The 115,343-nt window shown below is 55.8% G+C and carries 102 protein-coding genes, 2 tRNA genes and 1 pseudogene (1 of these 105 running past the window's edge); 49 read left to right on the top strand and 56 right to left on the bottom strand.

Annotated features, from left to right (window positions below):
• The 10 genes from LA5095_RS26620 to LA5095_RS26575 form a co-directional block, all read right to left on the bottom strand.
• A protein-coding gene (locus LA5095_RS26620) for an alpha/beta hydrolase (RefSeq protein ID WP_082442935.1) crosses the window boundary here: on the bottom strand, positions 1 to 836 show its 5' portion. 814 nt of this gene lie to the left of the window's left edge; only the first 836 of its 1,650 coding nucleotides appear in the window; it begins with the start codon at positions 834 to 836; its stop codon lies off the left edge, out of view.
• Positions 837 to 1,116: 280 nt separating this feature from the next.
• Positions 1,117 to 1,329, bottom strand: coding sequence for a hypothetical protein (locus LA5095_RS26615; protein WP_055120625.1), 213 nt, complete (start codon positions 1,327 to 1,329; stop codon positions 1,117 to 1,119).
• Entirely contained in the window at positions 1,326 to 1,796 is a 471-nt protein-coding gene (locus LA5095_RS26610) for a hypothetical protein (protein WP_055120623.1), read from the bottom strand. Before LA5095_RS26610 ends, LA5095_RS26615 begins: the two co-directional genes overlap by 4 nt.
• Positions 1,797 to 1,801: 5 nt before the next feature.
• On the bottom strand, positions 1,802 to 3,040 hold the full coding sequence (locus LA5095_RS26605; RefSeq protein WP_055120621.1) for an agmatinase family protein: 1,239 nt from the start codon (positions 3,038 to 3,040) through the stop codon (positions 1,802 to 1,804).
• 9 nt (positions 3,041 to 3,049) lie between these two features.
• Positions 3,050 to 3,883 (bottom strand): ABC transporter ATP-binding protein, encoded by an 834-nt coding sequence (locus LA5095_RS26600; RefSeq protein WP_055120620.1) that lies wholly within the window; start codon positions 3,881 to 3,883, stop codon positions 3,050 to 3,052.
• A complete protein-coding gene (locus tag LA5095_RS26595) occupies positions 3,880 to 4,701 on the bottom strand; it encodes an ABC transporter permease (protein WP_029065452.1) in 822 nt (273 codons plus the stop codon). The genes LA5095_RS26600 and LA5095_RS26595 overlap by 4 nt, the downstream gene beginning before the upstream one ends.
• A gap of 72 nt (positions 4,702 to 4,773) precedes the next feature.
• The gene (locus LA5095_RS26590) at positions 4,774 to 5,844 is read right to left on the bottom strand and encodes a putative urea ABC transporter substrate-binding protein (protein WP_055120619.1); all 1,071 of its coding nucleotides are present in this window, start codon (positions 5,842 to 5,844) and stop codon (positions 4,774 to 4,776) included.
• Positions 5,845 to 6,328: 484 nt separating this feature from the next.
• On the bottom strand, positions 6,329 to 6,715 hold the full coding sequence (locus tag LA5095_RS26585; RefSeq protein WP_055404454.1) for a DUF6165 family protein: 387 nt from the start codon (positions 6,713 to 6,715) through the stop codon (positions 6,329 to 6,331).
• A gap of 227 nt (positions 6,716 to 6,942) precedes the next feature.
• The gene (locus tag LA5095_RS26580) at positions 6,943 to 7,644 is read right to left on the bottom strand and encodes a GntR family transcriptional regulator (RefSeq protein WP_055120617.1); all 702 of its coding nucleotides are present in this window, start codon (positions 7,642 to 7,644) and stop codon (positions 6,943 to 6,945) included.
• A gap of 56 nt (positions 7,645 to 7,700) precedes the next feature.
• Positions 7,701 to 8,447, bottom strand: coding sequence for a maleate cis-trans isomerase family protein (locus LA5095_RS26575; RefSeq protein ID WP_235808886.1), 747 nt, complete (start codon positions 8,445 to 8,447; stop codon positions 7,701 to 7,703).
• Between the two features lie 225 nt (positions 8,448 to 8,672).
• On the opposite strand from LA5095_RS26575, the gene LA5095_RS26570 reads away from it, so the two are divergent.
• The 11 genes from LA5095_RS26570 (at position 8,673) to LA5095_RS26520 (ending at position 26,082) form a co-directional block, all read left to right on the top strand.
• A complete protein-coding gene (locus tag LA5095_RS26570) occupies positions 8,673 to 9,830 on the top strand; it encodes a M24 family metallopeptidase (RefSeq protein ID WP_055120615.1) in 1,158 nt (385 codons plus the stop codon).
• A gap of 52 nt (positions 9,831 to 9,882) precedes the next feature.
• A complete protein-coding gene (locus LA5095_RS26565; protein WP_055120613.1) occupies positions 9,883 to 11,034 on the top strand; it encodes a M24 family metallopeptidase in 1,152 nt (383 codons plus the stop codon).
• A 56-nt stretch (positions 11,035 to 11,090) separates the two neighbouring features.
• Positions 11,091 to 11,294, top strand: coding sequence for a hypothetical protein (locus tag LA5095_RS26560; protein WP_055120817.1), 204 nt, complete (start codon positions 11,091 to 11,093; stop codon positions 11,292 to 11,294).
• A gap of 5 nt (positions 11,295 to 11,299) precedes the next feature.
• Positions 11,300 to 12,706: an Asp-tRNA(Asn)/Glu-tRNA(Gln) amidotransferase GatCAB subunit A gene (locus LA5095_RS26555; RefSeq protein WP_055120611.1), complete on the top strand. Its 1,407-nt coding sequence runs from the start codon at positions 11,300 to 11,302 to the stop codon at positions 12,704 to 12,706.
• Positions 12,707 to 13,019: 313 nt separating this feature from the next.
• Positions 13,020 to 15,404: a glycogen/starch/alpha-glucan phosphorylase gene (locus LA5095_RS26550; protein WP_235808885.1), complete on the top strand. Its 2,385-nt coding sequence runs from the start codon at positions 13,020 to 13,022 to the stop codon at positions 15,402 to 15,404.
• 2 nt (positions 15,405 to 15,406) lie between these two features.
• Entirely contained in the window at positions 15,407 to 17,608 is a 2,202-nt protein-coding gene (gene glgB, locus LA5095_RS26545) for a 1,4-alpha-glucan branching protein GlgB (RefSeq protein WP_055120606.1), read from the top strand.
• Positions 17,609 to 17,637: 29 nt separating this feature from the next.
• Complete coding sequence (gene glgC / locus LA5095_RS26540; protein WP_055120604.1) at positions 17,638 to 18,900, top strand: glucose-1-phosphate adenylyltransferase; 1,263 nt, start codon at positions 17,638 to 17,640, stop codon at positions 18,898 to 18,900.
• A 1-nt stretch (position 18,901) separates the two neighbouring features.
• Positions 18,902 to 20,356: a glycogen synthase GlgA gene (gene glgA, locus LA5095_RS26535; protein ID WP_055120602.1), complete on the top strand. Its 1,455-nt coding sequence runs from the start codon at positions 18,902 to 18,904 to the stop codon at positions 20,354 to 20,356.
• Positions 20,353 to 22,449 (top strand): glycogen debranching protein GlgX, encoded by a 2,097-nt coding sequence (gene glgX, locus LA5095_RS26530; protein ID WP_055120600.1) that lies wholly within the window; start codon positions 20,353 to 20,355, stop codon positions 22,447 to 22,449. The genes glgA and glgX overlap by 4 nt, the downstream gene beginning before the upstream one ends.
• Entirely contained in the window at positions 22,446 to 24,452 is a 2,007-nt protein-coding gene (gene malQ / locus LA5095_RS26525; protein ID WP_055120598.1) for a 4-alpha-glucanotransferase, read from the top strand. Before glgX ends, malQ begins: the two co-directional genes overlap by 4 nt.
• A 1-nt stretch (position 24,453) precedes the next feature.
• The gene (locus LA5095_RS26520; RefSeq protein WP_055120597.1) at positions 24,454 to 26,082 is read left to right on the top strand and encodes an alpha-D-glucose phosphate-specific phosphoglucomutase; all 1,629 of its coding nucleotides are present in this window, start codon (positions 24,454 to 24,456) and stop codon (positions 26,080 to 26,082) included.
• Between the two features lie 93 nt (positions 26,083 to 26,175).
• Here LA5095_RS26520 and LA5095_RS26515 read toward each other — a convergent pair whose 3' ends face one another.
• Complete coding sequence (locus LA5095_RS26515; RefSeq protein WP_055120596.1) at positions 26,176 to 26,907, bottom strand: IclR family transcriptional regulator; 732 nt, start codon at positions 26,905 to 26,907, stop codon at positions 26,176 to 26,178.
• A gap of 108 nt (positions 26,908 to 27,015) precedes the next feature.
• Here LA5095_RS26515 and LA5095_RS26510 point away from each other — a divergent pair, with 108 nt between their 5' ends.
• Positions 27,016 to 29,346, top strand: a complete 2,331-nt coding sequence (locus tag LA5095_RS26510; protein WP_055120595.1) for a cytochrome P450/oxidoreductase — start codon at positions 27,016 to 27,018, stop codon at positions 29,344 to 29,346.
• A gap of 282 nt (positions 29,347 to 29,628) precedes the next feature.
• On the opposite strand, the gene LA5095_RS26505 is transcribed toward LA5095_RS26510, so the two are convergent.
• From LA5095_RS26505 to LA5095_RS26495, 3 genes are all read right to left on the bottom strand, one after another.
• Positions 29,629 to 30,072, bottom strand: coding sequence for a GNAT family N-acetyltransferase (locus LA5095_RS26505; RefSeq protein WP_055120593.1), 444 nt, complete (start codon positions 30,070 to 30,072; stop codon positions 29,629 to 29,631).
• Positions 30,073 to 30,185: 113 nt separating this feature from the next.
• The gene (locus LA5095_RS26500; protein ID WP_144436172.1) at positions 30,186 to 30,488 is read right to left on the bottom strand and encodes a hypothetical protein; all 303 of its coding nucleotides are present in this window, start codon (positions 30,486 to 30,488) and stop codon (positions 30,186 to 30,188) included.
• Positions 30,489 to 30,671: 183 nt separating this feature from the next.
• Positions 30,672 to 30,761 (bottom strand) — tRNA-Ser (locus tag LA5095_RS26495).
• A 796-nt stretch (positions 30,762 to 31,557) separates the two neighbouring features.
• Between LA5095_RS26495 and LA5095_RS26490 the strand changes: the two genes are divergently transcribed.
• From LA5095_RS26490 to LA5095_RS26460, 7 genes are all read left to right on the top strand, one after another.
• Positions 31,558 to 32,625 (top strand): septal ring lytic transglycosylase RlpA family protein, encoded by a 1,068-nt coding sequence (locus LA5095_RS26490; RefSeq protein ID WP_235808884.1) that lies wholly within the window; start codon positions 31,558 to 31,560, stop codon positions 32,623 to 32,625.
• A 60-nt stretch (positions 32,626 to 32,685) separates the two neighbouring features.
• Positions 32,686 to 33,888 carry a D-alanyl-D-alanine carboxypeptidase family protein gene (locus LA5095_RS26485; RefSeq protein ID WP_208992873.1) on the top strand — a complete coding sequence of 401 codons (1,203 nt, stop codon included), beginning with the start codon at positions 32,686 to 32,688 and terminating at the stop codon, positions 33,886 to 33,888.
• A 107-nt stretch (positions 33,889 to 33,995) separates the two neighbouring features.
• Positions 33,996 to 34,682, top strand: coding sequence for a dTMP kinase (gene tmk / locus LA5095_RS26480; protein WP_055120588.1), 687 nt, complete (start codon positions 33,996 to 33,998; stop codon positions 34,680 to 34,682).
• Positions 34,682 to 35,743 (top strand): DNA polymerase III subunit delta', encoded by a 1,062-nt coding sequence (locus LA5095_RS26475; RefSeq protein WP_055120586.1) that lies wholly within the window; start codon positions 34,682 to 34,684, stop codon positions 35,741 to 35,743. The genes tmk and LA5095_RS26475 overlap by 1 nt, the downstream gene beginning before the upstream one ends.
• Positions 35,744 to 35,835: 92 nt before the next feature.
• Positions 35,836 to 36,642, top strand: coding sequence for a TatD family hydrolase (locus LA5095_RS26470; protein ID WP_055120584.1), 807 nt, complete (start codon positions 35,836 to 35,838; stop codon positions 36,640 to 36,642).
• Positions 36,639 to 37,475 carry an MBL fold metallo-hydrolase gene (locus LA5095_RS26465; protein ID WP_055120583.1) on the top strand — a complete coding sequence of 279 codons (837 nt, stop codon included), beginning with the start codon at positions 36,639 to 36,641 and terminating at the stop codon, positions 37,473 to 37,475. Before LA5095_RS26470 ends, LA5095_RS26465 begins: the two co-directional genes overlap by 4 nt.
• Positions 37,476 to 37,515: 40 nt before the next feature.
• On the top strand, positions 37,516 to 37,995 hold the full coding sequence (locus LA5095_RS26460; RefSeq protein WP_235808883.1) for a regulatory protein RecX: 480 nt from the start codon (positions 37,516 to 37,518) through the stop codon (positions 37,993 to 37,995).
• A 336-nt stretch (positions 37,996 to 38,331) separates the two neighbouring features.
• Here LA5095_RS26460 and LA5095_RS26455 read toward each other — a convergent pair whose 3' ends face one another.
• The 3 genes from LA5095_RS26455 to LA5095_RS26445 form a co-directional block, all read right to left on the bottom strand.
• Complete coding sequence (locus LA5095_RS26455; RefSeq protein WP_158510442.1) at positions 38,332 to 39,429, bottom strand: linear amide C-N hydrolase; 1,098 nt, start codon at positions 39,427 to 39,429, stop codon at positions 38,332 to 38,334.
• Positions 39,430 to 39,514: 85 nt separating this feature from the next.
• Complete coding sequence (gene arfB, locus LA5095_RS26450; protein WP_055120578.1) at positions 39,515 to 39,976, bottom strand: alternative ribosome rescue aminoacyl-tRNA hydrolase ArfB; 462 nt, start codon at positions 39,974 to 39,976, stop codon at positions 39,515 to 39,517.
• A 2-nt stretch (positions 39,977 to 39,978) separates the two neighbouring features.
• Positions 39,979 to 40,650 carry a TetR family transcriptional regulator C-terminal domain-containing protein gene (locus LA5095_RS26445; RefSeq protein WP_055120576.1) on the bottom strand — a complete coding sequence of 224 codons (672 nt, stop codon included), beginning with the start codon at positions 40,648 to 40,650 and terminating at the stop codon, positions 39,979 to 39,981.
• Positions 40,651 to 41,135: 485 nt separating this feature from the next.
• Between LA5095_RS26445 and aptA the strand changes: the two genes are divergently transcribed.
• From aptA to LA5095_RS26385, 12 genes are all read left to right on the top strand, one after another.
• Positions 41,136 to 42,464 carry an omega-aminotransferase AptA gene (gene aptA, locus LA5095_RS26440; protein WP_055120574.1) on the top strand — a complete coding sequence of 443 codons (1,329 nt, stop codon included), beginning with the start codon at positions 41,136 to 41,138 and terminating at the stop codon, positions 42,462 to 42,464.
• A gap of 25 nt (positions 42,465 to 42,489) precedes the next feature.
• Positions 42,490 to 42,777 carry a cupin domain-containing protein gene (locus LA5095_RS26435; protein ID WP_029065475.1) on the top strand — a complete coding sequence of 96 codons (288 nt, stop codon included), beginning with the start codon at positions 42,490 to 42,492 and terminating at the stop codon, positions 42,775 to 42,777.
• Between the two features lie 10 nt (positions 42,778 to 42,787).
• The gene (locus tag LA5095_RS26430; protein ID WP_055120572.1) at positions 42,788 to 44,044 is read left to right on the top strand and encodes a Zn-dependent hydrolase; all 1,257 of its coding nucleotides are present in this window, start codon (positions 42,788 to 42,790) and stop codon (positions 44,042 to 44,044) included.
• Positions 44,045 to 44,170: 126 nt separating this feature from the next.
• Positions 44,171 to 44,461 (top strand): GIY-YIG nuclease family protein, encoded by a 291-nt coding sequence (locus LA5095_RS26425; RefSeq protein WP_055120571.1) that lies wholly within the window; start codon positions 44,171 to 44,173, stop codon positions 44,459 to 44,461.
• 103 nt (positions 44,462 to 44,564) lie between these two features.
• Positions 44,565 to 46,025, top strand: a complete 1,461-nt coding sequence (gene hydA / locus LA5095_RS26420) for a dihydropyrimidinase (protein WP_208992872.1) — start codon at positions 44,565 to 44,567, stop codon at positions 46,023 to 46,025.
• 112 nt (positions 46,026 to 46,137) lie between these two features.
• The gene (locus LA5095_RS26415; protein ID WP_051645299.1) at positions 46,138 to 46,944 is read left to right on the top strand and encodes an ABC transporter ATP-binding protein; all 807 of its coding nucleotides are present in this window, start codon (positions 46,138 to 46,140) and stop codon (positions 46,942 to 46,944) included.
• A complete protein-coding gene (locus LA5095_RS26410) occupies positions 46,934 to 47,413 on the top strand; it encodes a GNAT family N-acetyltransferase (RefSeq protein ID WP_055120569.1) in 480 nt (159 codons plus the stop codon). The genes LA5095_RS26415 and LA5095_RS26410 overlap by 11 nt, the downstream gene beginning before the upstream one ends.
• Positions 47,410 to 48,336: an ABC transporter permease gene (locus LA5095_RS26405; RefSeq protein ID WP_055120567.1), complete on the top strand. Its 927-nt coding sequence runs from the start codon at positions 47,410 to 47,412 to the stop codon at positions 48,334 to 48,336. The genes LA5095_RS26410 and LA5095_RS26405 overlap by 4 nt, the downstream gene beginning before the upstream one ends.
• Positions 48,333 to 49,478 (top strand): ABC transporter permease, encoded by a 1,146-nt coding sequence (locus LA5095_RS26400; RefSeq protein ID WP_055120565.1) that lies wholly within the window; start codon positions 48,333 to 48,335, stop codon positions 49,476 to 49,478. The genes LA5095_RS26405 and LA5095_RS26400 overlap by 4 nt, the downstream gene beginning before the upstream one ends.
• A gap of 150 nt (positions 49,479 to 49,628) precedes the next feature.
• Positions 49,629 to 50,447, top strand: coding sequence for a nucleoside triphosphate pyrophosphohydrolase (mazG, locus tag LA5095_RS26395; protein WP_055120563.1), 819 nt, complete (start codon positions 49,629 to 49,631; stop codon positions 50,445 to 50,447).
• 444 nt (positions 50,448 to 50,891) lie between these two features.
• Positions 50,892 to 51,617 carry a transporter substrate-binding domain-containing protein gene (locus LA5095_RS26390; protein ID WP_144436171.1) on the top strand — a complete coding sequence of 242 codons (726 nt, stop codon included), beginning with the start codon at positions 50,892 to 50,894 and terminating at the stop codon, positions 51,615 to 51,617.
• Positions 51,618 to 51,820: 203 nt separating this feature from the next.
• The gene (locus tag LA5095_RS26385; RefSeq protein ID WP_055120559.1) at positions 51,821 to 53,107 is read left to right on the top strand and encodes an MFS transporter; all 1,287 of its coding nucleotides are present in this window, start codon (positions 51,821 to 51,823) and stop codon (positions 53,105 to 53,107) included.
• Between the two features lie 50 nt (positions 53,108 to 53,157).
• On the opposite strand, the gene hflX is transcribed toward LA5095_RS26385, so the two are convergent.
• The 9 genes from hflX to dusB form a co-directional block, all read right to left on the bottom strand.
• Positions 53,158 to 54,516: a GTPase HflX gene (hflX, locus tag LA5095_RS26380; protein ID WP_235808882.1), complete on the bottom strand. Its 1,359-nt coding sequence runs from the start codon at positions 54,514 to 54,516 to the stop codon at positions 53,158 to 53,160.
• Between the two features lie 75 nt (positions 54,517 to 54,591).
• Positions 54,592 to 54,849: an RNA chaperone Hfq gene (hfq, locus tag LA5095_RS32175; RefSeq protein ID WP_172670818.1), complete on the bottom strand. Its 258-nt coding sequence runs from the start codon at positions 54,847 to 54,849 to the stop codon at positions 54,592 to 54,594.
• Positions 54,850 to 55,037: 188 nt separating this feature from the next.
• A complete protein-coding gene (locus LA5095_RS26370; RefSeq protein ID WP_055120557.1) occupies positions 55,038 to 55,901 on the bottom strand; it encodes a D-amino-acid transaminase in 864 nt (287 codons plus the stop codon).
• A gap of 101 nt (positions 55,902 to 56,002) precedes the next feature.
• The gene (trkA, locus tag LA5095_RS26365; RefSeq protein WP_029065408.1) at positions 56,003 to 57,379 is read right to left on the bottom strand and encodes a Trk system potassium transporter TrkA; all 1,377 of its coding nucleotides are present in this window, start codon (positions 57,377 to 57,379) and stop codon (positions 56,003 to 56,005) included.
• A 50-nt stretch (positions 57,380 to 57,429) separates the two neighbouring features.
• On the bottom strand, positions 57,430 to 58,797 hold the full coding sequence (ntrX, locus tag LA5095_RS26360) for a nitrogen assimilation response regulator NtrX (RefSeq protein WP_055120809.1): 1,368 nt from the start codon (positions 58,795 to 58,797) through the stop codon (positions 57,430 to 57,432).
• Positions 58,787 to 61,051: a sensor histidine kinase NtrY-like gene (locus LA5095_RS26355; RefSeq protein WP_055120555.1), complete on the bottom strand. Its 2,265-nt coding sequence runs from the start codon at positions 61,049 to 61,051 to the stop codon at positions 58,787 to 58,789. Before LA5095_RS26355 ends, ntrX begins: the two co-directional genes overlap by 11 nt.
• Before the next feature lie 318 nt (positions 61,052 to 61,369).
• Positions 61,370 to 62,809, bottom strand: coding sequence for a nitrogen regulation protein NR(I) (ntrC, locus tag LA5095_RS26350; RefSeq protein ID WP_055120807.1), 1,440 nt, complete (start codon positions 62,807 to 62,809; stop codon positions 61,370 to 61,372).
• A gap of 2 nt (positions 62,810 to 62,811) precedes the next feature.
• Positions 62,812 to 63,954, bottom strand: a complete 1,143-nt coding sequence (locus LA5095_RS26345) for a two-component system sensor histidine kinase NtrB (protein ID WP_055120805.1) — start codon at positions 63,952 to 63,954, stop codon at positions 62,812 to 62,814.
• A 5-nt stretch (positions 63,955 to 63,959) separates the two neighbouring features.
• Complete coding sequence (gene dusB, locus LA5095_RS26340) at positions 63,960 to 64,964, bottom strand: tRNA dihydrouridine synthase DusB (protein WP_055120803.1); 1,005 nt, start codon at positions 64,962 to 64,964, stop codon at positions 63,960 to 63,962.
• 168 nt (positions 64,965 to 65,132) lie between these two features.
• Between dusB and LA5095_RS26335 the strand changes: the two genes are divergently transcribed.
• The 5 genes from LA5095_RS26335 to LA5095_RS26315 all read left to right on the top strand — a co-directional run bounded on the left by LA5095_RS26335 (position 65,133) and on the right by LA5095_RS26315 (position 68,672).
• A complete protein-coding gene (locus LA5095_RS26335) occupies positions 65,133 to 66,401 on the top strand; it encodes a bifunctional 2-C-methyl-D-erythritol 4-phosphate cytidylyltransferase/2-C-methyl-D-erythritol 2,4-cyclodiphosphate synthase (RefSeq protein ID WP_082442917.1) in 1,269 nt (422 codons plus the stop codon).
• Complete coding sequence (locus LA5095_RS26330; RefSeq protein ID WP_055120553.1) at positions 66,394 to 66,918, top strand: CinA family protein; 525 nt, start codon at positions 66,394 to 66,396, stop codon at positions 66,916 to 66,918. Before LA5095_RS26335 ends, LA5095_RS26330 begins: the two co-directional genes overlap by 8 nt.
• A 91-nt stretch (positions 66,919 to 67,009) precedes the next feature.
• Positions 67,010 to 67,477, top strand: a complete 468-nt coding sequence (locus LA5095_RS26325) for a hypothetical protein (RefSeq protein WP_055120551.1) — start codon at positions 67,010 to 67,012, stop codon at positions 67,475 to 67,477.
• 186 nt (positions 67,478 to 67,663) lie between these two features.
• Positions 67,664 to 68,140: a hypothetical protein gene (locus LA5095_RS26320; RefSeq protein WP_055120548.1), complete on the top strand. Its 477-nt coding sequence runs from the start codon at positions 67,664 to 67,666 to the stop codon at positions 68,138 to 68,140.
• A gap of 97 nt (positions 68,141 to 68,237) precedes the next feature.
• Complete coding sequence (locus LA5095_RS26315) at positions 68,238 to 68,672, top strand: hypothetical protein (RefSeq protein ID WP_055120546.1); 435 nt, start codon at positions 68,238 to 68,240, stop codon at positions 68,670 to 68,672.
• A gap of 20 nt (positions 68,673 to 68,692) precedes the next feature.
• On the opposite strand, the gene LA5095_RS26310 is transcribed toward LA5095_RS26315, so the two are convergent.
• The 11 genes from LA5095_RS26310 to LA5095_RS26260 all read right to left on the bottom strand — a co-directional run bounded on the left by LA5095_RS26310 (position 68,693) and on the right by LA5095_RS26260 (position 77,708).
• The gene (locus LA5095_RS26310; RefSeq protein ID WP_055120544.1) at positions 68,693 to 69,145 is read right to left on the bottom strand and encodes a type II toxin-antitoxin system RatA family toxin; all 453 of its coding nucleotides are present in this window, start codon (positions 69,143 to 69,145) and stop codon (positions 68,693 to 68,695) included.
• A 33-nt stretch (positions 69,146 to 69,178) separates the two neighbouring features.
• Positions 69,179 to 70,153 carry a lipoyl synthase gene (gene lipA, locus LA5095_RS26305; protein ID WP_055120542.1) on the bottom strand — a complete coding sequence of 325 codons (975 nt, stop codon included), beginning with the start codon at positions 70,151 to 70,153 and terminating at the stop codon, positions 69,179 to 69,181.
• A 185-nt stretch (positions 70,154 to 70,338) separates the two neighbouring features.
• Complete coding sequence (locus tag LA5095_RS26300) at positions 70,339 to 70,578, bottom strand: GlsB/YeaQ/YmgE family stress response membrane protein (RefSeq protein ID WP_082442916.1); 240 nt, start codon at positions 70,576 to 70,578, stop codon at positions 70,339 to 70,341.
• Positions 70,579 to 70,590: 12 nt separating this feature from the next.
• Positions 70,591 to 70,944 carry an A1S_2505 family phage non-structural protein gene (locus tag LA5095_RS26295; RefSeq protein ID WP_055120538.1) on the bottom strand — a complete coding sequence of 118 codons (354 nt, stop codon included), beginning with the start codon at positions 70,942 to 70,944 and terminating at the stop codon, positions 70,591 to 70,593.
• Between the two features lie 121 nt (positions 70,945 to 71,065).
• The gene (locus LA5095_RS26290) at positions 71,066 to 71,314 is read right to left on the bottom strand and encodes a GlsB/YeaQ/YmgE family stress response membrane protein (protein WP_055120536.1); all 249 of its coding nucleotides are present in this window, start codon (positions 71,312 to 71,314) and stop codon (positions 71,066 to 71,068) included.
• A 27-nt stretch (positions 71,315 to 71,341) separates the two neighbouring features.
• On the bottom strand, positions 71,342 to 71,797 hold the full coding sequence (locus tag LA5095_RS26285; protein WP_055120534.1) for a hypothetical protein: 456 nt from the start codon (positions 71,795 to 71,797) through the stop codon (positions 71,342 to 71,344).
• A 67-nt stretch (positions 71,798 to 71,864) separates the two neighbouring features.
• A complete protein-coding gene (gene lpdA, locus LA5095_RS26280) occupies positions 71,865 to 73,307 on the bottom strand; it encodes a dihydrolipoyl dehydrogenase (RefSeq protein ID WP_055120799.1) in 1,443 nt (480 codons plus the stop codon).
• A 75-nt stretch (positions 73,308 to 73,382) separates the two neighbouring features.
• Positions 73,383 to 74,705, bottom strand: a complete 1,323-nt coding sequence (locus tag LA5095_RS26275; RefSeq protein WP_055120532.1) for a pyruvate dehydrogenase complex dihydrolipoamide acetyltransferase — start codon at positions 74,703 to 74,705, stop codon at positions 73,383 to 73,385.
• 16 nt (positions 74,706 to 74,721) lie between these two features.
• A complete protein-coding gene (locus LA5095_RS26270) occupies positions 74,722 to 76,101 on the bottom strand; it encodes a pyruvate dehydrogenase complex E1 component subunit beta (protein WP_055120530.1) in 1,380 nt (459 codons plus the stop codon).
• A 14-nt stretch (positions 76,102 to 76,115) separates the two neighbouring features.
• Entirely contained in the window at positions 76,116 to 77,165 is a 1,050-nt protein-coding gene (gene pdhA / locus LA5095_RS26265) for a pyruvate dehydrogenase (acetyl-transferring) E1 component subunit alpha (protein ID WP_055120528.1), read from the bottom strand.
• Between the two features lie 174 nt (positions 77,166 to 77,339).
• Positions 77,340 to 77,708 carry an FtsB family cell division protein gene (locus LA5095_RS26260; RefSeq protein ID WP_082442915.1) on the bottom strand — a complete coding sequence of 123 codons (369 nt, stop codon included), beginning with the start codon at positions 77,706 to 77,708 and terminating at the stop codon, positions 77,340 to 77,342.
• Positions 77,709 to 77,806: 98 nt separating this feature from the next.
• On the opposite strand from LA5095_RS26260, the gene LA5095_RS26255 reads away from it, so the two are divergent.
• Complete coding sequence (locus LA5095_RS26255; protein ID WP_055120526.1) at positions 77,807 to 78,457, top strand: protein-L-isoaspartate(D-aspartate) O-methyltransferase; 651 nt, start codon at positions 77,807 to 77,809, stop codon at positions 78,455 to 78,457.
• Between the two features lie 27 nt (positions 78,458 to 78,484).
• Here the strand turns inward: LA5095_RS26255 and LA5095_RS26250 are convergent, their stop codons facing one another.
• The 3 genes from LA5095_RS26250 to LA5095_RS26240 are packed head-to-tail and all read right to left on the bottom strand — an operon-like array spanning position 78,485 to position 82,645.
• Positions 78,485 to 78,781: a hypothetical protein gene (locus LA5095_RS26250; protein ID WP_055120524.1), complete on the bottom strand. Its 297-nt coding sequence runs from the start codon at positions 78,779 to 78,781 to the stop codon at positions 78,485 to 78,487.
• A gap of 43 nt (positions 78,782 to 78,824) precedes the next feature.
• Positions 78,825 to 82,310, bottom strand: a complete 3,486-nt coding sequence (gene mfd, locus LA5095_RS26245; RefSeq protein WP_055120522.1) for a transcription-repair coupling factor — start codon at positions 82,308 to 82,310, stop codon at positions 78,825 to 78,827.
• Between the two features lie 17 nt (positions 82,311 to 82,327).
• Positions 82,328 to 82,645, bottom strand: a complete 318-nt coding sequence (locus tag LA5095_RS26240; RefSeq protein WP_055120520.1) for a succinate dehydrogenase assembly factor 2 — start codon at positions 82,643 to 82,645, stop codon at positions 82,328 to 82,330.
• A 249-nt stretch (positions 82,646 to 82,894) separates the two neighbouring features.
• Between LA5095_RS26240 and recG the strand changes: the two genes are divergently transcribed.
• Together recG and LA5095_RS26230 are read left to right on the top strand one after the other, a co-directional pair.
• Positions 82,895 to 84,997, top strand: coding sequence for an ATP-dependent DNA helicase RecG (gene recG, locus LA5095_RS26235; RefSeq protein ID WP_055120518.1), 2,103 nt, complete (start codon positions 82,895 to 82,897; stop codon positions 84,995 to 84,997).
• Between the two features lie 16 nt (positions 84,998 to 85,013).
• Positions 85,014 to 85,412, top strand: a complete 399-nt coding sequence (locus LA5095_RS26230; RefSeq protein ID WP_055404450.1) for a hypothetical protein — start codon at positions 85,014 to 85,016, stop codon at positions 85,410 to 85,412.
• Here the strand turns inward: LA5095_RS26230 and LA5095_RS26225 are convergent, their stop codons facing one another.
• A complete protein-coding gene (locus LA5095_RS26225; protein ID WP_055120514.1) occupies positions 85,413 to 86,150 on the bottom strand; it encodes a DUF502 domain-containing protein in 738 nt (245 codons plus the stop codon).
• A 144-nt stretch (positions 86,151 to 86,294) separates the two neighbouring features.
• On the opposite strand from LA5095_RS26225, the gene LA5095_RS26220 reads away from it, so the two are divergent.
• Positions 86,295 to 86,687 carry a YbaN family protein gene (locus LA5095_RS26220; protein ID WP_408010250.1) on the top strand — a complete coding sequence of 131 codons (393 nt, stop codon included), beginning with the start codon at positions 86,295 to 86,297 and terminating at the stop codon, positions 86,685 to 86,687.
• 64 nt (positions 86,688 to 86,751) lie between these two features.
• Here the strand turns inward: LA5095_RS26220 and LA5095_RS26215 are convergent, their stop codons facing one another.
• The 3 genes from LA5095_RS26215 to glmU all read right to left on the bottom strand — a co-directional run bounded on the left by LA5095_RS26215 (position 86,752) and on the right by glmU (position 90,488).
• A complete protein-coding gene (locus LA5095_RS26215) occupies positions 86,752 to 87,189 on the bottom strand; it encodes a GNAT family acetyltransferase (protein ID WP_055120510.1) in 438 nt (145 codons plus the stop codon).
• A 3-nt stretch (positions 87,190 to 87,192) separates the two neighbouring features.
• Complete coding sequence (gene glmS, locus LA5095_RS26210) at positions 87,193 to 89,019, bottom strand: glutamine--fructose-6-phosphate transaminase (isomerizing) (RefSeq protein ID WP_055120508.1); 1,827 nt, start codon at positions 89,017 to 89,019, stop codon at positions 87,193 to 87,195.
• Positions 89,020 to 89,129: 110 nt separating this feature from the next.
• Positions 89,130 to 90,488, bottom strand: coding sequence for a bifunctional UDP-N-acetylglucosamine diphosphorylase/glucosamine-1-phosphate N-acetyltransferase GlmU (gene glmU / locus LA5095_RS26205; protein WP_055120506.1), 1,359 nt, complete (start codon positions 90,486 to 90,488; stop codon positions 89,130 to 89,132).
• A 181-nt stretch (positions 90,489 to 90,669) separates the two neighbouring features.
• Here glmU and LA5095_RS26200 point away from each other — a divergent pair, with 181 nt between their 5' ends.
• Positions 90,670 to 91,887 carry a hypothetical protein gene (locus LA5095_RS26200; protein ID WP_144436170.1) on the top strand — a complete coding sequence of 406 codons (1,218 nt, stop codon included), beginning with the start codon at positions 90,670 to 90,672 and terminating at the stop codon, positions 91,885 to 91,887.
• A gap of 64 nt (positions 91,888 to 91,951) precedes the next feature.
• On the opposite strand, the gene LA5095_RS26195 is transcribed toward LA5095_RS26200, so the two are convergent.
• From LA5095_RS26195 to LA5095_RS26185, 3 genes are all read right to left on the bottom strand, one after another.
• Positions 91,952 to 92,692 carry a cytochrome c biogenesis CcdA family protein gene (locus LA5095_RS26195; protein WP_055120502.1) on the bottom strand — a complete coding sequence of 247 codons (741 nt, stop codon included), beginning with the start codon at positions 92,690 to 92,692 and terminating at the stop codon, positions 91,952 to 91,954.
• 152 nt (positions 92,693 to 92,844) lie between these two features.
• Positions 92,845 to 93,885 carry a TAXI family TRAP transporter solute-binding subunit gene (locus LA5095_RS26190; protein ID WP_082442932.1) on the bottom strand — a complete coding sequence of 347 codons (1,041 nt, stop codon included), beginning with the start codon at positions 93,883 to 93,885 and terminating at the stop codon, positions 92,845 to 92,847.
• A 220-nt stretch (positions 93,886 to 94,105) separates the two neighbouring features.
• The gene (locus tag LA5095_RS26185; protein ID WP_055120498.1) at positions 94,106 to 94,399 is read right to left on the bottom strand and encodes a hypothetical protein; all 294 of its coding nucleotides are present in this window, start codon (positions 94,397 to 94,399) and stop codon (positions 94,106 to 94,108) included.
• A gap of 372 nt (positions 94,400 to 94,771) precedes the next feature.
• Here LA5095_RS26185 and LA5095_RS26180 point away from each other — a divergent pair.
• From LA5095_RS26180 to LA5095_RS26165, 3 genes are all read left to right on the top strand, one after another.
• Positions 94,772 to 94,847, top strand: a tRNA-Lys gene (locus tag LA5095_RS26180).
• 798 nt (positions 94,848 to 95,645) lie between these two features.
• Entirely contained in the window at positions 95,646 to 96,725 is a 1,080-nt protein-coding gene (locus tag LA5095_RS26175; protein WP_055120496.1) for an alpha/beta hydrolase, read from the top strand.
• A gap of 592 nt (positions 96,726 to 97,317) precedes the next feature.
• A complete protein-coding gene (locus tag LA5095_RS26165) occupies positions 97,318 to 97,572 on the top strand; it encodes a hypothetical protein (RefSeq protein ID WP_055120492.1) in 255 nt (84 codons plus the stop codon).
• A 144-nt stretch (positions 97,573 to 97,716) separates the two neighbouring features.
• Here LA5095_RS26165 and LA5095_RS26160 read toward each other — a convergent pair whose 3' ends face one another.
• From LA5095_RS26160 to tpiA, 6 genes are all read right to left on the bottom strand, one after another.
• Positions 97,717 to 100,866 carry an efflux RND transporter permease subunit gene (locus tag LA5095_RS26160; protein WP_055120490.1) on the bottom strand — a complete coding sequence of 1,050 codons (3,150 nt, stop codon included), beginning with the start codon at positions 100,864 to 100,866 and terminating at the stop codon, positions 97,717 to 97,719.
• A complete protein-coding gene (locus LA5095_RS26155) occupies positions 100,867 to 102,030 on the bottom strand; it encodes an efflux RND transporter periplasmic adaptor subunit (protein ID WP_055120488.1) in 1,164 nt (387 codons plus the stop codon).
• Between the two features lie 184 nt (positions 102,031 to 102,214).
• The gene (locus LA5095_RS26150; protein ID WP_055120486.1) at positions 102,215 to 103,045 is read right to left on the bottom strand and encodes a VOC family protein; all 831 of its coding nucleotides are present in this window, start codon (positions 103,043 to 103,045) and stop codon (positions 102,215 to 102,217) included.
• A 25-nt stretch (positions 103,046 to 103,070) separates the two neighbouring features.
• Positions 103,071 to 104,699 (bottom strand): CTP synthase, encoded by a 1,629-nt coding sequence (gene pyrG / locus LA5095_RS26145; protein WP_055120484.1) that lies wholly within the window; start codon positions 104,697 to 104,699, stop codon positions 103,071 to 103,073.
• 131 nt (positions 104,700 to 104,830) lie between these two features.
• Positions 104,831 to 105,208 (bottom strand): preprotein translocase subunit SecG, encoded by a 378-nt coding sequence (gene secG / locus LA5095_RS26140; protein WP_055120483.1) that lies wholly within the window; start codon positions 105,206 to 105,208, stop codon positions 104,831 to 104,833.
• Between the two features lie 110 nt (positions 105,209 to 105,318).
• Positions 105,319 to 106,077 (bottom strand): triose-phosphate isomerase, encoded by a 759-nt coding sequence (gene tpiA / locus LA5095_RS26135; protein ID WP_055120480.1) that lies wholly within the window; start codon positions 106,075 to 106,077, stop codon positions 105,319 to 105,321.
• Positions 106,078 to 106,307: 230 nt separating this feature from the next.
• Here tpiA and LA5095_RS26130 point away from each other — a divergent pair, with 230 nt between their 5' ends.
• The 5 genes from LA5095_RS26130 to LA5095_RS26110 are packed head-to-tail and all read left to right on the top strand — an operon-like array spanning position 106,308 to position 111,778.
• The gene (locus tag LA5095_RS26130) at positions 106,308 to 108,200 is read left to right on the top strand and encodes a SurA N-terminal domain-containing protein (RefSeq protein ID WP_055120478.1); all 1,893 of its coding nucleotides are present in this window, start codon (positions 106,308 to 106,310) and stop codon (positions 108,198 to 108,200) included.
• A 24-nt stretch (positions 108,201 to 108,224) separates the two neighbouring features.
• The gene (gene trpD, locus LA5095_RS26125; RefSeq protein ID WP_055120476.1) at positions 108,225 to 109,238 is read left to right on the top strand and encodes an anthranilate phosphoribosyltransferase; all 1,014 of its coding nucleotides are present in this window, start codon (positions 108,225 to 108,227) and stop codon (positions 109,236 to 109,238) included.
• 4 nt (positions 109,239 to 109,242) lie between these two features.
• Entirely contained in the window at positions 109,243 to 110,055 is an 813-nt protein-coding gene (trpC, locus tag LA5095_RS26120) for an indole-3-glycerol phosphate synthase TrpC (RefSeq protein WP_055120474.1), read from the top strand.
• A gap of 5 nt (positions 110,056 to 110,060) precedes the next feature.
• On the top strand, positions 110,061 to 110,573 hold the full coding sequence (moaC, locus tag LA5095_RS26115) for a cyclic pyranopterin monophosphate synthase MoaC (protein WP_055120472.1): 513 nt from the start codon (positions 110,061 to 110,063) through the stop codon (positions 110,571 to 110,573).
• Positions 110,573 to 111,778: a molybdopterin molybdotransferase MoeA gene (locus LA5095_RS26110; protein WP_055120470.1), complete on the top strand. Its 1,206-nt coding sequence runs from the start codon at positions 110,573 to 110,575 to the stop codon at positions 111,776 to 111,778. The genes moaC and LA5095_RS26110 overlap by 1 nt, the downstream gene beginning before the upstream one ends.
• Before the next feature lie 66 nt (positions 111,779 to 111,844).
• On the opposite strand, the gene LA5095_RS26105 is transcribed toward LA5095_RS26110, so the two are convergent.
• From LA5095_RS26105 to LA5095_RS32515, 3 genes and pseudogenes are all read right to left on the bottom strand, one after another.
• Positions 111,845 to 113,173 (bottom strand): HlyD family type I secretion periplasmic adaptor subunit, encoded by a 1,329-nt coding sequence (locus LA5095_RS26105; protein ID WP_055120468.1) that lies wholly within the window; start codon positions 113,171 to 113,173, stop codon positions 111,845 to 111,847.
• Positions 113,170 to 114,918, bottom strand: a complete 1,749-nt coding sequence (locus tag LA5095_RS26100; protein ID WP_055120466.1) for a type I secretion system permease/ATPase — start codon at positions 114,916 to 114,918, stop codon at positions 113,170 to 113,172. The genes LA5095_RS26105 and LA5095_RS26100 overlap by 4 nt, the downstream gene beginning before the upstream one ends.
• A gap of 321 nt (positions 114,919 to 115,239) precedes the next feature.
• Positions 115,240 to 115,343, bottom strand: a pseudogene (locus tag LA5095_RS32515) (FAD binding domain-containing protein); the annotation flags it as partial.

The following is a 115,343-nucleotide window of genomic DNA, read 5'->3' as shown; positions in this document are numbered from 1 at the left end:
CCGCCAACGCGGATCAGTTCCTCAAGCGCCAGTTCGGCCCGTTTCTTCGCAGTTTCCGACGAGCGTCTGCCGACGTAAACGCGTACAGGCTCCATGACGGTGCCGGATTGGAATTCGGATATTTCCTTGATTGTTGGCGCTGAGGCAACGAAGTGCCGACCCCAGCGGCCCATTTCGTCCCATTTGACCAGCGAGGCGGCGCTGCCGGTTTTCATCGGATCCTGCGGTTGCGCGATATCTGGCTCTATCAGGATATCGGCAGCTTCAAACGAGGCATCTGCTGCCCGGAACAAGGACCGGACCAGTGCACCGTCGATCAGTGCCCAGAAGAACCAGCCGACGAGCGCAACGGAGAGAACGACACCGACTTTTCTAGGCAAGACACGATCCAGTTGCCAGGCGACAAGTCTGCGGAGCCCGCCTGCAATGCGGAACAAGAACCACAGGCCAAGAAAGATGAGACCGCCGACAGCAAATAAATAAATCGGCGCAGCTGTATCCAGAGGAGGCAGTTCCACCGCTGCACGCGTAGCATTTTGCCAGGATGCGGCTTTGGCAAGCGAATAGACCAGAATGCCGGTACTTGCCGCGAGCGACAGGACCCACCAGACCCTGCGCACCTTGCCTTTGAAATCAGGAATTTCCAGATACCGCCACAAGCTACGTACAAGCAAACCTGCCTCATAACCAAGGCTGGCGGCCACCGCGGCGAGCGCCGCCTGAACATTTGGATCGCGCGGCATCAGCGACGGAGTGAGCGCCGCGCCGAAACAGCTGACGGCGACCACGAGGCTGAAAGCCGACATACCATTGCGGACCAACTGTTTCAGAGCCATGACCATACCCGTTTTCGTTCGATTTACAGGATCGACGGCATAACTATCTGATAACGATGACAGTCTATCCACGCACCGGCAAATGGAATGCGCAAAATTCCAGTGGGTTTTGCGAAAACGGAAAACAAAGTCACAAGTTTCAGATGATTTCCAGATTCACAGCCACGACGAGACGGCGAGAATGTGTACCGAATTTGGTCGCTCCGAAATCTCAATCGGAGCAAAGATCAGGGCAGGCCGGGCGGTAGCAAAGGGTAACCGCCCGGAAGTGCACAATTGTTTATCTTGCCTTGTGTCTCTTCAGGTTCCTGACCACCTTGAAAAGACCAAAACCCACGGCAAGCGACCCTGCCAGCAAGGCCGCGTGAAACGGCGATTCTACAAAGTGTTGAAGAGTTCCCGACCAGCCAGAGACATCGTGATGGTCTCCGGGGTGCGCCATGACCGGTGCTGAAACTGTCGTCAGCAGACAAGCAAGGATAATACGGTTCATTTTGCTATTTCTCCGTGTTTGAGGCGTTCAGTCAAAATGTCAATCAGGTCAATATCGCGTCGCTCTGTGAGGGAAACATAGGTGAACGTCATCGTTTCACGCTCCGACACCATGGCGCCAGGGAAGGGCATATAGACGAGTTCCCTGGAGGCAAATGCGGGCGATGCTGTTCCGATCTGCCAGTTCGACACGACCCTGGTGTCGACGAGATGCTGGATCAGAGTGTCGGAGCCGGGCCGGTGGAACGGTACTCCGGCAAGCCTGAGATAGCTGGTCTTGTCTTCAGCTGCCCTGAACCCATCGATGAAGCTCGTTGCAAGCGCCTGCAATTCATCCGCTTTTTCCGCTGTCGATGCTCCATGAACGTGCGAATGCAGATGATCGGGGCTTGAATGGTTGTGATCATGCGGATGGGGGTGGTCATGATCATGGTGGTGATGGTGGTCGTGGTGATGATGATGTTTCATGGTCGTCACGCCACCTCCGGACCAGCCGGGATGGAAACCGGTTTGTCTATGATCGACTTGTGGGATCCCATCTTGCCGTGAGAAACGAGCGTTCCAAGCACGTCGACGATCACACGTGTTGCCAGCAGCGCCGTGATATCGGAACAATCATAAGGCGGCGACACCTCAACGACTTCGAGGCCGCAGATCCCTTCCTTGGCAACCAGGGACACAAGTTCAAGCGCCTCGCGTGGCAGGAAACCGCCCGGCTCCGGCCAACCGGTTCCGGGCACGAAACCGCAATCCACGCTGTCAATGTCGAAGGAGATATAGACGGCGTCAGCATCTTTCCACGCCAGTTCGAGGGCCCGCGCCGCAGTCTCGGCCAGGCCAAGTTCTTCCACATCGCGCATCGTGAAGATGTTGGTATTGCGCTCGCGCGCGACCTCAACGCCCTCGCGTGGCACCTGCCATCCGCCAATGCCGATCTGGACCAGATTGACGGCAGGAACATTGACGAGATCCGTTGCGTGAAACCACGGGGTGGTGTGCATGCGCTCGTCCAGGTCTTTTTCCTGGATGTCTATATGCCTGTCGAAATGCACGATGCCGATGCGCTTTGACGTGCACTCCGCGATACCGCGAACACACGGAAAGCCGATGGAATGGTCGCCGCCGATCATGATCGGCAAGGCGCCTGAGGAGGCAACGTGGGACACCGCCCGGGTGATCTGGTCGAACGTCTTTTCGATATTGGCGGGGATGGTAAAGATGTCGCCGACGTCGCATAGCGTCATCTGTTCCCGCAGATCCACGCCCATTTCGTAGTTGTACGGGGTATAGAGCGCGGAGATCTTGCGCACCCCCTGCGGCCCGAAACGGGTTCCGGGACGATAGGTTGTGCCGCCATCGAACGGGATGCCGATGACAGCTGCGTCATAGGCACCGACCTGTGTCACATCCTCGATATAAGGCGCTTTCAGGAATGTATTGATCCCCGCGTAATGCGGGAGTTCACCACGTGCGAATGTCGGGATCGACTTGTCGGTAAGACTGTCGGATCCCGTAAGCCCCATGCGCAGCGCCCAGGCCTTCTCCTTTTCCCAGGCAGCCGTTGGCAGAGCGCCTTCCTTCTCGGCAGATTTCCAGCCGCGAAGCTGCAGCTTGTCGAAATCGGGGTGATGATTTTTTTTCGCCGGTTGCCGATTGAAAGCACCGGCAGCCCTGGACCGTGTTGCAGGACCGCATTGGTCGAATTTGTGCATGGACGTTCCTCACGATAGGTTTGATTTTGAAGAGTTGAGAGGGAGCTGTTTCTCCCTTGAAATGGTGCCTGCGATAACCTCGGGACTTGTGTTTTCAGCGCCGAATTCAGGGGCGCTTAGCGGCAGGTCGTAGGTTATCGTCGCACCGAAGGCTTCCGGGGCCTGAGGGTCGTGCCTGATCTTGTCGAACACGAGTAGCCGCGTTCCCAGTTTGAAGGCTTCATGTATGTCGTGCGTGACCATGAATATGGTCATGTCCAGATCCTTCCAGAGCCCAAGCAGCAACTCGTGCATGTCCAGCCGAATTCCGGGATCGAGAGCTCCGAACGGTTCATCGAGGAGCAAAATGCTCGGGCGTTTGACGAGGGACTGAGCAATGGCAAGTCGTTGCTGCATTCCTCCGGACAACTGGGCAGGATATTTGTTGGCAGCCCCGCTCAGACCGATTTGCTCAAGCAAGTCGCCGATGTCAGAGAACGCAGATCGTCTTGAGGATCCGAACAGTTTTCCAGTGAGCGGGGCTTCTTCCAGTTCTCGGGCAAGTATCAAGTTTTCCGCAACGCTCAGGTGCGGGAAGACGGAATACTTCTGGAACACGATGCCACGATCCGGCGTCGGTTCCTCCGGCAACGCAATGCCATCCAGGAAGATCTCACCCCTTGTCGGACGCTCCTGGGAAAGCAACATTCTCAGGAAGGTGGATTTCCCGCAGCCGGACGCGCCTACGATCGTGCAAAAGGCACCCTTTTCCACGTCCAGATTGACCCGCTCCAGAACCGGCAAGCCATCGTAATACTTGGCAACACCCTGAACTGAGAGTTTTTGAATGTTCTTTTCGGTCATAGCGCGTCGCCTCCGACATGATGCCAGCGGAAGGCGCGTCGGGAGAGCAGCAAAAGCAATCGATCGAGCAGAAAGGCAAGCAACGTAATCCAGACCACATACGGAAGAATTACATCCATCGCGAGATAACGCCTGACAAGGAAGATCCGGTACCCAAGTCCGGTTGTGGACGCGATCGCCTCAGCTGAGATCAGGAAGATCCAGGCGGGCACCAGCCCTAGGCGCAAGGCCGTGATCAGCTTTGGCAGAACCTGGGGCAAGACAAGCCGTGTTATCATCTGCCAGACGGATGCACCGAGCGTTTCCGCCTTGATGATCATTTCCCTAGGAATGTCGAGGACGGCTTGTGCAGTCGACCGGATCATCACTGGCGCCGTTCCGATTACGATCAATGCGATTTTTGCAACTTCACCAAGACCGAACGTAATGAACAGGATCGGAAGGATCGTGATCGGCGGGATCAGGGAGAAAGTTGCCAGATACGGGGCCAGAGAGCTGCGGATATGCGGAATGAAACCAATGGCAATGCCGAGCATCAGTGCCAGAAACGCGGACACCGCCATACCTGTTCCAAGTCGCCAGAGACTGTCGAACGTGTCGACCCAGAGAAGCAGGTCTCCGGAACGCCGGTCGGGAACCGCGGCCATGCGCCAGAACGCTTGCCCCATGCTTTCCAGCGAAGGGAGCAACTTGTCAGCCGGGTTATCAAGCCGCCGGTAGTGGCTGGCAACCATGTAGGCAACAATGGTTGCCACAAAGGGGAGCAAGCCAAGAGCCAGTGCGGCCACCCTTGAGGGCTTCCGGTTAATAATGCGCATTTCACTGTCCTGACGGCGTCGATGAACGGGACCCGGCCACGTTCGGCCGGGCCGGCAAGTGCGACTGTTGACCTAGAGGGCGCCGTCAGCGGCCATTTGCATGTAAGTCGGGTCAAAGCGCAGCTTTACATTGGCCTTGTCGCCATACACCGAACCATCCGCAAAGGAGACCCCGACAAACTCTGGGCTCGGTGCGCCTTCGCCAAGGATGCCTTTGTCGTAGAGGAATTCGGCGACAAATTTCATGGTTGCCGGCAGTTCCTCAGCACGGGAGAATTCGACTGCATCAGCCGGGGTGTAGAACATTTTTGTCGTCGCCAACTGCGCATCGTAACCAGCAAGGTCGGTTCCAGATGCTTCAGCCATTGCGGTACGAGCGGCAATTCCGGCTTCTGAATCCGTCGCCATGGCCGCCATAAGTTCATACCAGGCACCTACCAGTGCCTTGCCAAAATCCGGGTTGTCTGCAAGCGTTTCGGTATTGACCATCATGACATCAATGATCTCGCCGGGGATCCCGGCACTGTCGAACACCTTGGTCGCATTTGGCTGGGCCTCGATCTCGGAAAGAAGCGGGTTCCAGGTCACGACCGAAGTTACATCCGGTGTCGCGTAGGCAGCAATCATGTCCGCGTCGGATGTGTTTACGACCGTCAGATCCTTTTCGGAAAGTCCGACGGTGTCGAGCGCACGAGCCAGAAGGTAGTGCGATACGGAAAGTTCGACGAGATTGACCGTCTGGCCCTTGATCTCGGCAAGTTCGGTCTTGTCCTTCAGGAGAATGCCGTCATTCCCGTTGGAATAGTCGCCAACGATTAGCGCGGTCGTATCCACACCTCCACCAGCGGGGATGGACAGGGCGTCCATGTTTGTCATCGAACACCCGTCATATTCTCCGGCTGTGTACTGGTTGATCGATTCAACATAGTCATTGATTTGAACAATCTCGACGTCGATGTCGTACTTGTCTGCCCACTTCTTCATGATGCCACTATCCTGAAGATAGCCCCAGGGCATCCATCCGACGTAAATGGACCAGCAGACCTTGAAGTCCTTCTTTTCTGCGGCCTGGACTGAAGGGATCGAAAGGGGCAGTGAAAGAGCGGCTGCTAGCAGCGAAACTTTTGCGAGTGATTTCAACATCTGTGCGCGTCTCCTGTCTTCGGCCCGCCGGGAGGAACCTGTCGGGCTTGAGTCCTGAGTTTCTTGCGCACGTCCGGGAGCAGGCTCGCGCGCGCGAAACCTCGTGCAGTAGTCTCCCGGGTTTTTGTCCCGCCGTGTCACCGGACTATGTCGACTGGAAGGCCGCTGGATGTCCGGTTTGCACCTCTCGGTCCTTTGTCTTCATTGACCGGATCCCTAGGTGCGCTGCACGCATTCATCAAAGCAAACCAGATGCCAGAATTTTCCGTGAACTTTTTATATAATAAAAACAGCCAGTTAAAAGAAGCTGCAGGTCGGCACGTCTCTGAATTGGTCATGCCGATACGAGGGTTGAACAAAAATAGGGCAGCGTTGAGCGAAAATCGTTCAAACTTGTGTTCAGTCGATCAACACGATCACTGAGAAGCAACCTGCAAATTCAAAATGAAACATAGCGTTTGTCTAATAGACGCAAAACAGTGCCTCACGAACACCGATAGCTCTTGACCTCGGTGACTTCGCAGCCAAGAGCCTTGTCAATCTCACACTTGATATCGTTCCGACGACCCTTGACCTGGCACAGGGAGCGGGCAACCTCGACGAAGTCGTCACCGTAGTCGCCTTGCCGGTCAAGACTCCTGATTTTGTTCTCAGCATCCCAAATCATTTTGTTGGTGCATTTGAGTTCGTCCAGAAGATCGGTGATCTCTGTGTGTCTTGGAACGGAGACGAAGATGATCGCTCGATATTCGGCAAGCGCTTCATTGACGATCTCAAGTTGTTCCTGATCCGAAATCCGCTCACTCTTGATTTCGAGGATAGTAACCCGATCGAAAAAGTCACCCAACGAGATTGGTACGCTAATGGTCATATGTCTTTTGAGCCCGAGCGAAAATGCGCGTATCTCCCTAACGTAAGGAAAGATTCAGGTCGATCGTCAAGCAGATTTCGGATTTTTCCTTAATGCGACGGGAAGAATGCGGTGCATAAATTTGAAGGGGATCACTGACCTGGAGAAACGTTACCGAGCGCCATCGAGTGTATTCGGCAATGACTGAGATCAAGGTTCGGTAATGTGCGGCTGGATGTCGATTGGGTTCAAGGATTTGCCTTTGCGCGGTCAAGCAATTTGTCCTTGATCAGCTGATATCCGTAACCGATGTGAATTCTCTGTATGTAGCCAACCGCTCTGATGTCTTCCTTTTCCAGCGCGACGACAAGATCGGAAGTTTCACTCACAAGAGCTCGCGCTGCCTGTTCGCCGGCGGTTTCCGCCATCTGGTGCCAAAGACTGGCGGCCTGCAGAAAGGTCTGGTTCCAAAGGTCCCGAAGAACAATATTGCCGATCAGCGAACTGATCAGGATCTGCAGGCGTTGATTCAGTTTCACGAATTCCTGGGGGTCAAACCGATCTTGCAGCTCAACGGCCTGAAGATGAAGCGCGCGCGCCTCGGATTGTTGTCCTTGATCAATTGCGGTCGGTGAAAGCTGGCCGATCAAAGAGGCAAGTTCCAACCTGGTTTCATAAAGATGCCGGATCCGTTGAGCGGACATTTCCACGACCACGGTTCCCACGCCATTCCGGGTTTCCACCAGCCCCAGATGGCTGATGCGGCTTAGCGCATCACGCACCGGTGTCCGGCTAACCCCGAATTCCTTTGCCAGCACAGCTTCTTTCAATTGATCTCCCGGCGTGTACTCCAGGAAACAGATCCGTTGAAGGATCGTCTCTTGAATGAGATCCACGGAAGGCTTGCGTATTTCAGTTGTACCGGTTCCGCTAAGGTTGGGATCGTCCATTTGGGATTTTTCTTTTTTCGTTCTCAGTTGAGAACATGAGCCTGAAGGTGTTCTTCCTAACACGATCTCATCAAGGTGCCATAGCCAGCCACCCTGTCTCGAATTCCAAGTAGCCTCAGAATATCCCAGGCCATCGCCTGATTTGAACAGATGACGGGTTTTTTCAGTGTTTGCTCCAGTTCGTCAACAATATCGAGGGAACGCAACGCGCCACAGCTGATGAAGACTGCCTCCGCATCTGTTGTATCGACGGTTTTTGCAAAATCAGCGATCCGCTCGGGCCTGACTCTCACCATCTCGCTGTCATACCGCAAATTCAGTCCGCAGATCCGGGTCACCTCAAATCCTCTGTCCTGCAGATAGTTCTTCTCCCGGTCGTTGACTTCATCAAGATACGGCGTTGCAACCGCGATCTTTGAAACCTCCAGCGCCTTTAGCGCCCTGATGACCGAAGTGATAAGCGATGTTGGCCGGGCCTTCGGTGCTCCTGTCCTGAGCGCATCAACAACCTTGTCTTCTCCCAGGACCAGACTGCCCGAGGTGCACGCATAGCTGACGACGTCCAGACCTGCATCAGGCAAAAGAGTGGACGCGGACCGCGTGAGTTCCCGGGTCAGCGACGAAAGGCAGGCAACCGTGATGTCATCGGCGCTTGAAACACGGGCGAAATGCAGACCGACATCAGCGGGAAACAGGCGGAACATATCGCCTTCGATCGTCTGTTCACTCGACAGAAGCACGAAGCCAACCTTGCCGCGGGTGTGGCGTCCTTCGTCAAACAGATCATCTTTCACAAAATTCATAGCTGTATACATCTTGCGTCTCTGAAGGACATTAAGGTATCCTATTTTTAGATTTGACGCTATGCTGTATGCATGTCAAAGATTTTTTGAATTGATCTGCGCATTCACGATCGATTTTTGACGAAAGCGGATGAAACCAGGTCCAGGAGGCCTCGCAGAAGATACCGCGATCGAATGGGGGAATGGAGATCCCCGTTGTCACCTGTTCAACGGGAGGGAGGACAGATGCTCGAACAAGCAAAAACGAGAACCGCTCAGCTACAAAGGCACATGAAGGACAACGGTGTCCAAAAGGCCGTCTTTACGGATGAAAGCTCGATTGCCTATCTGGCGGGATTCTGGGGGTACCTGGGTATTGAATTCGGACGGCCGACGCTGCTTGTCGTTGATGCCGACGACGAACCGGTGGTCATCACGCCGCTGATGGAATCCGAAATGGTCGCGGAAATGACCTGGGTCACGGATGTCAGGGTCTGGGAGGACGTTGGCCAGCGCACCTGGGGCCGCGCTCTTGCCGGCGCCCTGGGTGACAAGCCGACCCGGATCTGGATTGAGCGCAGCACTATTCCGGCAAGTGTACGCAATTACCTGGACGACACCTATCCAGGTGTGGCGCTCAAGGATATTTCTCCGCTGCTCGGCAAATTGCGCATGATCAAGACCCCATTTGAAATCGGCGTCATGAAGGAAGCCGGGCAGATTGCGGGCGCGATGATGACTGCCGCACACGAGTCATTGCGGGAAGGCGCAAGGGAGTATGAATCGGCACTCGCTGTGATCGAGGCCGGTTCCCGCAAGGCAGCCGGTTTTCTGACCGACGAGGGCTGGGATCGCTTCGTGTCGCCGATGATCCACAATCTCCAGATCCTGCAAAGCGGTGCCGAAACATCAATGGTGCATCGCCGGGCCGGCGTCAGGACATACCGGAAATTCGACCCCGTCTATTTCTGCTTCTGCAACATGGCACAGTTCAAGCAATACAAGTTGGGTTTCGACCGGATGTTTCACATCGGCGAGGTGACCGATCAGGCGCGTCACGTGCAGGAAGCGGCGATCGCGGCACAGCAGGCGGCCATCGCCGCGATCCGGCCGGGCGTACTTGCCCGGGAGATTGCGGCAGCCGCCAATGAAGTCTACCGGGAACGGGGATACCAGACAGGATATCGGACAGGCAGATCGATAGGGGTTGCTTATCTGGAAGCACCTGAACTGAAGGAAGGGGACAATACTGTCCTCAAAGCCGGCATGACCTTTGCCGTGGATGGCGGCATTTCGGTGGATGGTGTCACTGCTGGCCGCATTGGAGACTCCGTCGTCGTCACCGAAAACGGATGCGACTACATCACGGACTATCCGCGAGAAATATTGCTGAGCAAACATTGAAACTGCGCCTTCGTGGGAGACGCCAGAGGGCAATTTGGGGGAAAGCGATTCAATGACGGAAACCGATCCCTTTCCGGCGAAAGAACTGGAACATCGAGTTGCTCGCGTTCGCAGTGCGCTGGCTGACAATGATCTCGACGGCATTCTGGTCTCTGTACCGGAAAGCATCTACTGGCTGACAGGTCTCGATCATTGGGGTTTCTTTGCCGCGCATGTTCTGGTTGTCAATCGCAACGGCGAAATGGCCCTTGTTTGTCGCGGCATGGAAAGAATAACTGTCGAAAACCAGGTCCGGAATGCCACCTTTTACGGTCATGGCGATCACGAAGAGCTTTCCGATTACGTGCTTGCCGCCACAGCCGATCTGGGTCTCAAGGGCGGTCGTGTGGGCATCGAAAAACGTAGCTTGTTTCTAACGCCACGCCATGCCGAATTGATCCAGAAAGGATCGGCCCAGTGGGTGGATGCTTCGGGCATCATCGACGAATTGCGCCTTATCAAGTCAGCACGCGAAATGCAGTATACGCGCAAGGCAGCACGTGCTGCAGACCTTGGAACATTGGCGGCAATCGAGGCGGCAGGCAACGGCGCGAGCGACTATGAGGTCTCCGCAGCCTTTCACAACAGGGTGATCCTGGAGGGCAGCGAATACCCCGGCTTCGGTCCATTCATCCGACCGACAACGCGACTTGGAGAAGAACACACGACCTGGCGAGGAGATGTGTTCAAAAACGGCGATGCTGTGTTTCTGGAAACATGCGCTGCCTATCGAAAATATCAGGCACCGATGGGGCGACTGGTCTATGTCGGCAGCGCTCCCGACGGAATAGAGGCCTCGGTACAACTGGCGATCGACGGCATGAAAGCAATCTGTGGCGCGTTGAAACCGGGTCGCAGGGCAGGGGAAGCATATGCGGCGTGGCGTGAAGTTGCCGTGTCGGCGGGCCTGATGGACTATGAACGGCATCATTGCGGTTACATGGTTGGAATAGGATTTCCGCCCAGTTGGACCGGAGGATCGATGGTTACATCGCTGTTCCCTAATTCGGAAAGAATTCTGGAGCCGGGCATGGTGTTTCACGCACACAGTTGGTTCACGAACACCACGGTCCCAGATTATTTCATCTCCAACACCGTTCTTTTGACAGAAAGTGGCGCAGAGGTCCTCACCACGCAGACGCCGGAAACGCTAATTGTCCGGTAACGGGAAAACCGAGGTGGGACGTCTTGGTTCTGAGTGCCGGAAACCGGGAGACAAAAGTGAAACCGCTTGCGAAAACAACTCTTGAAGCGATCTGCGAACAAATGGCGAGCCATACCTGGTCGGACAGGGAACTGGAAGAACTGGTCGATCCGAAATTGGGTATCATTACAGGTTTCCAGGACCTTCTGGAGGAACTGGACATCTTGCGAAATACGGATCTTGGAACCACGCCGCCTGCACTCGGCGTCCAGAAATCATAAGCTCGATGTCCTCAGAAATTGCCTTCAGCGATGTCCGGTCTCTCAATAGTCTGCTCGACACCGGCAGGATCACGCCCACCGAGCTTGTTTCGATCTTTTCGGAACGCATCAAGTGCTTCAATGACATCTCGCGGGCATTCATAACAGTGACGGCCGAGGAGGCGGCCAACACGGCTGGTTCCTTGAACAAGGTGGATCTTTCAAAGTCATCGATTGCCGGCATTCCCTATGCCAGCAAGGATCTCTTTGATGTCAAAGACATACGCACGACGGCAGGCTCCCGGGTTTTTCAAGACAGGATCGCGACAGAAGACGCTTTTGTGATTGACTGCCTTCGCAGGAAGCATGCAATTGGCTTGGGCAAAACCAACCTCCATGAGTTCGCATATGGCGCAACGGGCGAAAACGAGGTCTATGGCACCTGCGTCAATGCGTATGACCCGACGCGCCTTGCCGGCGGGTCATCCAGTGGTTCCGCCGCGGCCGTCGCATTCGGGATGGTACCCGCGGCACTTGGAACAGACACGGGTGGCTCTGTTCGTGCGCCTGCTGCGCTCAATGGTCTGGTCGGTTTGAAACCGACTATCGGCCGCGTGTCGACACGCGGAGTTGTGCCGTATTGCTGGACACTGGACCACGTCGGCATCATGACCAGAACGGTTGCCGACAGCGCGGATATCCTGGAAATCATCAGCGGATACGATCCGAAAGATCCGGCCTCGGTAAGCCTTCCGGAAGAACCCTATTCTGCGAACCTCGGTGCGGATTTTTCCGGCATACGGATAGGCATCCCGACAAGGTTTTTCTTTGAACGCGCGGACCCCGAAATCCTTGCGGCCCTGGAGTTGGTAAAAGAGCATCTGTCATCGCGCGGAGCCATGCTGTTACCAGTTACCTTGCCCGACATGGAACATACCCGAACCGTATCGCTGACAGTCCAGTTGCCGGAAGCACTGAGCGCGCACTCGGCTTACCTGGAAGAGCACGGCCATCTCTACAGCCGCGATTTTCGAGCCGGTCTTGCACTGGGGCAATGCCTGCTGGCCGAGCACTATGTGAAGGCAAAACGGTTCATAGAATGCTATCGGCAACAGACCAACGCCATCTTTCGCGACGTGGATCTGATCCTGACGCCGGCAACTCCGGAGATTGCGCCTAAGGTCGGAACGGTGAAAACAACCAGGGACGGCGTGTCCGAGGCCGTTGGAAACGCAATCACGCGCTTCACCAGTTTCTTCAACATGACCGGTCATCCGGCCCTTACGATGCCATGTGGCATGCACTCCGATGGATTGCCGATCGGCCTGCAGCTCGTTGGCAGGTACTTTGAGGAAAGAACAATTTTCCAGGTTGCCTCTGATCTTGACAGGACAGAGGCATTCTCAATCCCTTTGCCAAAAACAGACTGCTGAACGGCCGGCTTTGGTTTGTCCCCGCCGGTCTGGCAATCAAATCGCTTCCGAAGATCCAAATCGAATTCCGGTTTCAAACCGGCCGGTAGACCGTTCGACCTCCTGCCGATCTGATTTTTGAAGCTCCGGGAACGCTGGACCCCTGTCATCAGAAATGGTCTTCGAAATTCGAATGCGTCGATTTGCGGGTAACAAATCCCGGCTTTGTTCGATTCCGAGGCGACTGTCGCGTCGTTTATGTTATCGAGATCATGTGTGGTTTTTCCATGCAACGAAACATGTATCGGCCAATCGGAACAGAGAGCGAGAAAAAGTGACGAATACGACGATCGCACCAGAGGACCTCCAAAAATCCATATTGCAACATCTGGAAAAATCGCTCGGCAAGGATACACAAAACGCGACGCTCTACGATTGGCGCACATCCTTGTCTCTCGCCTTGCGCGATCTTGTTGTCGACCCCTGGTTTCGTTCCACGCGGAAAACCTACGAAGCGGCCGGAAAACGGGTCTATTACCTGTCAATGGAGTTTTTGATCGGAAGATTGCTCGAAGATGTGGCGATCAACCTTGGTGCCGAGGACGCGTCCCGAAAGGCACTGGCAGATCTTGGACTTGAATACGACAAGGTAGTCCGCGATGAACCCGACGCCGCATTGGGCAATGGTGGCCTGGGCCGGCTTGCCGCCTGCTTTCTGGACAGTCTCTCGACACTCGGCATTCCGGCATACGGATATGGCATTCGATACGAACACGGACTTTTCGAACAGCATTTTGAGGACGGCCGGCAAATCGAAGTTGCCGAAGGGTGGCTTGCCCAGCGCCATACCTGGGAATTCGAACGCCCGGAAGTGACATACCGGATTGGCTTCGGCGGACATGTCAACGGAAACTGGGAACCTGCCGAAACGGTCATTGCCAACGCCTATGACACTCCAATTCTTGGCTGGAAGGGAAGGTGGGCCAACACGCTGCGCCTTTGGTCGGCCAAACCGACTGTCCTGTTTGACCTCGGAAGCTTCAACCGTGGTGACCTTGTGGGAGCCGTTGTCCCCGAGGCGCTCGCGCGCGCGATTTCTCGCGTTCTTTATCCAGACGACACGACCGAGGCCGGCAAGGAACTGCGCTTGAAGCAGGAATATTTTTTCACTTCCGCTTCACTGCAGGACATCGTACGCCGGTTCGGATCGGAAGGCTATGACATCGACACGCTGGCCGATCACGTTGCCATCCAGTTGAATGACACACATCCGGCCATTGCCGGCCCGGAACTGATACGGCTTTTGGCGGATGACCATGGTGTCGAAATGGCCAGAGCGATCGAAATTGCGCGCGACTGTCTTGCCTACACCAATCACACGCTGCTTCCAGAAGCACTCGAACGCTGGGATCTCGGACTGTTTGCCCGGACACTTCCACGGCACCTTCAGATTATTGAGACGATTGAAGCAGATCATCTGTCCAGAACCGGCAGTCATGTGCGCATCATCGAGGATCATTCGGTCAAGATGGGTGAGTTGGCCTTCGTCATGGCCCATTGTGTCAACGGGGTCTCGGCATTGCATTCCGAGCTGGTGAAAAAGACTGTGTTTGCCGACCTCAATCGCGACTATCCCGGCCGCATCATCAATCAGACGAACGGTGTCACCCCGCGGCGGTGGCTCTATAACTGCAACGCACCTCTCAGGGAACTGATCAACCGTACGATCGGCGAGAGCTGGGTCGATGACCTGGACCAGCTCAAGAAACTGGAAACGCATGTTTCGGATGCTGGTTTCCTGGAAGACTTCATGGCGGCCAAACAGGCCAACAAGAAACGCCTTGCGAACTGGCTCGGCGAACAGGTCGGGCAGACGGTCGATCCGGCCGCAATGTTCGATATCCAGATCAAGCGCATACACGAATACAAGCGCCAGTTCATGAACATTCTGGAGACAATCGCGCACTGGAATGAAATTCGGGACAACCCGAATGGTGACTGGACGCCCCGGCTGAAGATCTTCGGCGGCAAAGCCGCACCTGGGTATTTTGTCGCCAAGGAGATCATCCACCTGATCAACGACGTCTCCAGGGTGATTAACACCGATCCGGTGACGCGTGACCGGCTCAAGGTGATCTACCCGCCAAACTACAATGTCTCGATGGCCGAAGTCCTGATCCCGGCGGCCGACCTGTCCGAACAGATTTCAACCGCAGGCAAGGAGGCGTCCGGCACTGGGAACATGAAATTCGCGCTCAACGGCGCATTGACGATCGGGACCCTAGATGGCGCTAATGTTGAAATTCGCGAGCGCGTCGGCGAGGAGAATTTCTTTCTTTTCGGCTTGACGGCCGAGGAAGTCGTGAACCGGCGCACACAGCACGATTTTTCGCGCACGGCCATCGCGAACAGCCCGCATCTGGCACGCGTGCTCAACCAGATTGCCGACGGTTTGTTCTCTGCGGGAGACCCAGGGCGATACCATGGTTTGGTCACGCTGCTCTACGAGCACGACTATTTTCTGGTGACGTGCGACTTCGACGATTACCACGCAACGCAGAACAAGGTTGACACCGCGTTTGTTGATCGGAGACGCTGGTCGGAAATGGCGGCGTTGAATACGGCTCGTTCGGGATGGTTCTCCTCTGACCGCACGATAGAAGGATATGCAAAGGACATCTGGAATACCCCGTCTCTTCTGGACAAATCGGGAAGCTGACTATGAGTGCAAAAGGTCAAGGCGCGTTTCAGGAACTCAGCAGGGGCAGCTTTGACGATCCATTCTCCGTACTTGGGCTGCATGAGATTGACGGTATGCAGTGCATTACTGTTTTTCATCCGGACGCAGATGCCGTGGAGGCAATCGACGTTGAAACCGGACAGTCGATAGCCGCCTTGGTACCGCAACCGGACGCACACGGTGTTTTCCATTCTTCGACAGATAGAACGAAACGGTTTGCATACAGCTTGAGGTTTACACGTGGGACCGAAAGCTGGGATGCCGGAGATGCCTACCGGCATGGGCCCGTTCTCGGCGAGTTGGATGAATACCTGATTGGCGAGGGGTCGCACCTGCGATTGTGGGAAAAGCTCGGCGCCCACATAATCGACCACGAAGGAGTGCGCGGCACCCATTTTGCCGTCTGGGCTCCCAATGCGAAACGCGTGTCACTGATTGGCGATTTCAACGCCTGGGACGGGCGCAGGAACGTGATGCGCAAGACTGGTGGCAGCGGCGTCTGGGAAATCTTCATGCCCGGACTGGCCGACGGCACGGTCTACAAGTTCGAGCTTCAGGACGATCAGGGACAATTGCTCCCGGAGAAAGCCGATCCGTTCGGCTTTGGTGCCGAACATCCTCCCAGGACGGCATCGGTCGTGCGCGATTTGCACAAATACGATTGGCAGGACGAAAACTGGATGAAATCGCGCGGTGCAAGGCAGCGCATCGACCAGCCGGTTTCAGTCTATGAAGTGCATCTCGGTTCCTGGCGCCGAATTCCGGAAGAAGACAACCGTCCACTGTCCTACCTGGAAAATGCCCGCGACCTCGTCTCCTATGTCAAGGACATGGGATTTACTCACATCGAGTTGCTTCCTGTTTCGGAACACCCCTTTGACGGCTCCTGGGGATATCAGCCAATCGGTTTGTTTGCGCCAACAATCCGCTACGGAACGCTGGATGAATTCAGGACATTTGTCGATGCCTGTCATCGTGCCGGACTGGGCTTGATCATCGACTGGGTGCCGGGACACTTCCCGGAAGACAAACATGGACTTGGACGTTTTGACGGCACACCCTTATACGAACATGCCGATCCCCGGGAAGGATGGCATCCCGACTGGCGAACCTTCATCTACAATTATGGCCGAACCGAAGTTCAGAATTTTCTGATCGCCAATGCCCTCTACTGGATGCGCGAACATCATGTCGATGGCCTGAGGGTCGATGCGGTCGCGTCAATGCTCTATCGCGACTATTCACGCGCCGAAGGAGAGTGGGTTCCTAATGATCAGGGAGGTCGGGAAAACCTCGAGGCGATCGATTTCCTGAAGCGTACCAATACGCTCGTCTATGCAGACATGGACGGTGTGATGACAATCGCTGAGGAGAGCACCGCATTTCCCGGAGTAAGCATTCCGGTCGACGCAGGCGGTCTGGGCTTCGGTTTCAAGTGGAATATGGGATGGATGAACGACACTCTGTCCTACATGCAGGAGAATCCGGTCCATCGCAAATATCATCACAACAAGATCGAATTCGGCTTTCACTACGCGTTCTCCGAGAATTTCGTTCTGCCGCTCAGCCACGACGAAGTCGTCCACGGAAAAGGGTCAATCCTGGATCGAATGCCGGGTGAGGGGGCAGAGAAGTTCGCCAATCTGCGAGCCTACTACGGCTTCATGTGGGGACATCCAGGCAAGAAACTGCTGTTTATGGGATCTGAATTCGGGCAGGGCTGGGAATGGAACCACAACGAAAGCATCGGCTGGCACCTGCTGGACGATGATCAGCACAAGGGAGTGCAGACGCTTGTTCGGGATCTAAACCGTGTCTATGCGCAAACGCCTGCGCTTTACCAACTTGACTGCAAGGCTGAAGGATTCGCTTTGGTGGAATCCAACGCGGACGAGTCCGTATTTGCCTGGCTGCGCTTCGACGAGGAACGCAAACGCCCTGTGCTCGTGGTGTGCAACTTCACACCTGTCGGGCGAGAAGGCCGAAGGATAGGTGTGCCTCTCAAGGGGCGCTGGACAGAACGACTGAACACGGATGCAGAATGCTATTGCGGCGGCGGTCTCGGGAATCTGGGAGGAGTAGTTGCGGACGAAATAGCCGTCACAGGTCAACCGTTTTCGCTCTGCCTGACATTGCCGCCTTTGAGCACTGTTATGTTTGAGTTTGAGGCACCGGACACCTGATCGGCGCCGCCAATACGGGAGGAAAATGGATGTCCACGCAAGATCAAGGCAGCCTGGCGCGTCAATCGATGGCATTTGTCCTGGCGGGCGGCAGGGGAAGCCGTTTGAAGGAACTGACGGACAGACGCGCGAAACCGGCCGTGTATTTTGGAGGCAAGACGCGGATCATCGACTTCGCGCTTTCCAATTCAATCAACTCCGGTATTCGCCGTATCAGCGTGGCCACGCAATACAAGGCACACAGCCTCATCAGGCACCTGCATCGGGGCTGGAGTTTTTTCCGCCCGGAACGCAATGAATCCATGGATATCTTGCCTGCTTCTCAGCGGGTAAATGAGGAAAACTGGTATCTGGGCACCGCGGATGCCGTGTATCAGAACATCGATATCGTTGAGAGTTATGCGCCAAAATACATGGTCGTCCTCGCCGGTGACCACATCTACAAACAAGATTATTCCAAGATGCTCGAACAGCACGTAGCAACTGCTGCCGATGTAACGGTGGGCTGTATAGAAGCCTCTTTGGAAGAAGCGAAAGGCTTCGGTGTCATGGCGGTCGACACCGAAGACAGGATCACCGAATTCGTTGAAAAACCTGCAAATCCACCGTCGATGCCGGGAGATCCGGATCAGGCGCTTTGCAGCATGGGCATCTACGTCTTCGAGACACAGTTTCTGTTTGAAATTCTCAAGGAAGACGCCGCTGATCCGAACTCAAGCCACGACTTTGGCAAGGACATCATTCCAAGGCTCGTGAAAGCCGGCACCGCGTTCGCGCACCCTTTCAGTCGTTCCTGCGTCAAGAGTGGACTGGAAAGAGAACCTTACTGGCGCGATGTCGGCACAATCGACGCGTTCTGGCAGGCAAATCTCGATCTGACGGATTTCACACCCGATCTGGATATCTACGACACGGAATGGCCAATCTGGACTTATCAGGAACTGAACCCGCCGGCGAAATTTATCCATAATGAGGAAGGCCGGCGCGGCCAGGCAATTTCGTCAATGGTTTCCGGCGGGTGCATCATATCCGGTTCCAGTCTGTTGCGCTGTCTGATGTTCACCGGTGTCCGCTGCAACTCCTATTCCCGCCTTGAAGGAGTTGTTGCCATGCCGCACGTGGATATCGGCCGGAACGCTCGATTGACGAATGTTGTCATCGACCGGGGCGTCCAGATACCGCAAGACCTGGTCGTCGGTGAAGACCCGGAGATGGATGCCAAGCGTTTTCGCCGCACCGAAAACGGTATCTGTCTGATCACGAAAGCGATGATCGACAAGCTGGAGGCCTGACATGAAGGTGCTGCTTGCGGCTTCCGAGTGCGCACCGTTCGTCAAGACCGGAGGTTTGGCTGATGTCGTCGGAGCCTTGCCGAAGGCCTTGGCAGAGGCTGACATCGAATGCCGCGTCATCCTGCCTCTCTACCCGACTTTGAAAGGGCTTGCCAGGAAGGCAACTTCCGATATGGACCTGGGCACGTTGTTCGGCAGTCCCGCGCGGCTGCTGGCGATCGAGGCAGAAGGACTTTCACTCCTTTTGCTTCAAGCTCCAGATCTATTCGAACGCAAAGGTGGCATCTACCTGGATGAAAGCGGAAACGACTGGACCGACAACGCCCAACGCTTCGCGGCATTGAGCAACGCTGCAGCGCAGGTTTCGCTCACCGGGTACGAAAACTGGCGGCCCGACCTTCTCCATGCTCACGACTGGCAGGCCGGCCTGGCGCCTTGGTATCTGCGGCAGGCCGGTTCCCGCATGCCGTCTGTAATCACGATCCACAACATTGCATTTCAGGGATTGTTCCCGGCCGCACTGACACGGTTGTTGAAACTGGATCCTGCAGGATACTCAAGGGAAGGTTATGAGTATTACGGACAGATAAGCTTTCTGAAGGCTGGAATAATTGCCTCGGAAAGGATCACGACGGTCAGTCCGACCTATGCCAGAGAGCTGATGGCCGCCGAATTCGGTATGGGTTTTGAAGGGTTGCTCCAGTCTCGCAAATCAGACCTGGTCGGTATCCTCAACGGGATTGACCTGAAGGCCTGGGATCCGCAATCCGACACGGCGATTGCAGAAAATTACAGCGCGAGGTCGCTCAAGCGAAAGGCTGCAAATCGGCAAGCGCTTGAAAAACGCTTCGGTCTTTCAGGCAATCCCGACGCACCGCTCTTTTGTGTGATCAGCCGACTGACGGAACAAAAGGGTCTCGATCTTCTGCTGGACGCAATTCCGGCACTCGTGGGACGTGGTGCGCGTCTCGCGCTCCTTGGCAGTGGTGAGAAGAAACTTGAGGAATCCTTTCGAAAAGCAGCGGCGGATCATGCCGGATCGGTCGGAACGATCATCGGCTATGATGAAAACCTGTCTCACCTGATGCAGGCGGGTTCGGACGCTATTCTGGTGCCGTCACGTTTCGAGCCCTGCGGTCTGACGCAACTCTACGGTCTTCGCTACGGGACGTTGCCGGTGGTCTCTCGTACAGGCGGTCTTGCCGACACGATTATCGACGCAAATGATGCAGCCATCAGGGCGGGAAGTGCGACTGGTTTTCAGTTTGCACCTGTCACCGCAGAAAACCTGGTTCACGCGATTGACCGCGCCTGCGATCTCTTTGGCGACCGCAAAATCTGGACTTTACTGATGCGCAACGCGATGCGACATCAAGTTGGGTGGGACGCGTCCGCCACTGCATATCAATCGCTGTTTGAATCTCTTCTGGACGGGGCCGAGAAGGACGCTGAATGAACACCCCGATGCTTCCAGGCACGCCAAGCAGGCTTGGTGCGCATTTTGACGGTGAGGGAACGAATTTCGCATTGTTCTCTGCCAACGCACAAAAAGTGGAACTTTGTTTTTTCTCAAGCGATGGACAATCCGAAACGTCCCGGCTCCTGTTGCCGGAACGCAGCGGTCCGGTCTGGCATGGGTATCTTCCCGGAATACGCCCGGGAACGCTTTACGGCTATCGTGTCCACGGTCCCTATGACCCCGACAGGGGCCATCGCTTCAATCCCAACAAGCTCCTCCTCGACCCCTACACGCGCGAAATGAGAGGAAAGTACCGTTCTTACGGTGACTTACTGGGGTTTATTAATTCTGATCCAAAAGGAGATCTGTCCTTCAACACACGCGACAGTGCACCTTTTGTACCCAAGTCACTTGTGACAGCGCCCGAGACACACGCACCGTCCAGCGAGCGTCCGGTCCCGCGCTCCGATGAAGTTCTGATTTATGAAGCCCATGCAAAGGGGCTGACAATGGAGCATCCTGCGATCCCGGAAAGCCTTCGCGGAACATATGAGGGCCTGGCGTCGGACCCGATGCTCGAGCATCTCCAAAAACTGGGTATCACGACAATCGAACTGCTTCCCGTTCATGCCTTTGTCGACGACGGTTTCCTGGTCGAAAAAGGACTGAAGAATTATTGGGGCTACAATTCAATCGGGTTTTTCGTTCCAGAGCCGCGCTACTTCGGTCCCGCAGGTCGCGCAGGCTTCCGTGCCATGGTGCAGCGCTTCCACACTGCCGGCATCGAGGTCATTCTCGATGTTGTCTACAATCACACCGCGGAAGGGGACCATCTGGGCCCGACTTTGAGTTTCCGTGGCATCGACAACGCATCCTATTATCGACTGGTTCAGGGCCAGCAGCGTTATTATGTCAATGACACCGGAACCGGAAACACGCTCAACGTTTCTCACCCGTACGTCATGAGATTGATACTCGACAGTCTGCGCTACTGGGTTGAGGTCATGGGCGTGGATGGCTTCAGGTTTGACCTGGCAACGACACTCGGTCGGGAGGATCATGGTTTCGATCCAAACGGCGGTTTCTTCGATGCCCTTCGACAGGACCCGATCCTGGCAACAGTTCGCCTGATCGCCGAACCGTGGGACATCGGGCCGGGCGGTTACCAGCTGGGTCAATTTCCTCCGGAATTTGGCGAATGGAATGACAGGTTCCGTGACACGACACGACGGTACTGGCGCGGCGACGACCACAGTGCACAGGAACTCGCTGCCTGTGTTCTGGGCTCGGCCGGGTATTTTGACAGGGGCGGGAGGCCTGCCGGATCCTCGGTGAACCTAGTGACCGCGCACGACGGATTCACGCTTGCCGACGTCACGCGCTATGCACATCGACACAACCTCGACAATGGCGAAGATGGCAGAGACGGTCACAACGCGAACTACAGTGACAATTTCGGTATTGAAGGCGATAGTGACAATCCCGTTGTTCAAGCCAACCGGTCCCGCCGTCAACGAAATCTGCTCGCCACGCTGTTCCTTTCGCAAGGAACTCCGATGCTATTGGCCGGAGACGAAATCGGAAACAGTCAAAATGGCAACAACAACGCCTATTGCCAGGATAACACGATAGGCTGGGTGAACTGGCAGCACCGCGATGAAAGCCTCGTTGAATTTGTCAGCGGTCTGTCACGGTTGCGAAAGGCACACTCCAGCCTTCGCCAGTCACGCTTCCTGCATGGGGCAGTGCGCGAGAGCGACGGAATGCCCGATGTAGAATGGCTTGATTTCAACGGCCGCTCTCTCGATTGGCGTGACCCCGGTCTGTCCACCTTCGGTCTGATCCTGCGAGGTTCTGGAGAGTGCGCGCCTGAAAGACAGGTTCAGGACACGCTACTTCTTCTGTTCAACCGGGACGCAGACGACCTGCCGGCAATTCTGCCCGTTCCACCAGGTGGTTATGCCTGGAGACTGGAACTTGACACTTCGGCCGAGATGTCCTTCCCAGCAAGGCGCATTGACAGCGGCAACATGAACATTCAAGGCCAGTCGGTTGTCGTCCTGGCCCTTTCAGCGGACGAAGTCTCATGAGCTCCAACCCATTGCATGAGTTGGCTGAAGCATACGGTATCTTGCCCATGTTCCACGACCTCGGCGGTCACGAACACTGGACCAATGACGAAACCCGGCGCGCATTGCTAAAGGCGATGGGTGTTTCAGCGGAAACCGACACCGACACACGGATATCACTCGAAGCAATCAGGTCAGAGCAGCTTGGCCACATAGTACCGCCTGAATTTGTGGTGACTGCTGGATATGGTTCAACAATTCCGGTTTTCCGGCCATGCGCATGGATATTGAAGGACGAGAAAAATCAGTATCTTGCAGATGGATATGCAGAAGTTCAGGTAGATCTGCCTGCACTCGAAGTCGGCGTTTATCATCTGAACGTGGAAGCGGAGGGTGAAACGCAAATCGCGATGATACCCGCAGCGCCGGTAAAAGCGCCAATGGTGGCCTCACTTGCCGCAAGGGACCGCGTCTGGGGTGTCACTGCCCCGCTTTACGGGTTGCGTTCCAGCCGGAATCTGGGCGTGGGCGACTACACCGACCTGGCAAGTCTTGCCGCAATGCTAGGCGACCGCGGCGCAAGTTTTCTCGGCATCAATCCGATCCATAGCTGGGGCTGGTCGACCTCCGACATTGCCAGCCCATATTCACCGTCCCATCGTGCTTTTTTGAATACGTTGCATATTGCTCTCGACAGCATACCCGGACTTGACGGCAACACGTCCGCGATCGCCTTGATGGAAGAAGCTCGTGGTCAGCTCGATATGTCCGACGGCCTTATCGACTATCAGGTCGTCCGAGCCCGTCACCAGTCGCTTCTGTGGTCCCTGTACGAAACATTCCGGGAAGCGGCTTCAGAATCTGCCAAGGCGCATTTCGAGGAATATGTCCGTACGTGCGACGACGAACTTAGTCGCTTTGCGGTGTTCGAGGCGCTTACCGTCAAGAACGGTGAAAACTGGGAAAGTTGGCCAATTGCGCTCCAGGATCCAGCCTCATTGCCCAATGATGCCTGCAGCCCGAATGAAATTGAGTTTCACGTCTGGTTGCAATGGATCGCATCTGAGCAATTGAGGCGGATAGCAGACAGCGACACCATGCCGATGGGTCTGTATCTGGATCTTGCAGTCGGATCCCGACGGAATGGCGCGGAAGCATGGATGGGACAAGACTGTGTAGCCAAGGGCGTTTCCCTTGGAGCGCCGCCGGATCATCTCAACCCCCAGGGACAGAACTGGCAACTGACAGCATTCGCACCAAAGCTTAGTGCGCTGAGTGGTTATCGCAATTTCCGCTCCGTGCTCAGGCAGACCATGCGCGCGGCCGGTATCATTCGCATAGATCACGTGCTCGGTCTGAATCGCAGCTTCTGGCTTCCAGACGATGGCAGTCCCGGGGCGTACATTCAGCAACCATTCGAAACGCTGCTTGCGCTTACCGCTATCGAGGCGCATCAGGCAAATTGTGTCGTCGTTGGAGAAGACCTCGGGCTGGTGCCGGAAGGATTTCGCGAAATGCTCGCTGCGCGCGGCATCTACGGATACTCGGTATTGCAGTATGAACGAGAATGGGACCGGTCTTTCCGGGATCCGTCCCATTTGCGCGCGCATAGTCTGGCCTGTTTTGCAACGCATGACACGCCGACACTGCACGGATATTGCGCTGGCCGCGACATTGACTGGTGGCAGCGGCTCGGCTGGATCGATGCAGACACAGCAACCCACCAGCGCGACGAACGCAAGGCGGATGTTGCCGCTCTGGTTCCGCAAGGATCAGATCCGGGTACGGCAATTCATGACCGTCTGGCCCGGTCACCGGCCGCAATGACATCCGTGCAATTGGACGACATCCTCGCAGAAGAGGAAGCTCAAAATTTACCGGGGACAATTGATGAGCATCCGAATTGGCGCCGGATTTATTCGGTCCCTGTTGAGAAACTTGAAGCAAATTCCGCGCTTCCCGACACCGCAGACCTGATGCGCGCGTCCGGACGTGCCTATTTTTATCCGGAAGGAGAAAACTGATATGGAAATCAAAACGATTCCCACCACGCCGATCGACGGACAGAAACCGGGAACCTCGGGTCTACGCAAGAAGACACGCGTTTTCATGGAAGCGCATTATCTTGAAAACTTTGTTCAGTCCGTTTTCGACGCGATAGGAGGAGCTGAGGGCAAGACCTTTGTTGTCGGTGGCGACGGACGATATTTCAATGCCGAGGCAATCCAGACAATCCTGCGCATGGCCGCTGCAAACGGGGCAAAGCATGTAATCACCGGGCGAGGGGGCCTGCTGTCGACGCCAGCGGCATCCAATTTGATCCGAAAGAATGCCACCGACGGTGGTCTGATCCTTTCGGCAAGCCACAATCCAGGCGGGGTCGACGAAGACTTCGGCCTCAAGTTCAACATTCCAAATGGCGGTCCGGCTCCCGAATCCGTCACGAACGCAATCTTCGAGGCCACCTGCAACATCAACCGGTATCTGACACTGGACACGCCCGCCATTGATCTTGAAACAATCGGTGAAACACTGCTCGGGAAGATGACCGTGAGCGTCGTTGATCCAGTGGCGGATTACGCAGAGTTGATGGAAGAGCTGTTTGATTTCACAGCGATCCGGGAACACATCGCCAACGGGTTTGAAATCCGCTTCGATGCCATGCACGCCATAACCGGTCCTTACGCAAAAGCGATCCTGGAAGACGCGCTTGGCGCACCTTCAGGAACGGCGATCAACGCGATCCCTTCGGAAGATTTTGGCGGTGGACACCCTGATCCCAATCCGGCCTGGGCCAAGGATCTGATGAACGAACTGATGTCGGATGACGGACCTGACTTTGGCGCTGCGTCAGACGGCGACGGTGACAGGAACATGATTTTGGGACGGAACTGCTATGTCTCGCCCTCCGATAGTCTTGCCGTATTGACTGCCAATGCACATCTGGCGCCCGGTTACGCAAATGGGCTTGCCGGCGTTGCCCGGTCCATGCCGACCAGTTGCGCCGTCGACCGCGTGGCGCTGGAACTTGGAATTGAGTGCTTCGAAACTCCGACAGGATGGAAGTTTTTCGGCAATCTTCTCGATGCAGGCAAGGCAACGCTCTGCGGTGAGGAAAGTTTCGGAACCGGATCCGATCACGTCCGCGAAAAGGATGGTCTCTGGGCGGTCCTTCTCTGGCTCAACATCCTGGCATCGAGGAAATGCTCCGTGTCGGAGCTTCTTTTGACCCATTGGGAAAAGTATGGACGGAACTACTATTCAAGACATGACTTCGAAGCACTTCCGATCGCCGACGCAAACGCTCTGATGGCGCGTGTTTCCGGGCAATTGAATGACCTTCCCGGTAAGTCCTTTGCCGGACTGGAGGTTACAAAGGCCGACAGCTTCGCATACGAAGACCCTGTTGACGGCTCAAAGAGCAGCAACCAGGGCCTGCGCATTCAGTTTTCCGGTGGCGCACGTGCCGTGTTCCGACTGTCTGGCACGGGAACCGAGGGAGCAACGGTCCGCCTTTACGTCGAATACCTTGAAACGGAGCCTTCGAAATTGAACGGGGACGTTCAACTGGCCCTTGCGCCTGTGATCGAGGCTGCACATGAAATAGCCGATATTGCCAAACTTGGTCGTCCCGGACCCGACGTGATCACCTGATGATTCACACCGATACGGGCAGGATATGTGCAAACAGCGCGCAAGCAGTCGTTTGCACACTTTCCTTTATCCACCCGGATCGCCGGATACCCGCTAAACGGTTTTCAAGTTGTTCAGTTTCGATGTACCGCCAAAGCCCTGAGAAATTTGCGCTGCGCAATTCATCAGAAGTGGCGCCGCCATTTCGGTATCCAGATCGTCAAGCGCCACAACACCAATTGAAGCCTCAAGGGCAACCAGCCGTTTCCCGGACAAACGAAGGGGAGCAGCAATACCGACAGCACCGCGTTGCAGCTGGCCCCGTGTAATGCTGTAGCCATCACGTCTTGCGGCACGAACCTCATCACTGTCCTCGGGCCGTTCCGCACGCCCTGCGAGAATTGCGATACCGGCGGCACCGCGTGTCAAAGGGTGTCGGCTGCCGACACGGTAGCCGACGCGGATGAGACCTGAGTTTGATTCAGCGACAAGGATGGCAACGGCATCCATCCCGCGCGCGACCGACAGGAAGGCCGTCGCCCGGGTTTCTTCAGCAAGCTTGTTCAGTTCAGGCTCCACGATCGAGCGCAACTGGGGTTCCAGGCTTGAGACAAGCGCAAGGACGGCGCTTCCGAGAAAAATGTTGCCGTTTGCCGCGCGCCAAACAAAAGCATCCGCTTCCAGGGTCGCGACGATTCGATAAGCAATCGCGCGGTCGACCTGCAGCTTGTCAGCTAACTGCGCGACGGAAAGTCCATCAGGGCTGTCTGCTACGTGAGTGAGTGCTTCCATCCCTCTTTGCAGGGTCTGCAGCAGATTTCCTTTCGGCCTGACATTGTCTTTCATCAAAACCTTCCGTTTCGAAACGGGACTTGACCGCGAAGTCGAAGCTTGCACAATGATTATAACGCGCAATTTTGTGCGATAAAAGTAAATGACTTCAGGAGAGGCCAATTGGCACGGTCCGAGAACCAGACGGACAACAGGTCCGGCGATAAAAGCGAAGCCGAAGATGCGGCCGGTAAATGCCCTTTCTCCCGGGAAGCTGAGGAATTTGACGCGTTTTCCGATCGCTATCAGTCCGACCCTGCCGAGGCGCTCCGCTGGTCGCGGGATCAGAAACCGGTCTTTTTCAGCCCGAAACTCGGTTATTGGGTTGTCAGCCGTTACGATGACATCAAGGCCGTGTTTCGTGACAACAGCATCTTCTCACCCCGAATTGCCCTTGAAAAGATAACGCCTGCGACACCCGAGGCGGTCGAGGTTCTCAAGACCTACGGCTACGCCATGAACCGGACCCTGGTAAACGAGGACGAGCCTGCGCACATGGAGCGTCGGCGAGTTCTGATGGATCACTTCTTTCCCGAAAACCTGGAAGCCAAGCAGGAAATGGTGCGAAGGCTCACACGGGAAAAAGTTGACGCTTTTATCGACTCGGGACGGGTCGATCTGGTGGAGGCCATGCTCTACGAAGTTCCCTTGAATGTAGCGCTGCATTTTCTCGGTGTTCCGGAAGATGACATCAACGTCCTGCGGAATTTTTCGGTCGCCCATTCGGTCAATACCTGGGGCAGGCCATCGGATGAAAAACAGCTCGCCGTTGCGCACGACGTCGGTCAGTTCTGGGTCTATGCCGGCAAAATCATAGAAAGGATGAAGAACGAACCGGAAGGCACCGGCTGGATGCATGAAACGATCCGCAAGAACGCCGAGATGCCCGATATCGTACCCGACAGCTATGTCCACTCGATGATGATGGCGATTATCGTCGCAGCCCACGAAACCACCTCGCTCGCGTCGGCGAACATGTTCAAGACATTGTTGAGCCACCGGCAGGCGTGGGAAGATATCTGCCAGGACGCCAGCCTGATCCCGAATGCCGTTGAAGAATGTCTGCGCTATTCAGGTTCAATCGTCGCCTGGCGGCGCCAGACAACTGCCAAGACCCGCCTGGGAGGCGTTGATCTGCCTGAAGGTGCAAAGCTTCTCATCGTCCAGGCATCCGGAAACCAGGACGAGAGGCATTTCGAGGATGGCGACACGTTCGACATCTATCGCGACAACGCTGTCGATCATCTGACCTTTGGCTATGGCAGCCATCAATGCATGGGCAAGAATATCGGCCGCATGGAAATGCGGGTATTCCTGGAGGAAGTCTCGCGCAGGATCCCGCACCTGCAGCTTGCCGATCAGGAGTTCAGGTATCTGCCGACAACATCTTTCAGAGGTCCGGACCACGTCTGGGTCGAGTGGGATCCTGAAAAGAACCCTGAACGCCAAAAACCGGAAATCGCGGGTTCCGAAGTCCACTATCCGGTCGGCGCGCCTTCGCGTCGCGACATCGCCCGCAAGGTGCGTGTCGCGGATGTTCGGTGGGAAGCCGAAGGTGTCCTCGGACTGACGCTCCAGGACACCAGGGGGCGACCGTTGCCTGACTGGAGTGCGGGTGCCCACGTCGAACTCTGCGTTGCAGACTACGAGCGCAAGTATTCCCTTTGCAGCCGCCCCGGAGCAGAGGGTTACGACCTTGCCATCTTGCGAGACGATGGCGGGCGAGGAGGCTCGAAACATATCCACGAAACCGTGAGAAAGGGCATGGAGGTCAAACTGCGCGGCCCCAGCAACCTCTTCCGGCTTGACGAGACGGCGAACTCCTATCTCCTGATTGCCGGGGGCATCGGGATCACGCCGATCATTGCCATGGCAGACCGGCTCAAGGCACTCGGGAAAGACTATACGATCCATTATTGCGGCCGCTCGCGCGGGAGCATGGCCCACCTCGTTCGCCTGGAACAGGACCACGCTGGCCGTTTGACGGTTCATGCCGCCGATGAAAACAGGCGTGCAGACCTTGCCGGTCTCGTCTCGGCACTGAAACAGCAGGGGCAAATTTATGTCTGCGGTCCGGAACGCATGATTTCGGCCCTGGAAGACCTCACCGTGGACCTGCCCGAGGGCATACTGCATTTCGAGCATTTTTCTGCGCGGGACACCGGTCTCGATCCGGAAAAGGAAGCAGGCTTCGATGTCGAACTGCAGGATTCCGGACTTTCCATCAAGGTCGCCGCATATGAAACGCTGCTCGACGCCCTTCATGCAAAAGGCATCGATGTCGCATCCGATTGTCGTGAGGGATTGTGCGGAAGCTGCGAAGTGATGGTTCTGGAGGGTGACATTGATCACCGGGACAAAGTGATGACGCGCTCCGAAAGGGCCGGGAACCGGCGCATGATCGCCTGCTGCTCCCGCTCCCGAAACGGCGGACGTATCAAGCTTGCACTGTAACCGCTTTGGCGGTTCCATTCACAGTACCGGCAATTAAAAGACGCAGCGTCACTGGAAAGATTATTGCCGGAGAAGGTGTATCCATCCCGGCATTTCAGCGCATAGCGGCGCGTATGGGATCCGACACCGTGATGCGGCCTCGGGCACGGTGGTCTTTAATTCACAATCACACCAAAAAATATGGGTCTACAACGCCATGGCACTTCAGGGCGCAGGCAAGCCACCCTTGTGGACGTGTCTGTCGATCCGAGTGAATGATCGAATTGAACCCATGGCCAATAATCAGATTTGATCAGGATTGGTCCAGCGATGCTCGATATTCATAAGATTTGATTCTACTTCGATTTCTCGATTCACCTCGACGAGTCCCTCGCGGTGATAGAACCTCAATGCATCTTTATTCTTTTCATAAGCCCAAACGGTTATCCAGTCACAGTCTGCTTTCGCCAAGTCGAGCAAACGCTTTCCAATACCCGTGCTTCGCTCCCCGGCAATCACGTAGAGCGCACCAATGTTATCGTCATCGCGGGTGCAAAATCCGACGATGCGGCTCCCCGTTTGCGCAACCCATACCTTATCGGTCTCAAAGATATCTCGCCAGAAAGCCTGCATGGATCCGCGTTCGTCGAGTTCCGCCATCCACGGCGTTTCTTCTGCCCAATCGCGCAGGATATCGACGCATGCGACGACATCTGTTGTTTGTCCGGACCGGAAGTGAGGTGTCATGGAGATGTCGATACAGCACAATTGTGGAAAGGTCCACGATGGCATGAAAGCGAAACAGGAACGTCGGCTTTGGCTTCAACGCCGCCCCAACGCCGATATTCAGTCAATCCGTTTCAGTGTTCGCGACGGTCTTTGCGGAACCAGGACAGCAGCATCGAAACGGGATATGCCAGGCCCGCAATTACAATGCCAGTACCGATTGACCCGAAGAGCAGGATCGAGGTCCAGAACGACCATGGTTCACTTGCCTGCTCAACGAAACCACTTCTCTGACCAAAGTGCATTCCGGTCTGGAGCGCCAGAACAACGTGTTGTTGGAGGATGTAACCTCCAAAAACGACCACGAGAGCACTCAAACTCCAGCAAAACAGTGCCAGGCGAACCTGTTCGGAATTCCGCATCTTTTGAAAATACACGGTCTGACTTTGTCTCGCAATCGATGGCCGTCCTACGCGTTTCCGAATATCGCTGACAGACCGGCAAGGCACTACGAGTTGGAAGAAACATTGGACGGTATTGGCTGTGTTTCATTGAAACAAGAACACCCATGAACAATGGGCGCGTGAGCTACGTTTCCAAGTACAAATCAGAAAAGAAAATGGCGGTGAGGGTGGGATTCGAACCCACGGTACGCTCTCACGCACGGCGGTTTTCAAGACCGCTGCCTTAAACCACTCGGCCACCTCACCTAAGCAGCGGGTATGTCTCGCACATCGCTGCTCGTTCACACCGTTTCCTTTGTCTGGCGCAGAAAGTCAAGAGCCGGTTTTCCGACATTGTGTCAAAACAGAAAATTTGGTGTGGAAGCCGTATCACGGCGGAAGGTAGATGCTTTGGATTGTTCCGGTGCCGGGCGCCTTCAGGGTTGGGTAGGGCAGGACGAGCGCAGCGGCTCCGGAACATTGCCAAAGTGTGGGGGCCGCCGGTCCGGTGTCGTGGGCAGGGTTTTGAACCGACGGCCAATGCTGGAGGTGGGATCCAGCGTTGCTGTGACAGGGCGGTCATCAGCAATGAGGTCACTCTAGGCGGAACTGACAATGGCGGATGTGACGCACATCACAAGCTGATCCTTTGATGTTTTTTTCGCGACTGTGCCCTGTCTGCAACAGCGTAAAATTGCATTTCAATTGAGGAATTTTTCTTTTGAAAACAAGTGCTTATTTAACATCCTCAGGAAACCGAAATCAGGCTCGTAAAGTTTCTTGCCCAAACGATCGAAAAACGATCGACCATGGCCTCGACGGCCTATTTACTTTGAAGTAATAAACTTGCGATCTAAACAGGCGCTATGTGTGGGACGCACCGCGGGGGCAGTGTGTCTGTTAGGGAACCGGTCCTGAGGACCGGACCGTAGCCTGGAAACCGGATCACTTTGCAAGAAGTGCCGGATTATCGCGTGAGCTGCGGGGCCGCCAACGCGTAAGTGAGTAGGACGGCAGAATGCTAGGGACAGGCGTGCTAACTTGCCGGTGGGCAGGATCGTCTTTGGGGAAGCAGACCGGGGAAACAAGGGACCGCAGCAGCTGGCGACAGCTTGGCAATGTGGTGCTTGCGGTTGCCGCGCTTTCTGTTGTTGCCGCCTGCAGTTCGGCACCAAAGCAGAAGGCTAAATTCAGTCCTGAAAAATACGGCGTCAAAGCCAGCCCGCGGATGGTCGCCTCCGGCAAAGCCGTTCCAAAGGGTGGCGGGAGATACGTCATCGGCAAGAAATACAAGATTGCCGGCAAGTGGTATTATCCCGAGCATGATCCGAACTACAAGAAAACCGGCCTTGCGTCCTGGTACGGACCGACGTTCCATGGCCGCAAGACTGCCAATGGTGAAATTTTCGATCGCAACGCGCTGACCGCCGCACACACGACCATGCCTTTGCCTTCCTACGCCAAGGTGACCAATACCGCGAATGGCCGCTCGATGATCGTGCGTGTCAATGACCGCGGGCCGTTCCACGGCAACCGCGTGATCGACCTGTCCGAACGGGTTGCCACGATGCTGGGCACCAAGTCTGCCGGTGTCGGCAAGGTGAAAGTGGAATACGTCGGCAAGGCACCACTTCACGGCGAGGATGAAGAGTACCTGATGGCCTCCTATAACGGCCCGGGATCCGTTGTGCCGGGCGGCACCCAGCCTGGAACATTGCTGGCCCAGGCCGCGCCACCCCAAATCGTGTTTGGCAAGGTACCGGCACCTGCAACACGGCCGTATTTCGCCACATCCACGGTCGCTTCCGCTTCCAGAACTCAGACCGGCAGGACTTTCGCAGCTGCCTTCGATCCGGCGATCGCCTTCGAAGCGGGCGACCGGACGATCAAGGTTGCTTCCAACAATCGCTTCAAGCAGGAACCAAGCACGTATTCGTCCAGCTTCGCACCGTCGAACGGCACACTTGGAACCCCTTTTCCCGGCCAACCGGCCAGTTTTGAAACGGGAAGCGCAATATCTTCTTATTCCGCAAACACGCGAATTTCACAAGCGCATGGTCTCTTGTCCACAGCCGGTTCATCCGGGCTTTCCATGCGCCAACTGGCTGCTAGTATTCCAGAAGGCAAATAACGGAAAAACGGCATTCCATCATTTGCCCTTCGAGACTGACGTGTCAGGGTGATTGAACGCATGCGTAAACCGGTAGATAGAATTTCGGGACGCGGAATGCTGGCCTTCGCAAAACGCATGGCCAGCCTGCTGGTTGTGACTGGATTCACCGGAATTTTTTCATCCGCGTTCGCGGTAGAATCAATCGTGACGAAAGCGCCGAAGGCTTATCTTCTGGAGCCGAGTTCCGGCACTGTCCTTTATTCCAAGGCGCCTGATGAACCTTTTGTGCCCGGATCACTTGTCAAGGTCATGACAGCGGCCACAGTCTTCCAGCTTCTTGAGGAAGGCGAGGCGAAACCTGATCAGTTATGTACCGTCAGCGAACATGCCTGGCGCACCGGTGGCGCTCCCTCGCGCAAATCCACGATGTTTGCGGCGATCAAGTCGGAAATCGCGATAGAAGACCTGCTCAAGGGACTGCTGGTCCACAACGCCAACGATGCTGCCATTGTCTTGGCGGAATGCATCGACGGATCGGAAGAAGAGTTTGCCGGCCGGATGACGGATTTTGCCCGGTCCATCGGCATGACCAACAGCCGTTTTTCCAATCCGACAGGCTTCACCGAGCAGCCAAACAGCACGACGGTTCAAGATCAGGCCAAGCTCGCTGAATATGTTATCGAAAACCATCCGGATCTTTATCCTCTGTTCTCTCTGCCCGAATTCACCTGGAACAGGATTTATCAAAGAAACAAGAACCCGCTTCTCGGAGAAATAAGAAATCTGGATGGATTGGGAGGAGGCAATGTCCCCGAGGACGGTTATTCGGGACTTGCATCCGTGGACCGGAACGGCAGAAGGATCATCGCCGCAGTGGCGGGATTGAATTCCGACAAGCATCGGCTTCAGTCGCTGAACGAGGTTATTGGCGGCGCCTGGGAATTCTACTCGGTTCAGACAATCTATCCGGCCGGTGAAAAAATCGCTGACGGCAAGGTTTACGGAGGTATGGAAAGCACCGTGCCGCTTGTCGCGAAAACCGATATCGACGTTCTGCTGGCGCGTGGAGGCAGCCTGGAGTACCGCCTTCGTGTGGTCTACGATGGTCCATTGATGGCCCCCGTTAAAGAGGGAACGCGGGTGGGCGAATTACGGGTCATTGGCAAGGAAGGCGTCGTCTACCGGGCGCCGCTGGTCACCGGTGGTGCGGTGGCTGAAGGGACGATGATGAACAGGGCTGTCGACGGTCTGCAGGAACTTCTTTTCGGCTGGATCGGATAACTGCTCTCCGCACCATAAACATTTGCGCAAATCCCTGCTAAAAGCCTGCGGGTCAATGGGTATCCGATCGGGAACGATTGAAACTTGCGAGTGGAGCCAGGAACAGTTTGCCGGGACATTTCATAACATTTGAAGGTGGAGAGGGCGCAGGCAAGTCGACTCAGATTGTTCGGCTGAAGGCCTTCCTGGAGAGTTTCGGGAAATCCGTCATCGTCACGCGGGAGCCCGGTGGTTCTCCCGGAGCAGAAAAGATCCGTTCAATGCTTCTGTCCGGCGGGGCAAAGGACCTGGGACCGCGCGGTGAAGCAATGCTGTTTGCCGCAGCCCGTGCGGATCATGTCGACGTGACCATCAAACCGGCACTGGAACGCGGTGACTGGGTCCTTTGCGACAGATACGCTGATTCAACGCGTGTCTATCAGGGCGAGGCCGGTGTCGATCAGGACTATCTGAAACTGCTCGAGACAGCTGCCATTGCCGGCTTGCATCCCGACATGACGATCCTGATCGATGTTCCACCTGAAATAGGTCTCAGCCGTGTTGCCAAAAGATCCGAGAGCGATGAAAGCGGCGGGCCGGACCGTTTCGAAGACGAGGCTGTCGCAGTACACGAACGGCGCCGGAAACTGTTCCTTCAGTTGGCTCTGGAAGAAGCTTACCGGTTCACCATCGTGGATGGTTCCAGGGACGAGGATTTCACGGAACAGGCAGTCCGCAAGGCGGTTCTGGAGGCATTTTCCGGGGATCTCGTCGACATGGGCAAGTTGTCGCAAAGATCAGAGGTTCATCTCTGATGGCTCGCAGAAACGAACCGGTCGAAATTCCGGAAGTCGATGCAATCGCGGGATATCCGCTGCCACATGAACAGAAATTGCTGATCGGGCATCGTGATACAGAGCTTGCACTGCTGAACGCCTATCGCTCGCAACGTTTGCATCATGCCTGGATTTTGGGCGGCCCCAAGGGGATTGGCAAGGCGACGCTGGCATTTCGGTTCGCGAAATTCGTCATTGCGAACCCTGACAGGTTCGGAAGTGTTGCCGCCGCGGCGCAGAATCTGAGCATACCGGAGGACCACCCCGTTACGCGCCAGGTAACAGCCGGTGGACATCCCAACATTCTTCATCTTCGGCGTCCCTGGGATGAAAAAGCGAAGCGTTTCAAGGCGGATCTTCCGGTTGACGAGGTCCGGCGTACAGTCTCGTTCTTCGGCACGACTGCCTCAGCCAAGGCATGGCGTATCTGCATTGTCGATGCTGCGGACGACATGAATGCAAGTTCCGCCAATGCGCTTTTGAAGACCCTGGAAGAACCCCCGGAGCGCTGCCTGTTTCTGGTTCTCAGTCACGCGCCGGGACGATTGCTGCCGACGATCCGTTCCAGGTGCCGCCGCCTGGACATGTCCCTCCTCGTTGTGACGGAGATTTGCGAGGGACTTCAGGCTCTTGCCGGCAATGCTGCGCCTGCATCTGACGATCTGACCGACCTTGCCCGCATTGCCGATGGCAGCCTGCGCTCGGCCATATCATTGCTGTCGGGTGACGGGCTTGAAATTGCAAAGGGATTACGCCGTCTGGCCGACAATTCCGCGCAACTGGATCTTGCCGCCGTACACACGCTTGCCGATCTCGTTTCCGCGCGAGGACAGTCGGACAACTGGGATAATTTCCGGCATGTTCTTGGGGTTTGGCTTCACGAACGCATGCGTCAGGACGTGCAAAGTGGAGTGCGGCAGGCCTATCGATATGTCGAACTGTGGGAAAAGACCAACCGTGCAATAAGCGATGCCGAAGCGCTCAATCTGGACCGGAAACAAGTGGTTCTCGAGTTTTTTTTCGCGCTGCGCGCTGCGTGAGCAACACTGTACTTGGGTAAAAATCCGATTCCGGGTATCAAGGCGCGCCGTAACATATCGCTTTGCAGACATTTTCAGTTCCAGGACACTTCATGCTTGTCGACAGCCATTGCCACCTAGACTTTCCGGATTTTGACGGCGAGCGAGACGCCTTGATCGCGCGCGCGCATGAGGCTGGCGTCGGCCTGATGGTGACGATCTGCACCCATATCCGAAAATTCGACAAGATCAGGGCGATCGCCGAAGAATACCCGGAAGTCTATTGTTCAGTCGGTACCCATCCGCATAATGCCGGCGCTGAACGCGGAATTCCGGTCGAGGAAATTGTCTCCCTGGCCGCGCATCCCAAGGTCGTTGCGATTGGAGAAGCAGGCCTGGATTATTTCTACGACAAGTCCCCGCGCGACGCCCAGGCTGAAGGTCTCCGCACCCACATTGAAGCCGCCCGGCAAACCGGTCTGCCCCTGGTCATTCACTCCCGCGATGCCGATGAAGACATGGCCGAAATTCTGCGCGATGAAATGGGGAAGGGGGCCTTCCCGGCCCTCCTGCACTGCTTCTCATCCGGTCGCGAGCTTGCGATGACCGGCATTGAACTTGGTCTCTATGTTTCCTTTTCCGGCATCCTGACGTTCAAGAAATCCGAAGAATTGCGTGAAATCGCGAGGGTACTGCCGCCGGAACGGCTCCTGGTTGAGACCGATGCACCCTACCTGGCACCGCAACCAAGGCGCGGCAAGCGCAATGAACCGGCCTATACGGCGATGACTGCTGCCGTTCTTGCTGAGGTTCGGGGTGTTTCGGCAGAAGAAATAGCGGCCCAGACAACTGAAAACTTCTTCCGCCTCTTCAAGAAAGTACCCGGAAACGCAGGGCAGACAGGAGTTGTCTCGTCATGAGTGTAGAACTGACCATTCTCGGTTCAGGATCTTCTGCCGGAGTACCCCGAATTGGCAACGACTGGGGCGCGTGCGATCCCGATGAGCCGAAAAACCGGCGCTCACGTTGTTCTCTGCTGATTGAAAAACGCGGTGAATACGGCTGCACGACGGTGCTGGTCGACACGGGGCCTGACCTCAGGCAACAAATGCTTGCAGCAAATGTCCTCCATGTGGACGCTGTCCTTTACACCCACCCACACGCCGATCACCTGCACGGAATAGACGACTTGCGCGCATTCTGGCTTCTCAGTCGTCGTCGCATGCCTGTCTACATGGACACGGAAACCTATCGTCACGCCCGTCAGGCCTTCAAATACTGTTTTGAAAAGCCGGCCGGCTCCAATTACCCGCCAATTCTTGAACATCGGCTAATCGAACCTGGCAAGCATGTCGAGATCATAGGCGACGGCGGAACACTGACCATTGAGCCTATACCGGTAGCGCACGGTGAAATTGATGCGCTTGGTTTCCGGATAGACGATGCCGCTTATGTACCAGACGTCTCGGATATCTCTCCAGATAGCCTCAACATATTGAAAAAACTCGACTTATTGATCCTGGATTGCCTCCGAAGAGCACCACATCCGAGCCATTTCTGCCTGGAAGACTCGCTTGACTGGACGGGGCGTATCGCACCTAAAAGGACCATTTTTACCAATCTGCACTGCGATCTGGACTATCAAACTCTGCGTGACGAGTTGCCGGAGAACATCGAACCGGCGTTCGACAATATGCAGATCGACCTGACCGAGCTGGCCGAAGAAATCCACACACCAACACATGCCGGATAAGTCACGACCAAAACTACCGACCGTGGACAGATTGACCAGAGTGGCGATCCACTATCTGGAACGCTACAATTCATCTGCAAGCAACCTGAAAAAGCTCCTGGAACGCCGGGTTCTGAAAGCTTGTCGACATCATGAACGTGACCCTGGCGAATTCACGGAGATGATCGAAACCGTCGTTGAAAAATGCGTCAAAGCCGGTCTTGTGAACGATCGAACCTACGCGGAAACAAAGACGGCCAGTCTCAGACGTCGCGGCGGTTCCAGGCGCAAGATTGAAGCACAGCTGTCAGCCAAGGGTGTCGATCGCGACACAATCCAATCTGTACTCAACGACGACCAGGCGTCAGATGCCGAAGCAGCTAATGTATATGCACGACGGCGTCGGCTTGGTCCGTTCAGAAAATCCGCCGACAGGATTGAGCGACGCGACAGGGATCTGGCGGCGATGTGCCGTGCGGGATTTGCGTTCGACATTTCCAGGCGGGTCATAGATGCAACGGACGAAGACGAAGGCGCTTAGTGCGCTTTGTCAGGACACGGATGCATAGACACGGCTAAACCTCTGAGAACGCGCGCCGTTTCACTTGTATAAAAATATTCCATAATATTGATTATGCGAAATGGCCATACACTTGTGGTCACACTGTCGATGCCGGTCTCCATCTCCCCTGATGGATGGATCGGATCTCACCCTGATGAAAGCATCTTCAAAACCAACGTCTGGGTGAGACAGCGCGCTCCCAGACAAATGTTCGGGTTCCATGCAGGACATACTAGCGCGTTCAGAACCTTGCGGGTAACAAACAGCCACGGCCTTGTGTCCGGCGATTGGCGGATCCGGATTTTCAAGACCAGTCTAGTAAACGTCCTGGAGCAGACCGATCCCATCACCACCAAGGTCCGGCAAACTTGCCAGCGGCGCAGAGAGTATGCGGCTTGCGCCGTCAAATGCCTTCAGATCAAAGCGCGTAAAATTGAGCGCCTCATAAGCCCTGACATGATAGTGGCAGCGTGCCGTGTCGGAGAGCTGGGTCCACGTGGTGTATTCGGTCGAATTCTCGCTGTTCTCAAGCCCCAGGGTTTCGCCGAACGCGTCGCCTGTTTCGGGATCCGTAACCGACAACCCGCGCACCCGATCGAAATTGTTCATGATATGACTGAGTGTGCGCACGGCTACGTCAGGGTCGCAAACCTTCTCGGCAAACGTTGCAAAATAGGCAGCCTTGACGAACCGGCCGACAGACGTCGTGTCTGACGGAATACCCGCCATTGAAATACCGGCATCCGGCTGGCGTAAATCCAATTGTCCTAGTCTTCCGGCTGACCGGTCCCGATTGTCCAGATGTGCATAGTTGTTGATGTTGATCAGGTGCCAGGAGAACTGCGGTCCGTTTGTCATAACACCGACAGGATTATCGTAAATTGTGAGCTTTCCCTCGTGGAACTCGATGACAATCGCGTCGCCCTCACGGTCGTAGAGCGAATAGTGAAATGGCGGCTGGCTGCCCATTCCGTCAAGTGGTTCCAGCTTCAGTGTAACCGCCTCCAACGCGGCACGAACTTCGTTGACGGTCGAAAACTGTCCGAGCGCCCAGGCGCCCAGATCGATCACATTGAGCCCCGATGCCTTGGAAAGACGCTCCGGTTGCGGTCCGCCTGAATCGGGATACGCGAGGACATTGAATACAAGTCCGGCAGAATTCATGCCATCCACAATGGTATGGTTCTGGAAGGTCCGTGGCGCTGGCCGCACCTCTGGCGGAGCGTAAAAAACCCCGATAATTCCGTAGTTTGTGACGAAACGTAGAGGCGTGTCACTACCTGCTGTTTCAGAAGTCCAGGCCTGGCCCTGTGGAACAAAGGCAACCTCATAGGCCAGTTGCGCACCGAGTTCCATCGTGCGCCCGCAATAAACACGCCCCTTGGCGTCCCTGTAAATCAGTGACGTGCACACAAGCAATCCCCCACCACGTGTTCAAAGAACAGAAACAGCCCCGGCCTGAAACGAATGTACGACCGGAAAAGCCCACCTTTAGTGCTCAGTCGTCCAACTTCCCTGCCCGCCCTCGCATCTTCTTGATCTGACCGCGCTGCTTCTTCGCATCCAAACGTCGTTTTTTTGAACCGAGCGTCGGCTTTGTTGCCTTGCGCGGTTTTGGTTTTTCGGTCGCCCTGCGCAGCAGTTCAAGCAGCCGTTCGAGCGCATCCTCGCGATTGCGTTCACGGGTTCGAAACCGGTCAGCCTGAAGGATGATTTCACCATGCAGTGTCAGCCGGCTGCCGGCCAGTCTTGCGGCCCGGGACTTGACGTCCTGCGGCAAGGTTTCGTTGCCGGCCAGATTGAACCGCAACTGGACCGCCGTTGAAACCTTGTTGACGTTCTGACCGCCCGGTCCGGAGGCGCGAACGAAATCTTCCGTGAGATCATCCTTCAGGATATGAAGACTTCCGGTAACCGGAATACGTTTGGAGGCAAAAGGGTCCGAGGGATCATCGCTCATGTTCAGTCGTCGTTACCTGGTGCTGTCAGGCCGACCCCGTTCAAGATCAGCGTTGTAATAGAGGTTTCCGTTTCCTTGAAAAACACTGGGTCGCTCAGGTCTTTGCCTGTCAAGGCCCTGATCTGGATCGAAAAATCGGCGTAGTGCTGCGTGGTCGCCCAGATCATGAATATCAATTGCACCGGGTCGACCTGACGCATTTTCCCGGCGTCGATCCAGTCCTGGATGACCCTGGATTTTTCCGAGACCAGGCGTCTGAGATCTCCTTCCAGTATCGGAAGGATCTGCGGCGCGCCTTGCATGACCTCGTTTGCAAACAGTCTGGAGGCTTCGGGAAATGTCGCCGACATTTCTATCTTTTGGCGAATATACGCTGCAAGCTCCCGCGCCGGCTCACCTCCGGGATCCAGAGTTTTCAGCGGAGCGAGCCAGACCTCAAGGATATGCGCAAGTGTTGCCTTGTAGATCGCTTCCTTGGACGAAAAATAGTAAAGCAGGTTCGACTTCGACATGCCCGCTTCTGCCGCGATCCGCTCCACTGTTGCCCCGGAAAAGCCTTTTCTGGAAAACTCACTCAACGCGGCATCTAGAATAAGAGAACGGTTCCTTTCCTGGATCCGGCTCAAGCCTCCGTTCTTTGGTGTATCAGACGCCTGCCCGCCAAGACTCATCATGAAAAATTCCGATCACAGCCGAAATGGCTGCCCTTCCGATTGCCATTTTTGCGGGCGAATCCCCCAACCGAATTCGCTCCGCACCGGATCGTACCAGACGCTTCCGACAGCGTTAGACCAGAATTTGGTCACATAGATCGGAATTGCATCTTGACCATTTGGTCAAATTACACCTAGGGTAAATTGACCAAGTGGTCAGAAGGCTAATCGATCATTAGACGACCCGCAACGGGAGAAGTCTTGAAGGTTCGGCTGGATCTGACCATCATAAACAAAACCGGCAAAAGCCGGACAAGGCCAAAGGCCGCACAGAGGATAACAGGCGTTTCGCTCGGGTTGGATTACCTCGCGAGGCGCTTTGAACAGCGTGGGGAGAGGACCAGTGCTGCCGGAACTGCCGATGCTGCAGGACGGCGATCCGCGCCTTTCTCTCCTTCACATGACAATCAACAGACGATCTGCTCAGGCAGACGCAAGGAGGATGCATGTCAGCTCCAAACCATGCTGCAACCAATAACCTCGAAGCCTTCTGGATGCCCTATACGGCCAATCGGCAGTTCAAACAGGCGCCGCGCATGTTCGTATCCGCAAAGGACATGCACTATACCACCGCCGATGGACGCCAGGTTCTTGATGGTACGGCGGGTCTTTGGTGCTGCAATGCCGGACACTCACGACCAAGGGTCGTCGAGGCGGTTCAAAGCCAGATAGCAGAACTCGATTATGCGCCGGCGTTCCAGATGGGACATCCGAAGGCATTCGAGCTTGCCGCCCGACTTGCGGCCATGATGCCCTCTCCGCTCGATCACGTCTTTTTCACCAATTCCGGATCTGAAAGCGTCGACACGGCCCTGAAGATCGCCCTGGCCTATCAACGCGCCATCGGTCAGGGAACCCGGACACGGCTGATCGGCCGGGAACGCGGCTATCACGGGACCGGTTTCGGCGGCATTTCGGTCGGCGGCATCGTCGCCAACCGCAGAACATTCGGTACGATGCTGACCGGTGTCGACCATATGCGCCACACGCACGATCCCGAGCGCAATGCGTTCTCGCGCGGCATGCCGGAAAATGGAGCCGAATACGCGGAAGATCTGATCCGTATCATCCAGCTTCACGACCCCTCAACGATTGCCGCCGTGATCGTCGAGCCCGTCGCCGGATCAACGGGCGTGCTCATCCCGCCCAAGCACTACCTGGAACGACTGCGGGAGATTTGCACGCAGAACGGAATTTTGCTGATCTTCGACGAGGTCATCACCGGATTCGGACGCCTCGGATCGCCTTTTGCGACCGATTTCTTCGGTGTGACGCCAGATCTGGTAACGACAGCGAAGGGCTTGACCTCGGGCGTCATCCCGATGGGGGCCGTCTTCTGTTCCTCCGACATCTACCAGGCCTTCATGACCGGCCCCGACCACATGATCGAGTTGTTCCATGGCTACACCTATTCCGGTCATCCGGTAGCCTGTGCGGCCGCACTTGCAACACTCGACACCTATGACGAGGAAGACCTGCTTACCCGTGCAGCCGAACTTGCACGACACTGGGAAGACGGCCTGCATGCGTTGAAGGACTGTCCGAATGTAATCGACGTTCGAAACCTCGGTCTGATTGGTGCTGTCGAACTGGAACCCATTGCGGGAGAGCCGACCAAACGCGCCTTTTCGGCCTTCCTCAAGGCCTACGATGATGGCATCCTGATCCGCACGACGGGCGATATCATCGCCCTCTCCCCACCCTTGATCATTTCCAGGGATCAGATCGACGAGCTGTTCGACAAACTCAGGACAGTTCTCAACACCATCGACTGAGCCAGAAAGACGAAAGCTTAGCGTGATGCAAAGACCACCGGCGACCGCCACGCAACTGATCGACGACGACAGGGTCCGTGTGACCCGTTTCGACTTTGAACCGGGTGCGGAAACCGGCTGGCACCGGCATGGTATGGACTATGTCATCACGACATTGACGGACTGCCGGATGCTGCTTGAGGAACCGGGTGGTGAAAGCCGCGAAGTTCTCATTCCCTCCGGCACCGTCTATCGCCGCGATGAAGGCGTGGAACACAACGTAATCAATGGCGGGGACGCACCCATGTCCTTTGTTGAAACCGAATTGAAATAGGAGATTTCCAATGGCAGCTCCGGGCGAAAACCTGAGGATCAACGCAGACCGTCTGTGGGACAGTCTGATGGAAATGGCCAAGATCGGTCCGGGTGTCGCAGGTGGCAACAATCGTCAGACGCTGACAGACGAAGACGCCGAGGGGCGCAGGCTTTTCCAGAAATGGTGCGAGGAAGCCGGCATGACGATGGCCGTCGACACCATGGGCAATATGTTCATGACCCGCCCGGGCACGGATCCCGATGCCCTGCCGGTCTATGTCGGCTCCCACCTCGACACGCAGCCCACCGGCGGCAAATACGATGGTGTACTTGGCGTGCTCGGTGGACTGGAACTGGTGCGGACGATGAATGATCTTGGCCTCAAGACCAGGCATCCGATCGTTGTTACCAACTGGACCAACGAAGAAGGCACGCGCTACGCACCCGCGATGCTCGCATCCGGGGTATTCGCAGGGGTCCATACCCAGGACTGGGCCTATGATCGTGAAGATGCGGAAGGCAAGAAATTCGGAGATGAACTGAAGCGCATCGACTGGGTAGGTGACGAGGAAGTCGGAGCCCGAAAGGACAAGATGCACGCCATGTTCGAACTTCATATCGAACAGGGCCCGATCCTGGAATCCGAAGGCAAGGATATCGGTGTCGTCACCCACGGCCAGGGCCTTTCCTGGACCCAGGTCACTGTTATCGGCAAGGACAGCCACACCGGTTCAACTCCAATGCCCATGCGCAAGAACGCCGGTCTTGCCATGGCAAAAATCCTGGAACTCGTCGACGAGATCGCCTGGTCGCATGCCCCGCACGCGGTTGGAGCCGCCGGTCATATCGACGTTTATCCGAATTCGCGTAATGTGATTCCCGGCAAAACCGTCTTCACCGTTGATTTCCGCTCGCCTGATCTCGCTGTCATCAAGGACATGGAGGACAGACTTAAGGCCGGCGGCAAGACGATTTGTGACGACATGGGGCTCGAGGTCGAGTTCGAGAAAGTCGGCGGCTTCGACCCGGTTGAATTCGACCACGGCTGCGTTGACGCGGTCCGCAGCGCCGCCGAACGTCTTGGCTACAGCCACCGCAACATCATTTCCGGCGCTGGTCATGACGCCTGCTGGGTCAACAAGGTTGCCCCGACAGCCATGATCATGTGTCCCTGTGTCGACGGTCTTTCGCACAACGAGGCGGAAGAGATATCGCGCGAATGGGCCAAGGCCGGCGCGGACGTCCTGTTCCATGCCGTGGTCGAGACCGCAGAAATCGTGGAATAGTACCGTTGGAGTTGGCCCAGGATCAGGTCCGGGCAGTCCAGATGAAACCATCGCCGTCTCGGCGCGGAGCCAAGACCCGGTTTTGAACTTTTGCACCGGATCAGAAGCGAATATCAGTAAGGAACCATGGCCTATTTCGTCTACATTCTCGCGGACAAGCCAAACGGAAACGTGCATGTCGGATCGGCGAGCGATTTGCGCGAAGGGATCGCACGGGACAGTGCCGCGGCTATGTCCAACGGCAGTGCCGATGGGACACGCTTTGAAACACTTGTCTATTTTGAGGTCCTCTCGGACGAAAATGAAGCTATTCAACAGGAACAACAGCTCAAGAGCGCGCCAAAACAAACGATCAATGACATGATCGCCAGGTTCAATCCGCAATGGAAGGATCTCAGCGGTCAGATTCCTTTTTGATCGGTGCGCTCCAAAATCTCTTCGCCGTCCCGGCCCTGCGCCGGGACCTGAACACGCAGGAGTTAGACATTCGCCAGATAGAGGCAACACAAAAAGGGGAACGATGATGGCAAGCAAAGTGATCAAGGGCGGCACGGTTGTGACCGCTGACCTGTCCTATGAAGCCGATGTGAAGATCGAGGGCGGCAGGATCGTGGAGATCGGTCCCAACCTTTCTGGCGATGAAACGCTGGATGCAACCGGCTGTTACGTCATGCCCGGCGGCATCGATCCGCATACGCACCTGGAAATGCCCTTCATGGGAACGTTCTCCTCCGACAATTTCGACAGTGGCACCCGCGCCGCTCTCGCCGGCGGGACCACCATGGTTGTCGACTTTGCCCTGCCCTCGCCCGGTCAGTCACTGCTCGAAGCGCTGCAGATGTGGGACAACAAGTCGACAATGGCCCATTGCGACTATTCCTTCCACATGGCGATCACATGGTGGGGTGAACAGGTCTTCAACGACATGCAGGAAGTCGTTCAGAAGAAGGGCATCAACACCTTCAAGCACTTCATGGCCTACAAGGGCGCCCTGATGGTGAACGACGACGAGATGTTCGCCTCCTTCCAGCGCTGCGCCGAACTCGGTGCCCTGCCCCTCGTTCATGCGGAAAACGGTGATGTCGTTGCGACCCTGCAGCAGAAACTGCTCGCGGAAGGCCACAACGGTCCGGAAGGTCACGCTCATTCCCGCCCGCCTGAAGTCGAGGGCGAAGCCACCAACCGCGCCATCATGATTGCCGACATGGCAGGCGTGCCGGTCTATATCGTGCACACGTCGTCCGAACAGGCCCACGAGGCAATTCGCAGGGCGCGTCAGAACGGTATCCGCGCCTACGGCGAACCGCTGATCCAGCACCTCACCCTGGACGACAGCGAGTATTTTCATCACGACTGGGACCACTCCGCGCGCCGCGTGATGTCACCTCCCTTCCGGGACAAGAAACATCAGGACTCGCTCTGGGCTGGTCTTGCCGCAGGATCACTTCAGGTGGTTGCCACCGACCACTGCGCGTTTACAACAGACCAGAAGCGCACAGGTGTCGGCGATTTCACCAAGATCCCCAACGGCACCGGTGGCCTTGAGGACCGCATGCCGATGCTGTGGACCTATGGCGTCAACACGGGTCGCCTGACACCGAATGAATTTGTCGCTGTGACTTCAACCAACATTGCAAAAATCCTCAATATTTATCCGAAAAAAGGAGCAATTTTGGTCGGCGCGGACGCGGACCTTGTGGTCTGGGATCCGGCAAAGGAAAAGACGATCTCCGCAAACAGCCAGCAGTCGGCGATCGACTACAACGTCTTCGAGGGCAAGCATGTCAAGGGACTGCCGCGCTACACCCTCACGCGCGGCCGTGTCGCCGTGGAAGACGGCGCAGTCAACCACCAGCAGGGCCATGGCGAATTCGTGGCACGAGAACCGTTCCAGGCCGTCAACACAGCCCTCAGCACCTGGAAGGAGGTCACCGCGCCACGGAAGGTGGAACGCACCGGCATTCCGGCAAGCGGTGTCTGACATGGATCGCGTCTTCTCGTTGAGGGAAGACGCGATCCCTTCCCGTGGAACGGCCCCGACTCGTGTAGCGAGGTAACAAATGACTGCTCTTGCCAGCGCAAAGGACACCGGAATGGTGGAAACAACAATAAGCGCAAGCCCGAACAGGGTGATCGACATAGACAACCTGTCGCTGACCTTCCAGACCAATGACGGTCCGGTTCACGCGCTGTCCGACATCGATCTCAAGATCGATGAAGGCGATTTCGTTTCCTTTATCGGTCCGTCAGGTTGCGGAAAAACAACGCTGCTGCGCGTTATTGCCGACCTTGAACAGCCGACCGCCGGTTCGATCACCGTCAACGGGGTGTCTCCGCAAGAAGCTCGGCTCAATCGGGCTTACGGCTACGTCTTTCAGGCCGCGGCGCTGTATCCCTGGCGGACCATTGCCAAGAATGTTGCCTTGCCTCTGGAGATCATGGGGCTTTCCAGGGCGGAGCAAAAAGAGCGCATCGCAAGGAACATGGAACTCGTGAACCTTGCCGGGTTTGAGAAAAAGTACCCCTGGCAACTGTCCGGTGGCATGCAGCAACGTGCCTCGATCGCCCGCGCTCTTGCCGTCGAACCGGATCTCCTGCTCATGGACGAGCCTTTCGGAGCGCTTGACGAGATTGTACGCGATCACCTGAACGAACAGCTTCTTCAACTCTGGGCCAAGACCAACAAGACTGTGGTCTTCGTCACCCACTCCATACCCGAAGCCGTATTCCTGTCCTCAAAGATCGTCGTCCTCTGCCCCCGTCCCGGGCGCATTTACGATGTCATCGAAAGCAACCTGCCGCGCGAGCGAAATCTGGATATTCGCGAGTCCCCGGAATTCCTCAAGATCGCGCACCGGGTAAGGGATGGTCTCAGGGCAGGACATTCCTATGAGGATTGAGCCAGAGGAAACATACGAGATCCGCAACGCAAACCGCGTTGACATGGCTCGGTGCGGGGAGATCCTGAACGACTGGATCGATGAAACCCCCTGGATGCCGCGCGTCCATTCGCATGAAGACGTTGTCCGATACCACCGCGAGTTCGTTTATGAAAACCGCGACGTTCTGGTAGCGGAAACGGATGACAACGAGATCCACGGCTTCGCCGCAACAAGCACCGATGCCTTTGTGACCGGGTTTTATCTGGCCACAAAGGCGCGTAACAAGGGCTTGGGTCAATTGATGCTCGAACGCATCAAGGAAGAAAACCCCGCGGGATTGAGCCTCTGGACCTTCGTCGCCAACTCCGGCGCGCAAAATTTCTACAAGCGGGATGGTTTCAAAGAGGTCCGGCGCACTGACGGTGACAACGAAGAAAACCTGCCTGACATCCTGTTTGCCTGGAAGCCGGACGGAGCAACCGCATGACCGACACCACCCTCCCGTCGCCTCGCAACAACCTCAACCCGTTCGCCGGGCTCATGTCCGGGACCGTCGGGCCTGTAACGGTTGTCGTTCTGTCAATCCTGGCAATCTGGTACATCTCCGCAGCGGTCCTTAACACGCCGTTCCAGCAGGAGATGTACGAGCGCGCAGGTCAGGAACATGTCCAGTTCACCCGGTTCATCGCCGATACCTGGGCTCAGGAAAGACCCGTTTTGCCCGCCCCGCATCAAGTCATCGTCGAAATCTGGAACACGACGGTTGAAAAGAAAATCACGTCGAAACGATCACTGATCTACCACAGCAGCATCACGCTTTCTTCCACGTTGCTCGGTTTCCTGATAGGCACTTCGCTGGGAATACTGCTCGCAGTCGGCATCGTGCATTCCAGAGTGCTCGACAAATCCCTGATGCCATGGATCATCTCTTCACAGACGATTCCGATCCTCGCAATCGCACCCATGATCATCGTGGTACTGAACGCGGTAGGCATTTCCGGGCTGCTGCCCAAGGCAATGATCTCCACGTATCTCTCGTTTTTTCCGGTCGCTGTCGGCATGGTCAAGGGCCTTAGATCGCCGGAAATCATCCACATGGACCTGATGCACACTTATTCCGCAAGCCGTTTCCAGGCCTTCTGGAAGCTGCGTCTGCCCTATGCCGTGCCGTTTCTCTTTACCTCCATGAAGATCGGCATGGCAGCATCGCTTGTCGGTGCCATTGTCGGTGAACTGCCAACTGGCGCTGTAGCGGGTCTGGGCGCCCGGTTGCTCGCTGGTTCCTACTACGGTCAGACGATCCAGATATGGTCAGCGTTGATCGTTGCCGCCTTCCTGGCGGGTTCACTCGTCGCACTGATCGGGATACTTGAAAAGATCGCGCTGAAACGCATGGGGATGGCACGATGACAACGACTGCGGTTTCCAAACGGCGCATTGATATGCCGGCCGTGCTCGCCTGGTTCGTCGTCGCCATGGTGGTCGTCGGCCTTTTCAGCCGGATTTTTCAACCTGACCTCGGTGTCATGGATATACCTCGCCTGGCCATATGCCTTGCGATCCTGGCAATTGCCGGCGTCCGCTACGAACTTGGGTTCATGCGCAACTGGGTCGGTGATCTGATACTCGGCTTGGTGACGGCAATCTCCGCCTGGCTCCTGGTGACAACCGTCTCAAATCATCAAGGCGACGCGGCCCTTGGCTTTTGGGCACTGACAGCCGCGACATGGGCAGCCTCCTGGCTGTTCGTCGAACGCCTTGCGATCTGGAAAACCAGGTCACCCCTCTCCACCCGGATCATCAATCTTGCGATACCGGCATTGTTCGGCATTTCCATTCTTGTGCTCTGGGAAATCATTGTCACCGGTGCAGGTGTCCCCAAGGTGTTGCTCCCTGCCCCGTCTGAAATCGGTGTCCGCCTTGCGACATCGGTCCCGATTCTTTGGGCGGATTTTCAACAGACATTCATGAAGGCCGTTCTGGCAGGCTATGCCATCGGATGCGGATCGGCATTCGTGGCAGCCATTCTCGTGGACCGGGTCCCGTTCCTGAGGCGCGGCCTGTTGCCGGTTGGCAACCTTGTGTCGGCTCTGCCGATCATTGGCGTTGCTCCCATCATGGTGATGTGGTTTGGCTTCGACTGGCCGTCCAAGGCAGCCGTCGTCGTCATCATGACATTCTTCCCGATGCTGGTGAACACGGTCGCCGGACTTGCGGCATCTGATGCTATGCAACGCGATCTTATGCGGACCTATGCCTCGAATTATTGGCAGACACTGTTCAAACTGCGCCTGCCGATGGCAATGCCTTTCATCTTCAACGCCTTGAAGATCAATTCCACTCTCGCGTTGATCGGGGCCATCGTCGCCGAGTTCTTCGGAACTCCGATCGTAGGTATGGGGTTTCGCATATCCACGGAAGTCGGCCGCATGAATGTGGACATGGTCTGGGCCGAGATCGCAGTTGCCGCGCTGGCTGGCTCGCTTTTCTACGGCATAATCGCCCTCATTGAACGGGCGGTCACTTTCTGGCATCCGTCCGTCCGCGGATAAATTGCCGCTCCACTTGTCTTCCCGGATATGTCAAAAGGCATAATCCGGGATCCGGTGCTCGCCACGTCAACGCAAGTCGATTAGCCGGCGCCACGGCTCAAGCGGTCCCGCCACCGCTGCAATGACAAGCAATCTGAAACAGGTTCTCTCATGACACCAAGCCGTGACATCGCCCGTCTTATCGAAATCATGGCCGCCTTGCGGACACCCGTTACCGGATGCCCCTGGGATCTGGAACAGTCTTTCGAAACGATCTCGCCCTACACTCTGGAAGAAGCCTACGAAGTTGCCGATGCGATCGCCAAGAACGACATGCCGGACCTTCGCGAGGAACTGGGAGACCTGCTCCTTCAGGTGGTTTACCACGCCCGCATGGCGGAAGAAGACAGGCATTTCGACTTCGGTGACGTGGTTGAAGGTATCACCAAAAAGATGATCCGTCGTCATCCGCACGTCTTCGGCGATGAAAACGGTGACAAGCCCGAACTGGTCAAGGGGATCTGGGAACGGATCAAGACCGAGGAGAAGGCCGAAAAACGGGCAGAAAGACAGGCGCTGGGACTGGAAGACGCGGACAAGGGGTTCCTGGACGACGTCCCAACCGCATTCCCCGCGCTGCAGGAAGCCGACAAACTGCAACGTCGCGCCTCCAAGGTCGGCTTTGACTGGAATGACGCCCGGCTTGTGCTCGACAAGATCCGCGAAGAAACCCACGAACTTGACGAAGAACTTTCCAGAGGCGAGCCCGACAAGGATCGCATTACCGACGAACTCGGCGACACATTGTTTGCACTTGCCAATCTTGCCCGGCATCTCGACATCGACCCTGAAGAAGCCCTGAGGCGAACAAACCGAAAATTCCGGCACCGTTTCGCAGCGATCGAGACCCACGCCCGAGAGGCTGACGTGAGTTTGGAAACCATGTCACTGGAGGAAATGGAAAGTGCCTGGCAAGCCGCGAAACGGTAACGACGAATTCAATGCATTGGGACATAAACGATGGCCTTGGACGTCAGCATCATCGACAGGGTGTTCTTGCTCAGATCTCACATATTGGAAACAAGACAACTGGCCAAAAACTGTAAGGTTTTCATCTGTACAAATCGCACGGAAGAACGGCACGTAATACTCAAGTTCAGATACGTGGGTAACACTCAGTAGCACAGGGTACACGAAATCGATTTCGAAAAATTTGCAGCACTTTTTCTGAGCTGAGCCCATAAGAATTGAGAATTCAGCCGCCTCGAATTCACGCAATAACAATTTGTAATTGACGTTGAGTTATAATATTAAAATATTGAATTAATATAGATTTTTAAGCGAAAGAGCACGATTACGGGTGTTTATTCAAACAGGCAGTTGTAGTTCAAACTGCGGTCAAGTTACATGACTTGGCTAAGGATATGCCTCGTCTTGATATTTCAGTCTGGTTTCAGCGCGAAAATGGCTCACGCGGAAACCTGGAAAATAGCTTCACTCGAGTGGCCACCTTATTCGAGTTCTTCACTAAGTAGCCAGGGAACGGCGATCTCCCGGCTTCGCAGTCTCCTCGCCCGGGCAGGAATATCACTCGAGGTGGAATTCGTGCCCTGGACCAGGGCACGAACAATCTCCGCTTCTGAGGACTTTGTCGGGTACTTTCCAGCCTGGCCTTCGGAGGTTGGTGTTGGTTTTGTTTCGACAAAAACCGTTGCATTTTCAAGGGTTGGTATCGTCAAAAGAGTCGAGTCGACACTTTCCTGGACAACCGTTGAAGACCTTTTTGCGAAATACAGGATCGGGTTTGTCCGCAACCATGTTTATCCGGCGGATTTGCAGAGGCTGATCTATCAGCACTATCAGCCTGAAGACGGTACTGAAAACGAGGAAGACCTCGCTCGTATCCTGGCAGCAGGCCGCATCGATGCCGCCCTGACCGACCCGGAAGTCATCCTGCATCTGGCCGACAAGCTGTCGCTGAACGGAATAGATAAAAGTACCGGAATACTGCAAATACAGCCTTTGTCGCTCGCGATCCACCGGTCCTCGGGCTACGAGGAACGTCTTGACCTGCTGAATGAGCTAATTGAAAAAGACACCGGGCCAAAGGTCGTTTGCTGTTTGTTGGACACTCCCCCTTCCGACGCTGAAGCCAGGTAACTTCATTTCCGTGTCCTGACTTTGCCGGCCTCGAATCCAGCCGCGTGTCTCTGCATATTTGCTCCAACGCGGCAGATCCCATTTGCAGCCCCTCCGGCAATTTCAAGTTCATTTCGAGCAGTTGACGCCACAGATGGCCTGGACACTTTCGTCTAGAGCCAGAAATTGGTACTCAGGTTTTCCAGCATTGAACAGGCTAGACAATGAACAAGAAAACGGCCTCCAAGGAACGAAGAAACCTTCCACTGCTGACCGGTCAGAGCACTTTGGCTCAGGCTGCATGGATGATGGCCAGCCCTTCAATCGTCCTGACATTTCTCGCCGTGTCTTTGGACATGCCCATCTTTCTCGTGGGCGCTCTGGTTTCCATTCGCCAGGCGGCAAGTTCGCTGACAGACATCTTTTTCTTTGACGCAATCGCCAGGATCAGAAATCGGAAACGCGCCCTGTCATTGTCCGACATGACGCTGGCTGTGTGTTTCGGTGCGACGATTATCGCCGTCCTGTTCGGTGACAAATTGCAGACAATGCTTGTCTTCATTGCCTGTGTATTCGTGATGGGGATGGTCGATGAATTTCAACAACTGCTGCAGACTGATTTCATCAGCGACAACCTGAATTCACGCTCAAGGATGACACTGAAATATGCACAAATGGCGCTGGGCGGCGGCATCGCGGTCGCACTCACCTGGCTTGCGCATGAATTGACACTCGACTTGCCGCCACTTCACCGGCACTCGATCGTTGTCGCAATCGGGGTCACATGTTTCACGCTCTCGGCATGCGCTGTGCTGGCTGTCAGGGATTTTTCTGCCAGTGCTTCAATGAGAGAGCCAGCAACCCGGTCCCCGATTGAGGCGCTTTCAAACTACATTTCCAACACAGTCACAATGATGCGGCACGGCTGGTTCAGAAAATTCATTGCCTTGAGATTGATCTTTGCCATGGTCGTTCTCTCTGTACCCTTCTTCTCGCTCATCTCCGCGGAATCGCATCACGCATCGAACAAGGGACTGACGGCTTTGATAATTTCCTATGCGATGGGTTACATAGTTGCAGGCCCGCTGTGGGGTGCACTCAACAATGTCTCGCACCGGCTTGTCATGGTCGCAAGCGCCCTGTTGGTGGCCGTTGCAGGGGCGACACTCGCGATCCTGCATATCTATGACATCGACCATGATGTCAGGATCCACGCTGCGGCACTCTTCACGGTGACAGTTGCCGTCAGGGGAATAATCACTGTGCTAAACCTCTACTACATGGATATCGCACCCAAGGATCAGCGCGTGAACGGCATTGCGGTGGCAAGATCGTTTGTCCGGATCATGATGATTTGCCTTTCGGCAACTCTGGCTGCCGTGGCACATCTTCAGGAAACTGTCTGGGCAATCATTTTTATCACACTCGCCAGTCTCGTTGCCGCGGTCGTGAGTCTGGTCGTGACACGTAACCGGCAAGACGAACTCTCAACGATTTCCGGAAAGATCTAGGTCTATGCTGTTGCCGTAGCCTCGGCGAACTCAACCGAAACCCGACTTTGTCATGAATTCGGTTGATCGTCGCTGTCATCAGAAAAAACATAGTCGGAAAACAATTCCCGAAACGGTCCGCGCTGCTTGTCTGAAACACGAACCTCGGCGGTCACGAAGTCTTCCCCGTCAACACGCTCCATCACGTCGGCCATCTGATAGAGTTTGGCGAGCAATGCGCCTTCCACGACCGGCAGTTTGACACTCAGGATATCGTCATGCCTGGCGATAAAGGCATCTATCCTCCCTGCGAGTTGCTCGATACCGGCGCCGGTAAGGGCCGACAAGGCCACCGGCCCTTCCTGCCCTGCTTCCGACAGCAGTTTTTCCCGATAAGCTTCGTCAAGACAATCGATCTTGTTCCAGACCTCGATAACGGGAGCGCCCGTCAGGGCATCAACACCCAGGTCACTGAGCGTCTTCTTTACATCCTCGGCCTGCGCTTCGGTGTCGGAGTGGGAAATATCCCGCACATGCAGGATGAGATCCGCTTCGAGAACTTCTTCGAGCGTTGCCCGGAACGCAGCCACAAGATGCGTCGGAAGATCGGAGATGAAGCCGACGGTATCGGAAAGGATGACCTCTTTGCCATGCGGCAGGGTTATCTTGCGCAAGGTAGGATCGAGCGTTGCGAACAGAAGATCCTTTGCAAACACATCCGATTCCGTCAGTCGGTTGAACAGCGTCGACTTGCCGGCATTCGTATATCCCACAAGTGCGACGACAGGCTGGGGAATTTTCTTGCGTTTTCTCCTGTGAAGGTTCCGCGTGCGACGAACGCCATCCAGCTGCTTTTGAAGCGCAATGATCCTGTCCTGGATCTGACGACGGTCGGCCTCGATCTGGGTCTCCCCCGGTCCACCCATGAAACCGGCGCCGCCTCGCTGACGTTCCAGGTGTGTCCACGAGCGGACGAGCCGGCTTTTTTGCCAGGACAGGTGCGCAAGATCCACCTGAAGGCGACCTTCCTTGGTCCGAGCCCTGTCTCCAAAGATTTCCAGGATGAGCCCTGTCCGGTCAATGACCTTTGTCTTCAACCGGCGCTCCAGGTTCCGTTGCTGAACAGGAGAAAGCGGATGATCGATCACGACCAGATCCAGGTCTTCACTGGCAACGATGCCCGCAAGTTCCGAGACTTTCCCGTCGCCGAAAAGAGTTCCCGGTTTGGGATTGTTTATCTTGACAACACCTGCGTGAAATATCTGAAGGTTGATCGCTGCGCTCAGACCGATTGCCTCATCCAGGCGCGCTTCCGGGCTTCTGTTGCCGCGCAGGTCCTGCTGGCCGGCATCACCACGCAGCTGTAGAACCGGCTCGATGATCATCGCACGGAAGGGTTGGGGCAGACGGTCCACCCCTGTATCTTTCATTCCAAGCGATTTTTGCCCCGGCTCTTCAGCACCGTTTGATTTAGAAAAATCGTCTGCGCGAGACTTCGGTTTCAATCAGCCAGCCTTTTCAGCGTTTTCCTCAGCCTGATCGAACAGTTGAACAGGACCATTTGGCATAATTGTGGAAATTGCGTGCTTATAGACAAGTTGAGAATGTCCGTCACGCCGAAGAAGGACGCAAAAATTATCGAACCAGGTCACGACTCCCTGCAATTTCACACCATTGATCAGGAAAATCGTGAGGGGAGTTTTTTGTTTACGAACGTGATTAAGAAAAGTGTCTTGGAGGTTTTGTGCGCGCTCAGCCATCAGTCTTTTTATCCTGTTTTACCCCCGGATGCGGCCGAGCATCCGGCGTATCGGCAGCTTACCTTCAAAAGCTATTCAATTTCAAACGCTAAGGTTTGACGAACTGCCCGCTTTTAGTTTGCCCACCAGAAAGAGCCGTCTGCCCCAACTCTTTCGTGTCTCATTTATACAGCCAGACAAGGCTAATCGAATCATGCCGTCTGCAAATCAGTAGCAGTATGGAACAATTCACGCAATCGGGTTGCAACCGAACCCGGATGCCCATTTCCGATTATTTTGCCATCGATACGTGTCACAGGCATCACAAGCGTGGATGCTGCGGTCACGAACGCTTCCTTGGCCTCGAAGGCCTCGGCCAGACTAAACGGCCTTTCGTCAAACGTCAGCCCCTCTTTTTGGACAAGATCAAGAACGACTGCGCGGGTGATCCCGCGCAGGATGCCATTTTCGGCCGGACGCGTGACCAGTGCACCTTCTTTCGTGACGATCCAGGCATTTGTCGAACCGCCTTCCGTCACATTTCCATCGGCATCTATGTACCAGGCTTCCTTGCCGCCGTTTTCTTTTGCGTGCTGCTTCGCCAGAACATTCGGCAGGAGCGCGATAGTCTTGATATCAACCCGCGGCCAGCGATTTTCCGGATAGCTGACGACGGCGATTCCCTTTTCGGCTTGCACCTGTGATGCCGCAGGACTGGTCGGCTTTGCTGTTACCACGATTGATGGAGCAACGTCTTCGGCAGGGAAAAAATGATCTCTTTTCGCAACGCCTCGCGTCACCTGTATGTAGACCAACCCGTTGACAACCCGATTGCGACGAATGACCTGCCTAATAACAAACTCGACGGCACTTCTGGCCATCGGCCAGTCGATCCGGAGCTCGTTCAGGGATCTGTGCAGGCGGTCCAGATGCCTGGGCATATCGACGATCTTGCCCTGCCAGACTTCACACACCTCATAAACGCCATCGGCAAACTGATAACCGCGATCCTCTACGTGCACCGCAGCATCGGCATGCCGAACATACTGGCCATTTACATAGGCGATCCGGCTCATGGCCCCTCCAAGCGAAACAAAACAACACGGCCTTTAGGCTCCGATCGCAGTTTTGACTGTTCGGTCGGGTAATTGCAAGAACAGAAAACGGGCAATTCGGCCTAAAAGAAATCGAGACTGACGCGGAACATTTGTTCTACCTGCCGGACCCGGTTCGCCACCGCAAAGATAACGATGCGGTCCTGCGCCTGAATTTGCAGGTCTCCATTGGGCGTAAGCACTTCTCCACCCCGGAAAACGGCACCAACCCTGATCCCGGAAGGCAAGTCGATGACGCGCAACGGTTTTCCGACCAGAGGAGAAGTATCGAGCGCTTCAGCCTCTACAATCTCGGCTGCACCATTTTGCAGAGAATGAACCCCTCTGATCCGCCCTCTGCGGACGTGCTGCAGGATCCTGGAAATCGTCACGGCGCGCGGATTGATGAAGGCATCGATGCCAAGCGCATTGGCAAATGCCGGATAGCTGGGACTGTTCAGCAGCGACAGCGACCGGCGGCAACCAAGTTTCTTGGCCATGACTGACGAAAGAATATTGACTTCGTCCTCGTTTGTGAGCGCGACCATCGTATCGGCGTCACCGGCATCGGCTTCGTTCAGGATGATCTGATCCAAGGCGCTACCGTGGAGAATGACGGACCGTTTCAATTCATCGGCAACAGACATTGCCCGTTCTCGTGACGACTCGATCAGCTTGATTTTTGTTCCGCTCTGGCGCTGTTCGAGAGCCTTGGCCACGTAAAGGCCGATATTGCCTCCGCCCGCGATAACAACCTTTGCGGCTTCTGGCTCCTCATGACCGAAAATGCTCAGCGTTCTCCGCACCTGATCACGCCGGGCGACAACATAGGCAAGATCACCGGTCAGAATGGAATCGCTGCTTTTTGGTACAAAAAGACGATGGTTGCGGTAAAGCCCGACGACGACTGCACCAAGGTCCGGAAACAGTTCGGTCAGCTGGCGCAGCGGTGTATCAACAACCGGGCAATCCTCTTCACACATGATCCCGACCACAACGACCTGATCGTCCGCAAATCGCACGGTTTCGACTGCACCCGGTAATGCCAGGCGCCTCAAGACCATTTCCCCAACCTCGATTTCTGGCGAAATGATAACGTCGATCGGCATGTGATCGCGCGAAAAGAGATTGCGCCAGCGCCCCTGAAGATAGGACTGTGCGCGAATGCGCGCGACCTTTGTCGGCACATTGAACAGGGAATGGGCCACTTGACAGGCAACCATGTTCACTTCGTCATAGAGCGTGACCGCCACGATCATGTCCGCTTCTTCCGCGCCAGCTTGCGCCAGAATATCGGGATGAGCGCCGTGCCCGACAAAGCCGCGCACATCGAGTTGATCACCTATGGCATTGATCAGCTGCGGCGAGGAATCGATCACGGAGACATCGTTCTGCTCTGCAGCGAGACGTTCTGCGATGCCGTAACCGACCTGACCGGCGCCGCAAATGACGATTTTCATGGGGAGACCCCTTTTCCGCTATGGACTTCCACGACCAGGCTTCACCGCTCTCAGGTCATTCCGAGTGTTTTCAGTTTGCGGTGCAGCGCAGAGCGTTCCATACCGACAAATTCCGCGGTGCGCGAGATGTTCCCGTCAAATCTCTTGATCTGCGCCTGAAGGTATTCGCGCTCGAAAATCTCTCGTGCTTCTCTCAACGGGACGGACATCAGGTGTTCGCCGGTTCCTGACGTCGGCAGGTTGGGCAGGGTTTCACCGATTTCCGACGGAAGCAGATCAGCGGTGATCGTGCTGTCAGGTTCTCCTCGGCTCAAAATCATGAGTCGCTCGACGTTGTTGCGCAACTGACGCACGTTCCCCGGCCAGTCATGGGTCTGCAAGACAGCCATGGCATCGTCTCCGATCGGACGCAGAGGTATGCCGGAAGCTCCGGAAATCTGTTCCATGAAATGGTGGACGAGAACCGGAATATCTTCCCTGCGTTCAGCAAGTCCCGGCACGCGCAGCGGAACGACGCTAAGGCGGTGATAAAGATCCTGCCGGAACAATCCAGACGTGATGTGTTCTTCAAGATTTTTTGAGGTGGACGACAGGATCCGGATGTCGACCTGAACCTTTTGCGTCCCACCGACACGCGCAAAACTTTGCTCGACCAGAACGCGCAGGATCTTGCCCTGTGTCTCGGCAGGCATGTCGGCAACTTCATCAAGATAGAGCGTTCCGCCATGCGCTTCTTCCAGCGCGCCGATTTTCCTCAGATTGCCGTTTTCGTCCTCGATTCCGAACAGCTCTTCTTCCATCCGCGCCGGCGTAATTGTTGCCGCGTTCAACACCACGAACGGGCTCTTCGTGCGAAGCGACTGATCGTGGATCATCCGCGCGGCGCGTTCTTTTCCCGCGCCGGAAGGACCGACAATCAGGATGCGGCTGTTCGTTCCGGCTATTTTCTGGATCGTCTGGCGCAGATTGTGCGCTGCTGACGAACTGCCGATGATATCGCTGGTCTCGCCACTGCGTTGCTTGAGATCCCGGATCTCCCGCTTCAGGCTGGACGCTTCAAGTGCGCGTTCGACAATGTGGACGAGACGGTCCGCCTTGAACGGTTTTTCAATGTAGTCGTAGGCACCACGCTTGATCGCCGAGACAGCGGTTTCGATATTGCCGTGACCCGAAATGATCACGACCGGAAGATCCGGGTCTGTTTCCTTGAAAACATCCAGGAGGGCAAGTCCGTCAAGACGGCTTCCCTGTAACCAGATGTCCAGGATGACAAGCGACGGCTTGCGTTCCTTGACCGCGGCAAGCGCACTGTCGGAATCACGTGCGGTCCTTGTGCCGTACCCGTCATCATCGAGAATACCCGCGATCATTTCACGAATATCGGTTTCGTCGTCTACGACCAGAATATCATGCGCCATGTGCTGCCACTGCTTGATCTTGTTCTTCGCTTTCCGATGCGGACGCAGCATCAGCTGCCAGCGTCAAACGCACCAGAGTGCCTGTTTCATCGGGGGTTGATTTGGGGGCATCGAGCAATTCGACGCCACCACCGTGGTCTTCCAGAATTTTGCGGACAATCGCAAGACCGAGGCCCGTGCCCTTCTCGCGGGTCGTCATGTATGGTTCTAGCAGTCGGCTTCGGTTTTCTTCAGGTAAACCGACGCCATTGTCGATCACATCAATGACAATACGACCAGAATTGTTATCCGTTTCACCGCGCAGATGAACGGAAACCACACCTTTCGGTGTATCCTCGCCAGAGCGCGCAGCGACGGCCTCCGTCGCATTCTTGACGACATTCGTCAGTGCCTGACCGATGAGACGCGGGTCGAAAACCGCCTTGACCGGATCGCCTGGAACATCTGCCGTAACCGATATCTCCGGATTGGCGACTGATTGCATGAACGCAGCATCGCGTACGGCTTCTCGAAGATCGCCGGAAACCTTGTTAGGTTTCCGCATTCGCGCAAAGGACGAAAACTCGTCCACCATCTGACCGATGTCGCCGACTTGCCGGACAATCGTATCGATACACTGATCGAAGACTTCGCGATCTTCTTCGATCCGCTTGCCGTAACGCCTGCGAATGCGTTCCGCCGACAATTGGATCGGGGTCAACGGATTTTTGATTTCGTGGGCAATACGTCTCGCAACATCCGCCCATGCCGAATTGCGCTGTGCCGATACCAGATTGGTGATGTCGTCCAGCGTCACGACGAACCCATGCTCCCTTCGGGTGGATTGTTCGCTTGTGATGCGAACGCTGACCGTTCTGAGTCGCCCGCCCCTTGTTATTTCGATCTGGGTTTCCGGCAGTTTTTCGCTGTTGTTTTCAAGAACACTGCCGATGCATTCAGCAAGTTCGGGAACCACCTCTGTCAGAGGTTTGTTGAGGATCTGAACCTCGTCAAGTTGCAAGAGTTCCAGGGCTGACCTGTTGATCAGCATGATCGAGGCTTCGTCATCAACACCGATGACGCCCGTCGAAACACCTGACAGGACAGCTTCATTGAACCTGCGCCTTCGATCAATCTGCTCGTTTGCCGCAAGCAGGGCATCACGTTGTCCAAGCAATTGGCCTGTCATCTTGTTGAATGTCTGGCCGAGGTTGGTCAGGTCACCACCGGATTTGTCGGTCTGTACCTTTACCGCAAGGTTGCCTTTGGAAACTTCATCGGCAGCAGAAATCAGAACCCTGATCGGAGAGACCAGACGATTTGCGAAACCGAAACCGATCCAGATCGCCGACAGGAGCAATATCAGGGCCACGCCCAGATAAACCAGGGCAAAGGCAACCTGCACGCCGAATCGGCTGCTCTCCATCTGCTGGTACTGCGATGCCCCCGTTTCGGCAAGACGCAGGTATTCCACCACCCGAGGATCAATCACGCGCACCGCATAAAGATAAAAGTCGTCATACGCGGACAGCTTCATGACCCCGCCGACAAGATTGGACTTGCCGGGCGCAATGAGGATGGGATCCCCCGACTTTGCCTTGAAGAAACTGTCGGCCGGTGGCAACGGGATCTTGGCGTTTGGATCAAGTATGACCCGTGTCACGACATCACCCTTTCCGTCCAGTATCATCGCGCCAAGGATCCCGCGAAGCGATACTTGTGTCGCAAAGAACTGGTCAAAGCGTGTCGGCTCGAATTCGTAAATCGCCTTGGCGCGATCGATATCCTTCGTCATTGCGATCAGATCGCCACGAAGCACTCTGGCGTGCTCCTGTAGATAGGCCTGCGCAACTGTCAGGGCATTGTCGATGATTTGCCGCGTACGATCCTCAAACCAGCGATCAAGCCCCCTGTCGAGCGTAACCGCTGCCAGGATTGCCATCATCACAGCGGGCACCGCTGCAACCAGGCTGAAGAGGGCAACCACACGAACATGAAGCCGCGCTGCCGCGCGCCCTCGCCTTCGCGCCTGCCAGAGCTTCACAATTTCGACGGAGACCACGCCCAGAAGCACAACGGCAAGAGCACCGTTGATCGCCATCGCCGTCATAATGACATTTCGTGTCGGATCGACCGAGGTCAGCCCCATCAGGATGACAAATGTCACCGCAATGGAGATCAGCGCGACCACCATCACCGCAAGACCGGCTCGTCGCCAAAGCTTGCCCGAAGCACTTGATTGCACGACGGATTGCTGAACTGTTTCCAGTATCATGCAGCCTCTAGAACATCTCTGGCCGCTGAATGAATGCGGCTCGAACGAATATTTGCTGCAAACTTATCACACAATGTTGCGAAATTACGACAGACTTGTCCCACGCCTGGAATTTTGCGGTGGACGAGCGGTGTATTATAATCAAACGCCTGAAAAATCGGACAGATTCAGCTTTCTTTCGTAACCGAATTTGCCTTGTGCGACTACAACATGTCGTGAGATTGCCTCGGGATTAGATATGGAACACCCCTCCCTGCCGCTCCCACGAGCTGAAGACGGAATGGAGCCGCGTGCATGAAACCTGGTGGAAAGTTCCGCTTATCGAGCCGAACGCAGAACCTGAATGTCCAGATCCCTGATCTTTTTCCGCAAGGTATTTCGATTGACACCCAGGAGCTCTGCCGCCTTGATCTGATTGCCCCGGGTCGCGGCCAGTGCTGCACTGATCAATGGATATTCGACTTCCCGTAAAATGCGGTGGTAAAGCCCCGGAGGTGGAAGTGCCTCCCCAAAGGTATCAAAGTATCCGGAAAGATATCTCTCGACGGCTCCTCCCAAATTGATTGTCTCGGTGACTTCCTCTGTTGCCGTCGCAGTTTCCTGCTGGCTGAGTTCCTGCTCCAGAAGGCTTTCACTGATAACATCCTGCGGGTAGAGCGCTGCGAGACGGCGGACGAGGTTTTCCAGTTCTCGCACGTTTCCCGGCCAACGGTAGCGCCGAAGCATGTTCAGCGCGCCCTGATCTATCTGTTTGGCCTGCAGGCCTTCCTTTTCCACGAGGGAGAAAAAATGGCGCGCCAGATCCGGGATGTCCTCAACCCGTTCGCGCAGCGGAGGCAGTCGGATTGGAACCACATTCAACCTGAAATACAGGTCTTCCCGAAACAGGCCCTGATTGATCAGGTGCCTGAGGTCCTTGTTCGTCGCCGCAACAATGCGAACATCGGTTTTGATCGGTGTACGCCCGCCAACGGTCGTGTACTCGCCCTGTTGCAAGACGCGCAGAAGCCTTGTCTGTGCCTCCATCGGCATGTCGCCGATTTCATCGAGGAACAAAGTACCACCGTCTGCCTGCTCAAAGCGGCCCGAACTACGGTTCTGAGCGCCGGTAAACGCTCCCTTCTCGTGCCCGAACAATTCAGCCTCGATCAGGTCACGAGGTATTGCGGCCATGTTGATTGCCACGAACGGACCGTTTCGCCGCTTGCCATAGTCATGGAGCGCGCGTGCCACGAGTTCCTTGCCGGTTCCCGACTCCCCATTGATCATTACTGTCAGGTCGGTTTGCATAAGGCGCGCCAGGACGCGATAGATCTCCTGCATCGCGGGTGATCTGCCCACGAGCGGCATGCCCTCGCCTGCATCGTCCATGTCAAGCGCCGGCCGTTTCTTGGGCTCCTCCATGGCCCTCTGGACGATGTTCGTGAGCTCTTTCAGATCAAAGGGCTTTGGCAGGTACTCATAAGCACCTTTTTCGGACGCCTTGATTGCAGTCATGAAGGTGTTCTGGGCACTCATCACCAGCACAGGCAACTCGGGCCGCATTTTTTTCATGCGTGGCAGGACATCAAAGATGTTTTCATCCGGCATCACGACGTCGGTAATCACCAGATCCCCGTCACCGGACGAGATCCAACGCCAGAGCGTCGAGGCGTTCGAGGTCAGGCGAACCGTATATCCCGCCCTAGACAGCGCTTGATTGAGAACGGTGCGAATGGCAGCGTCGTCATCTGCAACAAGGATTGTACCCGTCGGCATTGTCATTCAATTCCTCGGCTATTCAGATCGGAAACCGGATTTCCACCTTCGGTGAAAGCCGGCATCAGGATGCGGAAAACGGTTCTTTCGCGCTGGCTGTCGCACTCGATGACGCCGCCGTGATCCCCAATGATCTTGGCAACCAGTGCAAGGCCCAGCCCGGACCCGTTTGTCTTGGTCGTGATGAAGGGTTCGAAAAGGTGCGGCAGTAGATCGTCCGGTACGCCGGGACCATTGTCCTGCACGCAAAACTCCAGCGGCAGGCTCACGCGGGCCTCGGTGCCGGGCACAGACAGCCTGACGCCTGGACGAAAGGCCGTTGAAATCCGGATTTCTCCATCCGGGTCATCGCCGATTGCCTCACTGGCATTCTTGACCAGATTCAGAAAAACCTGCATGAGCTGGTCCTTGTTCGCATAGACCGGCGGCAGAGACGGGTCATAGATTTCAACAATTCGCTTGTTGCGTGCAAACCCTTTGTCGGAGAGGCTTTTTACGCGATCCAGGACTACATGAATGTTGACCGGGTCCCGTTCGATAGGCCGCTCATCGGAAAAGACCTCCATGCGGTCGACCAGTCTTACGATACGGTCTGTTTCGTCCATGATGAGCCGTGTCAGGGATCTGTCGTCATCTACAACAGATTGCTCGAGCAATTGGGCCGCACCTCTTATTCCCGACAAGGGATTCTTGATCTCGTGCGCCAGCATCGCGGCAAGGCTCGTTACGGTTCTCGCTGCGCCTCTCGAAGTCAGTTGCCGATCAATTTTTTCAGCCATTGTGCGTTCTTGAAACATCAACACGACCGCGCCGGGACGATCGGCGACCGGGGCGGCGTTGATGTCGACAATCTTGGGTGCGCCGATGCGAGGCGAACCGATATCCACCTTGTACTCGTTGACCGGAGCAGCCCTTTCACGAACCTGATCGATCAACGTCAGCAAGGGACTGCCGAAGGGGACAAATTCACTGATGGGATGGCGCCTGAGAAAGGACGCGCTCGACCGCATGAATATCTCGGCTGCCATATTGGCGGATTCGATCACACCGTCAGGGGCGACAAGCAGGACCGGGTGCGGCAGCGCATCCAAAATGGTAGGCCCGTCACTTGCGAGCAAGGCCGCTCTGGCGCTCTCGGATGTCATTTCACTCACGCAGCTACCCGATCTTTTGAAGCAGAGAACCAATCTGATGCAAGGCGCAAAATTTCTGACGGCTGGTTCGAGGTCATGAGAGCCTTCCGTTCCGCTCCAGGCATCTGATCTCCTCCAAGCAAACACGCCTCGTCGAGATACCAGCCCAGGTGTTTGCGGGCGATGCGCACACCTGCGAACTGTCCGTAGTGACCAAGAATTGACTCGTAGTGTTCCGAGACGAGATCCGCGAGCTCGTGTCCCGAAGGCGGAGAAAGCTTTTCTCCTGTCGCGAGATAATGCCCGACATGCCCCGGAAGCCAAGGACGGCCATAAGCGCCCCGTCCGATCATCACACCATCAGCGTTGGAGGCTTCGAGCATGGCTTCCGCGTCCTCGATGCTCTTGCAGTCGCCGTTAGCAATCAATGGCAGCGAAATCGCCCTCTTAACGTCCCCGATTGCGCACCAGTCCGCCGTCCCCTTGTAGAATTGGCAACGTGTCCGGCCGTGGACGGTAATCAACTGAACACCTGCGCTCTCTGCGCGTCGTGCCAGCTCAGCTGCGTTGAGAGACCTGTCGTCCCAACCCAGCCGCATCTTTACGGTCACCGGAACATCGACAGCTTCAACTGTCGCTTCAATGAGCGTCAGCGCATGATCCAGGTTTCGCATCAACGCCGACCCGGAATAACCTGAGGTCACCTTTTTGGCGGGGCATCCCATGTTGATGTCGATCACATCGGTACCCATGTCTGCGATGACCTTGGCTGCCTCACCCATCCAGCGGGCTTCCCGGCCGGCAAGCTGAACCACGTGCAGTCCGCCATTCTGGGCTTCGGCGCGCATCTGGGTTTCGGCATCCCCCTTCACAAAGGATTCGCTGGCCACCATTTCACTGACGACCATGCCGGCGCCATACCGCGCGGCAAGCTTGCGAAATGGCAGATCCGTCACGCCCGACATTGGCGCAAGAACCGCACGGTTCGGCAAAACGTGTTGACCGATCGTAAGAGTTTTCATTGGTTCCGGCACAAGGCTCTCATTTCTGCTTATTACCTGTGCAAATTTTAATATGCCTATATTGTAGACATTTTCTGCAGCGCAACAAGTCAAAATTTGCGAATTGACAACGTTCGTCGTTAAAGACGGTCAGTGATTTTATCCGGACCGGGTTCAAGGAGATCGCATATGGAAAAAACAGCTGCTGCTCTTGTCGTTGCGGCAGGGCGTGGCGCACGCCTGGCAGATCCTGAAAACACCCAGCCGAAACAATACCGGCATATTGCCGGTAGGCCGGTCCTGTCACATACATTGGACGCCCTGGCACGTCATCCCCGAATTTCCGTTGTCCTGACCGTCATTCATCCGGACGACGTAGCGCTCTATGAAGCGGCTGTCGAAGTGTCGGCGCCTGAAACGTCCGCAAAGCTGCAGCCCTTTGCCTATGGCGGGAAGACCCGCCAGCAATCTGTATTGGAAGGCCTGAAGACCCTTGGCGAGACCGGATGCGATTTCGTTCTCATTCATGATGCCGCACGCCCGTTTGTTTCACCTGTTGTTGTCGACGCGATCCTGTCATCGCTTGATGACGGTGCAGACGGGGTGCTTGCCGCTGTACCGATTGCCGATACTCTCAAAAAGACAGTTGCACCCGACACTCCGCTTGAAACAATTGACAGAAACGGCATATGGGCGGCCCAGACACCTCAGGCTTTTCCGCTGGAGAAAATTCTGACTGCGCACCTGAAAGCCGCCGAGGAAGAAAAGACGGAGTTCACGGACGATACCAGTCTCGCGGAATGGGCCGGGGAAACCGTTCTACTCAGCGAGGGCGACCCGCAAAACTTCAAGATAACAACAGCACGTGATCTCAAACGCGCAGACCGGCAGGCAAGACAATATTCAATGGCAATCAGGACCAGTTCAATCAGGCCACTGTCTGAACTCCAGGATGTACGCACAGGCATCGGCTATGACGTGCATGCATTCGACAAAGGGGATGCAGTCATACTCGCTGGCGCGAGCATTCCTCACACACGGAAACTGAAGGGACATTCCGACGCCGACGTTGTGCTGCACGCGGTTACAGATGCAACACTTGGCGCCATTGGTGAGGGCGACATCGGCAGCCACTTTCCTCCAAGTGATCCGCAATGGAAAGGCGCCTCGTCAGACATTTTTCAACGCGATGCGCTATGCAGAGTGAACAAGCTCGGCGGAAGACTTGCGCATGTGGATGTGACAATCGTCTGCGAGGAACCGAAGATTGGACCATATAGAAGCGAGATCCGTGAATCGTTGGCCCGGATCTGCGACATTCCCGTGTCCCGCGTTTCAGTAAAGGCCACGACCTCTGAAAAACTGGGGTTCACGGGCCGCAGAGAGGGGATTGCCGCTCTTGCAAGTGTTACGGTGCGTCTGCCTTTCGACGAAAACGAGCAACACCAAGATGACTGAAAAAACACTGACTGGATTGGATGACCTTGCACCTCTTGCTGTCAGGGTTCTGGACGAGCTGAAGTTCAGGGGCAAAATGATTGCAACAGCAGAATCATGCACGGGAGGCCTTATTTCCGGGACCCTGACCGAAATAGCCGGGTCATCGGCTGTGGTCGACAGGGGCTTTGTCACCTATTCAAACGAAGCAAAAACGGAACTGTTGGGCATCCCGGCAAATCTCATATCAACCATGGGTGCCGTCAGCAAGGAAGTTGCCGTTGCAATGGCAGAAGGAGCCCTGTCCCGCTCCCGTGCGGACATTGCTGTTTCAGTCACGGGCATTGCGGGTCCAGGAGGCGGTTCACACGAAAAGCCGGTCGGTACGGTTCACATTGCAATCGCAACACGTGATGGGTCCACCCGGCACCTTCACTGCTGGTTTGCAGATCGCGGTCGACAGACAATTCGTCTTGAGACAGTGCAGACTGCACTTACGTCAGTTCTAAATTCGCTTGATTCTGAAAGCACTTATTAACGCTCCCTCGCATTCTTGCTGGGTTCTGATCCTGTGACAGAGTATAGTCCACGAAGATTGGGCGACAACTTTTCCCGGACAGATCCTGCAAATGAAAACCCGTATAGCGATCCTTTTTGCCGTCTTGAGCCTGGCCACATCGGCACTTGCCGAGACGATACCGCAACCGGGCGACTATTACCTGATCTCCAGAGATCCGGATGGCAAGTTTCTCGGCAGCCACAAACTGTTCAAGGAACGCGCCGCCGAGACCCATCAGTTGGCTTACTGTTCCCGTCGATACTTCGTGCGCGGCAATTCGATTGCCTGGACACAGATCGAGGTCGAACGTGGCAATACGGTTCACGTCGAGTTCAATTTCGGTCGCGGTTGGCGTCCTATCTGCGCAAACCCCGAGCGCCAGGTCACACTCACTGACATCGGAGTTAAACTGAGCGCCCGCGAATATCTTGCGAGCCTTGAAGAAGGCGAACCACCGATCAACCGCCTTGCAGCAATCGGCGCAATTTTTCGCGCAGAAACCACAGATAAATCTGACGGAAGCTTCCACAGCCACTGAGTCTGGTCGATGCCAGATCCGAACCTGGGAAGACGTAACTCCTGGTATTTTAAACTTTTAATAAAACGCCCTGTCCACTCTCAATCTGATCTACAAGAACCCATTTTATTTTCAAGCAAACAAGACAGAAATTCTCGTTGGACAAAGCAATGACGCGAACGGATTTCGCGATAGGGATAGCTAATCATGTGGTTTCAAAAACTATTGTTCACGACAGCAATTCTCGTTGCTTCTGCCTCCGGTGCCATCGCACAGAGCGCAATCCCGAAAATTGGCGATATCTATATTATCTCGCGGGACGACAACCGGATTTTTCGAGGGTCACACAGGATTTACACAAGGCAAGCCGACGGATTGGTTGAAGTCGAATATTGCAACCGATCCTATTGGGTGCGTGCCGCGACTGTCGCGTGGACACAGCTGGAAGTAGAGCAAAGTTTTGTTGTGCGCGTGGAGTTTAACCGGGGCAAAGGCTGGCGTCCCATTTGCAGCCATCCGGAAGAACAGGTCACGCTGAGAGATCTTGGCATTACTGAAGATCCACGGGTCGTTATCCAAAACGATGGGCCGACCGTCGACAAGGTCAAGCGTTTTGCGGCGATCCGAAAGGCATTCAACCCGAAGGGAACGGAAAACGCTGCACAGTCGTTCCATGACGAGTAAATCGAATTGTCGATGAGCCGGTAACGATCGAGTAAGTTAATAAATGCATAATCAAGCTTGTTGGGGGTGAAACCGGGCTCGTAGAGGGAATTCGAGCATGAAACACTCTGTGGCATGTCTGATAGTTGCGTTGGTAACCGGCTCCGCTTTTACGAGCACTGCATTCGGTCAAAGTGATTTTTACATCCGTTCCCAGTTTTCCAATGGGAAATTCACCGGGTTTCATGAAATTCTGACCGAGCCGGAACCCGGTTACCACCAGGTAAGCTACTGCGACCGGGTTTTCTGGGTATCCTCCACCACGGTGATCTGGACCGAAGAGCAGAACGCTGCGGGCCAAACCCTCGTTCTGGAAGAAAACGACGGCTCCAGCAGAACCATCGTCTGCTCGGACAACGCAGCCTTTGCGACGCTTGACGACCTAGGCCTTTCCAGGCGGGAAGTCGCGAAAATTCGGCGTGCAAATGAGCCGCTCGATATGAAATCCAGTCGGCTGCGTACGATCCGCGACGCATTCAAGCAGTTCAAGTAAGCATTTGTCAGGAGTTCGCGTCAGGTGCCATAAACATCGTCGGCACGCGCCTCGAACGCACTGGAAAATTTCCGGAACGCCTTGTCGAACATGACACCCATCAGGGATCCGAGCGTTCTGCTTTTGAATTCGTAGGTAATGAAAAAGCCGACATCGCAGCTCCCTTCACCCTGGTCTTCAAAAGTCCATTTGTTTTCCAGGTGCTTGAAGGGGCCATCCAGGTACTCAACGAGAATCGAACGGTCCTCGGGACGCAGTTCTACGCGGCTCGTGAAGGTTTCCTTGAACAGCTTGTAAGCAACCGTCATGTCGGCGACAAGCACCGTGCGGCCATCTTCCATCTCTTTACGGCCCCGCACATGCAGCCCCTGGCAGAGCGGCACGAACTGGGGGTATTGCTCGACATCCGCGACAAGACGGAACATGTCCTCGGCGTTGTGATTGACCCTGTGAGTGGAAGAAAAACTCGGCATGCAGTTTTAACCGGTTCCGTACAGTAAGTGTCTTCAATGACCGAGTTTGGCTTTCCGGGCAGCCCGCAGGTCCGCAAAATCCTCACCCGCATGATGTGAGGACCGCGTCAACGGGCTGGCCGACACTTTCAGAAAACCCTTTGCGTACGCAATCCGCTCATAAGCCTTGAACTCGTCCGGCGTTACGAACGACAAGACCGGATGATGTTTCCTTGAAGGTTGCAGGTATTGACCAATCGTAAGAAAGTCCACGTCTGCAGCACGCAAGTCATCCATCAATTGCAGAACCTCGTTTCGAACCTCGCCAAGCCCGACCATGATACCGGACTTTGTAAACATCTCCGGATCAAGCTCCTTCACCTTCTGGAGAAGACGAATGGAATGAAAATACCGTGCGCCTGGCCGGACGGTCAGATATTTCGAAGGGACTGTCTCGAGATTGTGGTTGAAGACATCCGGTTTCGCGGCCGCCACAATTTCCAGGGCACCTTCCTTGCGCAGGAAATCCGGTGTCAGAACTTCGACTGTCGTCTGCGGCGCGGTTTTACGGATCGCGGCGATCACATTGGCGAAGTGTCGGGCGCCGCCGTCTTCCAGATCGTCACGATCGACGGAGGTGATAACGACATGTTCCAGACCCATGGTCGCCACGGCATCAGCAACACCTTGCGCCTCGTTGTGATCAACCGGTCCGGGCATCCCTGTCTTAACATTGCAGAAGGCGCAGGCCCGCGTGCAGGTATCCCCAAGGATCATGAAGCTCGCATGCTTCTTTGACCAGCACTCGCCGATATTGGGGCAACCGGCTTCTTCACAAACAGTCACGAGGTTGTTGTCGCGCACAACGTCTTTCGTTTCGCGATAAACCTGTGACGTCGGCGCCTTGACGCGGATCCATTTTGGCTTGCGCTGGATTGGATTGTCAGGCCGATGAGCCTTTTCCGGATGGCGCGGACGGGCAGCCGTTTCCTGCTGCGGGCGATTGAGCGTGTCGACGATCGTAACCATGCGCCTTAAGTGTCGTTATTCCGTTGAAAGGTCAAGCCATAAAGGCGTTGAGACTGCTATGTGCTGAGTGCAGATCTGCGAAGGTCTGAGGAGGTCCGCCAACAGTCGACGGGCAGTTTCCGACAATAGGGGGACAACTCAATCGTCTTGCCCCCGATACCTTTTTGTTTGTTTCGTCGATATTGTCACTTGAATACCTTTTTCCAGACAAACAGAAACAAGACTGAACCGACGATAGCGACGATCAACCTGTCAATCATGCCTCCGGCCAGATTGAGGTTGAGGATTGAAGCCAGCTCACCACCAATGAGGGCGCCGATCAATCCGACCACGAGGCTCCCCAGAAAACCGCCGCGGCTGTTCAGGACACGATGCGCAACCGCTCCGGCGATCAGGCCTATTATTGCTGAAATTATCAGCCCCATACCTATTTCCTCTCAGGAATCATTGACCCAGGACGCAGTCAGAAGAATGTTGTTCGGTATCCCCAAGCGCTTCAACGTCACCCGGAGTTTTTCGGTCGAGTGCCCTGCCAACCCAGTTCCGACTGGCGTCAGGTGAAACGTGACATGGGGATGCGTGCGCGCATATTCAACGAAGCGCTCGATTGAAGGCTCTATCTGATGCCATTCCAGAAGTTCAAGGCGTTCCCCCTTAGTCGGGATCGCGTATGCGTCTCCCGTCCGCCCCTCGCCAATTCCTTGTTGCGCACCGAAGTGCTTTTTTGCGTAGAGTGCGGCGCCCTTTCCGTGCCGCCCGGCCCTGTTTGACCCAACAACAAAGACTGCCAAATCAAAGTCTCCTCGATGAAGGCAGGTTTATCCGCAATCAATTCGGCAAGGCGTTCCGCGTTTTGCGCGAACGCGTTGCCAGATTTTTGATTCAAACGGGAAAGAAACGCAAGTGCGCAACTTAACCCAGAAACCTGGCGATCAGTACAACGACAACCGCTCCGATCGCGGCAACCACGATTTCATTCACATAGGCATTGCCGAGGTTGATGTTGATGCCGGCGAACTTGAAAATGAACCCGCCAACAAATGCACCGATAACGCCTGTGAGCAGGTAGCGAATAATGCCACCACCGCCAACGAGGAAACTCGCCAGCCACCCGGCGATTACTCCGATAGCGACCCAGATCAGAATTGCCTTTGCATCCATGACATTTCCCCCTCTCGTTCCGTCTTCCTAATCAGGACCGTGCTCGGCCCTATTGAGAACATCAGTGTAGCTAAAGGAAGACTCTTCACAACTCACGGAGGCTACTTCGACCGTCATATTCTTGAAAAAACTGCTCGGCTTTGGAAATTCGAGCCCAAAAACGGTGCCTTCATGCAAGACGCATTTGGCCGTCACCTTGCGTTTGCCTGTCCTCAGCTTCACATCGATGAAGTGGTCACCATCCCTGAAGCGCCCGTTGAATCGCAGACCGGGTTCCATCCGATAATATCGAAAGCAAGGTATGCGGCCATGCGATTGACGTTCGACGAAATAGCGTTGGGAAAGTTGTTTGCGTGCGAGATCAGCCATATCGGCCGGCATCCAGTTCAATGCCGCCTCAAGCGTCATCGCTTCGTGCGGTTTGAGCGACCAGCTCCCCTCAAAAGTTACGAACTTGAGTCCATCGAGGAGATAGGTAAACACGTGAACGCCTCCGTGAAAGAGCAAGGTTGCCCCGACTTGCCAAGTCGGGACAACCCGCACATCCTTGTCACATGTTCAGTGCACGGCCATAGGCGTCCAGCACGGACTCCTTCATCATCTCTGACAGTGTCGGATGCGGGAAGACCGTGTGCATCAGGTCTTCTTCCGTGGTTTCAAGGTTCATTGCAACGACATAACCCTGGATGAGTTCGGTGACTTCGGTGCCGACCATGTGTGCGCCAAGCAGTTGTCCTGTCTTGGCGTCAAAAATCGTTTTCACGAGCCCTTCCGGTTCACCAAGCGCAATCGCCTTGCCATTGCCGATGAACGGGAAACGGCCCACCTTGATGTCGTATCCGGCTTCTTTCGCCTTTGGCTCCGTCAAACCGACAGAAGCCACCTGCGGATGGCAGTAGGTGCATCCCGGGATCATGGACTTGTCCATGGCATGAACGTCCTTGCCGGCGATCTTTTCGACGCAGATGACACCTTCGTGCTCAGCCTTGTGCGCAAGCATCGGCGGTCCGGCGACATCACCTATGGCGTAAATTCCTGGAACGCTGGTGCGTCCATATCCATCGATCACAACGCAGCCCCGGTCGGTTTTCACGCCGAGTTCCTCGAGCCCGAGGTTTTCGATATTGCCGACCACACCGACAGCTGAAATCAGTTTGTCGGCCGTCAGGTCCTGTTTCTTGCCGTCCTTGGTCTCCACGGTCGCAGTTACGCCATTCGCGACCTTCTTGACTTGAGACACCTTGGCCTCGAGCAGGAACTTGAGGCCCTGTTTTTCCATCTGCTTCTTGGCAAGAGCAGAGATTTCCGGGTCTTCAACCGGCATGATCGTCGGCATCATCTCGATGACCGTCACATCGGCGCCCATGGTCTTGTAGAAAGACGCAAATTCGATACCGATGGCACCCGACCCCATGACAATCAGGGACTTAGGCATTGCTGGTGGCACCATTGCCTCAAAATACGTCCAGATGTCCTTGCCATCGGGTTCGATACCCGGAATGACCCTCGGGCGGGCGCCGGTCGCCACAATGATGTGCTTCGCTTTGTAAACACCCTCACCCTTCGTGCCTTTCGGCACAGGATGTTGAGGTTCCATTGCCTTCTTGGACGTTTTGGAAACGGTGACCTCACCGGCTTTCGACACCTTGCCTTCGCCCCAGATGACGTCGACCTTGTTCTTCTTCATCAGGAAGCCGATACCGGCATTCAGCTGGCCGGAGACGCCGCGTGAGCGCTTGACGACTGCGGCGGGATCAAAGGAGATCTTTTCGGCAGACAGGCCATAGTCCTTGGCGTGCTGCATGTAGTGGTAGATTTCAGCGGACCGCAGCAGAGCCTTGGTTGGAATACAGCCCCAATTGAGGCAGATGCCCCCCATATGCTCGCGTTCGACGATCGCTGTCTTGAGACCGAGTTGTGCGGCCCGGATTGCAGTCACGTAACCACCCGGCCCGGAGCCGATGATGATCACATCGTAGTTTGTATCAGCCATGGTGTTTTCCCCGGCGAAAGAAGAAGTCATCACTCAAAAACGGCGCGGCGTTGCCGCCGCGCCGGAGAGCATGGATCAAACCAGCATGCTCATCGGGTTTTCAATGTAGCCCTTGAACGCTGCGAGCAATTCCGCCCCCAGGGCACCGTCAACACAGCGATGATCGGTTGACAGCGTCACCGTCATGACGGTCGCAACCGCCAGGGCGTCGTTCTTGACAACGGGTCGTTTCTCACCCGCGCCGACCGCCAGGATCGTCGCATGCGGCGGGTTGACGACGGCCGAGAAGTCTTTCACGCCCATCATGCCCATGTTTGAAACCGCAGTCGTACCGCCCTGGTACTCTTCCGGCTTCAGCTTGCGTTCCTTTGCCCGTTTGCCGAGATCTTTCATCTGGTTGGAAATGACGGACAAAGGTTTTTCTTCCGCCGCGCGAATGATCGGAGTGATCAAGCCACCCGGGATCGAGACTGCGACACCGACATCGGCATGCTTGTGCATGACCATGTTTTCGTCGGTCCAGGAGACATTTGCATTGGGAACATCACGCAACGCCAGGGCAAGGGCCTTGATGGTCATGTCGTTGACCGAAAGCTTGTAGGCGGGCTTGCCTTCCTTGTCCGTTGCCGCGGCACCATTGAGCTGAGCGCGCAATGACAGGAGCGCATCCAGTTCCACATCCACGGAAACATAGAAATGCGGAATTGTCTGCTTGGACTCCGTCAGGCGTTTGGCGATCGTCTTGCGCATACCGTCATGCGGCACGAGCTCGTACGAATCCTCGTCGAAGAGCTTGAGAACCTGATCTGCGGACGGCCCGGTTGCCGGTGCAGGCGCAAAGGCAGCCTTCGGAGCTTCGGCTGCAGGGGCAGCTTTCCCGGTGCCTGCGGCAATGGCGGTTTCAATGTCCCGTTTGACGATCCGGCCATGTGGACCGGTGCCTGACAGTGCCTTGAGATCAAGACTGTTCAACTTCGCCAGACGCCGTGCAAGGGGCGATGCAAAGATACGGGCACCATCGGCGGCGACGGGCGCTGGGCCTGCCGGCGCCGGTGTTGCCGGTGCAGCAGTAGATGCCGCTGCTGCCGGCACCTCGGCGGCCGCTGGTGCTTGAGCCGCACTACCAGCGGACGTATCAATGGAACCGGCATCCTCGCCGTCTTCAAGAAGCACGGCAATCAGCTCATTGACCTTGACGCCTTCGGTGCCCTCCGGCACGACGATCTTTCCGACCGTGCCTTCGTCAACCGCTTCGACTTCCATCGTTGCCTTGTCGGTTTCGATTTCGGCGATGACATCGCCGGACGAAACCTGATCGCCTTCCTTGACCAGCCATTTGGCCAGGTTGCCCTCTTCCATGGTCGGAGAAAGGGCCGGCATGGTGATATTAATTGGCATATCCGTCTCCCTCGCCTCAGGCTGTGTAGGTCACGGCCTTGACCGTTTCGATGACTTGCGAAACGCTCGGCAACGCGAGCTTCTCGAGATTGGCCGCATAGGGCATCGGAACGTCCTTGCCTGTGACGCGCATGATGGGCGCATCGAGATAGTCGAATGCCTGTTCCTGGACCTGATAGGCGATTTCCGAAGAAACAGAGCACATCGGGAAGGCTTCCTCGATCGTCACGACCCGGCCCGTCTTGCGAACAGAGGCGAGAACCGTTTCGATGTCGAGCGGACGAATAGTGCGCAGGTTGATGACCTCGGCAGAGATCCCCATGCCGGCCAGTTCGTCCGCGGCCTGCAACGTGTAGGTCATGCCGATACCCCAGGACACCAGTGTGACATCGGTGCCACCGCGCTCGATCTTCGCCTTGCCGATCGGCAGGACGAAGTCGTCCACATCCGGAATTTCGAACGAGTGTCCGTAAAGAATCTCGTTTTCCAGGAAGATGACCGGGTTCGGGTCACGGATGGCTGCCTTGAGCAAACCCTTGGCGTCGGCTGCGGAATAGGGCTGTATCACCTTCAGTCCGGGCACGTTTGCATACCAGGACGCATAGTCCTGCGAATGCTGCGCACCCACGCGGGCGGCCGCGCCATTGGCTCCCCGGAATACGATCGGAGCACCCATCTGGCCACCGGACATGTAAAGCGTCTTGGCGGCCGAATTGATGATCTGGTCGATTGCCTGCATGGCGAAGTTGAACGTCATGAACTCGACGATCGGTTTCAGTCCCGCCATAGCGGCCCCGACACCGAGGCCGGTAAATCCATGCTCGGTGATGGGCGTGTCAATCACTCGCTTGGCGCTGAACTCGTCGAGCAGGCCCTGGGTGATCTTGTAGGCACCCTGGTATTCGGCGACTTCCTCACCCATGACGAAAACGTCCGGATCGCGGCGCATTTCTTCAGCCATCGCATCACGCAATGCTTCACGCACGGTAGAGCTTTTCATCTGTGTTCCGGCCGGGATTTCCGGATCTTCCGCAGGTTCGGAGACGACAGGCGCGGCTGGAACAGCAGACGCCGCCGGCGCACTCGGCTCTGCCGCCGGGGCTGGAGCCGCGACCGGTGCAGAGGCTGACGCATCGATTGCGCTCGCGTCTTCGTCTTCACCGATGAGAACGGCAATCTTCTCATTTACCTTGACGTTGTCCGTTCCTTCCGGAACCAGGATCTTTCCAAGAGTTCCCTCGTCAACCGCTTCGACTTCCATCGTCGCCTTGTCGGTTTCGATTTCGGCAATCACATCGCCAGCAGTAACAGCATCGCCCTCGGCCTTGAGCCATTTGGCAAGCTTGCCCTCTTCCATTGTCGGCGAGAGCGCCGGCATCAAAATATCAATCGGCATATTGTCCCCCGGCGTTACAGCAAGATATCGGTGTAGAGTTCAGACGCATCCGGTTCCGGATCGTTCTGAGCAAATTCCGCTGCTTCGGCGACCCGGGCACGCACATCCTTGTCGATGGCCTTCAGGTCGTCCTCGCTTGCCCAGCCTTTTTCAATCAGACGGCTGCGGACCTGCTCGATCGGGTCGTGCTCGGTTCGCATCTTCTGGACCTCGTCCTTGGAGCGGTACTTCGCCGGGTCGGACATGGAGTGGCCCCGGTAGCGGTAGGTGATCATCTCCAGGATGTAGGGACCCTTGCCGTTCCGGCACCAGGCCAGCGCCTTTTCGGAGGCCGCCTTGACGGCGCGCACATCCATGCCGTCAACCTGCTCGCCCGGAATACCGAAGGACGCGCCGCGTTGGGAGAGATCGGTTGTTGCAGAAGCACGGCTGATGCTTGTGCCCATGCCGTATTTGTTGTTCTCGATCACGTAGACAACCGGCAGCTTCCACAGTTCAGCCATGTTGAAGCTCTCATAGACCTGCCCCTGGTTGGAAGCACCATCGCCGAAGAAAGCCATCGAGACATTACCGTTTTCACGATACTTGTTGGCAAAACCGAGTCCGGTTCCAAGCGAAACCTGCGCACCGACGATACCGTGACCACCGTAGAAATGCTTCTCCTTGGAGAACATGTGCATCGAGCCGCCCTTGCCTTTGGAAAGGCCGCCTCGCCGTCCGGTGAGTTCCGCCATGACGGCACTCGGTTCCAGATCCATCGCCAGCATGTGGCCATGGTCACGGTAGCCGGTGATCATCTGATCCCCGTCTTTCTTTGCCATCTGCATACCGACGACGACAGCTTCCTGCCCGATATAAAGGTGACAGAACCCGCCGATGAGGCCCATGCCGTACAATTGGCCGGCTTTTTCCTCAAATCTGCGGATCAGAAGCATTTCGCGGTAAGCGTGGAGTTCTTCGTCCTTGTCGAACTCGGCGATTGCAGGCTTCGCTTTCTTGGCGGAGCTGCGGGTCCGGCTGGCGCTCTTGGAGCGAGCGGGAGTGGTCTTTGATGCTGTGGCCATAACCCTCTTCTCGGCGTGACGTTTCCCCTAAGACAGGTAGCTGCAACTTATCCTGTTGCGCCTGTCAATCCAATCTATTCAATATGGGGAGTTGAAGCGATTTAAATAACTGTAAAAAATAACAAAAATAGTGTTTAACTATATTATTGTTAATCTCAAGAAATAAACTGTTTTTCAGTTTACATTGTAGCGATGCCCGGGACGAAGCACGACGAGTTCGTTGGTATGCACGAGGTTGAGATTGAGCCGGGCACGTTCATCAAGCATATCCGGATCGAGGCTTTCGGGCCGCAGCAGTCCAACACGAGCGACGAGCTCCTGTCGCTCAGCCGTCAGAAGCTCAAGCTCTGATTCCAGTTCGGACACCTGACGCTCGATCATAGCTCGCCCGACCATACCGAGTTCACCGCTCATGGCATGGAAGCCGAAATACCCCAACGCGGCAATCGCGATTGCAGGCGTGACAAGGCGGCGAATGAAGGATTGTTTTCGCTGACGGGTAGCTGCTCTGGGCACTCTATGGGACCTTAACGCTGAACTCATGGCCTCTTCGTTTCACCACTATGCGGAGTTAGGCTTAATAGAGTCTTGAAGCAGCCCTTCAATTGCACGCAATATCCACGATGGCTTGAGGCACGGGCATGGACCGATTTGCAGAAAACAGGGAAAACATGGTTCTGCGTCAGCTTGAAGGTCGTGGTATTCGAGATGGGAGAATTCTGGCTGCAATGCGCAAGGTTCCCCGGCACCGGTTTGTTTCTCAACGGCTGCAGGATCATGCCTACCGTGACATGCCGCTGGCCATCGGCCATTACCAGACAATCTCCCAGCCGTACGTCGTTGCCCTGATGTGCGAACTGTTACAGCTCTCTGAAACCGACACAGCGTTGGAGATCGGGACCGGGTCCGGCTATGCAGCCGCTGTTCTTTCCCAATTGTGCGAGAAGGTAATCACCATCGAGCGCATTCCGGAACTCACGAACAAGGCAAGGTCTACACTTGTCGAGGCCGAAGTTCCGAACGTAGAAGTCCATTGCTGCGATGGCAGCCTGGGTTTTCCTGATCAAGCACCTTATGATGCGATCCTTGTCTCGGCTGGCGCCCCAACGACACCGGATTCGCTAATGCAGCAACTCAAACCAGGCGGCCGCCTGGTTATTCCAGTCGGCACCACACAATCCCGTCAGGACCTTCTCCGGATCAGGAGAACTTCGGAAACCTCGTTCGAAACGGAAAACCTTGGCGGTGTCGCTTTTGTGCCGCTGATTGGTGAGATGGGTTGGGCAAACTAGGAACATTCGCTCAAACCAGCTCGATTTTCATGGAGCGATGTCTTCAAAGTATCCGATTGGAAACCACACGCCACGAAACACCATCGGTTTCATATTCGGAACAACATGATTTTGGTCCAGATCGTCAATCTTCACAGCTCTTTTGAATACTGAAGGAGTTGGTGGCTTGTTGCCTTTGAACGGACCATGCTGCAACAAGAAAAATGCGTCTTTATCGCTTTCCGCAGTTATTCCAACACCATATCGGCAGGTCGCTGGGATTGCATTTTGATCGGAATCCGCAAATTCAAACCAAAATGTTGTCAAATTTGGGTTCTTTATCAAAGCAAACCTCTCGCATCTCGCTTCTAGGTGGTCAATTCTTCCCCTACGCAGCTGCCAGTTTCGACAGCTTCGTCAAGATTGTGGCCGTGCCCTTAAGCCGCGAATCTGTCTTTTCCCAGTCCCGGGTCAGCACAACACGCTGATCCGGACGGATCTTGGCAAGAACCCCCTGCTCGGCGATATAGGAGACGAGACCGGCCGGATTGGCAAACTCGCTGTTACGGAAAGCAACGACGATGCCTTTCGGCCCCGCATCCACCTTCTCCACATTCGCCTTGCGGCACAGCCCCTTGATATAGACGATCTTCAACAGGTGCTGGACCTCTTCGGGCAACGGGCCGAACCGGTCGATCAGTTCCGCACCGAAAGCATCGATCTCCTCGGCCTCCGTGACATCGCCCAGCCGTCGGTAGAGTTGCAGGCGCAATTGCAGGTCGGCGACGTAGTCGTCCGGTATGAGCACAGGCGTACCGATGTTGATCTGCGGCGACCATTGCTCCTCGCCGAAATCGGCACCGCCATCCTTGAGCTGAGCCACCGCCTCTTCCAGCATCTGCTGATAAAGTTCGAATCCGACTTCCTTGATATGCCCTGACTGCTCTTCACCGAGCAGGTTCCCTGCCCCGCGAATATCCAGATCGTGGCTGGCAAGCTGAAAACCGGCGCCAAGCGTTTCGAGCGACTGCAGGACTTTCAGGCGCCGTTCCGCTGTTGCCGTCAGCGTCTTGTTGGCCGGGACCGTAAAGAGCGCATAGGCCCTGGTCTTTGACCGGCCGACACGGCCGCGCAACTGGTAGAGCTGTGCCAGACCGAACATGTCCGCGCGGTGAACGATCAGCGTGTTCGCGGTCGGAATGTCCAGTCCCGATTCGACAATCGTGGTGGACAGGAGAACGTTGTATTTGCCCTCGTAAAAGGCGTTCATAACGTCTTCAAGCTCACCCGGTGGCATCTGGCCATGAGCTACAGCAACCTTCAGCTCCGGTACCTGCTCTTCCAGGAATGCAAGCCGGTCGGCAATATCCGAGAGCCTCGGACAAACGTAAAAGCTCTGCCCACCGCGATAGTGCTCCCGAAGCAGAGCTTCGCGCACTACCAGCGGATCGAAGGGCGACACGAAGGTCCGTACCGCAAGTCTGTCGACCGGCGGTGTTGCGATAAGCGACAGCTCACGGACACCGGTCAGCGCCAGCTGCAGCGTACGCGGGATCGGTGTGGCTGAAAGCGTCATCACATGGACGTCGGACTTCAGTTCCTTCAGCCGTTCCTTGTGCTTGACCCCGAAATGCTGCTCTTCGTCGATAATCAGGAGCCCGAGATCGCGGAACTGGATCGATTTCCCCAAAAGCGCGTGCGTTCCGACCACGATATCGATTGACCCGTCGGCGATACCCTTCTTGGTCTGGGTCAGCTGCCTCGTCGGCACAAGTCTTGACGCGTGACCGATATTGATCGGAAGGCCGTGAAAACGTTCACAGAAGGTCTTGTAATGCTGACGCGCAAGCAACGTCGTTGGAACAACAACAGCGACCTGGCGTCCCGACATTGCGGCGAGGAACGCCGCACGCAGTGCCACCTCCGTCTTGCCGAAACCGACGTCGCCGCAGATCAGCCGGTCCATCGGCCGGCCGGAGGCCAGGTCGTCAAAGACCGAATCGATGGCGGTAAGCTGATCGTCGGTTTCCTCGTAGGGAAATCGCGTCGCGAATTCGTCATAAACCCCGTCCGGCGTTTCGACCACGGGCGCGGTCTTCAAGGCGCGCGCGGCGGCCGTCTTGATGAGGCCGTCGGCGATTTCGAGAATACGTTTCTTGAGCTTCGCCTTCCGCGCCTGCCAGGCGCCACCACCGAGCTTGTCCAGCTGGGCTTCCTGATCTTCCGAGCCGTAGCGCGACAGAAGTTCGATGTTTTCCACCGGAAGGTAGAGCTTGTCACCACCCGCATATTGCAGTTCCAGGCAATCGTGCGGCGCCCCCACGGCCTCGATGGTCTTCAGCCCGACGAACCTGCCTATGCCGTGTTCGACATGGACAACAAGGTCCCCTTCGGAGAGGCCTGTGGCCTCCGTGATGATATTTGCACCCTTGGACTTACGGCGGGACTTGCGCACCAATCGGTCGCCGAGAATGTCCTGTTCGCCGACAAAGGCAACCTCCTTCAGCTCGAAACCGTGTTCGATGCCCAGCACACACAATGCGGAGGTTTTGTCTGGAAGCTGTTCCGCTTCCCTCAGCGTGTCGACCTCCTGCACGGAACCGAGGCCGTGATCGCTCAGGATCTGTCCCAGACGGTCGCGAGACCCGTCTGACCAGCAGGCGATCACCGTTCGTTTGCCTTCAGACTGAAGATCTCGCACATGCGTTGTCAGGGCGTCGAAAATATTGACGTCTCCTGCAGCACGTTCCGCGGCGAAACTGCGGCCCTGCCTGCCTGCCAGCTCAATAACGATTTTGCCGGTTCCCGGCGGTGGCGTGAATGGATCGAGCGCCGCGCTGGCCCGATCCGCAATCGCGGACACCCATTCGCCTTCTGAAAGGTAAAGTCTCTCGGGCTCGATCGGCATGTAGGGCACAGTGCCGGAACTGGTCCCCAATTCCCGTGCGTCCTGACGCGCCTTGTAGTGCTCCGCAATCTGCTCTGTACGCTCGCGAACAGCGTCCGCTGCGTTTGTGTCGAGAACGATGGGCGTATCGCCGATATAGTCGAAAAGCGTTTCAAGTCGTTCGTGGAACAACGGCAACCAGTGTTCCATGCCCGCGTATCGCCGACCGTCACTGATCGACTGATAGAGCACATCATCACGGCTGGTCGCGCCAAAGCTTGCAAGATATGACCGGCGGTATCTTGAGATTGCCTCGTCTGAAAGTACAACTTCACTCATCGGAACAAGATCAAGCCGCTTGAGCTGCTTCGACGTACGTTGTGTTTCGGCATTGAAAGAGCGAATTGATTCCAGCGTATCGCCAAAGAAATCGAGCCGGACCGGTTCTTCGGATCCCGGCGCATACAGGTCGATGATGCCGCCGCGAACCGCATATTCACCCGTTTCCCGGACCGTCGGCGTACGGGAGAACCCGTTCATTTCCATCCAGCCGGAAACAGCTGTCATGTCGACCTGGTTGCCGGGCGCCATCGAAAATGTCTGTTCGGCCATGAACCCGCGTTCCGGCATCCGCTGAACCGCAGCATTCAGCGTTGTCATCAGGACCGTCTTTCGGCCGCCCTGTATTCCACGCGCCAGCATACCGAGCGCCAGCAATCGCCTGGCGCTGATCGACGGGTTTGGCGAGACCCGGTCATATGGCAGACAGTCCCAGGCGGGCAATTGCAGGATCTCGACGTCGGGCTCGAAAAACGCCAGCGCCTCGCTGACCATGGCCATGCGGGTCGCGTCGCGTGCCGCGAACACCAGTGCAAGACCGTCATTCTTGCTTTCCGCAAGCAGTCTGGCGAGCGCATAGCTTTCAGCACCATCGGGAACACCGGCCAACGTGACGTTGGTCTGGTCTTTGAGCAGGCTGTCAAACACAGCAAAACGTCCTGTTGTTATTTGGCGAAACCGGCCGGGCCGGCCACATCGTGATAGGCAATTATACGTCGGTAAAGCGGACCGTCCCATTCCGCCGGCAAAGGCTTGCGCCCGGTCATCCAGGCATAAAGGTCCTGATCGGGCGCGGTCAGAAGATGTTCCAGTTCCAGGAGCTCATCTTCCGAAAGATGGTCGATTTCAGCATTGGCGAAGCCCCCCAGAAGCAAGTCCATTTCCTTCATGCCCCTGTGCCAGCAGCGGAACAGTATCCGCTTGCACCGGGGATCGCGGTCTTGCTGTATGGGCTCTTCTGTGCTGCCTGTCGGATTGGACATGAGTGGCCTATCTGAAAATGAGCCGGCAGGGACTGGAGACGGGGTGTCTCTACAGATTGCCGACCCGGTGTGAAATCGTGACGGTTATATAACGCTGCAAAAGAAGATTGTCAGCGCTTTCTCGACTTTGAATGCAGTTATTTGTTCACATATTGTTCTACCTGTTGCACCGATCGTTCGCTTCATGGCAAAACAGACACTGTGTTCCAACAAGTGAGCACTGCAAAAGGATAGGTCCTTTAGGAAAAGATGCGCCCGCCGATCCTCGACCCGCTGTTTGCCCCCGTCTCAACACTGCCCGGGATCGGACCCAAGATCGCCAAGCTGGTCTCGGGCCTGGTTGGTGGCCAGCCGGACAGGGACGCGACGGTTTCGGATCTTCTGTTCCACATACCGCACAATCTTATTGACCGGCGGCACCAGCCGGGAATTGCCTACTCAGAAAGCGGTGACATCGTCACCCTTGATGTCACGATCGGCCGGCATCAGGCACCACCCAGAAACTCCAAGGCGCCCTACAAGATCCCGGCCCATGACGAGACCGGCGAGATCAGTTTCGTATTCTTTCATCCACGCAGGGACTGGCTGGAAAAGACATTCCCCGAAGGTGAGCGGCGTATAGTGTCGGGCAAGGTCGAATGGTTCAACGACCGCCCGCAAATGGTACACCCGGATTATTCGCTCAAGCCGGAAGAGGCCGCCGAAATGCCCTCGATCGAGCCCGTCTATCCCTTGACGGCCGGCCTTGCATCCAAAACGCTTCAGAAAGCCATGCGCGCCGCTCTGGAACGTGTTCCGAATCTTCCTGAATGGCTCAACGATGCGCATCTGCGTCAGACTGGTTGGCCGGACTTTCGCGATGCCTTGCAGACGCTGCACATGCCGAAAGAGCGCCAGGACATGGAACCGCAATCAATCTACATGCAACGGCTGGCCTATGACGAGCTGCTCGCCAGTCAGCTCGCGCTAGCGATGGTCAGGGCCAATATGCGCCTGCTCGGCGGTACCGCCCGAAAACCGGACGGCGCCTTGCAGCAGAGCGTCATCGATGCCCTTCCCTTTCATCTGACGGACAGCCAGTCAAATGCCATCAGGGAAATCAACGAGGACCTCGCAGAACCTACCCGGATGCTAAGGCTCCTCCAGGGCGATGTCGGTTCCGGAAAGACTGTTGTCGCCCTTGCAGCGTTGGCCCAGGTGATCGAAACAGGTGCTCAGGGCGGCCTGATGGCACCGACAGAAATCCTTGCGCGCCAACACTACGCCTCGATGACGCCGCTGTGCGAGAAGGCCGGCATCCGTCTCGCGCTGATGACGGGCAAGGACAGCCAGAAGCAACGACGCCTGCTCCAGGAAAGACTGGATGCAGGGGAAGTCGATCTCGTGGTCGGAACCCATGCGCTTTTTCAGGGCTCCGTATCGTTCAAGAACCTTGGCATGGTCGTTGTTGACGAACAGCACCGTTTTGGCGTCCACCAGCGGCTGGCCCTCTCGGGCAAGGGCCAGGGGGTCGATGTCCTGGTGATGACCGCAACTCCCATTCCGCGCACGCTCGTCCTGACCTGTTTCGGCGACATGGATGTTTCCCGCCTCACCGAAAAGCCTGCCGGACGCAAACCGATCAGGACCGTCTCCGTGTCGCTCGACCGTCTGGACGAAATCATCTCGCGCGTGGGCGCGGCTATATCCGAGGGTCAAAAAGTCTACTGGGTGTGCCCGCTTGTCGAGGAATCGGAAAAGATCGACCTCGCAGCCGTTGAAGACCGACACCGCGTTCTGGAGCACGCGCTAAGACAACGCATTTCTTTGGTGCATGGCCGCATGGGCGCGGACGAAAAGGACAGTGCAATGTCCGCCTTCAAAAACGGAGAAACAAAGGTACTTGTTGCCACAACGGTGATCGAGGTCGGGGTCGACGTTCCAGACGCGACCATCATTGTCATCGAGCATGCCGAGCGTTTCGGCCTTGCCCAGCTTCACCAGCTCCGCGGACGGGTCGGGCGCGGTGACAAGCCATCATCCTGTGTCCTGCTCTACAAGGGCCCATTGGGCGAAACTGCTGGCGCACGCCTCAACATCATGCGCGAAACCAATGACGGCTTCCTGATTGCCGAAGAGGATCTCAAGCTGCGAGGAGGAGGTGAAATCCTTGGTACCCGCCAGTCAGGCACACCTGGTTTCCGCATCGCGCGGGCGGACGAGCACGCCGATCTTATGGAAGTCGCCCGCGACGACTCGAGGCTCATCCTGGAAATGGATCCGGAGTTGAAGTCCGAGCGCGGCGTGGCGCTTCGATGCCTGCTATACCTGTTCGGCAGGGATGCCGCGATCAGGTTGTTGAGAGCGGGTTGATCGTCGGGAATTTTTTGTGAAACACTGGTCTGAGATCGTATTTCAGGAGCCGGTATTGATTTCCAGAGATGAAGCGCGGGCAATCGCGCAAAAACGCATTGATACCTGGAATGCTAGCAACGCAGATTTCGTAGCACGGCTTGATGTAGATTTACCTGTATGTGTTTTGTTCGAAGCGCCTTTGGCAGAAGGCGCTGACAGGCTGTCGGCAATCAAGGCGATCCGAAACTCCATCGGCTGCGGTCTGGCCGACGCCGCACAGAAGGTTGAGCTATGCTTTCTGGGCGCAAGACCGACAATCGATTGCCGAACCCGCGCGCACGCGATTGATCTCGCATCTGAGCTCAACGGAATGAATATCCTCGCAAAACAGTTACCCGATGAAGAAACCTTCAAAGCCGATTGTCACGATTGATCAGGCACTCTCCCTGTTCCGGATCTCTTCCAGTTTTTCCGGTTCGGCAATGACATCTTCCAGGATATCCGGAAGATCAGGACTGACAAGACCCGCCGAAATGACCAGTTTCGCCGCGTCTTCAACACCCATGCTGAGTTCGATGATGTCTTCCTTGGGCACGAAGAGCAGGAAGCCGGATGTCGGGTTGGGTGTCGTCGGCAGGAAAACGGAGACTGTCTTTGCCGTGTCTTTCAGACGCTTTGCGACTTCTCCTTTGGTTTCCGTCGAAATGAAGACGATAGCCCAGAGCCCCTTGCGCGGATATTGGACAAGTGCCGCCTTGGTGAAGCTGTTTCCGCGTTCATCAAGCACTGTCTCAAATATTTGCTTTAAGCCACTGTAAATATTGCGAACAAGCGGCATTCTTCCGACCACGCCTTCGCCGAAAGATATCATGCTCCGCCCCAGGAAATTCGCCGCGAGGAATCCGACGATCGTCAGAACGAAGATCGCAACGATCAGTCCGAAGCCGGGTACAGGAAACGGCAGGTAGGTTTCTGGATTGTAGACCTTGGGCACGAAGGGCTTCACCCAGCCGTCAACCCACTTGATAAAGGTCCAGGTCAACCAGAGTGTGATACCGATCGGGCCGGTGATCACGAGGCCGGTCAAAAAATAGTTTCGCAGGCGAGTTGCCGCACCCGGCCGATGGCCTATGATCGACGTGTCATCTGATTTATGTTTATTGCGGCTCATGGATGCAACCTGACTAGGGTCCTTTTGAGTACTCGTCTTACCGTGTAACACACACTAGATAATTATCTTTATCTCGGTGCGGTATCCTTGGCTTGACTTATTTTTCAGCGATATACCCTAAAAATGCCGATTGCGGAGGCAGGATTGCGGCGGATCACATTCAAACTTCTGGGAACCGGATGTGTAGGCATCGGAATCGCCGGCGCTTTTCTGCCGCTCCTACCGAGCACAATCTTTTTCATCATGGCCGCCGCCTGCTTTGCCAAGTCCTCTCCTGCCCTTGAAGCGAAGATACTCGATCACCCTGTATTCGGTCCGCCGGTGATCGCATGGCGGGAGCATGGTGCCATTCAGCCAAAGGCAAAGGTGATTGCGATCATGGGCATGATATTCGGATATGCAATGTTCTACTGGTCCGCTTCGCCTGCCCTCTGGCTCGCCGTGATCGTGGCTCTCTTCATGATCGGCAGCGCGGCCTATGTGCTTTCCCGCCCCTCCGGACCCAAGGCACAGACCCCGGGTGCATCGCCAGGTTAATGTTGGGGCATTGAAAGTCGGGCTGCTGGCACACCAACAAACAACAGACGCAGCAGGGACAAGATCAATCGTCCGGAATAAGGCGTTTTCCAAGCGGCATCGCAGCGTCCTGTGAAAACCCCAGATCCTCGTAAAAACGCAGTACGGCCTCATTGTCGCTTCGTACGAACAGATTGATTTTGGGGCAACCGATTTCCAGCAGAAATGTTTCGCAATACTCCATCAGCTGCTTGCCAAATCCCCGCCCCTGAAACTCGGGATCAACCGCCAGGTAATAGACAGATCCCCTGTGACCGTCATAGCTTACCATCACCGATCCCACGACACGCTTTCCGACAAGAAGAACAGGAAACCTGCCGTTCCTGTCGGTAAGTTTCCTGTCGATATCCTTGCCCGGATCGTTCCAGGCGCGCACAAGCCCGCACTTGGTCCAAAGTGCCAATACGTCTTGCCGGAATTGTTCTTCGAAGGGCACGATTGCCGTTTCATCTTCAACAGACATCTGTCATTCCACCGTCACCGACTTTGCCAGGTTGCGCGGTTGGTCGACATCCGTTCCCATGAAGACAGCCGTGTGATACGCAATCAGCTGCACAGGCAAGGCATAGATAATAGGCGCCACGATGTCGGACATGTCCGGCATAATCACCGTGTTTTCAGCCGCTCCGCCGCTTTCCTCCGCGCCCTTGCGATCTGTGATGAGCACGATCCTGCCGCCGCGAGCAGCCACTTCCTGCATGTTGGAGACGGTTTTTTCGTAGATCGAGTCATACGGTGCGATGACAAAGACCGGCATATTCTCGTCGATCAGAGCAATCGGGCCGTGCTTCAGCTCACCGGCGGCGTAACCTTCCGCGTGGATGTAAGAGAGCTCCTTCAGCTTGAGTGCACCTTCGAGCGCAAGCGGGTAGTTTGTCGAGCGGCCGAGATAAAGAGCATTGTCCGCTTTGGACAATGGCTGCGACAGTTTCTCGATTTCGCTTTCTGCGGCAAGTGCTTTCAAGGCCAGGCTCGGAATTTCGGTAAGTTCCGAAACGAGTTCCTGCTCGCGTTCGGCCGACAATACGCCGCGCTCCCTGCCGGCCTGAAGAGCAAGCGCAGCCAGCACCGCAAGCTGACAGGTGAAGGCCTTGGTTGACGCGACACCGATTTCCGGTCCTGCAATGGTCGGATAGACCATATCGGCCTCCCGCGCGATCGTGCTCTCCGGCACATTCACCACGGCACCGATCGCTGCACCGTTCTCCTTGCAGTACCGCAACGAAGCGAGCGTATCTGCGGTTTCTCCCGATTGTGAAATGAAGAGCGCCGCATCATTCCCGCTCACAGGGGTCTCCCGGTAGCGAAACTCGCTGGCAATATCGATTTCGACAGGCAGGCGGGCGTATTTCTCGAACCAGTACTTGGAGACAAGACCGGCAAGGTAGGCCGTTCCACAAGCTGAAATAAGCAAACGGGATAGCTTGTTGAAATTGAGCTTCTCTGCACCGGCGACGTTCGCCGTGTTGGTGGTGTAGTCGAAATAACGGGACAAGGTGTGCCCGAGCACTTCCGGCTGCTCATGGATTTCCTTGGCCATGAAGTGCTTGTAGTTGCCCTTGTCCATAAGGCTGGAGGTGACCGACGATTTTGCCTCGGGACGCTCGACCGGTGAGTTGTCGCGATCGAAAATCTGAACCCCATCACGCGTCAGGACTGCCCAGTCCCCTTCATCCAGATAGGTGATCCGGTCGGTGAAGGGAGAAAGGGCGATCGCATCCGATCCGAAGAACATTTCTCCCTCACCGTGACCGATAGCCAGTGGTGATCCCTTTCGTGCACCGATCATCAGGTCGTCCTCACCTGCAAAGAGCAATGCAAGCGCAAATGCGCCCTTCAGACGCGGAAGGGTCTCCGCGACCGCCTCCCTGGGAGACAATCCCCTCGTCCGCGCAAGGTCGATCAGATGTGCAACTACTTCCGTATCGGTATCGGTGCTGAGCACGGCACCTGCGCCAACGACTTCGTCACGCAGTTCAAGATAGTTTTCAATGATACCGTTGTGGACGAGTGCCACCGATCCTGCCTGATGCGGATGCGCATTGGACAAGGTCGGAGCTCCGTGGGTCGCCCAACGGGTATGGCCGATGCCGGACGTTCCGGAAAGTGGTGACCGTTCCAAAGCGGCCTCAAGATTGCGCAACTTGCCTTCGGCCCTTCGGCGCACGAGGCCGCCATCGATCAGCGTCGCGACGCCGGCAGAATCATAGCCTCGATATTCCAGGCGTTTCAGTGAATCGACAATGCGCGGGGCAGCTTCAATATTTCCCAGAACACCAACAATGCCACACATTGAAAAATCCTTCTCAAATCATCGAAAACTGCCCTCCTTTAGACGAGGGAACACTTCCAATGGAAATAAATACGTGTTTCAGAAAATGACAGAACCGGGTCGCGAACTCCTTACCTGGACTTCGCATCCTTTTCGCTCTGCAACCTGCTTCGCAGCTGCGCGGCCTTGCCTTCCTTGACGATCTGTCTCGATCTTCCGAACGCCATCGCATCTCCTGGAACATCATCCGTGATGACGCTGCCGGCAGAGACAAACGCGCCGGCATTCAATTGCACCGGTGCCACCAGCGTGGAGTTGGACCCGACAAAACACCCCTCGCCGATCTCCGTTCGGTGTTTGAGATATCCATCGTAGTTGCAGGTGATCGTTCCGGCGCCAATGTTGGATCCGGAGCCAATGGTGGCATCGCCTATATAGCTGAGGTGATTGGCCTTGGCCCCTTCCCCGAAGGTTGCGTTTTTGACTTCAACAAAATTGCCGACCTTGGTCTTTGCACCAAGGACGGCTCCGGGACGCAAACGCGCATATGGACCGACAACGCTTCCGCTTCCAACGTCTGCCCCTTCAAGATGGCTGAAGGCACGAATAGTGGCACCCGAAGCAACTTTCACGCCGGGAGCGAACACGACGTTCTGTTCGACTGTCACACCCGTTTCGAGAATCGTGTCATGCGAGAAAAACACGGTATGCGGTGCCAGAAGCGTGCACCCGTTTTCCAGGGCGGCAAGACGCATCCGGTTCTGGAAATCTTCCTCGCACGACGCCAGCTGGGCTCTGGTGTTGATACCTTGTGTTTCCACTTCGGAGCCGGCAACGGCAACAACCTTCAACCCTCGCTGATTTGCAATCTCGACAGCGTCGGTCAGGTAGAATTCGTTTTTGGCATTCTTGTTGCCGACACTTTCCATCAGGGCGAGTGCATGTGCGCCCGAGAATCCCATGATGCCGGAATTGCAGAAGGTTGTTTTCCGTTCTTCTTCCGAAGCATCCCTTTCCTCGCGGATAGCAACGAGCCTGCCATCATCGATGAGAAGACGGCCATACCCGAGTGGTTCGGGAGTTTCGAACCCGAGCACGACGAGATCTGCTCCTTCCGCCAATTGCCCGCGTACTTTTGAAATGGTCCCGGATGTGACGAGCGGTGTATCGCCGAAAATCACCACAACATCATCTGCCGCGTCTTGCAAATCCGATTTGGCGGCAAGCGTTGCATGCGCGGTTCCAAGACGTTCTGCCTGGACATGGCAATGTGCCGTCGGCATCAGTTCATGCACCAAAGATTCGAGATTCGGCATATCGGGACCGGTAATGACGGAGACGCGTTCCGACCCGGCTTCCTCGAGCGCTTTCAAAACATGACCCACCATCGGCAGGCCACCAATCTGGTGAAGGACCTTGGGCATGTCCGACTTCATCCGGGTCCCCAGACCTGCGGCAAGTACAATTGACAGGCAAGTGCGTGCGGTCATGAAAATTCCATCTTTAACAGTGCGCGTGCAAGACCAACGGGCGGACCTCTATATGCCCCGATCCACAGAACATTGAAAGATCTGACCGGTAGGGCATTTCCGTTTTTGTTTCGTTAACCATAATGAACCTCAGATGCAGTATCGTTATTCAGATTCGCCATCAGGATCCGGAAAAGACGCCTTGTTCGAACCACAGGCCCCAAAAACGAAACGCGCAGTTGTCCGGGACACGTTCACGTCTCCGCGGATCGGTATGCTGTCGTGGGCTTTTGCTGCCATCCTGATGGGCACAGTCGGAGTTGCTTCCTATCAGTTCAGCGGTGGATCCTTTTCACCGGGAATGGTTTCGGGTGTGGCTCCCGCCGGAATGCGCCTTCCCGACAACGGCAGTGTCGAGACGACGGCGTCGATCGGAATCAACAATCCTGTCGCAGTAATGAACTTGCCCGGGAGCCAACAGCGTGGCGTCGCGTCAAGCATAGAGCAAAGCCAGATCGAAGTTCTTCAACGGGAAGTTGTCGGGTTGCGCAGACGTCTGGTGGCGCTGTCGGAGCAAAACCTGATCTATTCCAGACGCATTGCAGCTCTCGAGCAGGAAGTTGCCAGAACCAAGCTCGCTTACGCCGGCAAAACCACATCCGCAGAAGAATTGGCTGCCATCCAGGAAGTTGTCCCCCGCCCGGGAATTGTCGTGACAAAAACACCTCGGAAACCTGCGATCGCGAAGCACGAGCCAGCCATGCCTTCGGCAAAACCGACATCGAATTCGGTGGGCCAGGTTCAGAAGAACCTGAACTCAGATCCGATGAAGACTGATCATGCAAAGGCGGAGCCCGTTCCCAAGGCGCAGACTGACGTTTCCCGACATCTTCCTCCGCCAGAAACCATTCCGGCTCCTGAACTCGGCACCGAAGAACCGGTGCGGATCATCACACAATCCAAAAATGAAAGCGCACCCTTGACGACGGCGTCCATACCGACGGTCGTTGACCAAGAAACTGAGACATTCAACGAGATCCCGACGCGCTCAGGACTCGCACCCAAAGTGGTCACACCTTCGGACCCCGCCGGTCAGATCCGCGGTGGTGGCGACAGCCAGATAAAGCGCAGCGATTTTGGCGCCGTCATCGGCCACTACAGGACCAGCGCCGGTGCGGCGAAGGCCTGGGCGGATTTCAAGGAACAGAATGAGGATCGTATGCGGGATCTTCGCCCTCTGATCAGGGAGCGGCAAGCACCTGAAGGCGGCGTCGCACTGATGATAGGCCCGTTCGCAAACGCCGCGGACGCTTCTGTCGCCTGCTTGCGCCTGCTGGATACGACCGAGGTGTGCCGACCTGCCCTTTATGCAGGCGACCCGCTGGTGACCGCCGCCGAATTCAGGGATAGCGCGTTTTGATCACGCGCCTTGGCTCGCTGTAAAAAAGACAATCGAACAACGCTCATCCCTGAAGTATCGCTCCTCAGCCGACCGCCTGAAGCACGGGAAAGGTCTCCAGGAGCCAATAGGACATGCTCGCCATATGCCCGCTCAGGAACAGAATTCCTGTCAGAACCAGCACACCGCCCATTGCCTTTTCAACCGCTCCCATGTGCTTGCGGAACCGTTTCATGAAACCGAGAAACGGTCCGGCGAATAGGGCCGCCAGTAGAAAGGGAATACCAAGCCCGATCGCATAGGCACTCAGCAACAGAGCGCCCTGCCCGACCGTGTCTTCAGTACCGGCGACAAACAGGATCGCTGCCAGGATCGGACCGACACACGGGGTCCAGCCAAATCCGAAAGCAAGGCCGATGACATAGGCCCCGAGAGCTCCTGCCGGTTTCTTTTCGACGTGAACGCGCGCTTCCTTGTAAAGAAGACCGATGCGGAAAACGCCAAGGAAGTGAAGCCCCATGACGATAATCGCCGCTCCGGCGATATATCCGAAATAGTCGAGATAACCTCTGATGAACTGACCAAGGAAACTCGCGGTCGCTCCCAAAATGACGAAGACGGTCGAAAACCCGAGCACAAAGAAAACAGCGCTGAAAAACACCCTGCGCGACGCCGTTTGATCTTCGTCATCTTCTCCGGTCAACTGATCGAGCGACACGCCGGCCAGGAAACCGAGATAGGGCGGAACAAGCGGAAGCACACAAGGAGACACAAAAGACAAAACCCCGGCAAGCAGGGCCCCAATTATCGTCACGTCCTGGATCATTTGTACTTCCGGCCTGGTTCAATGTGATTCCGGTATAGACCGGTCAGCTTCAGATGCATTGATTTAGCTCCAACACGCACGATCACAAAGACAAAATCCGCTCACCTTTTGGAGAGCAGATCGATATGAAGACCGTGAACCGGCAGATGCAATCAATCAGCCGGCAACAAACCCTGACTTTGAAAATACTTCAATGCGCCAGGATGAAGCGGCGCGGCAGCCTCGAACGCGACCATGTCTTCACGGGTCAGGCGGTTCAACGCCGGATGCAGCGTTGAAAAGTTTTCGAAATTGTCATGGACGGCCGCGACGAGTGTCGCAACGATCTCGTCCGGCATTTCGACCGAGGTCACCACGGTGGCAACCACCCCGAATGACCCGACAGGTTCGGCGAGACGGTAAAGACCCGCGGGTATGGTCGCCGCCATGTAGTAGGGTTCCTCTTCGACAAACGCATTGACGTCGTCACTTTCAATACCGATCAGGCGGATATCGCACAGATCCTGCGTCTCCTCGATCAGGGCGGCAGGATGGCCGATCAACGCAAAATAGGCGTCGATCTGGTCGCCGCACAGGGCTTCTGCGAGTTCGGAACTGCTGCGGTTTGTAAAGTTTTCCCGATCCGCATCCGTCCAGGCCAGTTGACCGACCAGGGCATTCCAGGAAGCTGCCGACCCGGACCCCTTGCTGCCGGTACTGATCTTGGCGCCTTTCAGGTCCTCAAAGGAGCGAAAGGCGGATCCGGCCCTGACCACAATGGTTGCGACCTCAGCATGGAGAGAAAAGACCGTTCTGAGATCTTCAAAGGCTCCGGCGTCATCGAACACCGACGTTCCGAGAAAGGCATGATGCTGCCAGTCCGACTGGGCAAAACCGAAATCGAGTTCACCGGACTTGATCTGCTTGATGTTCGAAATGGAACCGAGTGAAGATTCCACGGAGCAGCGCACACCGTGCTCTGCTCTGCTCTCGTTGACGATCTTGCAGGCCGCAATTCCCGATGGATAATAGACACCGGTCACGCCGGCGGTTCCAATCGTTACGAACTGTTGTTCGTCTGCGTAGCCGAACCCGAACTGGAAGAATACGAATACTGCGCTCACACTTGCCAGAAACCGGCGGCGGATCAAACTGGAAAGCTGATCGCAACTCAACGCGGAGAGCAGCTTGTTTGTGAATTTCGACAGACGCATGAGGTACGACACCTGATCACAAGGCCAACACCGGACGGCTTGACTGCTGTTACGCATAACAAAGCTGCCGGACATTGACCAGCAGGCTTCACGGGAACTGGCTGCATTGCAGGGACAGGACTTCAACAGAATCAAAAAAGGCGCCTGAGCGCCCCGGACAGTTTCATCACCCTGGTCAAATGCTCCGGCCCCCAACCCATGGCCGAACACATTTGGAAATTCAGTTTGATCTGCCTCCCCGGATAACCTCGAAAAGCATGCCTTTCAGCTCTTCATCGCAATCCCCGTCCCGAAGGCCCTGGCGCCACTGATCCAGGATCAACCGCAGACCGAGTGTTTCGCGATTGTGGGGAAGTTCACCGATAAAGGCCGCAAAGAACGCATCAAGCTGTTCGCGGTCAATCACACCTTGATCGATAAGTCCGTGAATCAGCGTCATCGTTGCCGCTATGTGGCCCTTGACGAAATCGAACTCGACCGAGTTCGTGTGTGTGTCTATGGGTGTCGAGTGCATGTAACCTCTCTGGTTACTGGTGAAGGTACATCACAAAACTATATTGCGCTACCTGACAGTTTTTGCAGGAGAATGATCTTTATTTTCTTAATAACGAACATACTGAACAAAGATTCATAGAATAGAGTGAACTGACTGTAAATTATACTACCAATCGGTATTCATAAATCATTATTTATACTCATGAGAACATTTATCTAGCCAAATTTACCGTTGTCAAATCAAGTCGAATGCTGAAACCTGCCAGTTATCCGCCATGCTGTTGAAAAAATGAAATTTGCCTCTTGCAATGTCCCCTATGTCGGCATAAACACACGCCACCAACGCGGCGGCGCAACACACAAAGCGCTCGACTGCACCGGAATTTGGTGAGAGCCGATAGCTCAGCTGGTAGAGCAACTGACTTTTAATCAGTAGGTCCAGGGTTCGAGCCCCTGTCGGCTCACCAAAAATTCCACATAAAAATCAAGCTAGTACCATTTTGCCTCAGGAAACTGGATTAGGCCGTGTAAAGCCCAAAAGGCCTCACTATTCACACGTGTGAAATTTTGCTTCGCTCTAGGCTTATCATTGGCATTCACACCGTTTCTGGTCCGGGCTCATGCGGCTTTTCGGGTTCAGATCAGTAAGGCCGCAAAGCCGCTCAGTGCCAGGTCTTCAGGCCAATGCCGAACATCTGGACGGATTCTGAGAGCCGGCGCAACTGCTCTTGCGCGATCGCATGATGATCTTTGAACCGCGTCCATATCGACCAGCGCTTACCACGATATCTTGCCCTCGGCGAAGTGTTCGGACATCCAGCCAGAGCCGATCTTGATGTTCTCGGTAGATCCGCCCTTGATGACCACAGCGTTGTCAACCGCGTGGGATATTCCGGCTCGCTCCGGCATGTCGCTCGAGTTTGGGATTTCAAGGCAGACTTCGGGACTTCAGACACTGCACTAGGGACTGTTCTGGCGGCTCAAAACGCTCAGTCCACCGCTTTGTGTTTGGCTAGATGCTGTCCCTAAACCGGAATCGAAAAAGCCCCTGTCTCCGCAAATCGTGTCTTCTGCCAAGAAACCCCCTTTGAGTGTCTTGCAGCGAATGACCGTAGCGGGCCTGGGAAGGCAGGTTGTATTATTCAAGACGTGAGCCTGGAAATTTATCTCCCACGCAGACTTAAAGACGAAAGAGGAGAGGAATACGCTTGTACTTATGCAACCCGGGCATAGATGTAAAAGGGCTCACCCTTTTGGAGATTTCGATGCGAAAGTCAATTCTTGGCACCTTGATCGCGGTTGCTGTAATGTCCATTTCGGTCGCAACTGCCCAATCAGATGGAACCACAACCGGAAATGTGGTTGAGATCGATGTTCCGGCGCCAGCACTCGATGGCAATCTTCTTGACAGCTCTGTTGTCCAGGAGGCCGCCGTCTACCTTCCGCCGGGCTATGACGAAGACCGGGATCGCCGCTTCCCCACTATCTATCTTCTCCATGGCATATTCGATGATCATGGCGTTTGGGTTGAAAACTTCAATGTGCCGGAAATTCTCGACCGATTGATTGCGGATGGAAAAATACCTGAACTGATTGTGGTCATGCCGAATGGCGGCAACAAGTATGGAGGCGGATTCTACCGCAATTCTCCGGTGAGCGGCAATTGGGCAGATTACATTGCCGATGACCTCGTCTCTTTCATCGATGAGAATTATCGCACGCTGTCGGATCAGGAAAGCCGCGCCGTGGTCGGTCACTCGATGGGAGGCTATGGAGCACTCAATCTGGCCATGAACAGGCCCGGAATTTTTTCAGTGGTCTGGGCGCTCAGCCCGTGTTGCCTTGCCGCCGTTGATGACTTGAGCTTCGGAAACGATGCGTGGCAGCGGGCCGCGAAGATCAAGGGACCAGAAGATCTGCAACAACTGATTGATAGTCGCGACTTTTATCCGATTGCAGCGTTGGGCCTATTGGCAGCATTCAGTCCCGATGTTGATGCTGCGCCCATCTATGGAAAATTTCCATTCGATGTTGTGCGGGGAGAGATCGTCATCGACGATGTTCAATTCGACAAATACCTTGATGCTTTGCCAGTACGGCAGGTGCGCCATGCCCGCAAGAACCTCCGGAGCTTGCGCGGTTTGGCACTGGACGTCGGTCTTGGTGATCAGTTTTTGCATATCCCGGCAGGAACACTGGAATTCTCGCAACGGCTTGGGGATGAACGCATTCCCCATCTTCTGGACATCTACGCGGGTGATCACCGACAATTCATTGGTGAACGACTGGAAACCATTGTCATTCCCTGGGTTGCCGATCGAATGCGATTTGAGACAGACGACTAAGCAATATACTCAATGGTGACAAAGGCTGGGTATCGCTGCCGGCGCGAACTGAATGTCATGACAGCTTTCGCCCTAACCTCCACCGCGTCGATCCGCAAATCTTCCGTCCTTCGTTGGCTGGGGTCACCGCTACATTCGCCGGTTCGCGTCTGACCTTGCGCCATAGCCCTTCCGAAGGATCCGCCTAATCGCACTGAAATCAGAAAACAAATTCACCGCTCGAGGTTTTCACCAGAGGCTTGTCAGCGCTGTCCACCTTCCGAACAAACTCACTCCGCCCTTGTGCTCCCCGCCAACACCCAGTGTCCAGACAAGCTGATTGCCCAGGTACAAGGCTTTGGCTCATTTCTACTTGTCGGGAATGAACTATGAGACAAAAGAGCGAACAGCACAGGGATGCGATCCTGTCAGGCCGCAAACGGAGCAAACTCATGATTGAAGACAATCGGGGAAGTGGTTCAATTCGACCCTTCGGCAAACAGGATTGTGATGTTCTCCAACTCAAGGACTTTCAGATTTTCATGCCTGCTTTTCAGGAAACCACTATATCTGATCGGAAAGGGAACTGTTTTTAACGAGGGAAGCGGCACGGATGAAAATCCAGATACCGGACGAGCCGACGCACATGGTCACCGCAATTGTTGCCTATGCTGGCATCGCCAAGCGGCTCTACGTTGAGCTTGAAAAGCACGCTGACGGCAACATCGTGGATCTTGATGCCATCAAGGCGGATTTGCTCAACGAGGCCAAGAAGGCGGTGCCTCACGGCGATTTCGCGAAAGACGAGGTCGGCCTCTACCATACGATTTTCCAGGCCATCGAAACGGTTTTCGAATCCACCGATTGACCCGTGTGGACCGCACACTGACCTGCGGCGATGCAATTTCCAGCCAGCCGGGATTGCTACAAAAAATTCAGTGCCTTGAGATGAAACACACCGGGCGGAACACTGTTCCGCCCGGTGAATTGACCCGAAATTGTCCGATCCGGACTAAGTCGCCGGAGCGCTTTGGGATACCTTCTCTTCCCCACCGAACATGCTCTTCACCTTTTCGCGCAGATACTGCAGGCAGACATAGAGGATCGGGATCATCAGCACGCCGATCACGGTCGCAAACAACATGCCGCCGAAGACCGCAAAGCCGATCGCCTTCTGACTGGCAGCGCCCGCGCTCGAGGCCGTCATCAAAGGCACGACACCGAGCAGGAACGACAGCGCTGTCATCATGACGGCACGGAAACGAAGATGTGCCGCTTCTGTCGCCGCCTCGGTGATGCATTTACCGCTGTCGCGCTGCTCCATCGCAAATTCAACAATTAGGATGGCGTTCTTCGCCCCCATGCCGACGAGCATGATCATCCCGATCTGCGTATAGAGATTGACGTCCCCGCCGGTCACGAACACGGCCACAAGCGCCCCCATGATCGCAAAGGACACCGACATCAGGATAGCGACCGGCATCGTCCAGCTTTCATACTGGGCGACAAGGAACAGATAGGTGAACAGGATCGACAACATCAGGATAAACATGACGATATTGCCGGACCCGAGCTGCTGCTGTGCTGTTCCGGTCCATTCATAAGAATAGCCGGGCGGCAGGGCTTCCTGCGCCGCGCCTTCAACCTCGTTGATAACAACACCCGTCGACGCCCCGGGCGCAGGATCCGCCATCACGGCGGCTGCGCGGAACATGTTGTAGCGCGTCAGGATCTGCGGACCGAGAACGTTTTCCGTCGTCAGCACACTGCGCAGCGGCACCATCGTTCCATCCGTCGAGCGCACATATAACCGGCCGATGTCATCGATCTTGTCGCGGTACTGGCCCTCGGCCTGGATCATGACCTTGTACACACGGCCGAATATGTTGAAATCGTTGATGTAGTAGGATCCGAGATAGGCCTGGAGTGTTGTGAAAACATCCGCCACGTTGACGCCGAGCGTTTTGGTCTTTTCCCGATCCAGGTCGACAAAGACCTGCGGAACATTCGCCCTGAAAGTGGAATAGGCCCGCGCGATTTCCGCGCTCTGGTTGGCTGAATAGACCATTGACCCGACAGCTGACGCAAGTTCCTGAGGCGTTCCGCCACCTGTCTGCTGAAGCATCATCTGAACACCACCGGTTGTCCCGAGACCCGGGATCGGTGGCGGATTGAATGCGATGATGTTGGCGCCGGGAATGGTCGAGAACTCGGCCCAGAAATTAGCCAGAATCGCGTTGATTTTCAGATTCGGTTCCTGCCTGTCCTCCCAGTTGCTCATGGTGGCGATCACCAGAGCGGCGTTGGAGGACGTCGCGCCGTTGAGGATCGAGAACCCGTTCACGATCACAACATTCTCGACGCCCGGCGTCTTTTGCGTCAATTCGACAACGCGTTTCGTTACCTCCTCGGTGCGTTCGAGCGCGGCCCCGTCCGGCAGTTGGACATCAACCATGAGATAGCCCTGGTCCTCGGACGGAAGAAAACCCTGAGGGAGCGTACCGCCAAGCGTCACGATCACGGCGATCGCCCCGCCGACAATGATGATGGCAACGAACGCAACCCGCACGAGACGCCGGATGATCGCTGTGTAGCCGTCGCGAATACCGGTTATGCCGCGATCGAACAATCCCATGATGCCGCGCGGCGGCCCCGAACGGGCCTTCAGGATAAGTCCGCACAGCGCAGGTGAAAGGGTAAGCGCGTTGATGGAAGAGATCACCACGGATACGGAAATCGTGACCGCGAATTGCGAATAGAGCCTGCCGGTTATACCAGGCATGAAGATCGTCGGCACGAACACAGCCAGCAGAACCAGGGTGGTTGCGATAACCGGGCTGGTGATCTGCTCCATCGCCTTTGCTGTCGCGTCCTTTGGAGAAAGTCCCTCCTCCGCAATGATGCGTTCAACGTTCTCAACTACCACGATCGCGTCATCAACCACGATACCGATTGCCAGAACGAGGGCGAACAGCGAAATCGTGTTCAAGGACATCCCAAGAGCAAGCAGAACCGCAAATGTCCCGATCAGCGATACGGGAATTGCAACCGTTGGAATGATCGTCGCTCGCCAGTTGCCGAGAAAGATGAAGACCACCGAAACGACGAGCAGAAACGTGAGGAACAACGTGGCGATCACGTCATCAAGCGACGCCTGAACAAAGTCGGTCGTGTTGAACGGAACCGCATACTCCATGTCATCCGGAAATGCCTTTGACAGGCTCTCAAGGCGCGCAAGAACGTTTTCCGACACCTGCAGGGCATTCGCACCGGGAGCCTGATAGATTGCCAGGACGGTTGACGGCTGGCCGTTGTATTCACCCGACGCATTGTAGAACTGTGCGCCGAGTTCAACCCGGGCCACATCGCCGATCGTGACAACAGCTCCGTCTGCACCGGTTCGAAGCACGATTTCTTCAAATTCTTCAGGTGTCGACAAGCGGCCCTTGGCCTTGATCGTATACTGGAACTGCTGGCCGTCAGGCACCGGTGGCGCGCCGATCTGACCGGCAGCAACCTGAATGTTCTGGTCTTGAACGGCAGCGATGAAATCGCTGGGTGTCATGCCCAGGCTGGTGAGCCTGTCCGGATCAAGCCAGATGCGCATACCGTAGGCGAAATCCGTCATGACGTCGGCGCGTCCGACGCCTTGAACGCGCGCGAGGGAGTCCTTCAGGTTTATGGACGCGTAGTTGGACAGAAAAACCGGGTCAAAAGTACTGTTTGGCGAATAGAGCGTTATGACCAGCAACATGTTTGTGCTGGCTTTTTGCACGGTCACGCCATTGGCGGTCACTTCGCTCGGCAATTGGCTGGTTGCCTGCGAAACACGGTTCTGCGTATTGACCGTGGCGATATCCGGGTCTGTCCCGACAGCGAATGTCACGTTCAGCGAATAGTTGCCGCTGTCGTTACTGGTCGACTGCATGTAGATCATGTCGTCGACGCCATTCACCTGGCCTTCGATGGGCGCCGCAACCGTTTCTTCAAGAACTTCCGCATTCGCGCCGGTATAGGTTGCCGAAACATTCACGACCGGTGGGGTAATATTCGGAAACTGTTCGACCGGCAGCGACACGTATCCCAGAATGCCGGCAATTGTAATGACAATGGAAATGACCAGCGCGAATTTTGGCCGGTAGATAAAAAAGCGAGAAAACATTTAGCTTTGCTCCGCCGGCTGAGATGCAAGCACCGGTTCAACTTCCACGCCCGGCCGCACTTTCTGAAGCCCCTCGGTAATGACCTCTACGCCCTCTTCAAGTCCCTTGGTGACAACGAAATTCGTCCCGATCTGCTGACCGAGTTCGACGTATTTCTGTTCGACCTTCTTGTCCGCCGTAATGGCAAGCGCAAATGCACCCTGCTGATCTCGCTGGATCGCGGCCTGGGGCACCACAAGCGCAGTTTCGGTATTCGGAGCTTCGAGCAACACGGTGACATAGGTTCCCGCCAGAAGACGGACGTCCTTGTTTTCAAATTCTCCCCGGAACGAGATCGTTCCGGTCGCCGTATCGATTTCATTGTCGATATAGACGATCTTGCCCTTTTCTCCGTAGTTGTCACCGTTCGGCAGCACCAGGCTGATAGACGGCGCTTCCTCAGGAGACAAATCCGCAGGGCTGATGTCGTGTGTCTTAACGGCGTTAAGATACTGCGCTTCGCTCACGGAGAAATTGACATAGACCGGCGCCAGGCGGATCAACTTGGCCAGTGCATTCGTGCTCGGACCGACCAGTTCACCGACACTATAGGTGCTTTTGCCGATCTGGCCGGGAAAAGGTGCTGAAATGTCGGTGTAGCTCAGGTTCAGTTCTGCCTGCTGCAATCCTGACTGGGCTGCTTCCACGGAAGCTTCCGCCTGTTGTTTCTGGGCGAGTGTCGCTTCATAGGCAGCCTCGGAAACATGCCCTTTTTCCAGAAGGTCCTTGTCGCGTTTTTCGTCCGCCGCCTTGAGGGCTGCATCAGCCTTTGCACTGGCAAGATCCGCCTTCGCCTTGGTCAGCTGCGCTTCGTACTCGGCCTTCTCGATCGTGAACAGCAAATCGTCTTTCTTGACAAAGGAGCCGTCAGGAACAGCCTTGTTCTCGAGAAAACCACTGACGCGCGCCACAAGGTCAACCTGGTCAACAGCCGCGATCTGCCCGACAAATGTTTCGCTTTGGCGCACATCCTGAGATGCTACCTTGGCGACTGTGACTGAGGGCGGAGGCGCTGCCGGGGCCTGGGCCTGCTTTGAATCGTCCGAACAGGCTGCGAGAAAGCTCAACGCAGTTGCTGCTAGAACGAAGCGGCGTGGAAATGGGGCAAAACGCAAAAATGGCATTCGAGAACTCCGCTGTCAGACCTGTGGGTCGCGCGTTTAATCGGAGTTCACTATAAAAGGACTGATTGATTCAACAAGCGAATTTTCTCGTTTGAAGCCTGTTCGCAGCCAAGAAAATTACCCTGCGTTTTCAATCCTCATGACCGGTTCGGTTCTTTTGCGGATGTTCTTTGTAACAGCCCGTCTACTGTTTGCTTTCAGGTGAAAGAATCAGTGTCAGGCCCAAAAATTGATTGGCCGGAAGGATCTTTGGCTCCACTACCTTGGCTGAAGTTATCTCGATAGCGGCAATCTGCGGCAATCTCCCTTGAAGCGCGTCAGCGGCATCCTCGCCAACCAGTGCCCGAAAAGCGTCCGGATTGAGGACAGAAATATCGCCTCTTGGTGTTTGAACCTCAAGTCCAAGGCTGGTCGCTCTCATTTCGCGTTGACCGGTAAAGCCGCCGAGGAATTCATGGTGGTCTGAGGGGTCGCCGGCGACCAGGAATACGGTTTTGATGTCCCTTGCTCCGTTTTCATGTTTTTGAAATGCCGGCTTCCAAAAGTTTTCCGGATACTTGTTGTGGCAGGTGAAATAGCCGATCCCCGGACAAAGCGGATCTTGAAGAATGGTAAGATCGAACGCAACTTTCGCGGTTTTTCCATCCGGCAGGTTGGCGACACGTTCAAAGGAGAACGGATCAAAGAGTTTCAACCCCGCCTTCTTGAAATCTTCCCGGTCCTGAACAGCATCATGGCTCTCCAGCACCAGCATGCTTGCCCCTTCCCGGTTTTTCAGGAAATCCCTGTTGAAAGCGCCGAAAGAAAATGCCGTACCATTGGTCTCTGCAATCGCCTCCGGTTCCTTGACCGTCAGTAGTTCGATGAAAAACCCGTCGAGTTGAACAAGCCTGTTCGCAGTGCCCCAGGGATGCTGGTTCTCAGGAGTGACCGTAAATCCTATGGCCTCATAGGCCCGGCCGGCTGCCTCGAGATCGTTTACCGCAACGACGAGATGATCAAGGCCACGCACCATGGGTGTTCCTTTCGGGGTTCGAGCGTCAGACCAGACGGCTCTGCTGCAACGCTGCGCCGATAAAGGACGCGAACAAAGGATGCGGGTCGAATGGACGTGACTTCAGTTCCGGATGATATTGAACTCCGATGAACCAGGGATGATCCTCGATTTCAACTGTTTCAGGCAGAACACCGTCCGGCGAAGTTCCGGCAAAGATCAGGCCACAGTCTTCCAGTTTCTCACGGTAGCCGATATTGACCTCGTAGCGGTGCCGGTGACGCTCCGATATGTTTGTGGCCGCGTAGATATTCGCAATGCGGGACCCTTGCTTCAAAGCGGCGGGATAGGCTCCGAGCCGCATTGTGCCGCCAAGATCACCGTCTTTGTCGCGGACCTCCATTTCATTGCCTTTGGTCCACTCTGTCATCAGGCCGACCACGGGTTCAGTTGCTGGACCGAATTCGGTTGAATTTGCCTCTGAGATACCGGCCATGTTGCGTGCAGCTTCGAGAACGGCCATCTGCATTCCGAAACAGATGCCGAAATAAGGTATCTTGCGGGTGCGGGCAAAATGCGCGGCTGCGATCTTTCCTTCCGCGCCGCGTTCACCAAATCCACCAGGCACAAGAATGCCATGCACGCCTTCCAGATAAGGGCTCGGGTCTTCCTTCTCGAAAGTCTCCGATTCTATCCACTCCAGATTCACCTTGACCCTGTTGGCGATACCACCGTGGACCAAAGCCTCGATCAATGACTTGTAAGCATCTTTCAGGACCGTGTATTTGCCGACAATCGCTATTTTTACCTCTCCTTCCGGATTGGCAATAGCGGCAGAAATCCCTTCCCAACGATCCAGAACCGGCGTCGGGGACCCGGTCAATCCGAATGCGGCGAGAACTTCGTCGTCCAGCCCTTCCTGATGGTAGGCGATCGGCACGTCATAGATGGACTTGACATCATAGGCCGGAATAACGGCGCTTTCGCGCACGTTACAGAAAAGAGACAGCTTCCGTTTTTCCGTTTCCGGGATCGGCCGGTCGCAACGGATCATCAGGATATCAGGTTGAATGCCGATCGACCGTAGTTCCTTGACCGAGTGCTGTGTCGGCTTGGTCTTCATTTCACCGGCACTGGGTATGTAAGGCATCAATGTCAGGTGCACATAGACTGCACTGCCGCGCGGAAGGTCATTTCCGAGCTGACGAATCGCTTCAAAATACGGCAGTCCTTCGATATCGCCGACCGTGCCGCCAATTTCAACGAGCACGAAGTCGTAATCCTCGTTGCCGGTCAGGACAAAATTCTTGATCGCGTCTGTGACATGCGGAATGACCTGAACCGTACCGCCGAGGTAATCTCCGCGCCGTTCCTTGGCGATTATGTCCTGATAAATGCGACCGGTGGTTATATTGTCCTGCTGGTTTGCCGGACGTCCCGTGAAGCGTTCATAGTGACCGAGATCGAGGTCCGTTTCCGCCCCGTCGTCAGTCACATAGCACTCTCCGTGCTGGTAGGGGCTCATCGTCCCCGGGTCCACGTTCAAATAAGGATCGAGCTTGCGCAAACGAACCTTGTAGCCCCGTGCCTGGAGCAATGCGCCCAAAGCAGCAGAAGCAAGACCTTTTCCAAGCGAGGAGACCACGCCGCCGGTAATGAAAATGTATCGCGCCATGGACCAATACCATATCCTTGCCGAGCGCCGTTTGGCCACTCGGGAGTTGCGTTCTTAACACATAAAAATGCCCTGCGAGACAGGCCGCAGGGCAGATATCGATTGAAAGGCCCGGAGGCCGCCGGAGCCGCTTACTGTGCGGCCGGGACCTGTGGACCGGAAGGTTCGCTCTGCTGTTTCAGCGAATCAAGGATACCACCGGAGCCACCGGTCGTGCCCTCACCCGTGACCGGGGTGCCATCGGATGCCGCCGGCGAGGCGTCCAGAATCGAAGAGGGGCTGTCTTCGTTCTGCGCGATGAGGCTCAATGTGAGCGATGTGGCAAAGAAGGCCACAGCAAGAACTGCCGTCGCCCGCGTCAGAACATTTGCCGTTCCACGACTGGACATCAGTCCTCCGCCTCCGCCTCCGCCAATGCCGAGCGCTCCGCCTTCGGAGCGCTGCAGGAGGACAACAAGCACCAGGGCCAGGACGACCATAAGGTGGATTACGATGACTACGGTTTCCATCGAGCGCCATTCTGTATTGAATTCAGGTTTGGCGGCCTTCTACACCAGACGCCGCCAGCTTTCCACCCTTCAATTGAGCCTTCGTCACAGAAGCTTCAAGAGCTTCGTGATCACGAATAAGCGTCAAGGATGCCCAGGAAGTCTTCAGCCTTCAGGCTGGCACCACCGACAAGAGCCCCGTTGACATTGGAAACCGCCATGAGTTCAGCGGCATTCGCCGGCTTTACAGAGCCGCCATACAGAAGGCGCATCGCTGCCCCGGCATCTGAGAATCTGCTCGCCAGATTGTCGCGCATCGCCTTGTGCATTTCCTCAACATCCTGGGCAGTCGGCGTCAGGCCTGTCCCGATTGCCCAGACGGGTTCATAGGCAATGACCGTGTTTTCCGCTGTTGCTCCATCAGGTACGGAATTGTTCAACTGACCTTGAACGATTGACACTGCCTGCCCTGCCTTGCGTTCGGCTTCTGTTTCACCAACGCAAACGATTGCGACCAGTCCGGCCCGCCACGCTGCTTGCGCCTTTGCGTTGACAACACCATCCCCTTCACCGTGATCGGTCCGGCGCTCCGAGTGACCGACAATCACGGCAGTGGCACCTGCATCCTTGAGCATCTCGGCAGAAATATCTCCGGTATGTGCGCCGGATTTTTCTCCGTGGCAGTCCTGGCCGCCAACCAAAATCGCGCTCCCTGCGGCGATGTCGGCCAGCGCCGGAATCAGCGTGGCCGGAGGGCAGATCATAATATTTGCGCTATCGGCCAGAGTATCGGTCAATCCCGCTTTCATTTTATGAAATTCGGCCTGGCTGGTCCTTAGACCGTTCATTTTCCAGTTCCCGGCCAGAAGCGGTTTGATCTTCACGCTCATTTGTCTTCATCTCCCGCTGATCAACATTGATTTTGCGCCTATAGAGCAGAAGCTTGCGTACGTTGCAATCACTCAAGGTCGTGGAAACCTGTTTCTGATCTGAACTTTATGCCGGGCCGCCTTGCGGCGAGGCTTCCACGTCATTATGATCCGCCCGCTCCGGTCGCGGCAGGTCCTTCGGCCTGACGTTGAGAAACGGCTGATGAAAAGAAAAGAACACGGGAGTCGTCATGCTTGACGCGCTGCGCAAAGGCGCCGGTACCTGGCTTGCCAAACTGTTTATCGCACTGTTGATTTTTAGTTTCGCCATTTGGGGCGTAACGGATTTTCTGCAGGGTTTCGGTCAGAACACGGCGGCCAAGGTAGGTGACACGGAAGTTTCGCTCCTTGAATTCGACCGCACCTACAGGCAGGACCTCAATCGGCTGTCGCAGCAGTTGCGCCGCCCGCTCACGCGCGAGGAAGGGGCTGCGCTTGGCGTTCCCCAGCAGGCATTGGGCAGGTTGGTCGCAGAAGCTGCGCTGAACAATACAGCTCAGGATCTGCAACTTGGCATTTCGGACAAGCGGTTGGCCGCTCTCATTCAGGCCGACCCGGCATTTCGCGGGCTCAGCGGCACATATGACCGCAGCAGACTGGATCAGGTCCTCCGGGCAAATGGTTATCAGGAAGACGAATATGTCGTGCAGCGCCGCAAGATAGCGGAACGAAATCAGCTCGCTGAAGCTCTCGCCGGCAACATGAACGCGCCAATCAGCTATCTCGAGGCCTTGTCTGCATATCAATCCGAGACCAGAACCGTAGATTTTCTTCTTGTAACTCCCGAATCTGTTGGCGAGATCGAAGATCCGTCGCCAGATATTCTCAACGCGTATTTTGAGGAGAACAAGGCTGGCTTCAGGGCACCGGAATACCGGGAAATCAAGTTTCTGGCGTTGACCCCGGAAACCCTTGCACGGCCCAATGACGTTGTTGAAGAAGACGCCCGCGCCGAGTATGAACAAAGGGCATCGGACTATTACCAGCCTGAACGCCGCAAAGTTCTCCAAATGTCGTTCCCGTCCAAGGTGGCCGCGGAAGAGGCCGCCTCCGAATTGGCCGGCGGCAAGACATTCAGTGAGCTGATGAGCGAGCGCAACCTGACGAACAACGACGTCGCGCTCGGCGTAATGGCAAGAAACGACTTCCTGGACGAAACCCTCGGGAGTGCCGCATTCACACTTGAAGAAGGCGCCTCGAGCGGTGCGGTTGAAGGTCGGTTTTCGACTGTCATCCTGAACGTTGAGGAAATTCTGCCGGAAAGCACTCGTCCTTTTGACGAGGTAAAGGACGAAATCATCCAGGCGCTCGCCACCGAGCAGGCCGAGCGCGAGATACTCGACCTGCTGGACGAAGTCGAAGACGCGCGCGCCGGCGGGGCTCTGCTGGAGGAAATCGGCGAACGCTTTTCATTGCCGGTCGTGTCGGTTGAAGCATTCGACCAGAACGGGAAGTCCAGTTCCGGTGGCGACGTAGACCTGCCTGCTGCCGACGGACTAGTCGCCGGAACTTTTGAAAGCGACATCGGGATTGAAAATGATGTCCTGCAATTCGGAGAGCAGGGATTTCTCTGGTACGAAGTGGACAAGGTCATTCCTGAACGCGACCAGACGCTCGATGAAGTCAGGAACGAAGTTGTTTCAACCTGGAAATCAGACGAGATGACCAGGCGGCTGAACGAAACGGCGTCCGACTATCTGACCAAGCTGAACAACGGAACATCTTTTGAAAATCTTGCCGGGGAAACCGGACTGGAAGTGAGAACGGAAGAGAACATTGCTCGCAATGCCCCGTCCGGCTATTTCAGCCAGGAAGCAATTTCGCAGGTCTTTGGTGGTCCGGTCGGTACAAGTGCGGTGGCAAATTCGTCGGACGGGAACACTCGTCTGGTATTGAAAGTGTCCGCGGCCAATGTACCTGCCTTCGATGCCGCATCGCCGGCCATTGGGGCGCTCGACGAGCAACTGTCTCAGCAGATGCGTGACTCTCTCATTGGTCAATTTATCACTGACCGCGAAAATGAAGCTGGCGTCGAGATCAACCAGGCAGGCGTTGCCCAGGTGATCGGCTTGACACAAAACTGATTCTGGTACGGATGAATAAACACCATGACTGTGTTCAAGGACCTCATAGCCAAAGTCGCTGATGGTCAGACACTGACACCGGATGAAGCCCGGCAGGCATTTGAAGTCATCCTCTCCGGGTCGGCCACACCGTCACAGCTGGGCGGCTTCCTGATGGCGTTGCGCGTACGTGGTGAAAGCATCGCCGAAGTGACGGGCGCCGTTGCGACGATGCGTTCAAAGATGCTCACCGTCAAAGCACCGGCAGACGCAATCGACATTGTTGGCACCGGTGGAGACAGCTCGGGCAGTTACAACATCTCGACATGCACCGCAATCGTGGTTGCCGGTTGCGGTGTACCTGTGGCCAAGCACGGCAACAGATCCCTGTCTTCAAAGTCCGGGGCCGCAGAAGCTCTTTCCGAACTGGGCGTTAATATCGACATTGACCCGCAAAAGATTTCGCACTGTATCGACAAGGCAGGCATCGGTTTCATGTTTGCGCCACTTCATCACGCGGCGATGAAGCATGTTGGTCCGACCCGCATGGAGCTCGGAACACGGACAATTTTCAATCTGCTCGGGCCGCTCTCGAACCCGGCAGGTGTCAAGCGACAGATGGTCGGTGTCTTCGCAAGAAAATGGGTTGATCCCGTGGCACAGTCTCTCAAGGAGCTCGGTTCTGAAACAGCCTGGATTGTTCACGGGTCAGACGGCATGGACGAGATAACGACGACGGGTCCAACCTTTGTCAGCGAATTGAAAAATGGCCAGGTCCGGTCCTTTGAGATTTCACCTGCAGACGCAGGTCTGCCTCTTGCGAAGGCCGAAGAACTGAAAGGCGGCATGCCCGCGGAAAACGCGAGGGCGTTGCGCGACGTTCTTTCCGGTACGAAGAACGCTTATCGCGACATCGTGCTTTTCAATTCTGCAGCTTCACTCCTGGTCGCCGGCAAGGTCGGTAGTCTGAGCGATGGGGTTGAAATGGCCGCCTCAAGCATCGACAACGGTTCGGCGGCCGACACCCTGGAAAAGCTGGTCGCAGCGTCGAACGGATAGGGCCATGGCTGACATTCTCCAGAAAATCGAAACGTACAAGCGCGAGGAAATTGCGGCAGCGAAGATTGCCGTGCCGCTTGACGATCTCAAGAGCCGGATTGCGGACCAATCTCCTCCCCGCGGTTTTCAGGCTGCCATCGAGGCAAAAACCGGTGCTGGCGAATATGCTCTCATCGCAGAGATCAAGAAGGCCAGTCCTTCAAAGGGCTTGATCCGTGCCGACTTTGATCCGCCCCTTCTGGCGAAAGCCTATGAGCAAGGCGGAGCTGCTTGCTTGTCGGTGCTGACAGACGCCCCTTCCTTCCAGGGAAAGCCTGAATTTCTGACAGCTGCAAGGAATGCCGTATCTCTTCCGGCACTCCGCAAGGACTTCCTCTATGATCCCTATCAGGTCTTTGAGGCACGGGCATGGGGTGGCGACTGCATCCTGATTATCCTGGCAGCTGTCGACGACGACACCGCACGAGCCCTGGAAGAGACTGCCTTCGGCCTCGGAATGGATGTCCTGCTGGAGGTACACGATCAGGAGGAGTTGGAGCGGGCACTCAAACTGACCTCGCGGCTTTTAGGCATCAATAATCGTAACCTGAAGACCTTTGAAACCAGGCTTGAGACCAGCGAGGAACTGGCGTCTCTGGTTCCCTCAGAGCGTATCATTGTCGGCGAATCCGGCCTGTTCACGCCGAAGGACCTTGAACGGATGAACAAGGTCGGAATAACGACCTTCCTGATTGGCGAAAGCCTGATGAGACAGGACGATGTTGCTGGAGCGACCAGAAGCCTGCTCGCCCGATCATCTTTGCCCGAAGCGGTTTGACATCCATGTCAGATAAAGACCCCAAGCTCACGCATCTGGATGAAGCAGGTGCCGCCAATATGGTCGATGTCTCGCAGAAAGAAGCGACACACCGGACTGCGGTTGCACGCGGAACTGTCTCGATGCGGGTCGAAACGCTTGAACTCATTCGCTCCGGCAACGCAAAAAAGGGCGACGTGATCGGCACGGCGAGGATTGCCGGCATTCTGGCGGCAAAAAGAACTCACGAACTGATACCGCTCTGTCATCCTCTGATGCTGTCGAAGGTCAAGGTCGATATCGAGGTTGACGACCACCTGCCTGGCCTTGTTGTTACGGCAACCACGAAGGTAAGCGGACAGACCGGCGTCGAGATGGAGGCTCTCACCGCCTGTTCCCTCGCCTGTCTGACGATTTACGACATGGCAAAGGCGGTCGACCGCGGCATGGTGATTGGCGACATCCGGCTGGTTGAAAAGGCTGGTGGAAAGTCTGGTCACTGGACGCTTGAAAAAGATGGCAGCGAAGGCGGAACCTGATGAGCTTGATGCCGGTCGCCGAGGCACTTGAAAAACTTCTTTCCGATGTCGATGCACTCGATACCGAATTTGCGGGGCTTGATCAGGCAAACGGGCGTGCCCTGGCGGAAAACCTCCTTTCCAGGCGCACACAGCCACCTTTTGCAGCCTCTGCGATGGACGGGTACGCAATTCGTCACCTTGATGTTGCCGGCGGCGGAGCGCAGCTGGAAGTTATTGGTGAAGCACCTGCAGGTCATGGCTACACCGGCTCCGTCGGCATCGGCCAGGCGGTTCGTATCTTTACCGGGGCACCGTTGCCGGACGGAGCTGACACGATCCTCATCCAGGAAAACGCAAACCGGCAGGAGAGCCGGATTTCCGTCCTTGAAATTCCGGACAAGGGGGCATTTGTGCGTCCTGCCGGACTTGATTTTCAAAAGGACCAGGTCCTTCTGACTCCGCCTTTGAAACTGACTTACCGGCACTTGGCGCTGGCCGCGGCAATGAACTATCCGCTGATACCGGTCGTGAGACGGCCAAAAGTGGCAATCCTTGCGACAGGTGATGAACTTGTCCGCCCCGGCGATGAACCGGGACCGGACCAGATCATCGCGTCAAATCATGCCGGCATCGCAGCCATGGTCGAAGACTGTGGCGGGATTTCCCTGGACCTTGGTATCTCTCCGGATGATCCGGTTGAACTTGCCGGTCATGTACGCAGGGCCATAACGGCAAGGGCTGACATCCTGGTGACACTTGGCGGCGCGTCGGTCGGAGACCACGATCTGGTTCAGGAAGTGCTCGGGCGGCAGGGTATGGATCTTGCCTTCTGGCGCATTGCGATGCGCCCGGGCAAGCCGCTCATGGCAGGCAAACTTGGAACAACCAAGGTTCTTGGGCTTCCCGGGAACCCGGTTTCAAGTCTCGTCTGCGGACTGTTGTTCCTGAAACCGCTCCTCCAGAAAATGCTTGGCTACAGTGCCGACACAACGGCCCCCAAACAGGCAATTCTCGGACAAGACATTCCGGAAAACGACAGGCGTCAGGACTACATTCGCGCAACACTGCACGAAGACCCGGACGGCAGGCTTGTTGCGACACCGTTCACCAAGCAGGACAGCTCCATGCTTGCACTGCTTGCGAAGTCGGGAGCCCTGATCATCAGGCCACCACACGCACCTGCGCAAAGTGCCGGCTCGGGAACTGAGGTCCTCGTCCTTTAGAAATCGGAGAGGCAAACGGAAGCGGTTGGCTTCGCCAACGATCGACAGGCGGGAAATTCCCGCAAATCACCGCTCCCGCATTGCGTGCGCTATCTGATCCGTGACCGGCTTGACGAGATAGCTCAGGATCGTTCGATCACCCGTTTGAAGAAATGTCTCGACAGGCATTCCGGGAACCAGTGTCTGCGTTCCCAGTTTTTCCAGTTCCTTGTCGGCGATGATGAGCTTTGCCGTGTAATAGCTCATTCCGGTTCGCTCGTCTTCAGTCAGGTCGGCCGAAACCGTCAACAGTTTTGCACTCAGTTCCGGAGTTGTTCTCTGGTCGAAACTCGGGAACCGGATCCTCGCTTCCTGACCGGGTGCCAGCTGATCGATATCGACCGGTTGAACCTGGGCTTCGATAATCAGCTGGTCTTCGCGTGGAACGATGTGCATCACGGTCTCACCGGGTGCGATTACACCGCCGATCGTGTGTACGGAAAGCTGATGCACAAAACCACCCCGCGGTGCGACGATGTCGACCCGGGTCAATTCGTCTTCTGCGGCGATCTTCTGCTCTTCCAGCTGAGCAATGCGCGAGCGGGCCTCCTGCAGCTGTTCCAGAACTTCCGCCCGATAGGATTCCTCGATCTGGAGCATCTGGATCTGGCGCTCGCTGATAGCCTCCTTTGTTCGCGCAATCTGCGCGATCAGGTCACCATACTCGCCTTGCAGGCGCGCTTTTTCACGTTGAACAGCCGTAACACGGCTTTTTGGAACAAGATTTTTTTTCAGCAGTCCTTCAAGGTCAACAAGTTCTTCTGCGATAAGCTCGATCTCGGTGTCCTTGGCCGAAACCTGCGCATCAAGCCCACGTGTCTGCTGGTTGAACTGCCGGATCTGCTCTTGTAGCTGGTTCTTCCGGCCGTCCTTGGATTTTTGCCGGGCTTCCAGCAGCAATTGCTGGCCACGCTCGATATCTCCCAGCGTTTCAATGCGGTCTCCGGACCATGAAATCGCCTGTTTGTCATCCCGCTCCGCTTCCAGGCGAAGCTCCTGCGCCGTCAGCTCCCTCAACTGTTTGGTAATGACGGCAAGGTTGGCCCTCGTGACGGTATCATCGAGACTGATCAGAAGATCGCCGGATTTGACGACATCGCCGTCCTTGACCTTGATTTCGCTGACGATCCCGCCCTCGCGATGCTGAACCTCCTTGATATTTCCCTCTACGACCACCGTGCCGGAGGAAACCACCGCACCCGAAATCTCCATGAATGTCGCCCAGCCACCGATGCCAACGACCACGAACATCGTGACCAGCACCGCAAAATAAAGATGACTGCGAACCGTCTTGCTCAGGGCCTCATCCGCCGGGTTGCTCGGCGACGCATCGTTCTGGGTGTTCGCATTACTCATTGGGCAGCTCCTACTCCCTGGCGTACAGGTTGTACGGGTTGAACCACCTGCCTGAGAACTTCTTCCTTGGGACCGAAGCCCGCCATCTTCCCGTCTTTCAGACAAAGGATCTTGTCGACAGTCGCAATCGCGCTCGGTCTGTGAGCAATGACCACGACAATCGATCCCTTTTCACGCATGGCCTTGATCGCGTTTGTAAGAGCGCTTTCTCCAATGGCATCAAGGTTGGAATTCGGCTCATCCAGAACCACCAGGAACGGATTGTTATAAAGTGCCCGGGCCAGGGCCAGCCGTTGGCGCTGCCCGGCAGACAGCGACCTGCCACTGCGACCGATCATCGTGTTGTATCCCTCCGGCAGCGCGACAATCATGTCATGCACATCCGCGAGTTTTGCCGCCTCGATAATTTTCTCCGGTTCTGCATCTTCCCTGAATCGCGCAATGTTTTCTGCAACCGTCCCATCAAACAGCTGAAGATCCTGTGGAAGGTATCCGATGAATTCACCGCGCTTTTCGTTGTCCCACTGGGCGAGTTCGGCACCGTCGAAGCGGATCACTCCCTTGAGCGGCAAGGTGACACCGACCAGGGCTCGGGCAAATGTCGATTTGCCTGAACCGGACGGGCCGATCACGCCAAGGCCGTCGCCTGCCTGAAGGTCCAGCGTCACATTTTGTACATACGGCATGGTTTCCCCGAACGGGCCGCAATAGACCTGTTCGACGGTGATGCCTTTTTCCGGTTGCGGCAGGTCCATCTTGGTTTCTTCCGTCTCCGAGACCTGAAGAATTTCCCGAAGGCGCCGCAGAGCCTGACGACTTGCAACAAAACCGCGCCATTGGGCAACTGCCTGCTCGATCGGTGCCAGGGCGCGCGATGTCATGATGGATGCCGCAATCATCACACCGGGTGTGATTTCCTGCTGAATCGCAAGCCAGGCTCCGACGGCAAGGATCGCTGACTGCAGAATGAACCGGATCGTCTTGATGGTGGTGCCGAAGATCCCTGTCGTGTCCGCAGCGCGTCTCTGTGTGGCAAGATACTCGGAATTTTGCGCGTCCCACTTTGCGGTGAGCGTGTTCTGCATGCCCATTGCAGCCACGACTTCCGAATTGCGTTGACCGCTTTCAACCGCGGCAGATCGACGACCGGCATGACCCGCCGCCTCTTCAGTCGGCCTCCGGGACATGAATTCATTGAGGCCGATCAGCACCGAGATGATGACGGCACCGGCAAGTCCGACGAGGCCCAGAAGCGGATGAAACAGAAACACGATACCGAGGTAAAGTGGCAACCAGGGAATATCGAATATTGCCGCGGGACCGGGGCCGGAAAGGAACTGCCGGATCGTATCAAGGTCCTGAACAGGGCGAAGACGCGCTGCCTGGCGTCCCAAACGAACGGGCAGACTGTTTGAAACCTTGTAGACAATGCCTGACAATCTGGCGTCAACGCGCTGACCGAGACGAGAGAGGATACGTCCCCGGACACCTTCAAGAATTCCGTAAAAGATGTAGAGCACTATCGCAAGTGCGCCAATGACGACCAATGTGGGCACGGAACCGCTGGCAAGAACCCGGTCGTAGACCTGCAGCATGAAAACGGGACCGGTCAGCATCAGGATATTGATGACGAAGCTGACGACCGCGACTCCCCAAAAGGCAGAACGAATTGGTCGGAATGCAACAGAAACGGGATTGTCCCGCCCAGTGCTCGATTTGGGAGCACGCTGATTTGTTCCAGCCATCTATACCTCTATCCCGCCGCTCATTGCCTTCGGGCACTATGCCAACCAACACTGAAGGTCAAATTAATCCAGGCGTGTGCCTAGATGTCCAATATGTGCGTTTTTGGGCTTCACTAGTCTTTTTTACCCGAGTTTCAGTGCTCTTGTTAGCATTTAGAAGACGCTGAAACTGTGACCTCTGTCATACATAATTCGGATCTCCACAACTCTAATCTTGTGTCGATTTGATATGAAAAGTTTTGGATAACGGACCAATCAACATCAAAAGCCCGGCTTGTAGCAAGCCGGGCTCTCAACTTCATGACGACTTGGGCAAACCTCTTACCCAGCAGCTTTGACGGCGCGTTTTGCCATGACCGTGACGAGGTTTGCGCGGTAGGCTGCCGATCCGTGGATGTCGTGCAGCATGGAGCCGGCGTCGACCT

The sequence above is a fragment of the Roseibium album genome (genome assembly GCF_001404515.1).
In the GTDB taxonomy this organism is placed as follows: Bacteria; Pseudomonadota; Alphaproteobacteria; order Rhizobiales; family Stappiaceae; genus Roseibium; species Roseibium album.
The sequence above is the reverse complement of the archived record's forward strand: the minus strand, read 5'-3'. Positions and strand labels throughout refer to the sequence as shown.

What these genes read in the sequence shown, in the direction of transcription:
- LA5095_RS26555 (WP_055120611.1), top strand. Translation starts at nt 11,300, where the DNA reads ATGTCCTCAGAAATTGCCTTCAGCGATGTCCGGTCTCTCAATAGTCTG.
- LA5095_RS26185 (WP_055120498.1), bottom strand. Translation starts at nt 94,399, where the DNA reads ATGCACTCGACACCCATAGACACACACACGAACTCGGTCGAGTTCGAT.
- LA5095_RS26580 (WP_055120617.1), bottom strand. Translation starts at nt 7,644, where the DNA reads ATGGACGATCCCAACCTTAGCGGAACCGGTACAACTGAAATACGCAAG.
- LA5095_RS26290 (WP_055120536.1), bottom strand. Translation starts at nt 71,314, where the DNA reads ATGGATGCAAAGGCAATTCTGATCTGGGTCGCTATCGGAGTAATCGCC.
- LA5095_RS26370 (WP_055120557.1), bottom strand. Translation starts at nt 55,901, where the DNA reads ATGAGCCGGATCGCCTATGTAAATGGCCAGTATGTTCGGCATGCCGAT.
- LA5095_RS26410 (WP_055120569.1), top strand. Translation starts at nt 46,934, where the DNA reads ATGAGGATTGAGCCAGAGGAAACATACGAGATCCGCAACGCAAACCGC.
- LA5095_RS26485 (WP_208992873.1), top strand. Translation starts at nt 32,686, where the DNA reads ATGCGTAAACCGGTAGATAGAATTTCGGGACGCGGAATGCTGGCCTTC.
- LA5095_RS26515 (WP_055120596.1), bottom strand. Translation starts at nt 26,907, where the DNA reads ATGAAAGACAATGTCAGGCCGAAAGGAAATCTGCTGCAGACCCTGCAA.
- LA5095_RS26520 (WP_055120597.1), top strand. Translation starts at nt 24,454, where the DNA reads ATGGAAATCAAAACGATTCCCACCACGCCGATCGACGGACAGAAACCG.
- LA5095_RS26585 (WP_055404454.1), bottom strand. Translation starts at nt 6,715, where the DNA reads ATGACCATTAGCGTACCAATCTCGTTGGGTGACTTTTTCGATCGGGTT.
- LA5095_RS26175 (WP_055120496.1), top strand. Translation starts at nt 95,646, where the DNA reads ATGCGAAAGTCAATTCTTGGCACCTTGATCGCGGTTGCTGTAATGTCC.
- LA5095_RS26600 (WP_055120620.1), bottom strand. Translation starts at nt 3,883, where the DNA reads ATGACCGAAAAGAACATTCAAAAACTCTCAGTTCAGGGTGTTGCCAAG.
- secG (WP_055120483.1), bottom strand. Translation starts at nt 105,208, where the DNA reads ATGGAAACCGTAGTCATCGTAATCCACCTTATGGTCGTCCTGGCCCTG.
- LA5095_RS26320 (WP_055120548.1), top strand. Translation starts at nt 67,664, where the DNA reads ATGTGGTTTCAAAAACTATTGTTCACGACAGCAATTCTCGTTGCTTCT.
- LA5095_RS26615 (WP_055120625.1), bottom strand. Translation starts at nt 1,329, where the DNA reads ATGAACCGTATTATCCTTGCTTGTCTGCTGACGACAGTTTCAGCACCG.
- hflX (WP_235808882.1), bottom strand. Translation starts at nt 54,516, where the DNA reads ATGAAAGATACAGGGGTGGACCGTCTGCCCCAACCCTTCCGTGCGATG.
- glgX (WP_055120600.1), top strand. Translation starts at nt 20,353, where the DNA reads ATGAACACCCCGATGCTTCCAGGCACGCCAAGCAGGCTTGGTGCGCAT.
- LA5095_RS26400 (WP_055120565.1), top strand. Translation starts at nt 48,333, where the DNA reads ATGACAACGACTGCGGTTTCCAAACGGCGCATTGATATGCCGGCCGTG.
- LA5095_RS26110 (WP_055120470.1), top strand. Translation starts at nt 110,573, where the DNA reads ATGAGCTTGATGCCGGTCGCCGAGGCACTTGAAAAACTTCTTTCCGAT.
- aptA (WP_055120574.1), top strand. Translation starts at nt 41,136, where the DNA reads ATGTCAGCTCCAAACCATGCTGCAACCAATAACCTCGAAGCCTTCTGG.
- moaC (WP_055120472.1), top strand. Translation starts at nt 110,061, where the DNA reads ATGTCAGATAAAGACCCCAAGCTCACGCATCTGGATGAAGCAGGTGCC.
- LA5095_RS26355 (WP_055120555.1), bottom strand. Translation starts at nt 61,051, where the DNA reads ATGATACTGGAAACAGTTCAGCAATCCGTCGTGCAATCAAGTGCTTCG.
- LA5095_RS26300 (WP_082442916.1), bottom strand. Translation starts at nt 70,578, where the DNA reads ATGGGGCTGATAATTTCAGCAATAATAGGCCTGATCGCCGGAGCGGTT.
- LA5095_RS26575 (WP_235808886.1), bottom strand. Translation starts at nt 8,447, where the DNA reads ATGAATTTTGTGAAAGATGATCTGTTTGACGAAGGACGCCACACCCGC.
- LA5095_RS26165 (WP_055120492.1), top strand. Translation starts at nt 97,318, where the DNA reads ATGAAAATCCAGATACCGGACGAGCCGACGCACATGGTCACCGCAATT.
- LA5095_RS26310 (WP_055120544.1), bottom strand. Translation starts at nt 69,145, where the DNA reads ATGCCGAGTTTTTCTTCCACTCACAGGGTCAATCACAACGCCGAGGAC.
- mazG (WP_055120563.1), top strand. Translation starts at nt 49,629, where the DNA reads ATGACACCAAGCCGTGACATCGCCCGTCTTATCGAAATCATGGCCGCC.
- pdhA (WP_055120528.1), bottom strand. Translation starts at nt 77,165, where the DNA reads ATGGCCACAGCATCAAAGACCACTCCCGCTCGCTCCAAGAGCGCCAGC.
- LA5095_RS26590 (WP_055120619.1), bottom strand. Translation starts at nt 5,844, where the DNA reads ATGTTGAAATCACTCGCAAAAGTTTCGCTGCTAGCAGCCGCTCTTTCA.
- LA5095_RS26605 (WP_055120621.1), bottom strand. Translation starts at nt 3,040, where the DNA reads ATGCACAAATTCGACCAATGCGGTCCTGCAACACGGTCCAGGGCTGCC.
- trkA (WP_029065408.1), bottom strand. Translation starts at nt 57,379, where the DNA reads ATGAAAATCGTCATTTGCGGCGCCGGTCAGGTCGGTTACGGCATCGCA.
- glmU (WP_055120506.1), bottom strand. Translation starts at nt 90,488, where the DNA reads ATGACCGCACGCACTTGCCTGTCAATTGTACTTGCCGCAGGTCTGGGG.
- LA5095_RS26275 (WP_055120532.1), bottom strand. Translation starts at nt 74,705, where the DNA reads ATGCCAATTAATATCACCATGCCGGCCCTTTCTCCGACCATGGAAGAG.
- LA5095_RS26260 (WP_082442915.1), bottom strand. Translation starts at nt 77,708, where the DNA reads ATGAGTTCAGCGTTAAGGTCCCATAGAGTGCCCAGAGCAGCTACCCGT.
- glgB (WP_055120606.1), top strand. Translation starts at nt 15,407, where the DNA reads ATGAGTGCAAAAGGTCAAGGCGCGTTTCAGGAACTCAGCAGGGGCAGC.
- LA5095_RS26325 (WP_055120551.1), top strand. Translation starts at nt 67,010, where the DNA reads ATGAAAACCCGTATAGCGATCCTTTTTGCCGTCTTGAGCCTGGCCACA.
- hydA (WP_208992872.1), top strand. Translation starts at nt 44,565, where the DNA reads ATGATGGCAAGCAAAGTGATCAAGGGCGGCACGGTTGTGACCGCTGAC.
- dusB (WP_055120803.1), bottom strand. Translation starts at nt 64,964, where the DNA reads ATGAAAACTCTTACGATCGGTCAACACGTTTTGCCGAACCGTGCGGTT.
- LA5095_RS26475 (WP_055120586.1), top strand. Translation starts at nt 34,682, where the DNA reads ATGGCTCGCAGAAACGAACCGGTCGAAATTCCGGAAGTCGATGCAATC.
- glgC (WP_055120604.1), top strand. Translation starts at nt 17,638, where the DNA reads ATGTCCACGCAAGATCAAGGCAGCCTGGCGCGTCAATCGATGGCATTT.
- LA5095_RS26345 (WP_055120805.1), bottom strand. Translation starts at nt 63,954, where the DNA reads ATGACATCCGAGAGCGCCAGAGCGGCCTTGCTCGCAAGTGACGGGCCT.
- LA5095_RS26565 (WP_055120613.1), top strand. Translation starts at nt 9,883, where the DNA reads ATGACGGAAACCGATCCCTTTCCGGCGAAAGAACTGGAACATCGAGTT.
- LA5095_RS26470 (WP_055120584.1), top strand. Translation starts at nt 35,836, where the DNA reads ATGCTTGTCGACAGCCATTGCCACCTAGACTTTCCGGATTTTGACGGC.
- trpC (WP_055120474.1), top strand. Translation starts at nt 109,243, where the DNA reads ATGGCTGACATTCTCCAGAAAATCGAAACGTACAAGCGCGAGGAAATT.
- LA5095_RS26385 (WP_055120559.1), top strand. Translation starts at nt 51,821, where the DNA reads ATGAACAAGAAAACGGCCTCCAAGGAACGAAGAAACCTTCCACTGCTG.
- malQ (WP_055120598.1), top strand. Translation starts at nt 22,446, where the DNA reads ATGAGCTCCAACCCATTGCATGAGTTGGCTGAAGCATACGGTATCTTG.
- glgA (WP_055120602.1), top strand. Translation starts at nt 18,902, where the DNA reads ATGAAGGTGCTGCTTGCGGCTTCCGAGTGCGCACCGTTCGTCAAGACC.
- ntrX (WP_055120809.1), bottom strand. Translation starts at nt 58,797, where the DNA reads ATGGCGCATGATATTCTGGTCGTAGACGACGAAACCGATATTCGTGAA.
- LA5095_RS26195 (WP_055120502.1), bottom strand. Translation starts at nt 92,692, where the DNA reads ATGATCCAGGACGTGACGATAATTGGGGCCCTGCTTGCCGGGGTTTTG.
- LA5095_RS26240 (WP_055120520.1), bottom strand. Translation starts at nt 82,645, where the DNA reads ATGTCCAATCCGACAGGCAGCACAGAAGAGCCCATACAGCAAGACCGC.
- LA5095_RS26445 (WP_055120576.1), bottom strand. Translation starts at nt 40,650, where the DNA reads ATGATGAGTCTTGGCGGGCAGGCGTCTGATACACCAAAGAACGGAGGC.
- recG (WP_055120518.1), top strand. Translation starts at nt 82,895, where the DNA reads ATGCGCCCGCCGATCCTCGACCCGCTGTTTGCCCCCGTCTCAACACTG.
- LA5095_RS26435 (WP_029065475.1), top strand. Translation starts at nt 42,490, where the DNA reads ATGCAAAGACCACCGGCGACCGCCACGCAACTGATCGACGACGACAGG.
- LA5095_RS26150 (WP_055120486.1), bottom strand. Translation starts at nt 103,045, where the DNA reads ATGGTGCGTGGCCTTGATCATCTCGTCGTTGCGGTAAACGATCTCGAG.
- LA5095_RS26430 (WP_055120572.1), top strand. Translation starts at nt 42,788, where the DNA reads ATGGCAGCTCCGGGCGAAAACCTGAGGATCAACGCAGACCGTCTGTGG.
- LA5095_RS26610 (WP_055120623.1), bottom strand. Translation starts at nt 1,796, where the DNA reads ATGAAACATCATCATCACCACGACCACCATCACCACCATGATCATGAC.
- LA5095_RS26425 (WP_055120571.1), top strand. Translation starts at nt 44,171, where the DNA reads ATGGCCTATTTCGTCTACATTCTCGCGGACAAGCCAAACGGAAACGTG.
- LA5095_RS26130 (WP_055120478.1), top strand. Translation starts at nt 106,308, where the DNA reads ATGCTTGACGCGCTGCGCAAAGGCGCCGGTACCTGGCTTGCCAAACTG.
- LA5095_RS26570 (WP_055120615.1), top strand. Translation starts at nt 8,673, where the DNA reads ATGCTCGAACAAGCAAAAACGAGAACCGCTCAGCTACAAAGGCACATG.
- LA5095_RS26100 (WP_055120466.1), bottom strand. Translation starts at nt 114,918, where the DNA reads ATGGCTGGAACAAATCAGCGTGCTCCCAAATCGAGCACTGGGCGGGAC.
- LA5095_RS26315 (WP_055120546.1), top strand. Translation starts at nt 68,238, where the DNA reads ATGAAACACTCTGTGGCATGTCTGATAGTTGCGTTGGTAACCGGCTCC.
- LA5095_RS26255 (WP_055120526.1), top strand. Translation starts at nt 77,807, where the DNA reads ATGGACCGATTTGCAGAAAACAGGGAAAACATGGTTCTGCGTCAGCTT.
- tpiA (WP_055120480.1), bottom strand. Translation starts at nt 106,077, where the DNA reads ATGAGCGTGAAGATCAAACCGCTTCTGGCCGGGAACTGGAAAATGAAC.
- arfB (WP_055120578.1), bottom strand. Translation starts at nt 39,976, where the DNA reads ATGAGCGATGATCCCTCGGACCCTTTTGCCTCCAAACGTATTCCGGTT.
- LA5095_RS26415 (WP_051645299.1), top strand. Translation starts at nt 46,138, where the DNA reads ATGGTGGAAACAACAATAAGCGCAAGCCCGAACAGGGTGATCGACATA.
- pyrG (WP_055120484.1), bottom strand. Translation starts at nt 104,699, where the DNA reads ATGGCGCGATACATTTTCATTACCGGCGGCGTGGTCTCCTCGCTTGGA.
- LA5095_RS26215 (WP_055120510.1), bottom strand. Translation starts at nt 87,189, where the DNA reads ATGTCTGTTGAAGATGAAACGGCAATCGTGCCCTTCGAAGAACAATTC.
- LA5095_RS26465 (WP_055120583.1), top strand. Translation starts at nt 36,639, where the DNA reads ATGAGTGTAGAACTGACCATTCTCGGTTCAGGATCTTCTGCCGGAGTA.
- LA5095_RS26270 (WP_055120530.1), bottom strand. Translation starts at nt 76,101, where the DNA reads ATGCCGATTGATATTTTGATGCCGGCGCTCTCGCCGACAATGGAAGAG.
- lipA (WP_055120542.1), bottom strand. Translation starts at nt 70,153, where the DNA reads ATGGTTACGATCGTCGACACGCTCAATCGCCCGCAGCAGGAAACGGCT.
- ntrC (WP_055120807.1), bottom strand. Translation starts at nt 62,809, where the DNA reads ATGCCGACGGGTACAATCCTTGTTGCAGATGACGACGCTGCCATTCGC.
- lpdA (WP_055120799.1), bottom strand. Translation starts at nt 73,307, where the DNA reads ATGGCTGATACAAACTACGATGTGATCATCATCGGCTCCGGGCCGGGT.
- LA5095_RS26190 (WP_082442932.1), bottom strand. Translation starts at nt 93,885, where the DNA reads ATGCGTCTGTCGAAATTCACAAACAAGCTGCTCTCCGCGTTGAGTTGC.
- LA5095_RS26105 (WP_055120468.1), bottom strand. Translation starts at nt 113,173, where the DNA reads ATGAGTAATGCGAACACCCAGAACGATGCGTCGCCGAGCAACCCGGCG.
- LA5095_RS26405 (WP_055120567.1), top strand. Translation starts at nt 47,410, where the DNA reads ATGACCGACACCACCCTCCCGTCGCCTCGCAACAACCTCAACCCGTTC.
- LA5095_RS26330 (WP_055120553.1), top strand. Translation starts at nt 66,394, where the DNA reads ATGACTGAAAAAACACTGACTGGATTGGATGACCTTGCACCTCTTGCT.
- LA5095_RS26335 (WP_082442917.1), top strand. Translation starts at nt 65,133, where the DNA reads ATGGAAAAAACAGCTGCTGCTCTTGTCGTTGCGGCAGGGCGTGGCGCA.
- LA5095_RS26595 (WP_029065452.1), bottom strand. Translation starts at nt 4,701, where the DNA reads ATGCGCATTATTAACCGGAAGCCCTCAAGGGTGGCCGCACTGGCTCTT.
- LA5095_RS26155 (WP_055120488.1), bottom strand. Translation starts at nt 102,030, where the DNA reads ATGCCATTTTTGCGTTTTGCCCCATTTCCACGCCGCTTCGTTCTAGCA.
- LA5095_RS26505 (WP_055120593.1), bottom strand. Translation starts at nt 30,072, where the DNA reads ATGACACCTCACTTCCGGTCCGGACAAACAACAGATGTCGTCGCATGC.
- trpD (WP_055120476.1), top strand. Translation starts at nt 108,225, where the DNA reads ATGACTGTGTTCAAGGACCTCATAGCCAAAGTCGCTGATGGTCAGACA.
- LA5095_RS26160 (WP_055120490.1), bottom strand. Translation starts at nt 100,866, where the DNA reads ATGTTTTCTCGCTTTTTTATCTACCGGCCAAAATTCGCGCTGGTCATT.
- LA5095_RS26225 (WP_055120514.1), bottom strand. Translation starts at nt 86,150, where the DNA reads ATGAGCCGCAATAAACATAAATCAGATGACACGTCGATCATAGGCCAT.
- glmS (WP_055120508.1), bottom strand. Translation starts at nt 89,019, where the DNA reads ATGTGTGGCATTGTTGGTGTTCTGGGAAATATTGAAGCTGCCCCGCGC.